The sequence below is a fragment of the Prosthecobacter sp. genome, assembly GCF_044227185.1.
Taxonomy (GTDB): domain Bacteria; phylum Verrucomicrobiota; class Verrucomicrobiia; order Verrucomicrobiales; family Verrucomicrobiaceae; genus Prosthecobacter.
Genome location: NZ_JBGAFO010000007.1, coordinates 114,403 through 229,745, shown reverse-complemented (window position 1 = coordinate 229,745; position 115,343 = coordinate 114,403). Strand labels below are relative to the sequence as shown.

The 115,343-nt window shown below is 62.2% G+C and carries 63 protein-coding genes and 13 tRNA genes (2 of these 76 only partly in view); 50 read left to right on the top strand and 26 right to left on the bottom strand.

The features are described 5' to 3' along the window. On the top strand, positions 1-34,464 hold the 3' portion of the coding sequence (locus tag ACILSQ_RS17805) for an autotransporter-associated beta strand repeat-containing protein (protein WP_395745000.1). The gene continues 7,911 nt to the left of window position 1, outside the view; the window shows 34,464 of its 42,375 coding nt (coding positions 7,912-42,375); the start codon falls outside the window, past its left edge; the stop codon is at positions 34,462-34,464. Positions 34,465-34,566: 102 nt separating this feature from the next. Here ACILSQ_RS17805 and ACILSQ_RS17800 read toward each other — a convergent pair whose 3' ends face one another. Then, positions 34,567-35,004, bottom strand: a complete 438-nt coding sequence (locus tag ACILSQ_RS17800) for a GAF domain-containing protein (RefSeq protein WP_395744999.1) — start codon at positions 35,002-35,004, stop codon at positions 34,567-34,569. An 85-nt stretch (positions 35,005-35,089) separates the two neighbouring features. On the opposite strand from ACILSQ_RS17800, the gene ACILSQ_RS17795 reads away from it, so the two are divergent. Next, positions 35,090-35,689 (top strand): hypothetical protein, encoded by a 600-nt coding sequence (locus ACILSQ_RS17795; protein WP_395744998.1) that lies wholly within the window; start codon positions 35,090-35,092, stop codon positions 35,687-35,689. A 23-nt stretch (positions 35,690-35,712) separates the two neighbouring features. After that, positions 35,713-38,448 carry a helicase-related protein gene (locus ACILSQ_RS17790; RefSeq protein WP_395744997.1) on the top strand — a complete coding sequence of 912 codons (2,736 nt, stop codon included), beginning with the start codon at positions 35,713-35,715 and terminating at the stop codon, positions 38,446-38,448. A 177-nt stretch (positions 38,449-38,625) separates the two neighbouring features. Here ACILSQ_RS17790 and ftsH read toward each other — a convergent pair whose 3' ends face one another. Together ftsH and ACILSQ_RS17780 are read right to left on the bottom strand one after the other, a co-directional pair. Then, positions 38,626-40,770 (bottom strand): ATP-dependent zinc metalloprotease FtsH, encoded by a 2,145-nt coding sequence (ftsH, locus tag ACILSQ_RS17785; protein ID WP_395744996.1) that lies wholly within the window; start codon positions 40,768-40,770, stop codon positions 38,626-38,628. Between the two features lie 113 nt (positions 40,771-40,883). Continuing rightward, the gene (locus tag ACILSQ_RS17780; RefSeq protein WP_395744995.1) at positions 40,884-41,747 is read right to left on the bottom strand and encodes a phosphoenolpyruvate hydrolase family protein; all 864 of its coding nucleotides are present in this window, start codon (positions 41,745-41,747) and stop codon (positions 40,884-40,886) included. A 114-nt stretch (positions 41,748-41,861) separates the two neighbouring features. Between ACILSQ_RS17780 and ACILSQ_RS17775 the strand changes: the two genes are divergently transcribed. Continuing rightward, a complete protein-coding gene (locus ACILSQ_RS17775; RefSeq protein WP_395744994.1) occupies positions 41,862-42,749 on the top strand; it encodes a helix-turn-helix transcriptional regulator in 888 nt (295 codons plus the stop codon). 592 nt (positions 42,750-43,341) lie between these two features. On the opposite strand, the gene ACILSQ_RS17770 is transcribed toward ACILSQ_RS17775, so the two are convergent. From ACILSQ_RS17770 to ACILSQ_RS17760, 3 genes are all read right to left on the bottom strand, one after another. Beyond that, positions 43,342-43,920, bottom strand: a complete 579-nt coding sequence (locus tag ACILSQ_RS17770; protein ID WP_395744993.1) for a SixA phosphatase family protein — start codon at positions 43,918-43,920, stop codon at positions 43,342-43,344. 224 nt (positions 43,921-44,144) lie between these two features. After that, positions 44,145-45,248: a hypothetical protein gene (locus tag ACILSQ_RS17765; RefSeq protein ID WP_395744992.1), complete on the bottom strand. Its 1,104-nt coding sequence runs from the start codon at positions 45,246-45,248 to the stop codon at positions 44,145-44,147. Between the two features lie 41 nt (positions 45,249-45,289). Then, positions 45,290-46,957 carry an ATP-binding protein gene (locus tag ACILSQ_RS17760; protein ID WP_395744991.1) on the bottom strand — a complete coding sequence of 556 codons (1,668 nt, stop codon included), beginning with the start codon at positions 46,955-46,957 and terminating at the stop codon, positions 45,290-45,292. A 186-nt stretch (positions 46,958-47,143) separates the two neighbouring features. On the opposite strand from ACILSQ_RS17760, the gene rpmI reads away from it, so the two are divergent. The 7 genes from rpmI to ACILSQ_RS17725 all read left to right on the top strand — a co-directional run bounded on the left by rpmI (position 47,144) and on the right by ACILSQ_RS17725 (position 53,337). Next, a complete protein-coding gene (gene rpmI, locus ACILSQ_RS17755; RefSeq protein ID WP_294385490.1) occupies positions 47,144-47,359 on the top strand; it encodes a 50S ribosomal protein L35 in 216 nt (71 codons plus the stop codon). A 122-nt stretch (positions 47,360-47,481) separates the two neighbouring features. Further along, entirely contained in the window at positions 47,482-47,871 is a 390-nt protein-coding gene (rplT, locus tag ACILSQ_RS17750) for a 50S ribosomal protein L20 (RefSeq protein ID WP_395744990.1), read from the top strand. A 233-nt stretch (positions 47,872-48,104) separates the two neighbouring features. Next, a complete protein-coding gene (locus ACILSQ_RS17745) occupies positions 48,105-48,962 on the top strand; it encodes a metallophosphoesterase (RefSeq protein WP_395744989.1) in 858 nt (285 codons plus the stop codon). A 62-nt stretch (positions 48,963-49,024) separates the two neighbouring features. Continuing rightward, positions 49,025-50,050, top strand: coding sequence for a phenylalanine--tRNA ligase subunit alpha (locus ACILSQ_RS17740; protein ID WP_395744988.1), 1,026 nt, complete (start codon positions 49,025-49,027; stop codon positions 50,048-50,050). A 147-nt stretch (positions 50,051-50,197) separates the two neighbouring features. Beyond that, a complete protein-coding gene (gene pheT, locus ACILSQ_RS17735; protein WP_395744987.1) occupies positions 50,198-52,597 on the top strand; it encodes a phenylalanine--tRNA ligase subunit beta in 2,400 nt (799 codons plus the stop codon). Positions 52,598-52,663: 66 nt separating this feature from the next. Further along, positions 52,664-52,927, top strand: a complete 264-nt coding sequence (locus tag ACILSQ_RS17730) for a hypothetical protein (RefSeq protein WP_395744986.1) — start codon at positions 52,664-52,666, stop codon at positions 52,925-52,927. An 11-nt stretch (positions 52,928-52,938) separates the two neighbouring features. Continuing rightward, on the top strand, positions 52,939-53,337 hold the full coding sequence (locus tag ACILSQ_RS17725) for an HNH endonuclease (protein ID WP_395744985.1): 399 nt from the start codon (positions 52,939-52,941) through the stop codon (positions 53,335-53,337). Positions 53,338-53,343: 6 nt separating this feature from the next. Here the strand turns inward: ACILSQ_RS17725 and ACILSQ_RS17720 are convergent, their stop codons facing one another. The 3 genes from ACILSQ_RS17720 to ACILSQ_RS17710 form a co-directional block, all read right to left on the bottom strand. Next, complete coding sequence (locus ACILSQ_RS17720; protein WP_395744984.1) at positions 53,344-54,513, bottom strand: aminotransferase class V-fold PLP-dependent enzyme; 1,170 nt, start codon at positions 54,511-54,513, stop codon at positions 53,344-53,346. Positions 54,514-54,686: 173 nt separating this feature from the next. Beyond that, positions 54,687-55,058 (bottom strand): hypothetical protein, encoded by a 372-nt coding sequence (locus tag ACILSQ_RS17715; protein WP_395744983.1) that lies wholly within the window; start codon positions 55,056-55,058, stop codon positions 54,687-54,689. Continuing rightward, entirely contained in the window at positions 55,055-56,077 is a 1,023-nt protein-coding gene (locus tag ACILSQ_RS17710) for a peptidylprolyl isomerase (RefSeq protein WP_395744982.1), read from the bottom strand. Before ACILSQ_RS17710 ends, ACILSQ_RS17715 begins: the two co-directional genes overlap by 4 nt. A 233-nt stretch (positions 56,078-56,310) precedes the next feature. Here ACILSQ_RS17710 and acs point away from each other — a divergent pair, with 233 nt between their 5' ends. Next, complete coding sequence (gene acs / locus ACILSQ_RS17705; RefSeq protein WP_395745168.1) at positions 56,311-58,239, top strand: acetate--CoA ligase; 1,929 nt, start codon at positions 56,311-56,313, stop codon at positions 58,237-58,239. On the opposite strand, the gene ACILSQ_RS17700 is transcribed toward acs, so the two are convergent. Beyond that, the gene (locus ACILSQ_RS17700; protein WP_395744981.1) at positions 58,236-59,630 is read right to left on the bottom strand and encodes an apolipoprotein N-acyltransferase; all 1,395 of its coding nucleotides are present in this window, start codon (positions 59,628-59,630) and stop codon (positions 58,236-58,238) included. The genes acs and ACILSQ_RS17700 overlap by 4 nt on opposite strands. A gap of 136 nt (positions 59,631-59,766) precedes the next feature. Here ACILSQ_RS17700 and ACILSQ_RS17695 point away from each other — a divergent pair, with 136 nt between their 5' ends. From ACILSQ_RS17695 to ACILSQ_RS17670, 6 genes are all read left to right on the top strand, one after another. After that, positions 59,767-61,008 carry a PQQ-binding-like beta-propeller repeat protein gene (locus tag ACILSQ_RS17695; RefSeq protein WP_395744980.1) on the top strand — a complete coding sequence of 414 codons (1,242 nt, stop codon included), beginning with the start codon at positions 59,767-59,769 and terminating at the stop codon, positions 61,006-61,008. A gap of 97 nt (positions 61,009-61,105) precedes the next feature. Then, positions 61,106-62,425: a bifunctional UDP-3-O-[3-hydroxymyristoyl] N-acetylglucosamine deacetylase/3-hydroxyacyl-ACP dehydratase gene (locus ACILSQ_RS17690; RefSeq protein WP_395744979.1), complete on the top strand. Its 1,320-nt coding sequence runs from the start codon at positions 61,106-61,108 to the stop codon at positions 62,423-62,425. Between the two features lie 18 nt (positions 62,426-62,443). Next, complete coding sequence (lpxA, locus tag ACILSQ_RS17685) at positions 62,444-63,250, top strand: acyl-ACP--UDP-N-acetylglucosamine O-acyltransferase (protein WP_395744978.1); 807 nt, start codon at positions 62,444-62,446, stop codon at positions 63,248-63,250. Between the two features lie 13 nt (positions 63,251-63,263). Beyond that, the gene (locus ACILSQ_RS17680) at positions 63,264-64,406 is read left to right on the top strand and encodes a glycosyltransferase (protein ID WP_395744977.1); all 1,143 of its coding nucleotides are present in this window, start codon (positions 63,264-63,266) and stop codon (positions 64,404-64,406) included. Positions 64,407-64,524: 118 nt separating this feature from the next. Beyond that, positions 64,525-65,208, top strand: coding sequence for a GDSL-type esterase/lipase family protein (locus tag ACILSQ_RS17675; protein ID WP_395744976.1), 684 nt, complete (start codon positions 64,525-64,527; stop codon positions 65,206-65,208). Further along, complete coding sequence (locus ACILSQ_RS17670; RefSeq protein ID WP_395744975.1) at positions 65,205-66,281, top strand: acyltransferase family protein; 1,077 nt, start codon at positions 65,205-65,207, stop codon at positions 66,279-66,281. The genes ACILSQ_RS17675 and ACILSQ_RS17670 overlap by 4 nt, the downstream gene beginning before the upstream one ends. A 124-nt stretch (positions 66,282-66,405) precedes the next feature. Here the strand turns inward: ACILSQ_RS17670 and asnB are convergent, their stop codons facing one another. From asnB to glgX, 5 genes are all read right to left on the bottom strand, one after another. Further along, the gene (asnB, locus tag ACILSQ_RS17665) at positions 66,406-68,349 is read right to left on the bottom strand and encodes an asparagine synthase (glutamine-hydrolyzing) (protein WP_395744974.1); all 1,944 of its coding nucleotides are present in this window, start codon (positions 68,347-68,349) and stop codon (positions 66,406-66,408) included. A 3-nt stretch (positions 68,350-68,352) separates the two neighbouring features. Next, positions 68,353-70,491, bottom strand: coding sequence for a glycosyltransferase (locus ACILSQ_RS17660; RefSeq protein WP_395744973.1), 2,139 nt, complete (start codon positions 70,489-70,491; stop codon positions 68,353-68,355). Further along, positions 70,488-71,768, bottom strand: a complete 1,281-nt coding sequence (locus ACILSQ_RS17655; protein WP_395744972.1) for an O-antigen ligase family protein — start codon at positions 71,766-71,768, stop codon at positions 70,488-70,490. The genes ACILSQ_RS17660 and ACILSQ_RS17655 overlap by 4 nt, the downstream gene beginning before the upstream one ends. Next, positions 71,765-73,123: a murein biosynthesis integral membrane protein MurJ gene (gene murJ / locus ACILSQ_RS17650; RefSeq protein ID WP_395744971.1), complete on the bottom strand. Its 1,359-nt coding sequence runs from the start codon at positions 73,121-73,123 to the stop codon at positions 71,765-71,767. The genes ACILSQ_RS17655 and murJ overlap by 4 nt, the downstream gene beginning before the upstream one ends. Positions 73,124-73,344: 221 nt before the next feature. Further along, positions 73,345-75,558: a glycogen debranching protein GlgX gene (glgX, locus tag ACILSQ_RS17645; RefSeq protein ID WP_395744970.1), complete on the bottom strand. Its 2,214-nt coding sequence runs from the start codon at positions 75,556-75,558 to the stop codon at positions 73,345-73,347. Positions 75,559-75,592: 34 nt separating this feature from the next. Here glgX and ACILSQ_RS17640 point away from each other — a divergent pair, with 34 nt between their 5' ends. Then, the gene (locus tag ACILSQ_RS17640; protein WP_395744969.1) at positions 75,593-76,816 is read left to right on the top strand and encodes a GDSL-type esterase/lipase family protein; all 1,224 of its coding nucleotides are present in this window, start codon (positions 75,593-75,595) and stop codon (positions 76,814-76,816) included. A 158-nt stretch (positions 76,817-76,974) separates the two neighbouring features. On the opposite strand, the gene ACILSQ_RS17635 is transcribed toward ACILSQ_RS17640, so the two are convergent. Next, positions 76,975-77,616, bottom strand: a complete 642-nt coding sequence (locus ACILSQ_RS17635) for a response regulator (protein ID WP_395744968.1) — start codon at positions 77,614-77,616, stop codon at positions 76,975-76,977. After that, positions 77,609-79,582: an ATP-binding protein gene (locus ACILSQ_RS17630; RefSeq protein ID WP_395744967.1), complete on the bottom strand. Its 1,974-nt coding sequence runs from the start codon at positions 79,580-79,582 to the stop codon at positions 77,609-77,611. Before ACILSQ_RS17630 ends, ACILSQ_RS17635 begins: the two co-directional genes overlap by 8 nt. A gap of 125 nt (positions 79,583-79,707) precedes the next feature. Here ACILSQ_RS17630 and ACILSQ_RS17625 point away from each other — a divergent pair, with 125 nt between their 5' ends. The 4 genes from ACILSQ_RS17625 to ACILSQ_RS17610 are packed head-to-tail and all read left to right on the top strand — an operon-like array spanning position 79,708 to position 85,981. After that, positions 79,708-82,104, top strand: coding sequence for a DUF1592 domain-containing protein (locus ACILSQ_RS17625; protein ID WP_395744966.1), 2,397 nt, complete (start codon positions 79,708-79,710; stop codon positions 82,102-82,104). A 12-nt stretch (positions 82,105-82,116) separates the two neighbouring features. Then, complete coding sequence (locus tag ACILSQ_RS17620; RefSeq protein WP_395744965.1) at positions 82,117-83,514, top strand: DUF1552 domain-containing protein; 1,398 nt, start codon at positions 82,117-82,119, stop codon at positions 83,512-83,514. Positions 83,515-83,546: 32 nt separating this feature from the next. Then, positions 83,547-84,548, top strand: a complete 1,002-nt coding sequence (locus tag ACILSQ_RS17615) for a leucine-rich repeat domain-containing protein (protein WP_395744964.1) — start codon at positions 83,547-83,549, stop codon at positions 84,546-84,548. Between the two features lie 8 nt (positions 84,549-84,556). Continuing rightward, complete coding sequence (locus ACILSQ_RS17610) at positions 84,557-85,981, top strand: hypothetical protein (protein ID WP_395744963.1); 1,425 nt, start codon at positions 84,557-84,559, stop codon at positions 85,979-85,981. A gap of 3 nt (positions 85,982-85,984) precedes the next feature. Here ACILSQ_RS17610 and ACILSQ_RS17605 read toward each other — a convergent pair whose 3' ends face one another. The 5 genes from ACILSQ_RS17605 to rnhC all read right to left on the bottom strand — a co-directional run bounded on the left by ACILSQ_RS17605 (position 85,985) and on the right by rnhC (position 93,386). Next, complete coding sequence (locus ACILSQ_RS17605) at positions 85,985-86,785, bottom strand: DUF1080 domain-containing protein (protein WP_395744962.1); 801 nt, start codon at positions 86,783-86,785, stop codon at positions 85,985-85,987. Between the two features lie 10 nt (positions 86,786-86,795). Beyond that, entirely contained in the window at positions 86,796-88,709 is a 1,914-nt protein-coding gene (locus ACILSQ_RS17600; RefSeq protein WP_395744961.1) for a DUF4261 domain-containing protein, read from the bottom strand. A gap of 98 nt (positions 88,710-88,807) precedes the next feature. Beyond that, complete coding sequence (locus ACILSQ_RS17595; RefSeq protein WP_395744960.1) at positions 88,808-91,915, bottom strand: c-type cytochrome; 3,108 nt, start codon at positions 91,913-91,915, stop codon at positions 88,808-88,810. A 92-nt stretch (positions 91,916-92,007) separates the two neighbouring features. Continuing rightward, on the bottom strand, positions 92,008-92,361 hold the full coding sequence (locus ACILSQ_RS17590; RefSeq protein WP_395744959.1) for an HU family DNA-binding protein: 354 nt from the start codon (positions 92,359-92,361) through the stop codon (positions 92,008-92,010). Positions 92,362-92,435: 74 nt separating this feature from the next. Continuing rightward, the gene (gene rnhC / locus ACILSQ_RS17585; protein ID WP_395744958.1) at positions 92,436-93,386 is read right to left on the bottom strand and encodes a ribonuclease HIII; all 951 of its coding nucleotides are present in this window, start codon (positions 93,384-93,386) and stop codon (positions 92,436-92,438) included. A gap of 69 nt (positions 93,387-93,455) precedes the next feature. On the opposite strand from rnhC, the gene ACILSQ_RS17580 reads away from it, so the two are divergent. The 6 genes from ACILSQ_RS17580 to ACILSQ_RS17555 all read left to right on the top strand — a co-directional run bounded on the left by ACILSQ_RS17580 (position 93,456) and on the right by ACILSQ_RS17555 (position 97,079). Beyond that, on the top strand, positions 93,456-94,493 hold the full coding sequence (locus ACILSQ_RS17580) for an A/G-specific adenine glycosylase (RefSeq protein ID WP_395744957.1): 1,038 nt from the start codon (positions 93,456-93,458) through the stop codon (positions 94,491-94,493). 55 nt (positions 94,494-94,548) lie between these two features. Beyond that, positions 94,549-95,484 carry a metal ABC transporter substrate-binding protein gene (locus ACILSQ_RS17575; protein ID WP_395744956.1) on the top strand — a complete coding sequence of 312 codons (936 nt, stop codon included), beginning with the start codon at positions 94,549-94,551 and terminating at the stop codon, positions 95,482-95,484. Between the two features lie 911 nt (positions 95,485-96,395). After that, positions 96,396-96,470, top strand: a tRNA-Trp gene (locus tag ACILSQ_RS17570). 282 nt (positions 96,471-96,752) lie between these two features. Next, positions 96,753-96,829, top strand: a tRNA-Asp gene (locus tag ACILSQ_RS17565). 9 nt (positions 96,830-96,838) lie between these two features. Then, a tRNA-Ala gene (locus ACILSQ_RS17560) sits at positions 96,839-96,912 on the top strand. Between the two features lie 88 nt (positions 96,913-97,000). Next, positions 97,001-97,079: transfer RNA gene (locus ACILSQ_RS17555), tRNA-Arg, on the top strand. A 100-nt stretch (positions 97,080-97,179) separates the two neighbouring features. Here the strand turns inward: ACILSQ_RS17555 and ACILSQ_RS17550 are convergent. Further along, positions 97,180-98,364, bottom strand: a complete 1,185-nt coding sequence (locus tag ACILSQ_RS17550) for an MFS transporter (protein ID WP_395744955.1) — start codon at positions 98,362-98,364, stop codon at positions 97,180-97,182. A gap of 341 nt (positions 98,365-98,705) precedes the next feature. On the opposite strand from ACILSQ_RS17550, the gene ACILSQ_RS17545 reads away from it, so the two are divergent. From ACILSQ_RS17545 to ACILSQ_RS17475, 15 genes are all read left to right on the top strand, one after another. Continuing rightward, positions 98,706-98,779 (top strand) — tRNA-Gly (locus ACILSQ_RS17545). 9 nt (positions 98,780-98,788) lie between these two features. Beyond that, positions 98,789-98,864 (top strand) — tRNA-Thr (locus tag ACILSQ_RS17540). A 353-nt stretch (positions 98,865-99,217) separates the two neighbouring features. Beyond that, a tRNA-Ile gene (locus tag ACILSQ_RS17535) sits at positions 99,218-99,293 on the top strand. Positions 99,294-99,373: 80 nt separating this feature from the next. After that, positions 99,374-99,449, top strand: a tRNA-Gln gene (locus ACILSQ_RS17530). A 9-nt stretch (positions 99,450-99,458) separates the two neighbouring features. After that, positions 99,459-99,533 (top strand) — tRNA-Leu (locus ACILSQ_RS17525). A 6-nt stretch (positions 99,534-99,539) separates the two neighbouring features. Next, a tRNA-Leu gene (locus tag ACILSQ_RS17520) sits at positions 99,540-99,612 on the top strand. A 10-nt stretch (positions 99,613-99,622) separates the two neighbouring features. After that, a tRNA-Arg gene (locus tag ACILSQ_RS17515) sits at positions 99,623-99,695 on the top strand. 11 nt (positions 99,696-99,706) lie between these two features. Next, a tRNA-Arg gene (locus ACILSQ_RS17510) sits at positions 99,707-99,782 on the top strand. A gap of 37 nt (positions 99,783-99,819) precedes the next feature. Next, positions 99,820-100,584, top strand: coding sequence for a hypothetical protein (locus ACILSQ_RS17505; RefSeq protein WP_395744954.1), 765 nt, complete (start codon positions 99,820-99,822; stop codon positions 100,582-100,584). Between the two features lie 149 nt (positions 100,585-100,733). Then, a tRNA-Leu gene (locus ACILSQ_RS17500) sits at positions 100,734-100,809 on the top strand. A gap of 546 nt (positions 100,810-101,355) precedes the next feature. After that, positions 101,356-102,168: a hypothetical protein gene (locus ACILSQ_RS17495; protein ID WP_395744953.1), complete on the top strand. Its 813-nt coding sequence runs from the start codon at positions 101,356-101,358 to the stop codon at positions 102,166-102,168. Between the two features lie 514 nt (positions 102,169-102,682). Next, positions 102,683-104,110 (top strand): TROVE domain-containing protein, encoded by a 1,428-nt coding sequence (locus ACILSQ_RS17490; protein WP_395744952.1) that lies wholly within the window; start codon positions 102,683-102,685, stop codon positions 104,108-104,110. A gap of 84 nt (positions 104,111-104,194) precedes the next feature. Then, entirely contained in the window at positions 104,195-104,971 is a 777-nt protein-coding gene (locus tag ACILSQ_RS17485; RefSeq protein ID WP_395744951.1) for a nucleotidyltransferase domain-containing protein, read from the top strand. 258 nt (positions 104,972-105,229) lie between these two features. Beyond that, complete coding sequence (locus ACILSQ_RS17480; protein WP_395744950.1) at positions 105,230-105,814, top strand: HNH endonuclease; 585 nt, start codon at positions 105,230-105,232, stop codon at positions 105,812-105,814. A gap of 120 nt (positions 105,815-105,934) precedes the next feature. Continuing rightward, entirely contained in the window at positions 105,935-106,540 is a 606-nt protein-coding gene (locus ACILSQ_RS17475; RefSeq protein ID WP_395744949.1) for an HNH endonuclease, read from the top strand. A gap of 72 nt (positions 106,541-106,612) precedes the next feature. On the opposite strand, the gene ACILSQ_RS17470 is transcribed toward ACILSQ_RS17475, so the two are convergent. Then, a complete protein-coding gene (locus ACILSQ_RS17470) occupies positions 106,613-107,530 on the bottom strand; it encodes a sugar phosphate isomerase/epimerase family protein (RefSeq protein WP_395744948.1) in 918 nt (305 codons plus the stop codon). A gap of 129 nt (positions 107,531-107,659) precedes the next feature. Between ACILSQ_RS17470 and ACILSQ_RS17465 the strand changes: the two genes are divergently transcribed. The 5 genes from ACILSQ_RS17465 to ACILSQ_RS17445 all read left to right on the top strand — a co-directional run bounded on the left by ACILSQ_RS17465 (position 107,660) and on the right by ACILSQ_RS17445 (position 113,453). Beyond that, the gene (locus ACILSQ_RS17465) at positions 107,660-108,910 is read left to right on the top strand and encodes an ArnT family glycosyltransferase (protein ID WP_395744947.1); all 1,251 of its coding nucleotides are present in this window, start codon (positions 107,660-107,662) and stop codon (positions 108,908-108,910) included. Between the two features lie 122 nt (positions 108,911-109,032). Next, complete coding sequence (gene wecB / locus ACILSQ_RS17460; protein WP_395744946.1) at positions 109,033-110,208, top strand: non-hydrolyzing UDP-N-acetylglucosamine 2-epimerase; 1,176 nt, start codon at positions 109,033-109,035, stop codon at positions 110,206-110,208. Between the two features lie 20 nt (positions 110,209-110,228). After that, positions 110,229-111,182 carry a polysaccharide deacetylase family protein gene (locus ACILSQ_RS17455; RefSeq protein ID WP_395744945.1) on the top strand — a complete coding sequence of 318 codons (954 nt, stop codon included), beginning with the start codon at positions 110,229-110,231 and terminating at the stop codon, positions 111,180-111,182. Positions 111,183-111,195: 13 nt separating this feature from the next. Next, positions 111,196-112,005, top strand: a complete 810-nt coding sequence (locus tag ACILSQ_RS17450) for a glycosyltransferase (protein WP_395744944.1) — start codon at positions 111,196-111,198, stop codon at positions 112,003-112,005. A 32-nt stretch (positions 112,006-112,037) separates the two neighbouring features. Then, the gene (locus ACILSQ_RS17445; protein ID WP_395744943.1) at positions 112,038-113,453 is read left to right on the top strand and encodes an NAD(P)/FAD-dependent oxidoreductase; all 1,416 of its coding nucleotides are present in this window, start codon (positions 112,038-112,040) and stop codon (positions 113,451-113,453) included. A 7-nt stretch (positions 113,454-113,460) separates the two neighbouring features. On the opposite strand, the gene ACILSQ_RS17440 is transcribed toward ACILSQ_RS17445, so the two are convergent. Next, positions 113,461-114,285, bottom strand: a complete 825-nt coding sequence (locus ACILSQ_RS17440) for an amidohydrolase family protein (RefSeq protein ID WP_395744942.1) — start codon at positions 114,283-114,285, stop codon at positions 113,461-113,463. Positions 114,286-114,377: 92 nt separating this feature from the next. Between ACILSQ_RS17440 and ACILSQ_RS17435 the strand changes: the two genes are divergently transcribed. Further along, complete coding sequence (locus ACILSQ_RS17435) at positions 114,378-114,728, top strand: DUF4339 domain-containing protein (RefSeq protein WP_395744941.1); 351 nt, start codon at positions 114,378-114,380, stop codon at positions 114,726-114,728. A gap of 9 nt (positions 114,729-114,737) precedes the next feature. Here the strand turns inward: ACILSQ_RS17435 and ACILSQ_RS17430 are convergent, their stop codons facing one another. After that, on the bottom strand, positions 114,738-115,343 hold the 3' portion of the coding sequence (locus tag ACILSQ_RS17430) for an amidohydrolase family protein (protein WP_395744940.1). 207 nt of this gene lie beyond the right edge of the window; the window shows 606 of its 813 coding nt (coding positions 208-813); its start codon lies off the right edge, out of view; it ends in the stop codon at positions 114,738-114,740.

Genomic DNA, 115,343 nt, shown 5'->3' with positions numbered 1-115,343 from the left:
CAGGCGGCGACGGCGACGGGTTCGGCGATCACATTCACGGCGGGCGTGAGCAACATGATTGTCAATTCGGTGATCGCAGACAATGGAGCAGGCAACTCGGTGATGCTGGTGAAGTCCGGGGCCGGGGTGCTGAACCTGACGGCGAACAACATCTACACAGGCGGGACGGTGATCAACCAGGGCACCCTGAACCTGGTGGGAACCGGCACCGTCCTGCCGAACGGCGGAGTGACGCTGAACGGGGCCACGCTGGTGGTGAACACGGCGGCCAACCAGATCTCGACCAGCAATGTGGTGACCTTGAACGGAAGCTCCACGCTGACTTTCAACACGGGCACGGCGACCAACACGCTGGACAGCCTGGTGTTTAACAACAACGGCGGAACCTCGGCTCCGACGGTGACGATTCTGACGGGCGGAACCCTGGCGCTGACGAACTCGGCGCCGATCACCGTGACGAGCAGCAACGCCTTCACCCTGCCGGTGATCAGCGGCGGCTTCCTGGCGCTCAGCAATGGCACGAACACGATCAGCGTGGGGGCGATCCAGTCCGCGGGGCAGGTTTACACGACCATCAACCCGGCATTGAACATCAGCTCTATCATCACCGGGACGGGCTCGATCAACAAAACTGGCAACGGGGTGCTGCAGCTGAGCGGGCAGAACACCTTTACGGGTGGTGTGAATGTGGCGGCGGGCGGGCTGATGTTCGGCGCGAGCTCGACGACGGGCGCGATGCTTGCTTCCGGGCCGGCAGGCACGGGGGCGCTGAGCATGGCGGACGGCACGTGGATCGTGGCCACGGGCACACAGACCGTGTTTAACAACACCACGTTTGCGGGCAATCCAAATTTCTACAATGCGACCAACGCCGCGGCCACGCTCACGATGAGCGGAATGATCACGCTGCCGAACGGGGCGGTGACGATCGGGGTGAACCACCCGCTGCTGACGGTGAACCTGGGCACCCTGACCAACGCGGCCACGATCACCTCGATCACGAAGAACGGGCTGGGGGCGCTGAACGTCGGGCTGGATGGATTCACGGGTTCGCTCACATTCAATGACAGCGGCACCTTTGGCCTGCTGATGGACGGAGATGGCACGGGCTCGACACAGACACTGGCGACCGGGGCCGTGACTTTTGCCGGATTCCCCGTGATCACGGTGGGACGCGCAGGGACCTCGACACCGTTTATTCTGGCGGCGAACAAGGTGATCGCTCCGACGAGCATCACGGGGTCGCTTGCGGATGGTGTGACGGTGAACAACCTCAACGGGTATGGGCTGAAGGTGAGCGACAACATCACGCTGAACAGCGGAGCGACATTCACGGTGAACAACGCAAGCACCTCGAACGCCGTGCAGGGACTGGAGCTCGCCGGTGTGCTGACGGGCAGCGCAGGGCTGACGAAAGCCGGGTCGGGGGTGATGGTGCTGAGCAACAACAACGCGGCGACACTGACGGGCACGATCACCATCAGTGCAGGGGCGCTCTCCGTGAGCGCGGACAATAATCTGGGCAACGCGGCCAACGCGGTGACGCTGAACGGAACGACGGCCTCGCTGCGCGTGACCGGGACATTCGCCACCGGAGGCCGGGCGATCAACTTTAACAACGGGACGGCGACCAACAACATCGTGGAAGTGACGGCGGGGAACATCTTCACCATCACGGGGACGAACACGATCACCAACGCGACGGGGTTTGTGAAGGCGGACAACGGCACGCTGCTGATCAGCGGCAGCCAGAATTTTGCCGGAACGGTCACGATCAACGCCGGGGCGGTGCGGATTTCCGATGCGAACGCGCTGGGAACCACGGCGGGCGCGACGACGGTGGCGAACGCGGTGGGTGCGGCGCTGCAACTGAGCGGAGCGGGCGTGACCTATGCGGCCGAAACGCTGACGATCAACAACACGGGGATCAACTCGGCCGGTGCGCTGGAAAACGTTTCCGGGAACAACACGTTTGCGGGAGCGATCACGATGGCGACTGCTTCGACGATTGGTTCTGATTCAGGCACGCTGACTTTGAGCGGGGGGATCAGCGGAGCGTTTGGTCTGACGCTGGCAGGTGCGGGCAACGTCTCCCTGACGGGGACGGCGCTGGCTGCAAATGTGACGGCGCTTACAAAAACGGGATCCGGGACGGCGATCATTGGAGTGAGCGACATCGCGTATGTGGGAACCCTCAGCGTCAGCAACGGCACGCTGCTGCTGAACAGCAACGGCGTTCTAGGAGGTACGGGAGCCGTGACAGTGAGCCCTGGCGGCACGCTGACGCTGGACAACAGCGGCACGCTGGTGGCGAACCGCCTGGCGGGACGCGCGGTGACGCTGACGGGAGGCAATCTGAACCTGATCGGCAACTCTGCGGCGACGACGGAAACGGTGGGCGGCCTGACCTTGGGCGCCGGCGCCTCGATTGTAACGGTGACGGCGGGAGCGGGCGGCGCGAACCTGGTGTTTGGCGTGCCGGCGACGAACTTGAGCGGCGCGCAGAACGCGGTGTCCGTGGGGGCGACCGTGCTGTTCCGCGGCACGAGCCTGGGAAGTGCGGCCGGGGCGAACGTGGCCACGATCAAATCCGGGACGACTGGGTTTGCTTTCAACGGGCAGGCGGGCGGGGCGGGCAGCGCGAACAAAGGCATTCTGGCCTGGGCGCTGGTGGACACGACCACGACGGGGCTGGGGACTTCCTTTGCCACGGCTGACTCCGCAACGGGCATTCTGCGGGCGCTGAACACGAGCACCGAAATGACCACGAACACGCTGACGGCGAACAACAACATCCTGCTCAATGCGAGCCCCGCGGCGACGAACACGGTGTCGGTCAACTCGCTGACGTTTGCGGCGAACTCGGGGATCACCATCAACGGACCGGTGAACCAGGTGGTGCAGAACCTGCAGGTTCAGAGCGGGGGCATCCTGGTGCAGAACGGGGTGACGGCCAGCATCAGCGGGGGGCTGCTGCAGGCGCTGCCGAACCTTTCACCGATGATCATCCAGACAGTGGGCAACAGCACTCTGACGATCAGCAGCACGTTGTTTGGGGGCAACAGCCAGCTCAACGGCAACATTGGCTTTGTGAAGAGCGGTGACGGCACGCTCATTTTGAGCAGCCCGAGCTCGGTGCTGGGCGCCGGATTCAGCGCCAACCTTTACACCAGCCAGCTTGTGATCAACCAGGGCACGCTGAAGCTGAACGGGGGCACCAACACCATCTCCTACAACAACTTCCTGCAGATCGGTCCTGGAGGGACGCTGGATCTGAATGGCAACACACAGTCCGTTTACGGCCTGTTCACCACGGGAACCGTCAACGGAGATCCCACGGGAGCGATCACGGCGGGGGGGACGATCACCACCAGCACGGGGTCCGCGAACCTGATCACCAATTCTGATACGAACCGCAACTGGGCGGGCACGATCACCGGCAATGTCAACTTTGCCAGAAGCGGCCAGGGCACGACCACGATCTACACGCCGCAGACGTACACGGGCGTCACACTGATCAATGGCGGTGCGGTCACGCTGCGTGACACAGGCTCACTGAGCGGCACGACGGCGATCGACATCAACTATGCGACGCTTACGGCGGACAGCGCCACGAGCTCCTTTAATTCGAACGACCGCCTGAACGACGCCGCGACGATCACGCTGCGCGGTGGTACCTTGACGATCCAGGGCCGGGCGCAGACTGCGACGACCGAGACGATCGGGAATGTGGTTGTGGCCCAGGGATTTGCGGTGATCAATCCGCTGGTGGGCGGCACGGGGGTCAACTCCGTGGACCTGTTTGCGGGAGATCTCTCGCGCACGGCGGGGTCTGGAGCGACATTGATCGTGCAGGGGACGAACACCGGTACCATCGGCAACAATTCACGGATGTTTGTGACGAGCATCGGTGGAGTTTCGACCAGCACACTGGGTGCGGGCCTGACCAACAACATCGTGGGTGGCTGGGCGGAAAACGGGAACGATTTCCTGACCTACACCCCGGGGATGGGCTTTGCGGCGCTGGGGCAGGCGGGTGCGGCGGCCTATGACCTGATCAACCTGGTGCCCACGGGAGACAACTCCACGAAGAACGTGCGGCTGACCTCCACCACGACCATCGCGGCGGGCGGGGCGAATGTGAACGCCCTGAGCATGACCGGCACAAACATCGCGCTGAACTTCACCAACGCGACGGATGTGCTGAACCTGACGAGCGGTGGTCTGATCGGCCCGAACAACAACCAGTCCATCGGGGCGACTCTGGACAGCGGCCGGCTGACGGCAGGCGGCCTGACGCCGACGGCGAACTCCGACCTGTACATTTTCAACCGCACCAACACCCTCACGCTTAATTCCCGGATCATCGACAATCCGAACGGCGGCACTTCCTCTGTGAGGCTGGTGCTGACGGCGAGCGGCGGCGCCATCACGATGCTGAACGGCAACAACAGCTACACAGGCGGCACGATGCTCAACGGCGGCACGCTGAACTTGAACGCGACGGTGGCAGGCACGGTGGTGCTGCCCGGGGGCGGGCTGACCATCAACGGCGGCACGGTGACGATGAACAACGTGGCGGGCCAGATCGACAGCAGCACCGTGGTGACGCTGAACGGTGCCTCGGCGCTGAACCTGCTGGGCAACAACACGCTGGCGGGGCTGGTGTTTAACAACATCGGGGGCGCGAGCAGTCCCACGGTCAATTCGGGGGCGAATTCGCTGCTGTTCCCGAACAGCAATGTGCTTACGATCGGCGCGGGCGGAATCGTGGCGACCTCGTCCAACATTGGAACGACGAACACGCTGGCGGGCCGGGTGGACTTTGGCTCCAGTGGCAACACGGTGAACGTGGGGCTGATCATGTTTAACGGGCAGAACATCGCGCCGTTGCAGGCGGGTCTGATTCTGCAGGGTGTGGTGGGCAGCAGCGGCGGGTTTACGAAGACGGGAGCGGGAGTGCTGGGACTGCTGGCACCGCAGATCTACACTGGAGCCACGCTGGTGAGCCAGGGCACCCTGATGCTCAGCATCGGGCAGGCGGGATCGCGCTTTTCGGATTACACATTGAATGCAGGCACGAGCCTGAACCTGAACGCGTTCAGCACCACGCTGGGCTCCCTGGCGGGCGCAGGCAAGGTGTTCAATCCTGGGGTTGTTCCTGGCAACAATATTGGCAATGCCGATGTGCAGGCCGCGACACTGACGGTGGGGTTCAACAACAATTCGACGGTGTTCTCCGGTCAGTTCGACCGATATAACGACGCGCTGGCGCCATCGGTGAACCTGACAAAGATCGGCAACGGGACGCTGACGCTCACCGGCACCCCGGATGCGACGTATGCCTCCACCGGGACTCTGACGGTGGCAGGCGGCACGGTGGCCTACAGCGGCAATGGCACGGGAGCGTTCCTGACGAATGTGGTGCAGCGGAACGGTACGCTACTGCTCGACAACTCGGGCACCAATGTCAACAACCGGCTGGGCGGCAACACAACGGGCCCGCTGGTCACCTTCACCGCGAACGGTGGCGGACTGACCATCGTGGGCAATGCGGCTGCGGGCACCACTGAAACGATTGGCACGTTCAATCTCGCCTCGGGGCTCAGCGTGGTGACGTTGTCGCCTTCATCGACGCAAAGCCTGGTGCTCAATGTGGGGTCCATGTCCGCACTGACCAGCGGGGCGTCGCTGATTCTGCGCGGGACGAACATTGGGGGCACGATCGGTGCTGGAACGGCAAATTTTGTGGCGGTGAACACGGTGCCGACGCAGATCGGCGCCGCGGGAGCCGTGGGCAGCACGACGATGTCCATCCGGCCGGACATCCTGATTGATTCCTCGCTGAACGGCAGCGGCACGAGCTTTGCCACCTACATCGGAGCGGGCGGAGCGGCCAACGTGGCGGGGGGCAACGGCTTCCGTGCACTGGCGGCGAACGAGTATGTGAACTTCCTCAGCGCCAGCGGCACGACGAACAATGTGTCGCTCGCGCCATTGGGGGTGGTGGGAACTTCGGTGATCTCAGGCGTGACGAATACGATCAACAGCCTGACACTGGGCGCAGGCACGGGGGTGAATGAGAAGGGACCGCTGGGCATTTCGTCCGTTCTGACGGTCACGAGCGGCGGTGTGCTGGCTCTCGCTGGCAACACCGGCCTGAATGGCGGCCAGATGGCGGCGGGGTCGAACCCGTGGAACATCTGGGCGATGGGAGACCTGTATGCGAACACCGACTTCACCGGCAGCGGCGGCCTGGTGAAAAACGGCGCGGGGAACCTGACGCTGGCGCGGCGGCAGTTGTTCACCGGAACGGTGACGGTGAACCAGGGGACGCTGACGCTGGCAGGCGGGAACAACACGCTGTTCCTGAACGCGATCGGCAACAGCCCGCAGTCTCTGAGTGTGAACAACGGAACGCTGGACCTCAACGGCAACAACCAGGTGGTGAACGCACTCGCCAGCAACAACGCCAACGCGGGGCTGGGCGGCACGGTGCGCAACAATGGTGCGATGAGCACCTTGGTGAGCGTGGGCGGCGGCACCTTTGCGGGCAACATCACGGGCAACATCAACTTCGTCCGCAGCGGCAACAACGCGACGGTGCTGACGAACGTAAGCGATTATTCGGGAACGACAGTGGTGCGCGGTGGCACCCTGACGCTGAAGGACGCCGCGAAGCTGACGAACACCAGCGCGCTGGACGTGAACTTCGGCAGCTTCATCTGGGACGGCACGGGCCTGAACCCGCTGAACGACCTGACGCCGCTGCGCATCGCTGCGACGGTGCCCGTGACGCTGCGCGGCGGCAACTTCCAGGTCAACGGCGCCGGTTCGGTGGACACCAACGTCACCATCAACAGCATGAACGCCGTTCTGGGCGGGAACAGCATCACCGTGCAGCCGATTCCGAACGCCGGTTCCACCGTCACCCTGACGATTGGCAACCTGCAGTATGGCGCAGGCACCTCCATCAACTTCAATGGTTTTGTGGGCACCAATCCGCTGGGGACGGTCGGCAACAACGTCAACACAATGGGCCAGATCAACATGAGCAACTACGGGCAGGTGGTGCTGCAGAACGTGAACGGCTCGGCCTTCAGCAGCGCGAACCTGGTGAACAAGCTCATCGGCGGCTGGGCGGTGGTCAGCGGCGACACCTTTGCGACGTATGTGGACGGGCAGGGCGTGGCCCAGATGGGGACGACGCCGAACGCCGCGGGATTTGACGGCACCGACATCACGGCGGGGACGGCCACGCAGAACATCAACGACGGCACGGCGGCGAGGACGATCGCGGCATCGAGGACGGTGAACTCGCTGCGCATGGCTGGCGGCGCGGCGCAGACCTTCACGCTGGGCGCGCTGGGAACGGCCGCAACGCTGAGCTTCAATGTGGGTGTGATCACCAACGCGAACTTTGCGATGACATTCACCGCGGCTGACCTGAATTCATCAATCGCTGGCACGGGCTCCGACCTGTATTTCTTCATCAACCAGAACACAACCACGCTGAACACGCCGATCACGGGCAATGCGAACCTGATCACGCGCGGCAACATCACGCTGGTGCCTTCCGCGACTTACTCCGCGGCGGGCGCTTCCGGTGTGACTCTCCTGACGGCCGCCAACACGAGCGGCCTCGTGGTGGGACAAGCCGTGACGGGCACGGGCATCCAGGCGGGTACGGTGATCTCCAGCATCGTGGCGAACACGAGCGTCACGCTGTCCAAGGCCACGACTGCGGCGGTGACGGCCGTGCAGATCGGCAAATCGAACAGCTACACGGGCACCACGTATGTGGATGGCGGCACGATGACGCTTGCCGGTGGTCTGAACGTGATCGCGATTCCGGGGGACCTTGTGATCAACAATGCGACAGTGACGATGAGCGGCAACGGCGGGCAGATCGCCGCGAGCTCAAACATCACGCTCAATGGCGGGTCGAACCTCACGTATGTGGGCAGCAACACGGTGAGCGGCAACATCACGTTCAACAACAGCGGTGGCACGGGCAACGCGACCTTCACGGTGGGCAACGGTGTGCTGACGCTGGGCGGGAACATTTCCTCGAACAATGATTCCTACACGACCTTCCCGGTCATCGCGGCGACGGCGCCCGGGCGCATTGATCTGAACGGCGCGGCGCGGACTGTGACCACGACGGGCAGCGCTCCGCTGGCGCTCATCATTTCGGCGCCGCTGCAGGGTACTGGAGCGAGCGGACTGATCAAGCTGGGCAGCAGCGGCCTGCGGCTGGATTCCGCCGGCAACTCCTATTCCGGCGTGACCACGCTGAGCGAGGGCACGATTTTCCTGGGGGCTGCGAATGTAATCCCGGATGCCTCGACCTTCACGATGGCGGCGGGGACCACGCTGGACATGAATGGAGTCTCGGAAGCGCTCAGCCAGCTTGCCGGCGCAGGCACGATCACCAACAACTCCGGAACCGGAGGGACGCTGACGTTTGGCCTGAACAATGCGAACACGAGCTTCGCCGGCCAGTTCATGGCCTACAGCGACACGACGCTGGCGACCCTGAACCTGACGAAGGTGGGCTCCGGATCTTTTGCTTTCACGGGCAGCGGCACCTCCACCGGCACGTTTACCATCAACGGCGGCGTGGTGACCTATTCTGGAAATGCGCAGACGGCGTTTGGCACCTACGCGATCAACAACACGGGAACGCTGGTTCTCGACAACTCCGGCACGGCGGTGAACAACCGCCTGGGCGGTCTGCTCAAGAACCTGTCCCTGACGGGCGGTGAGCTCAAGATCATTGGCGCGGCGAGCGGCACTTATGAGTCTGTGGGCACGCTGAACAACGGCTCTGGCGCGGAGACGCTGACTCTGACGCCGGGCAGCGGCTCGACGGTGCTGAATCTCACGTCCACACCGGCACTGGGGGGCGGCACGAGCTGGCTGATGCGTGGCGACAATCTGGGCTCGGCCCCTGGAGCGGGAGTGGCGAACATCTTCAGCTCGACTCCGACCACGGTGATGAGCGGCAGCGGGGCGGTGATGGGACGGGCGAACGTGAGCCTGCGCATCGACACGATTGGCGACACCTCCTCCACTGGGACTGGACAGGGCTTTGTGACCTATACGCCGGGAGTCGGCTACCGGCTGCTGACCGCGAACGAGACGCTCGGAACGATCACGGGGATGAACGCGACTGGTGTGAACATTGGCAGCAGCGCGGGGCAGACCTTCACCACAAACACGGTCAACACGGTTTCGCTCTTCAGCGGGGGCGGAATGACGGGCTATAACACCGGCAGTATTCTGACGCTGGGGGGCATCGCCCTGCTGGCGAAGACTGGCAATACAGGCTTCAGCGGCGGCCAGATCTCCAGCGGCGGCTCGACATTCTGGCTGCATGCGCTGGGGGATGTGGCGGTGTCGAGCTATCTGATCAACACGGCCAACGGGTTTACCAAAGACGGAACGGGCAATGTGACGTTCTCGACCGGGCTCTTCACCGTGGGCACCGTGACGGTGAACGCGGGTACGCTGACCCTGAACGCCGGGGCGGACAACACCCTGGTGGTGAACCCGACGGCCACGGCTGTCGGAACGCAGCAGATCACCCTGAACAGCGGCACGGTGGACCTCAATGGCCGGAACCAGGCGATCGCGGCGCTGGCCAGCACGAACATCATGCCTGGCACGGGCGGTACGATCACCAGTTCCACGGCGGCGATGCTGACCTCGACAGGCGGGGGCAACTTTGGCGGGGTCATCGGCGGGGCGCTGTCCTTCACCCGGTCTGGCAACAACACCTCGCTGCTGACGACGGCGCAGACCTACACGGGGGCGACGATCATCCGCGGGGGCACGCTGCAACTGCGTGACCAAGGCTCGATCCTGACCAGCTCCGGCATCACCAGCTATTTCGGCGCGCTGAACATCGACAACAGCAACTACACCAACTTTAACTCCACTGACCGCGTGGCGGACGGCAATGCGATCTCCCTGATGGGCGGGACCCTGACACTGACGGGTGCTCCGGGCCTTGCTTCGACTGAATCGGTGGGGACGGTCACCATTCAGCAGGGGGCGAGCACGATCGCCTCCACCGTGGGAAGCACCGGCACGGCGGTGCTCACGCTGGCCAACCTGATCCGCAACGCGGGCTCCACGGTGAACTTCACCGGAACGAATCCAGGAGTGGCGGCTGCCGGCAACAGCCAGATCATCATCACCTCCGCGCCGACGCTGACCAACAGCCTCATCGGCGGCTGGGCGGTGGTGAACGGCGTGGACTTCGCGAGCTACATCACTCCTGGTGGTGGTGCCGGCGGCGTGGGCGCGCTGGGAGCGACGGGCTATGCGGCGTATTCCGCCAATGCGCTGACCGCGGGCACCAGCACGGACAACATCACCGTCGCGGCGAACGTCTCGGGCGTGACGACAAGGACGATCAACTCGCTGCGAGTGAGCGCGGTGGCGACCATCACGGAGACGGCTGCCAACGTGCTGACGATCGGCAGCGGCGGCGTGCTTCTCAACGGTGCGGCAAGCGTCATCACCGGTGGTGACATCACCTCCGGAATTTCGGAACTGTTTGTCTATACCAACAACACCGCGACGATCAGCAGCCGTATCACGGGAAGCGGAGTGGCGCTGGTGAAATCCGGCACCAGCACGCTGACGCTGGCGGGAACAGTGGCCAACACCTACACCGGCGGGACGGTGGTGGACCAGGGCACGCTGACTCTGGGCGGAGCGGCAGGCATTGCTCAGGTGCCGGGAGACCTGACGATCAACAACGCCACGGTGACCATGGCGACGAATGCGGGGCAGATTGCCAGCGCGGGCAACATCACGATCAACGGCGGCGGTGCTCTTAGCTACATTGGCAACAACACACTCACCGGCACCATCACCTTCAACAACAGCGGCGGCACGGCGGCCCCGACCATCAGCGCGACGGGCAACGCTGTCAGTTCGACGACGGTTTTGGGAAGCAACGTCGTCACCGTTGCTGTGACCGGGCTTGCCGTTGGCATGCAGGTCACCGGGCTGGGAATCCCCTCCGGCACCACGATCACAGCCGTGGGCGCCAGCACCGTGACGCTTTCCAACAATGCGGTTGTATCGGGCACCAACACGCTCAATTACGGTGCGCTGACGCTGGGGGCCGGCAACAGCATTACCTCCGTGAATGACAACCTCAGCTTCACACCGACCATCTCTGGCGGCGTTGATCTGGCCGGGGGCTCCCGCACCATCACGACCTCAGGATTGTCGCCGAATGATCTTGTCTTCTCCGGCATCGTCCAGAACGGCTCCCTGGTGAAGGCTGGCAGCGGGTCACTTTCCTTCAGCGGTGGTCTCAACACCTTCTCCGGCGGCATCACGCTGGGCGCGGGCTCTCTGATCGCTGGTGCGAGTGACACTTTGTCCTCAGGCATTGTGATGGGCGGCGCGTTTGGCCTTGGCACCGTGAGCCTCACGGCCGACGGAGTGAAACTGATCGGCACCAACACGACGGTTTACAATCCGATCACGGTTTCCAACGCCAGCAACACGCTGATCTTCGGCGGTGTTTCCTCGAACAGCCTGGCGCTGAACGGGCTGGTGACCTTTGGCGGCGGCACGAAGACGATCACGGTGGAAAGTCCGGCGGTGGTGGGCACGCTGGGCGCGGCCTACACCGGCTCGTTTGCCTTCACCAAGAACGGCGCCGGCATTCTGGCGCTCTCGAACATTGGCAACAACTACTCCGGCATCACGACGGTGAGCAACGGAACGCTGCGTGCCGGTGGAACCAACGGCCTCTCCCGCAACTCCCAGATCAATCTGGCGACGGCGGGAACGCTCGATATCAGCGGTGCGAACGTGAACGTCGGTTCGGTCACGGGAACGGGCCTGGTGACCAACAATTCTGGCACGGGAGCAACGCTCAGCGCCGGTTTTGACGGGTCGAACTTCACATTCTCGGGGATCTTCGGCTCCGCCAATCAGGTGAGCACCTCCTTCAACCTGAACAAGATCGGCGGCGGCACCATGACGATCGACAGCGCGGCCGGAGCGGGCTCGATCAGCATCGGCACGATGACCGTCTCCCAAGGGGGGCTGACACTGAGCGGTGCGGCGGGAAGCACGAAGTTTGGAACCTACACGATCCTGACGGGCGGCACGCTGACGCTGGACAACAGCACGGCCAATCTGAACAACCGCCTGGGCGGCACTGACTTCAATGTGGGTGTGCTGAGCCGGACGCTGAATGTGAGCGGCGGCCGTTTGAACATCATCGGCAGCTCCAGCTCCGCGACGACGGAGAGCATCAACACGGGCACGGTGGGTACGCTGCAGGCGGCCAACGGTTACAGCATCATCACGCTGACACCGGGAGCAGGGCAGTCGCTCAGCCTCACGGCGGGCACCTTTGGCAACATCACCGGGGGCGCGACGATGCTGATCCGGGGCACGGGCCTGGGCAGCACGCCGGGAGCCAATGTGGCGAACCTGTTTGTGAACGCTATTGGCAACAGCTTTGGCGGGGGCACGGGAGACGGCTCCAACACGATCAGCATCCGCGCGGATGTGCTGGTGGACACCAGCGTGAGCGGACTGGGCCAGAGCTTTGCGACGTACTCGGCGGCGGGAGGCTTCCGGGCGCTGACGGCGGCGGAAATGGCGCCGGGCCTGTTCCGTGCGGTGAGCACGACCTCCAACGTTGCGATGAACAGCGTGCAGAAGTTTGGCACGCTGACGGTGAACAGCCTGACCCTGAACTCCGGCGCGGGGCTGACAGGAATCAACAATGCGGCGGTGCTCAACATCGGCAGCGGCGCGGTGCTGGTGTTTGACGCGACGGCGGGCTTCAACGGAGGCATCGTGCAGGCGGGCGGCAACCAGTTGATCGTGCACCAGATGGACACCGGCCATGTGCTGAATTTCAACAGCTACATCATGGGCAGCAACGGCTTCATCAAGAGCGGAGCCGGGACGATGAGCCTCAACAAGCAGCAGTTCTACCTCGGGGGCAGCCAGACGACGATCAATGACGGCACGCTGATCCTGAACAGCGGCGTGGACAACACGCTGACGGTGCTGCCGACGGCAACCACACCGACTCTTCTCTCTGTGCGGGTGAACGGCGGCACGCTGGACCTCAACGGCAAAAACCAGGCGGTGGGCCGCATCGACAGCGTTTCCTCGCTGGCAGGCTCCGCGGGAACGGTGACCAACAGCAGCGGAACCACGGCGACACTCACCGCCACGTATGATGCCAGCACCACCTTTGCAGGGGTGATCTCGGGGAACCTGAACTTCACCCGCGGGGGCAACAACACGACCACGTTTACCAGCACAAGCACCTACACGGGAGCGACCACGGTGCGCAACGGCACGCTGGTGCTGAGGGACATGGGCCGTCTGTCCAGCACGAGCGGAGTGACGGTCAACTTCGGTGGTCTGACGCTGGATGACACCGGGCTTTACACCTCGGCGGATCTTGCCGGGCAGCGAGTGACGGCGGCGATCTCGCTGCAGGGCTCAACGCTGACCTACCTGGGGGCGCAGAGCAGCGCGACGGTGGGAGCGGTCACCCTGCAGTCGGGGGCCAGCACCCTCACGGTGACGCCTGCGAGCAACTCGGTGGCGGTGTCCACCCTGACGCTGGGCAGTCTGGTGCGCAATGCGGGCGCCACGCTGAACTTCACCGGCTCCAACCCCGGCCTGGGCGGAACGAACAACAGCCAGATCATCATCACCTCCGCACCGACGCTGACCAACAGCATTATCGGCGGCTGGGCGGTGGTGAACGGAACGGACTTCGCGAGCTACATCACGCCGAGCTCCGGAGCCGGCGGCGTGGGCGCGCTGGGAACGCTGGGTTATGCGTTGTATTCCGCCAATGCGCTGACGGCGGGAACCAGCACGGACAACATCACCGTGGCGGCGAGCGTGTCCGGGGTCACCTCCCGCACGATCAACTCGCTGCGCATCAGCGCAGTCTCCACCGTCACGCTGACGGGGGCGCTGACAATAAGCAGCGGCGGTCTGCTGCTGAACGGAGCTGCCAGCGTGATCACCGGCAGCACGATCACCGCGGGAGCGGGCAACGAATTGTTTGCCTACACCAACAACACGGCCACGATCACCAGCCAGATCATCGGCGCCAGCACGGCGCTGGTGAAGTCAGGATCCAGCACCCTGACGCTGAACTCCGGTACGGCCAACACCTACGGTGGCGGCACGATTGTGGACCAGGGCACGCTTTCCCTCGGTGGTGCGGCCAGTGTGGCGCAGATTCCCGGAAACCTGACGATCAACAATGCCACGGTGACGATGGTGACCAACGCTGGGCAGATCGCGGCGGCCTCGAATGTGACGATCAATGGCGGCGGCACCCTGACACTGGTGGGGACGAACACGCTGGCGAGCCTCACCTTCAACAACAGCGGCGGCCAGGCGACGCCGACGGTGGCGGCGGGCACCCTCCTGACCCTGTCCGCGGCGAACGCGATCACCTCGGTCAACGATGCGTATGCTTTCACCCCCACGATTTCCGGGACCGCGCTGGCGCTGAGCAATGCGGCGCCGGTGATCAATGTTTCGGGCGCGTCCGTTGACGGGCTGATCATCTCCGCGCCGATCACGAGCGCGGGAGGCGCCATCACCAAGTCCGGCAGCGGCGCGCTGGTGCTGACCGGGGCAAACACCTTCACCAACGGTATCAATCTCACCGCGGGCTCGATTGTCATCGGCAACGCCGCCGCGCTGGGCACAGGCACGCTGACGATCACCGACGGGGCGAAGATTCTTGCCGGCGGGGGAGCGTTTACGATCACCAACGCGATCACGGCGAACACCAAGCTCATCTTTGGCGTGACGGCGCAGAACCTGACGCTCAACGGAGTGGTGACCTTTGCCGCTGGGACTGTGACTCCGACGATCACGGTGGAAAATCCGCTCCAGGGGAACACGGCCGTGGCGGCGACGATCAGTCAGGCGTTTGCCGGAACATCGCTTACGGGATTTGTGAAGGACGGCCCGGGCGTGCTGGTGATCAATGCGAGCACCAATGCAAAGCTGACTGGCAGCATCACCGTGAATGACGGAGCGCTGACGGTGGGGGCGCAGTATGCGCTGGGTGGCTCCCTCTACACCGCCGGACCGACGGTCACGCTCAATGGCGGCGCCTACAACAACGGCACCACCAATGTGTTTGTGCAGAACACCGTGACGATGAATGCGGACGGCGTCCTGGGCGCCACGGCGGCGAACACGGCGATCGGCGCGGTGACGATGAACAGCGGGGCGACCACGCTGGGAGTGCAGGGCGGCAACACGAACACGGTGTTTGGCGGCCTGACGGTGAACGGCTCGTCTGCAACGACAATCTTCACCGCCAACCAGTTGAATGTGCTGGGGGCCTTCAGCGGCACGACGACGTCGATCACCAAGACGGGCACGGCGACCCTGCTGCTGGGCGGCAGCTCCTCCTACACGGGGGCGATCACCGTTGATCAGGGCACCCTGGAGGCGCGCATTGGCACCGGGGCGCTCACGACGGGAGCGGTGGTGGTGAATCCTGGCGCGGTGCTGCGGGTGATCAACCCGGGCAACCTGGCCAGCGCGTCCTCGGTGACGGTGAAGACTGACATCAACGGCCTGGGGATTCTGGGAGTGGGCTACCGCGGAGCGGTGCCGACGGCGACGTTCTCCTCCACCAACGCGAATGCGGACGGGACGGTGGCGATCGATGTGGGCGGCTACAGCACGGCCCTGAGCCAGGCGGGAACGAAGCTCTACCTGGGTTCGAGCTTGAGCGGCACCTACACGGCGGCGACGCTGACGGCGGGCAGCGGCGGCATCTACCGCCTGGGCACGGGCGGCGGCACGCTGAACATCAACAGCGCGGTGCTGACCGGCAGCAATGCGGTGGTGATCGGCGCGGTGACGGGAACGCCGGGAGCGAACCTGATCGGCAACGGCGGCACGGTGGTGCTGAACACGGCGAACAGCTATACTGGTGGCACCACCATCAATGGCAACGCGGTGGTGCAACTGGGTGATGCCGGAGCGCTGGGCACGGGAACGATCACCTTCAATTCCGGCACGCTGCAGCCGAACCAGACGGGCCTGGGAACGACCTCGAACTCCATGCTGCTGACTCCATTCACGGTGACGAACAACATCAATTTTGCGTCTGGCGGAGTGCTGACGGCGCTGGCGGGACCGGGGAACACGGCGGGTGCGTTTGCGGCTGATGCCTTCATCGGCGCCGGACCTCTGGGCCAGACGGACCTGGTTCTGAGCGGAGCGGTGGATCTGAACGGCTCCACCTACAACTACCGCGCGTTGAGCATCGCTGGCACGGACCGCATCGTGACGATGAGCGGCCAGATCACGGGCAGCGCGATGCTGGTGAAGACGGGCGTGGGCATCCTCAAGCTGACCAACTCGGGCAACACCTACAGCGGTGGCACGGCGGTCAGCCAGGGCACGCTGGCGCTGAGCAGCAGCACGGGAGGCGGACTTGCCGCCGGGCTGATCAGCATGAACACCGGAACGCTGGCGAACTGGGACAAGAGCCAGACCCTGAGCAACAACATCCAGTTCATTCAGAGCAGCACGATCGACGTGGGTGCGGGCGTGGTGCTGACGGCGGCAGGCGTGCTGAGCAGCGACTTCACCTACGCGGGTGCGCAGACCGGGTTTACCAAGACGGGCATCGGCACGCTGGTGCTGACCGGCACCAACACCTACCTGGGAACGACCACGCTCACCGCGGGCATTCTGAGCATCAGCAGCGACGCCAATCTCGGCTCTGCCGGCAATGCGACGGTGCTTCCGGGCGGCATCGTGTTCAACGGCGGCTTCCTGCGTGTGACCGACGATGTGACCACGAACCGGGTGATCACGATGACTGCCGCGGGCAGCATCAGTGTGAAGAGCGGCAAGACGTTTACGATCAACGGGCTGACTGCCAACAGCACCGGTCTGCTCACGTTCAACGGTGGCGGCACGGCCATTCTGAACGGCAACATCAATGGCGCGAACGCCAACGACAACATGGCGATCAGCAACGGGGCGACGGTGATGACACAGTCCACCCTCGGCACGCCATTTGGTGACACGGTGGTGACCATCAACGGCGGCACCCTGCGCGTGAACACCAACGGGCCGGGAGCCACGTTTACGATTCCGACGCTGAACTTCAACGGCGCTGCCTACCTGCGTCTGGACGCCCAGATGGGCAACGATATCCAGGTGACGGCGACGACGCTGGCGCGCCAAAATGCAGGCACGCTGGTGCTGATGCCTGGCGACGGCGCCGTGCTGGGGAACACGGCGGGATCTGACATCCGGGTGTTTGGCACCACGATTCTGGGCCAGTCCACGACGACGGTGGCGGGGCTGCAGGCGCTCAACAACATCAACGCGGGATCGAGCGCGGGGATCGTTGCGGCGAGCATTCTGACGGTCACGTCTCCCACGGACCGGACGGCGGACTTTGTGAATTATGATCCGGTGCTGGGCTTCATCAATGCGACCCCGGCATCGCTTCTGACGAACACGTTTGCCGGGGCCACCAGCGCCAGCGTGGTGAACATCACCACCGCGACGAGCATCACGGGAGTGGCGAATGTGTTTGCGGTGAAAACGACCTCCGACATCACAGGGGGAACGCTGAGCATCCGCGCGCTGAACACGACGGACATGGGCGGCCTGCTGATCAACGGTGTGGGCCTGGCGGCGCCGACGATCAGTTCGAACCTGATCTTCAATCCGTTTGGCACGACCGGCGGAGCGAGCGCGGGCGAAGGGCTGATCTACGTCAGCGGCGGCTACGCGGGCGGAGTGAATGCGGCGACGATCACCGGCAACATCACGGCGAAGAACTTGACGGTGTATGGTGCCGGGGACCTGGTGCTCGCCGGCGTGAACAACATCCTGGGGAACATCACGGTGAACGAGGGCTTCCTGAGCATCACCAATGCGAATTCGCTGCCGAGCATGACGGGCGGGCTGGTGCTTAATGACATCGGCAACCTGGATGTGAGCGGGACGCGCGTCACAGCGGCGAGCCTGGCGGGATCCGGCGGCATCGTTGGGAACACCTCGACGACCTCTAACGGCGTGCTGCAGATCATCGGCATCACCAGCACGACGTTCTCCGGGAACATCACGGACGGGCTGGCCGGGGGCACGATGACGACCGCGCTGGTCAAGGGCGGCACAAGCACGCTGACGATCGGCAACATCACCGCGAACAACACCTACGCCGGGCAGAACAGCTTCACGGGCGGGGTGCTGATCAACCGCGGTCAGCTTACGGTGCAGGATCCGTTCGGTCTGGGCGGTGCGGACACGGTCTCCGGCGGGACCAACTACACCACGCCGGGTCTGGTGACGGTGAACGGAGGCATCCTTGCCCTGGCCAGCAACGGCGGCGGCCCCAACGGCACCATCATCTTTGGCAATCCGAACACGCTGGGCCTTGATGTGGCGATCTCGGGCTTTGCGACGATCGACGTGAACCGTGTGAGCGCCAACACCGGCAACCAGATTCAAATCGGCACGCTTTCGGTGGCGAACAGCACGCTGACGCTGACCGGCGGCAACAGCTACTCTCTGAAAGTGGCGGGCACGACGACGCTGGGCGGTGCCTATGCGAACTTCAACACGACCACGGGCACCACGCAGTTCCTGGAACTGGCGGGCCTGATCACGGGTGGTGCCGCGCTGAACAAGTTTGGCGGCGGCGGGACGACGTATGGCACCCTGCGCATCTCCGGCACCGGCAACAACTACAGCGGCGGCACCAACATTGAGGCGGGCACGCTGCAGGTGACGGCCACCACCGGCACGCCGCTGGGCACCGGCCCGGTCAGCGTGCTGCCGGGCGCGTTCCTGCGCATCGCCGGCAACGGCAGCCTTGGGGGAGTCTCGGTGCTGAACCTCAACAGCCAGATCAACAGCCTGTCAGCGCTGGTGCTGGACACCGACTACAACCCGGGGACGGGGCTGAACTCGATCATCAAGCTCAACGGTGGGTATGGAGCGGTGCTGCAGCTTGCGGTGCCCACGTTCACCACGGCGCTGGACATGTCCCAGATCGGTGACGGCCGGTTCTTCCTGGGCGGCTATCTCAACGGTGTGACGGTGGAGTACATGGCGCCAACGCTCGGTGTGGGCCTGGACAACACGTACCGCCTGGGTGCAAACAACGGCAGCACGCTGGCTTTCAGCGGAGCGGACAATGTGCTGACGGGCACGGCGCGGGTGATCATCGGTTCGCAGCTTGCCAACTTCAACACCACGACGAACGGCACCGGCACCGTTTCCATCCGGAACTCCAACAACTACACCGGCGGCACGACGATCAACAAGTCCTCGACTTTGTCGATCGAAGTCGGAGGCCTGGGCGGGACACCGCTGGGCAGCGGTGACGTGGAGGTGTATGGCACCATCCAGGTGGTGGCGCCCACGAACGGCATCAGCAGCTCGTCTTCCTTCTACAACGCGATCGCCGACGCGAACAACAACACCATCATTCTGCGTCCCGGCGGCGCGATCATCATCAATGACCAGGCCGGGCTGGAAGCCGGTGCGCAGGGCCGCTGGAAAGACACGGTGGGCCAGGATCTGAATGGGGGCACATTCCGCTTCAACGGCGCGGCGAGCGTCCAGTCGTATGAGAAGGTGGGAGTGCTGACGGCGAACAAAGGCTCGACCGTGCAGGTGGTGCGCGCCACAGGGGCGGGTTCGGCAACGTTCGAGGCAGCGGATCTCACACGCGGCACCGGTGGCACGCTGAGCCTGGTGCACACGGCGGGCACGCTGGGGGTTCCGACGACAACCCCCACCTCGTATGAGCGTTTCGTTCTGACCAACGGAACCACCTCCATTGGCGCACTGGGAGGCACCACCAGCAACGGGGCAGGCGTGGTCAACGGCGGCATGGTGTTGCCGTGGATCGTGGACGCGACGGAAAACAGCTTCGTGGGCTACGACCCGACGAACATTGGCTCCGGCTTCCAGGCGCTGCTGAGCACCGGCACGGCGGGGGCAGGGCAGATCGAGTACAACAAGCGCATGACGGGCACGGGCACGTTTACGACGGGGCTGAGCGGAAGCGACATCGTGGATGTGAGCGGTGGCGCGCAAACGCTGGGCGACAACCCCACGATGTACGCGCTGCGCACCAACCAGAACATCACCGGCACAGCCTCGAACAACACGATGACGATCAACAGCGGGGGCCTGCTCTTCAACAACACCACTGGCACGGTGGTGGTCAGCGTGCTGCAGACGCAGTCGGCCACGGTGAGCCCGATCAGCCTGACGATGAACCTGGTCTTCCCGGGTGAGGCGGTGATCTTTACGGCATCGGGCGGCACGGCGCAGATCAATGCGCAGATCAGCAGCACGGGTCTGACGAAGTTCGGGGCGGGTGCGCTGACCCTGACGGGCAGCAACAACATCAACGGAACGATCACCCTGAACCAGGGCACGCTGAACCTGATCAATCCGATTTCGAACTCGGGCAGCAGCATCAACTCCGTGACGAACGGCCAGGACCTCATCATCAACGGCGGCACGCTGGTTATTGACAGCCTGATTGCCAATGACGCAGGACGTGACTCCCAGATCGCGAGCGGCTCACGCTTCACGGGAAGCATTGGCAGCGACGTCACAGTCAATGGTGACGCCACGATCACCAACAACAACCAGGGCATCATGCAGCGGATCGGTGCGCTGACGTTTGCGGATCTCGGAGCGGGCTCGCCGGTCTACCTGAACTTCTCGCAGAACGGCATCACCGTGACGGGCACGACGACACTGGGCGCCAACAGCAACGCGATCGGCACGAGCTTCGGGTCGGCGAACCAGGTGATTTTGGAAGGCCAGGTGGTCGGGGGCGGCAGCGGCAAGCTCATCAAGTATGGCAACGGCGGCCTGATGTTTGCGAACGGCAACAACTCCTTTGGCTCGGTGGGGCAGATCGGACTGGAAGTCTGGGCCTCAACGCAGAACACGGCCACCAGCCTCATTGCGAGCACGACCCTGACGGGGACGCCGTTTGGCCTGGGAGACATCAATCTTCTGCCCGGCACGCTCATCCGCCTGGCGGACGCGAGCAACATTTCCGGCCAGAGTGTCACTGCGAACAGCGATGCGATGGGTTTCTCCGGAGTGTCGTTCGGATACAACAGCAACGGCGCGCCTCTGACGCAGGCGGACATCCTGAGCATGCTGACCACCTCCGGCGCAACCAATGGCAAGGTGCAACTGAACACAACGGGGCCGGCGCTCGGCGTGATCTCCCTCGACAACGGTGTGCAGTACGGGGCGCTGGACATCGCCGCAATGGAAGCGGCGCTGGGTGGCGGCGGCAAGCTGTGGCTCGGCACCTCGATGAGCGGCGCGATCAACCAGCTCTACTTTGCCCCGACCCTGGGCGCTTCCAGCGACAACGTCTATCGGTTTGGAGCCGGTGGCAACCAGGGGACGATGCAAGTGGGAGCCGGCGTGTTTGAAAACGTGCTCACCGGCAACAACTCGGTGCAGGTCGGCGCCACCGTGGGCGGCAACGGCTACAACAACCTGGCGGTCATCAATGGCAACTTCAACCTGACGCTCAACACGCGGAACAACTACACGGGAGACACCTATGCCAACCGCGGGTCCACGCTCAACATCGGCAACAACTTCGCGCTGGGCAGCGGCAAACTGATCGTCAACCACACCAGCAGCGCAGGAACCAACATCGGCCAGGCTGCTGAAGGAGCGGTGAGCGGAGGCGGCATCAGCCTTCTCAACGAGGTGGATCTGGTGGGCGACTTCCGCACGACGGGCTCCGCCTTCGTTCTGCGCGGCAATGTGAAGCTGGATCCGACCGGCACCGGCGGCACCCGCACGATTGACAACGTGAACAGCGGCCAGGACATGAGCATCATCGGGGTGATCAGCGGTGTGGGCAGCAATCTGATCAAGACAGGGGCCGCGAACCTGATCCTCGACGGCATGAACACCTACAGCGGCACGACCACGCTCAATGGCGCGGGCGGCCTGTACGTGGGAACCGACGTCCTCTCCAACATGAACGGCGCGCTGGGGAACAGTGACAGCGGCCTGCTCATCTCGACGGCATCCACGCTGGGCCTCAGCGGCCAGGTGGTCTTTGGCCGTGACATCTTTGTCACCGCGGCATCCACGATTCTGGGCAACTCGCCCTACACGGCCCGGGTGACGGGCGGGATCGGCGCGAGCGCCGGGGTGACTCTGCAGTCGCAGACCAACTCACGGATGGAAGTGCTTGGGCCGATCGCGGGAACCAGCACGGTGACGATCGGCAGCACGGCCACCACTCAGAACGGGGTGGTGTACATCGGAGCCGGCCCGAACGGGTATTCGCAGAACACCTACACGGGTGGCACGACGCTGAACAATGCCCGCATCGTGGTGGGCGCTGATTCGTTCTACTCCGGCCCGGCCAGTGCGCTGGCCATCATCAGCGGTCCATTTGGCACCGGCGCCCTGACCTTTGGCGCGGGTGCGTCCAACGGAGGCACGTCGATCGGCTCCAACGGCGCCAACCGTGTCATCGTGAACTCTCTCGCGTCCCTGAGCACGGATGCTAATCTGGCGATCACGTTTGAAGGACGCGGCGGGCTGAGCTTCATCAACATGACCAATGCCGGCACAGGGGGAGCCTGGGATCTGCATTCGGGCGGCACGCTGCGCAGCCGGACCATGCAGGTGAACACCACGCAGGGCGTGATTGAGATTGATGCGAACCTGATCGCCAGCGGTGCGCAGGGGGCCAATCTCATCAAGGCGGGTTCAGGCATCCTGCTGCTCACGGGCAACAACGCGGCCTACAACAAGCTCACGACAGATTCGAACTACGGTGTCTCGCTCTCAATCGACGGTGGTGTGCTGCGTGTGAACACGGACAACAGCCTGGGTGACCTGACCGCGCTGGCCGTGGGCACTGGCAACCACGCGGTGGCCGGACTGGCAACCGACGTGCGCCTGCGCGGCGGCATCCTCTCCGTGGGCGGCAGCTTCACCTCCGCGCACCAGTTCCTCCTGTCGAGCGCGGCCAGCACCATTGAAGTTTCTGGCACCAACACGTTCAGCATTGTGCTTCCGGTGAGCGGGGCGCAGGGCCTGACGAAGATCGGAGCCGGAACGCTGGTGCTCAACTCGACCGCCAACACCAACAGCAGCCTGACCGTGGGCGGCTTCAATGGCAGCAGCGGCCTCGTGCTGACGCAGATGACCAGCGGCACACCGTTTGGAGCGGGCGCGGTCACGCTGAACGGCGGCGGCATCGAGCTGATGGCCATCAACGGCGCGGCGCCAACGGGAATCACGGCCGGGGCCACGCAGGCCGCCGTGGGATACACGCTTACGGTCAGCAGCAGCGCGGGCATTCTTCCTGGCATGACGGTCAGCGGCACCGGCATCGCGGCGGGTTCCGTGGTGACGAATGTGAGCGGCACCGTCATCACGCTGAGCGCGGTGACCAGCTCCGCGGTGACTTCCGGCACGGCCCTGACCTTCGCGGCGCCGAACCAGGCGCTGTCGATTGCATCCATGACTTACAGCGGTGCGGCAGGCGTGCAGTTGCTCAAGGGGGCCGCGACCACCTCCTCGCTGACGCTCACGGGCACGCTTACTCGCAGCACCGCGGGCATGCTGACGATCACCTCGTCGAATCTGACCTCCGACCTGGGGACGACTGAGAAGTTCATCGTGACCACGACGGCACCCGGCAACACGAGCGGCATGCTGACCGCGCCTTCGATCGTGGGTCTCGGCCTCAACGACGGCAACCTGAACTTCCTGCGTTATGTGGACGCGACGACGGGCTTCGCCTTGAACAATGCAAGCACCGTGGGCGTGCTGAGCGCGTCTGCCGCCACCTCGCTGGCAGACATCACCGGCGGCACGCAGGCGGTGGCGAACAGCATTGTCAATGTGCTGGCGTTGCGCACGGACAGCAACATCACCGCGGCGGGGGGCAGCTCGCTGCTGCGTCTCGTCAACGGCGGCCTGATTTTCAACGGCACCAGCACGCCGCCAAACATCAGCGCAAACCTGGAGTTTGACAACGGCACGGCGGGTACGGCGGGTGAGGCGTTCGTGTTCGTGCGTGGCGGCCAGACGGGCAGCTCCACGATCTCGGGCAGCTATGTGGCCACCGATTTCACCAAGGCGGGACTGGGCACGCTTCTGCTGTCCGGCACGGGCAGCGTGATGGCGCCGACGACGACCGCGCTGCGGACGCTGACCATCCAGGAAGGCACACTGATGTTCTCCTCGCAGAGCGCGGTGGCTTCCGGCGGGCTGATCAACCTCGCGGTGAACAATGCGGGTGTGTTTGACCTTAACGGCCAGAACATCACGGTCGCCGGGCTGAGCGGGACGGGAACGGTCACCGGCACCTCGGGCTCTGTGACGGTGAACGCAGGCCAGGGCCAGGCCACCACCTTCACGGGGGTGATCACCGGCAACGTCAGCCTCACCAAGACGGGCAACGGCTCGCTCACTCTGAACCAGCCGCTGGCGAAGGACGGCGCGGCGCTGGCGAGCACCTACACCGGAGGCACCAGCGTGGGCGTGGGCCGCGTGGTGACGGCCTCGGTGGTGAATCCTGCGCTGACGAGCGCCACAGCCAGCTCGTTGATGGTCCGGAACACTCTGGCGCTGGGCACCGGTGGAGTCACCCTGAAGGGCGGCATCCTGGATCTGGCGGCCACGACTGCCAATGGCTATGTGACGGGCGAGCTTATCGACGGCATCGGGGTCATGCAGTTTGGCTCGGGCAGCGGCCTGAACATCACCGTGGACGCCCTCAATAGCTGGGGTCAGGCCAACACGACGTCCGCGCTGTCCACCAGCACGGCTCCGGTGGCCTGGAGCATGGTCAACAACGTGACGCTGAACGCACAGGCCCTGACCTGGACGGGCGGGCAGGACACCAACGTGCTGATCGCCGGCACGCTGGACATGACGGCAAACGCAGCCAGCAATGTGGTGCTGAACACCGTAAACCAGGGGGTGATCTCCGGTCAGATTCTGGCTGGCAACCGCACCATCACCAAACTGGGCGGCAAGACCCTCTACCTCACCAATGGCCGCACCAGCATGCTGCCAGATGGCACGGCGGATCCGCTGGGCCAGGGAGCCAACCAGGTGGGAGCCTGGGTGCTGGCGGCCGGCACGATGGAAGTGCGCACGAGCGGCAATGCGCTGGACATTTTCGGCGGCACGAACGCGGCGAACAACAACGCCTCCATCACGCTCAATGGAGCCACCCTTCTGGTGAAGCACGACGGTGACAACACCTCCAACATGCAGGTGCTCACCACCTTCGCCAACAACAACCTGATCATCGGCTCCACCGCCGCGCTGGGCAGCGGCTACATTGGCAGCACAAACGCCGCGCTCACGCTTGACCACGCCGGCAGCGCCGCGAACAAGACGCTGCAGTTTGGCACGCTGATCTTTGGCGGGCCGCTCGGCGCAGCCTTCCTCACGGTGGCGAACAACCAGGACAATGAGCAGCTTTCCGTCAGCTTCAACGGGCTGACCATGGTTCGTAACGGCTATCTGGCGATCAACAACCGCACCGGCAACAACGGCAACGTGATCATCACTGGAGGGATCAACGGCAACGGCACGCTCTTCAAGCAGGGTAGCGGCAACCTGTTCGTCAACAGCGACAACACCAGCAACTACAAGGGCGGAACGGTGATCACCGGCGGCGTGGTCTTCCTTGGCAACTTTGAAGGCAACGTGACCACCCTGAGCAACACGGCCAACCTGGGCTCGGGCAACATTCTCATCAACCCCGGCGCGGCGATCCAGTTCAACAGCACCGGCAACCTGGTGGCCGGCTGGACTGGCACCACGGACCTGCGCAGCAACGTGATGGGCAGCTATGGCATCATCCGGCTTGCCTCCAACGATGCGCTTTCGGCCTACAACGTCGTGGTCGGCAGCCTTGGCGGCCCGCAGACCACCTCCTACTTTGGTCTTGCCGGCAGCAGCAGCCTGAATGGTACGGGCAAGGCAGGCGGCGGCACCATTGTGGCCCTGGACACCGTGTACACTCAGACGATCAACCTCGCGCAGATCGGCGATGGCACGGCCTTCCTCGGCTCCACCACCAACGGGGTGGGCCAGAACGGCAGCTACAATGCCGCCACGCTGGGCGTGGGTGCTGGAAACACCTTCCGCCTCGGGGCGGGCGGCAGCATCCTGTATGTCTCGAGCGACCTGGCAAACACCAATGTCCTGAGCGACAACGGCGGCCCTGCGACCAGCCTGGTGGTCGGCCTGCCGTTCAGCCCCTATAACGTTGACAGCGTCAACGGCGGCAACGGACGCGGCACCGTGGTGCTCATGACCAACAACAATTATTCCGGAAGCACTCTGGTGAACCGCGCCAGTGTTCTGGAATTCCGCAGCACGCTCAACACGAGCTCCTTTGACACCTGGGGCACCCTCACCGCCGGTGGTCTGGGCGGCACGTTCTTGAACGCTGCCGGCACGGCCAACCTGGCGCCGGTGACGCTGCGCAGCACCTCCGAACTGCGGTTCGACTATTCCACCGGACTGCTGGCCACCGCCAAACTGGAAGGCTACGGCGGTCAGGGGCGCTGGGAAGATGACACGGCCATCGCTCTCAACAACTCCACCATCCGCCTGATCGGAAATCGTGACATTGAAGTGACGGAAACCGTGGGTGATGTCACAGTGAACAAGTTCGGCCAGTTCGCCGTCCAGCGCGATCTCCTGGACCGCACGGTGAATCTTATCATTGGCGGTGGGGCGGGCAACGACCTGACCCGTTTGCTCAACCAGAGCGTCAATGGGATCGTGATTGCGGGCAACAATGCCTCTCTGCAGATCAACCCTGTGGACGGCGGCTACCTTGGCAGCGACGAGCGGATCAAGCTTTTTGGTGGCGTGGGAGCCACGGGAATCGCAGCCCTTGGTGGCATCACCAACGGCATGGTCGCGCCATGGATGATCAATGCCACCGATCTGCAGTTCCTTACTTACACCGCGGACAACGGGTTTGTGAATGCCGGGTTTGACGCCATCCGAACGGGAGCGCTGGGCAACACCGCCGTGGCAACCGAGCGCACCTACATCAACGCAGCGGCCACCATGGTCGGCGGTGGCGGGCTCGCGCTCGACACCTATGCTTTGAGGATTGACGCTGACATCACGTTCGCCTCCGGTACGGCGGCAGCGACGGACCGCATCCAGATTCGCAGCGGTGGCCTGATCACCAACACCAGCGCCCGCACCGTGACTCCGGGCATTTCGTTTGGCACCACAGCCCAGGAAGCGGATATCTACAACGCCAGCACCCTGACGCTGGGTATTCTTGCCAATCCCACGACCACGGGGCAGATCACGAATGCCACCAACGTGGTGAAGCAGGGCGGGGGGACATTGGTGATTGAATCCGCCCAGGCCAGCTTCAACGGCAACTGGATTGTGAACCAGGGCAGCATCGCCTTCCGTTCCGCCACTGTTCAGTCCAACCTCGGCGGCACAGCCACCCTGGCACAGATGAACGCCGGCACCAATGGTGTGGTCGTCCTCAACGGCTTTGGCAGCCAGCTTCAGCTCCGGGCAGACACAGCGAACACGGTGTTCAACCTCGCGCTGTCCATCGGGGAAGGCAATCCCTATGCCGTTCTCAACAACGACCGGGCCGCAGGCAGCGCCAACGTGCTGAGCATTATGACCGGCGGCATCAACTTTGGCGGTTCCCCTGGAGAGCAGGGCCAGACATTGTTCTTAAACAACGCGGGCAACAACGTCTCGCTGCAGGTTAACGGTCCGCTGACGCTCAGCGCCGCCACCTTGGAAGGGGCTCCGGCCTATAACTTTATCCGCACCGATCCGAGCCTGACGATTTACGGGCAGGTCACTGGTGGTGCGACCCTGGTCCATACCGGTGGTGGCACCCTCGAGCTGGGCAACGGCTTCACCGGTTTCTCCAATGGCATCAACACCTTCTCCGGCGGCCTGGTGAATGTGCAGGGCGGGCTCACCATACGTGCTCTCACGACGGGGACGCCGGTGAACTTTGCCACCGTCTTCAGCGGTGTGACCACCGGCGGCATCGGCTCCGGCGATGTCACACTTTATGGTGGCACGCTTAGCCTCAAGCTGGATGGCACGGGCACAACGACCCGCGAGCGTTACGTGATCGGCACCAATGCGGCCGGCAACAACCTCATCATCAACGGCGCCTCGACCATTGACGTGAATCGCAACGTTTCCACCACAGCCACCAGCAAACACATCGTCTTCAACAACTTGACCATCGGCTCCTCGGTGCTGGGCGTCACCGGTGCCAACGCCTATGTGCTGGAAATCAACGGCGGCACCAACCTGGTCGGCACACCGGTGCTGAATGTGAGCTCGGCGGAGCTGCTGCTGAACGGGGCCATCACCGATGGCGGCAGCCAGCAGGCGCTGATCAAGAACGGTGGCAGCAATCTCTGGCTGAACAGCACGGCCAGCAGCTTTGGCGGCCTGTATGCCGGCACGGTGGGTGCCAACGGCCTGGGCATCGTGGTCAATGCCGGTTTGCTGCGCTTTGGAGATGTCAACTCGGGAGACAGCAACGTGGCAACCGTGATGGACCTCTCCGCGATGCTCCGTGGCAGCACGATCCGTGTGAATCCGGGAGCTCAGATCCTGGTGGGCAGCAGCGGCCTTAGCTTCGGCGTGGGCGAGATCGAGCTTCTCAGCTCAGGCTCATCTCTGTCGCTGTTCCGTGTGCGCAGCACCACGCTCAACCAGGGCAAGCTGGCAAGCTGGCTGGCAGCCGACTCGAGCGGTGTCATCGCACTCGACGGAGTGACCGCCACGGCATTGAACCTGGGGGCCATCGGCAATGGCACGTCATTCCTGGGTGCGACGACCAACACCACCTACACCTTCGAATCCCTCGGCATTGGTGCAGGCAACGTTTACCGTGTGGGGGGTGGCGGAACGACGCTGACATTCAATTCGACCGCGGGAGCGCTGGCGGGTGTGCTGGCGGAGACGGCACCGGGAACCCGTGTGCTGATTGGTACGCAGGCCAGCAATGGCGGTGGCGGTGTGGATTCCTTTGACATCAACACTTACACGGGCGGCACCATCATCAGCCGCAGCTCGTCCCTGGTGATCCGTGAAACCTCGACGGCAACCGCCGGCCCGCTGGGCAACGGTGGCACGGTGGACATCTTTGGCACGCTGCAGGTCTATAACAATGCCACGCTGCGCAACGCCGCTGGTACGGCCAATGCCTACAATGTCGTCATTCATCCAGGTGCAGTGCTCTGGCTGGACAACGATGCCGTGGACCTCGCGAACCGCTGGGATGATGCCACGGGCCTCAGCCTGAACGGCGGGCAGCTCTACTTCCGCTCGCGCAATGTGGCGACGGTCACGAGCACGGAAACCATGGGGGTGGTGAGCTACTCGCGCGGCTCTTCGATCCGCGTGGACAAGCGGATTGCCGCCGGTGCGGCGCAATTGACGGTGGCGGACCTGGTGCGTGCCGGCACGGGCAGTACGCTGGTCATCACGGACACGGCGAACAATCTGGGAGTGGCCGGCAATGACGATGCCGAGCGTCTGATCGTGAGCGCCTGGAGCACCACGCTTCCGACCCTTTCTGGAAGCGTCAACTCCGGCGCAGGTGGCCCGACCGGGATCCTGCCTGGGTATTACATTGACGCAGGCACCAATTCGTTTGTGAGCTACAATGCTACGACGGGCTTCCAGCCGCTCCTGAGCACGGCGACGCCCGGTGCGGGCCAGGTGGCCTACAGCAACATCATCTCCGCCGCGACGGTCACCGCCGGGATCAACGCGGGAACGGCGACGGTGGATCTGACGGGAGCCGGAGCCTTCACGCTGCAGGATAATCCGTATCTCTATGCGCTGCGCATCAACGCCTCCGCGATCAACAACTCCTTCGACCAGTATAATACAATCACGTTTGGCGGCAGCGGAGCCAATGTGGGAGGCCTGATCTCGGTGACGACCGCGGTGACGATCAACACCAACCTCAAGTTTGGCGCCACGGGTGGCAACGAGGCGTTGATCTACACCGCCTCCAACATCACGATGAACGGGGACATCAGCGCCGGCAGCATCACGAAATTTGGTGGCAGCGCCCTGATCATCGGCAAGGACCAGACGGCGGCGGCCCGGGGTGACGGCGGCTTCTCCGGGAACTGGGTGGTCAACGGCGGCACCCTGCAGTTCACCACCTTCGGCGGGGCCGGTGACGGCGGCACGATCACGCTCAACAGCAGCAGCACGACCTCCGGGGCGGGGTCCACGCTGACGCTCAACATCAACCCAGGCAGCCCGTTGCTGGCACAGTACACGATGGGCCGCATCATCACGGTGGACAATGCGGTCATCAATGTGGACACACAGACCTCTGACCGCACCATTGGCATCAGCGACCTCGAAGTCTATTCGACGGACACCAGCGGCCTGTCTCCTGCGCGCATGCGCATGCTCATCGGACGTGACCGCACGATGGTGAACGCTGGAACGCTGTACCTCACGGGTACGGGCAGCTCGATCGTGGACATTGCGCAGACGGGAGCGACGAACAACCAGATCACCTCGGGCAACTCCACCGGGCTGACCATCACCGGGCTGAACGGCAGCCGCGACCTCATCAAGTGGGGCAACGGCTACCTGTATGTGGGCGGGGACAACAGCAGCAGCTTCAGCGGGAATGTCTCCATTGAGGACGGAGCCGTGGCGGTGCTCAACGCCAACGCCTTCGGCAACGCCGCCACCAACATCACCGTGCGCCGTTACGGCGTGCTGGACATCATGACCACCGGGTTCACCAAGACCGCCACGTATGAGGCGGGCTCGATCGAGCGCTGGAGCGTGGACAACGCCCGCAGCGGTGCCATCAACCTTCAGGGGGCGACGCTTCAGGTGAATGGAGATCAGTTCAACACGGTCGCCACAGTGACCCTCAACGGCGGCTCCATCGAAGGCTTCCTGCGCAATGACGATCTGCTGAGCGGCAACTCGGGAGCGGTGTTCCGCACCCTGGGCTCCGGAGTCAGCGTCATCCTTGCCGGCAATTCGTTTGTGGGACAAAACGCCCTTACTGACGGGCCAAACGGCACGGACAACGGCCGCGCCGCGGACGCCAACCCTGGATCAACCATCCCAGACGCGAACAACAACAGCGCGCTGACGGACACGGCACGCGGCGTCATCCTGGAGATCAAAGGCAACATTTCCGGAGCAGGCGGCCTGACCAAGCAGAGCGCGGACACGGTGATCCTCTCCGGAACGAACACCTATGCGGGAAGCACGAACGTGACCAACGGCTACCTCCGTCTGGGGTCCGCCACGGCGCTGCCGAACGGCACGGATGTGACCACCGAAGGCCGCGGCGTCCTGGATCTGGGCGGGTACAATGCCTCCATCGGCAACCTGAACACTTCCGTGATCACGGGGGCGGCCTTCAGCAGCGCCGGTGGTTTCATCACGAACAGCGCCACGGTTGTGAAGACGCTCACCGTCACTCCGACTGCGGACAGCTCCTATGGCGGTGTGATCGAGAACAACATCAATCTGGTCAAGAACGGCACGAAGAAGCTCGTCTTCACCAACCAGAACACCTACATCGGTGACACCACGGTGAACGGCGGCGTGCTGGAAGTCAGCCACGTCACGTCTGGCGCCATCGATGGGATTTCTGGAACGTCCTCCCTCACAGTGGCCGGCGGAGCAACCTTCAACCTGCTGACCGGCACCACGGGCGGGGTGCTGACGCTGGCGCCTTACACCGGCACCATCCTCACCCTCGCCAATGGCAGCCGTCTGGGCGTGGAAGTGGGCACCTTCGGCAGCAGCATTCTGCTGAACACCGGAGCCAAGGCTCTCGTCACGGGCACGATCACAGTGGATGGCTACTTCACACCTGGCAGCGCGGAGACGGGGGACCACACCTCCACCATCCTGGCAGCGGCCTCCGGCGGCCTGGTCAGCACGAACGGCAGCTCGGCGACGTATGTGGTCGGCAACCTTTACAATGTCACCAATTTCAGGGTCACCGGCATCACCGCCACGGACACACGCGTGTATTTCAACACGAGCTCGACGACGGCGCTGACCGCGGCCTACTGGAAGGGCGGCTACAGCGGCGGCGCCAATGTGTGGGCGGTCTCGAACGGCTCTACCAGCAGCAACTGGGCGACGGACCTGGGCGGGACGAACACGGGCCTGGTTCCGACCTCGACCACGGACGTCTTCCTCTCTGCGACGAGCAATACGAACCAGAGCAGCATGGTGCTGGGGGCTGACATGAGCATCAAGAGCCTCACGGTGAACGCGCAAAGCGCGGGCAGCGCGGTGGTGCTGAACGATGAAGGCGGCTACACGCTGACGATCGCCAACGGCATCACCACGGACGTGGGCTCCAGCGCCACCACCATCAATCCAGACGTGATCTTCGGCTCCGCCACCACCACCATCGCGGTGAACTCTGCCAATGCGCTGACCATTAATGGTAATGTGAGCGGCCAGGCCATCAGCAAGACCGGCACCGGCACTCTGGTGCTGGGCGGAGCCAACACCTACACAGGAGCCACGACGATCAGCGCTGGCATCCTGAGCGCCGCCAGCAGCCAGGCGCTGGGCACGACGGCCGGAGCGACCACCGTCGCCAGCGGTGCATCTCTGGAACTCCAGGGAGGCATCAACATCGGGGGAGAGGCGCTGACCATCAACGGCGGTGGAGCCTCTGGAAGCGGCGCGCTGCGCAATCTGAGCGGCAGCAACATCTACAGCGGCACCGTCGCACTGGGCAGCAGCTCCACGATTCAGTCTGATGCAGGCACCCTGACCATCGTGGGCGCGATCAGCGGCACCGGTTTTGCCCTCACCGTTCAGGGCGCAGGTGACACGGTGATCAGCAGTGTGGTCGGCACCGGAACCGGTGGAACACTCATCAAGAATGGCGCCGGCACCCTGACTCTGGCCAACGCCAACACCTACACCGGCACCACCACCATCAATGCGGGCACCGTGAGCGTCTCCAACGCCACCGGCCTGGGCACCACGGGAGCGGGAGCGGGAACAACGGTGAACTCCGGCGGCGCTCTGAACATCAATGGAGCGAACGTAGCCGAAAACCTGACGATCGCCGGTTCGGGTGTTTCGGGAACCGGTGCGCTGACGGGCACTGGAGTGGCAGTGGAGAGCGGCACGGTCGCGATGACCGCCAACAGCACGGTGGGAGCCGCCAACGTCTCAGATGTGCTCACGGTGACCGGAGTGATCTCCGGCACCGGGTTTGGCCTGGACAAGGTTGGCGCGGGCACGGTGGTGCTGACTGCTACGGAAACCTACACGGGCACCACCAGCGTTTCGGGTGGCACCCTGCAGCTCGGCAACGGCGGAACGGGCGGTACGCTTTCAAGCAGCAGCAACGTCAGCGTGGGATCGGGCGGTGTGTTTGCGGTGAACCACAGCGACACCGTCACCCAGGGGGCCCAGTTCGGCGCAGGTGCCATCACCGGTGCGGGCGGGTTTGCCCAGACGGGTTCGGGCACGACCACCCTCTCCACGACTGGTAACAGCTACTCCGGCGGCACGACGGTCAGCAATGGCGAGCTGCGTGTCACGGGCAGTCTGACGGGCGCCGGAGCGGTGACCGTGGGCGAGACGGGCGGCACGCTGAGCAATGCGGCAGTGCTTGCCGGTGCTGGCGACGGGACGACCACGGGGGTCATCGCTGGTGCGGTGACTGTGGGAAGTGCGAACAGCGTGGGCATCCTCACGCCAGGCGCCACTTCCCTGGCTGCAGACAAGGGCACCCTGACGATCACCGCAAACAACACGGCCCTGACGGTGGCCACAGGTTCGCAGATTCAACTGGGAATCACGACGCCGACGACGGCTGCGGTGACGAACTATTCTGGCGTCTTCAGCATCGGCGCCACGACCTATACGAACGCCAAGGACTACTTTGACGCCCTGGGGGCAGGCGCGGACGTGTATACGAAGGGTGCTCCGACCACCTCGACCAATGCTGATTTCATCAATCTGAGCGGTACCAACAGCACCCTGGTCATTGGAGACCGTGCGGGCGGGGCGTGGGGCCAGGGCTCCGTGGTGGTGAGCGCGGTTGGCACGGTGTCCGCGGAGCAGGGCCAGGTGTTCAACCTGATCGACTGGAGCGGCCTCGCCATCAGCGGTGGGTTCAATGTGGGTGCCTTCGACAGGTATGATGCGAGCTCCAATGTGATCGCCGGTGACCTTGATCTGGCCGCCCTGGGCGCTGGTCTGGCTTGGGACGTCAGCGCCTTCAACAGCTACGGTGTGCTGGTGGTGGTGCCGGAGCCTTCCCGCATGCTGCTGCTGATGTTTGGCCTGCTGGGCCTGTGCTACCGCCGCCGCCGCCGCAGCTCCATCTGAGGAATTTCAGCCAAAACGCCCGGCGCGCTGACGTGAGCGCGGCCGGGCGTTTTTTTGGGTTTTTTTGATGAGCTGAGGAAGTGAATCCCGAGGAAAGCGGCCTCAGGGGGGCAGCAGAAGGGGCGCGATGCTGCGGGCGGTCTGCATCAGCCGTTCCTTCTCCTCCGGGGTGAAGTCGTAGGGGACCATCTTGCCGATACCCAGAGTGCCGCAGAGACGGCCGCCATCCAGGACCGGGACGGCCAGGGTGCCCTGCACATGGGTCTGTCTGGCACCTATCCTGGCCACGCCGGAGGTGTCTGTCTGCAGGTTGCACATTTCCACGGGCTCCTGGCGTTCGGCGGCGACTCCGGCGATGCCCTTGCCGACAGGGATGGACTGGATGATGGGCATCAGCGCTTCGGGGATGCCCTGGTGGGCGACGAGTTTGAGATGATGATCCGCCGGGTCCAGGCGGTGGAGGGTGCCTGTAGTGCAGCCAAATGCCGCGATGGTCTGCGTAAGAAATTCAGACCAGGTGGGGACGGTGGTGGAAATCATGACGCAGGGGTGAGGTGTGAAGGCAGGATTTGTCGTTGTCTGGACGGAAGGGGGACGCTATTCTGCCGCCATCTTCGTTTCTGTCATGAAATCATGCTCTGCTTTTTTTGTCCTTCTTTGGGTGACCGCTGCCGCCGGGCAGCCGGCTGCGCCCGCCGGCACTTCCATTGTGGCCAAGAGCACCTACCACAAGGACAACTCGCATTCCGAGACGATCCTCGACAAGTCAACGAACGAGCTCATTGAGGCCACGTACAATGCGGCCGGAGTGCTGGTGGCCAAGAAGCACTACCTGCTGAATGAGCGGGGACTTCCCACCCAGGGGCATATTTACGACGGGCGCGGCAATCTTGTGGCGCGCTCCCAGGTGTATTTTGATGCCTACGGGCGCGCCGCGGAGATGCGGTCGTTCAATCTCAACGGCCAGTGCTACCAGCAGGTGATCTATGAATATGATCAAGCCACAGGGGCCGCCAAGAAGCCCAAAGTCATCAATGTCGATCCCCGTGCGGCCCCATCGATCAAGCCTGCCTACATCGATTTCACCCAAAACACGACGGTGCCTGGAATGGTGACGCCACAGCAGCAGCAGGGGGCGGTGGTGCCGCAGCAGCAGGCGGTTCCGGCCCAGCCGCAGGCGCCGCCGAAGAAAAAAGGGTTCTTTGGGCGGCTGTTCGGAAAATGAGGAGGCCTTAGCCCACGGTACGGATGGAAGCCCCCGCACCCGGCCAGCGCTGGATCAGTCAAAGCGAGCCCGAACTGGGCCTTGGCATCGTCAGCAGCCTGGAAGGCAATTTTATCGATCTGCGCTTTCCCGCAGCGGGGGAGAAGCGGCGCTATGCACGCAACGGAGCCCCGCTGCGGCGGGCCAGCTTTCAGGCGGGGGACAAGATATCACTGCGTGAGGGCGGCGAGCACCAGATCGATTCTGTGAGTGTGAGGGACGGGGCCTTGATCTACCACTGCGGTGCGCAGAGCTTTCCGGAGGCGGACCTGGCCGACACGCTGAGCCTGGGCGGGCCGCAGGAGCGGCTGCTGGCGGCGAGCGTGGATGATCTGCAGGCCTTTGCACTGCGGGCGGAGGCGGTGGAATGGCGCTGCCGCATGCAGGCCTCGCCCGTGAGGGGTTTTATTGGCGGGCGGGTGGATCCGATCCCGCATCAGATGTCCATTGCGGCGGATGTCACCGGGCGGCTGCTGCCGAGGGTGCTGCTGGCGGATGAGGTGGGTCTGGGCAAGACGATCGAGGCCGGGCTGATTTTGCATCGGCTGAATCTAACGGGGCGTGCCTCGCGCATTCTGGTGCTGGTGCCCGATGCGCTGCCGCACCAGTGGTTTGTGGAGCTGCTGCGCCGGTTTAACCTGATGTTCAGCCTCTTCGATGAAGAGCGGTGCGCGGCCATTGAAGCGGGAGATCCGGAGGGCAATCCCTTTCACGACAGCCAGCTCGTGCTCTGCCCGCTGTCGCTGCTGAGCGAGTCGCCGAAGCGCGCGCTGCAGGCGGCCGAGGCCGGGTGGGACCTGCTGATCGTGGACGAGGCGCATCATCTGGAGTGGAGCGTCGAGGCGCCGGGAACGGCCTATCAAGTGGTGGAGGCCATCGCGCAGCGGGTGCCGGGGGTGCTGCTGCTGACCGCCACGCCGCAGCAACTCGGGGCCGAGGGGCACTTTGCGCGGCTGCGGCTGCTGGACCCGGACCGCTATGGGGATCTGAATGCGTTTCTGGCGGAATCAACGCGCTATGAACAGGTGGCGCAGGTGGTGGACCGCATTTTGCAGGGCGGCCAAATGAGCGGGGAAGATCGCGCGCTTTTTGCCAGTCATTCTCCGCGGGTGCAGCAGCATGCGGCGCAACTGGCGGAAGGGAATGAGAGCGCACGCCAGCGCCTGGTGGCAGATCTGCTGGACGAGTTTGGGACGGGGCGCGTGATGTTCCGAAACACACGCGCGGTCATTCAGGGATTTCCGCCGCGCCGCTGCCATCTGCAGCCGCTGAGTGTGGAGGAAAACTCGTGCGCGGAAGATACGCTGATCCGCTGGCTGGCGGCGACGCTGCGGGAGCTGGGAGAGGCGAAGGTGCTGCTGATCTGCCGCACACGGAAGCTGGCCGAGGACACTCACGAGCGGCTGCTGCGCGAGATCAATGTGCATGCGGTGCTGTTTCACGAAGGACTGACGCTGATGCAGCGGGACCGGCATGCGGCGGCGTTTGCCGATCCTGAAGGCGCGCGCATTTTGATCTGCTCGGAGATCGGCAGCGAGGGGCGGAACTTCCAGTTTGCGCAGCATCTGGTGCTGTATGACCTGCCGCGTGATCCTGAGCTGCTGGAGCAGCGGATCGGCCGTCTGGACCGCATCGGGCAGAAGGGCACGATCAACATTCATGTACCTTTCGTGGCGGGCAGCGAGGGCGAGGTGCTGGCGCGGTGGTATCACGAGGGGCTGGATGCCTTTGAGCACAGCCTGCAGGGGGCGACGCAGCTTCTGCACAGCTTTGCGGCGGAGATCGCGGTGCTGTGCGCTGAGTTTGATGCCGAGAAGCTGGAGGAGTGCATCAGGCGCTCCAAGGCGCTGCGCCTGGAGGTGCGGCAGAAGCTGGAGCGCGGGCACAACCGTCTGCTGGAGCTGAACTCCTGCAAGCCGCGGCTGGCGGCGCGCATGATCGAGCGCATCCGTGATGTGGATGCCGGGCTGGATTTCGAGCGGTTCTTCATCCACCTGCTGGACCACTTTGGCATGCATGTGGAGGAGATGACGGACCGCACGTGGTACATCCGGCCGGACAATCTGATCACCGATGCTTTGCCCTCGCTGCCGGAGGAGGGGCTGACTTTTTCCTTTGATCGTGAGCGGGCGCTCTCGCGAGACCACGAAGCTTTCATGACATGGGATCATCCGCTGGTGTGCGCGGCGCTGGATGTGCTGCTGGGCTCGCATGCGGGGAACGCGGGGTTTGCGTTTTGGAAGGCCTCCGGTGGTGAAGGGCTGGTGCTGCAAACCTGCTTCATTGCCGAATGCGTGGCGCCGCCGGCGCTGCATGCCGCGCGGTTCATGCCGGCCATGCCGCTGCGGGTGGCGGTGGATCACCAGGGGCGTGATTTGAGCGCTGATCCTGCTTTCACGCGCGCGAAGCTGTCTGCCGGAGACCCGACGCGCACGGTGGAAAACGAGACGGTGCGGCACAAGCTGCTGCCGACGATGCTGGGCAAGGCGCAGCAGCTTGCCGAGGCGCAGCTCAAGACGTTGCAGCAGCGCGCGCTGGCGGCGATGAGGAAGCAGATGGATGAGGAGATCGCCCGGCTGGAGGATTTGCAGGCGCGGAATCCGCACGTGCGGCCGGAGGAAATTGCGGCGCTGAAGGAGCAGCGGGAGGCGCTGGCGGCGGCGATTGGGGCCGCCACGGTGCGGCTGGATGCGGTGCGGCTGGTGCTGCGGCTGAGGTGAGTTTCCTGCTTGGAGGGGGCGGGGGGAGATGCGGGAAAGCAGGGACGCTCGAAAGCGGCGCTCAAGCGCCGCAGTCCGGGGACGCTGACGCGCATGAGCTGACGCCAAATCGATGGGGCATAACAAAAAAGCCGGAGTCTGGCGACTCCGGCTTTGATTGAGACTGCGATGAATGCCTTACGCGGGCACGCCAGTAAGGCCGGGGGCCAGGCCGCCTTCGTCTTCGTCCTCACGTTTGACAGGGCGTGAGTCGGTGGCTTTGGGAAGGGGAGGCGGGGGCGGGGGCTTGCTCTTGTTTTCCGGCGGGTTGATGAGGCGGCCATGCTCCATGATTTCCTTGATGTGGGCGCCATCGAGGGTCTCGTATTCCAGCAGGGCGTGGGCCAGGGCATCGAGCTTGTCCTTGTGCTGAAGGAGGATTTCCTTGGCGCGGGCGTAAGCTTCGTCGATGAGACGCTTCACTTCCTCGTCGATCTTCTGGGCGGTGTCTTCGCTGTAGTTGCTGCTGCCACGGCCCATGAAGGAGGTGCTTTCGTTTTCGCCGTACTCGATCATGCCCAGCTTGGTGCTCATGCCCCAGGAGCAGATCATGCTGCGGGCGATGCGTGAGGCCATGCGGATGTCTCCGCTGGCGCCGCTGGTGACATCGCCAAACTGGATTTCTTCGGCCACACGGCCGCCCATGGTGACGATGAGGTTGTCGATGAGCTCGCTCTTGCGGTGGGTGAACTTGTCCTCCTCCGGAAGCATCATGGTGACGCCGAGAGAGGGGCCGCGGGGAATGATGGTGACCTTGTGGAGAGGATCGGTGTGTTCCAGGACTTCATTGAGGATGGCATGGCCGGCCTCATGGTAGGCGGTGTTTTCCTTCTCCTTCTCGGTGAGGGCCATGCTGCGGCGCTCGCGGCCCCAGCGCACCTTGTCACGGGCTTCTTCGAGCTCGGGATTGGTGATGGACTTCATGTTCTTGCGCGCAGCGAGCAGGGCGGCCTCATTGAGGAGGTTGGCCAGCTCCGCACCGGAGAAGCCGGGGGTGCCACGTGCGATCTTGGAAAGGTCGGCGCTGTCTGCCAGCTTCACTTTCTTGGCGTGAACGCGGAGGATTTCCTCCCGGCCCTTCACATCGGGCAGATTGACGGTGACCTGACGGTCGAAACGGCCGGGGCGAAGCAGAGCAGGGTCGAGAACATCGGCGCGGTTGGTGGCGGCGATGATGATGATGCCTTCCTGGGTGTCGAAGCCGTCCATTTCAACGAGGAGGGCATTGAGGGTCTGCTCGCGCTCGTCGTGACCGCCGCCCATGCCATGGCCACGATGACGGCCGACGGCGTCGATTTCGTCGATGAAGATGAGGCAGGGGGCGTTCTTCTTGCCCTGCTCAAACATGTCGCGCACACGGCTGGCGCCGACGCCGACGAACATTTCGACGAAGTCCGAGCCGCTGATGCTGAAGAAGGGGACGTCAGCTTCGCCTGCGATGGCCTTGGCCAGCAGGGTCTTGCCGGTGCCGGGAGGGCCGGTCATGAGGACGCCTTTGGGGATCTTGCCGCCGAGACGCTGAAATTTCTTGGGGTCCTTGAGGAATTCGACGATTTCCTGCACTTCTTCCTTCGCTTCCTCCACGCCGGCGACGTCCTTGAAGGTGACCTTGTTGCGGTCCTGGGCGAGCATCTTGGCCTTGCTCTTGCCGAAGCTCATGGCGCCGCGCCCGGCACTGCGGAGCTGCTGGCGGACGAGGAAGTAGAAGAAGGCAAGAATGACCAGCAGCGGCAGAAGGAAGCCGACGAGGGAGGACCACATCTCATTTTCATAAACCGGGACGAGCACGAGTTTGTGCGCGTCGAGCAGCTTGTGGAGATCCTCCTTTTGGAACTCGATGTTGACGGGAACGGAGAAAGGCCTGGACTCACCGGTGCTGCTCAGCGCAGGGGCTTTGGGGGGCTCTTCCTTGGGAGATTCGGGGAGAACGGGCTTGCTGAGATCGTTGGAAGGAGCGGCTTCCGGCGTGGCGGGCTTCGCCTGGGGTTTGGCCTGAGTTTTGGAGGCAAAGTACCAGCCGCGGATGGTCTGCTCGGAGGTGGTGTCGAGATTGACGAGCTCGAGTTTTTTGTTGGGGTCAATATTGCCGGCCTCGACCTCGTTTTTGAACTGGGCGTAGTCGAAGACCTTGCGGCCGCCGGCCAGGCCTTTGTTCATCACGAAAGCGGTGATCAGCAGAGTGATCGCGAGCGCGAAGAGCATGAAGCCGCGCCAGTTGAACTGGGGGTCTTGGTTGCGGCGGCTGGGACCGTCGGGGCGGTTGTTGAAGGGATCGTCAGACATGATCGGGGGTGTTACAGCAAAGTAACGCTAGTCCGAGCATACACGCCGGTAATTTTTTTGCAAAATGCGATTCAGCAGGGCTAAAGCCACCCTTATGGAGGGAAAAACGGGGATCAGCGACCAATGGGGACGCGCTTGAACTCCCGTGTGAGGCTGGTGAGAGAGTCCTCCACGCCCATGCGCTCCAGGCTGCTGGCGCCGACGAAGCCGTCCGCGGAGGTTTTGCTGAGGATGAACTCGACATCCTTGGGCGTGTTGATGGGGCCGCCGTGGGTGAGGGTGAAGACGGCCGGATTGACGCTCTTGGCGGCGTCGATGATTTCCTGGGTGACCTTGACGGTGTGGTCCCAGCTTACCACGGCATTGGTCACGCCGATGCTGCCGCCGACGGTGGTGCCGACATGGGCGATGATGGCGTCCGCGCCGTTCTTCGCCATCTTGATGGCTTCCTCGGGGGTGGCGACATAAACGATGCTGAAGAGGTCCATGCGGGTGGCGAGGCCGACCATTTCGAACTCCTTTTCCACGCTCATGCCGGTTTCTTCAAGCACGCCGCGGAAGTGGCCGTCCACGATGGTGTGGGTGGGGAAGTTGTTCACGCCGGAGAAGCCCATCTCTTTGACGCGGCCCAGCCAGTGCCACATGCGGCGGCGGGGGTCGGTGGCATGCACGCCGCAGACGACGGGGATTTCTTTGACGACGGGGAGCACTTCATACTCGCCGATCTCCATGGCGATGGCGTTGGCATCGCCATAGGCCATGAGGCCGCAGGTGCTGCCGTGGCCCATCATGCGGAAGCGGCCGCTGTTGTAGATGATGATGAGGTCTGCGCCGCCTTTTTCGATGAACTTGGCGCTGATGCCCGTTCCTGCACCGGCCGCAATAATTGGCTCGCCTTTGGCGCGGGTGGCTTTGAGGCGGTCCACGACTTCTTGCTTGGTGTAGGGATTTCCGATTCCGGTCCAGGGATTGGGCATAAGGGTGAAGTTTGCGGTTGTTTGCGATGGCTGGCGCTGCGCGCGTTTGCAGTTGTTTTGAGAAACCATTGCAAACCACGGCCAACAACGGCAAACAATCGCAAACTTCCGCTTATGCACGCGCGAAATGCCATCCAAGAGCTATCTGAAACGCACACCCACGGGGCGGAGACGGAGTACCGGACGGTGCGGGGATCGGAGAGGGACACGAGGGCGTGGCTGAGGAGCGCGCCGCTGTGCGGGACGCTGGCGACGCACCGGATTGCGCATGCGGGGGTGATGACGGCCCGGGCGCCCTACCGGATCGTGAGGATGCACCAGGGCGGGCTGTACTTCCTGGCCTGCCTGGAAGGAGAGGGGCGGGTGCTGGTGGACGGGGCGTGGAAAAAGTGCGGCGCGGGCATGGCGGTGGCGCTGCCACCTTTCATGGTGAACGCCTTTCATGCGGTGCCGGGCAAGATCTGGCGCTGCTGCTGGGTGCGCTATGAGCAGCAGCCGGAGCAGACGCCGATCCTGAGCAGCAGCTCGCCGCTGATGGCACCTTTTGCGGGGGAGGCATTGTGGAATGCGATTGAGGGGCTTGTGGAAGAGGCGGGGAATGCCGCCCAGCCCGCGGCGATGTTTCACTGGGTGGAGCTGGTGCAGCATTACATTGAACGGTTTGCGCAGCCCTGGCAGGTGGATGACCGGCTGCACCGCATCTGGGAAAAGGTTTCCGCGAACGTGGGCTATGACTGGACGCTGGATGAGCTGGCGCATCAGGCGCATGTGAGCGCGGAGCACCTGCGCAGGCTGTGCCGCCGCGCGCTGGGGCGCACGCCGATGCACCATGTGACGTGGCTGCGCATGAGGAAAGCGGCGGAGCTGCTCTCGACGACAAATCTGAAAATCGAGACGATCTCGCACGAGGTGGGGTATCAGAACCCTTTTGTTTTCAGCAACACGTTCAAGAAGTGGATCGGCTGGCGGCCAAGCGAGCACCGGAGCCGGATGGGGGGATGAGGGCTGCTTATTGCGGTAGCCAGTCGAGCAGCCAGTCTAGGAAACGGTGAATAAAATAACGCAGCAAGATGGGAGCTAGAAACTTCTTCAACTTTGAGATGAAGCGCTGGGGTTGCGGTTTTCTTCGACAACTCGATTTGATGCGATCCTCGCGTTTTGATTGGATTCCACCAGGCAACGTTGCCGGGTGATTTTTGTGTGTGAGCCTGCCATGGCTTTGTTGAAGTTTGGATGAAGTCGAGGATTTGGTGTGTTTCTTGGCCATGGCCGTGGGGCCATGTCAAAAGCGTGCATTTCTGGTACAGATGTCCGCGGGGTCAGCATTCACCCGACCGACCATAGATTGATTTCGCGGTCACTTTTCGAGCTTCATCTGTTTGCCGTCTTGAGCTTACGACCGACACGTGTCGGTCGAAAAAAGTCTGCTGCCATGCCGTATTCGTAATTGATCAAAGGTGAGCATTGAACCGCAATCGATCACTGATTCCACAGAGGCAGGCCCAATCACATTCACCACCTCTACCTTGTGCGTTGCTTGATGGTTCCTTGAGCTGGCGCAGCTAGGCCTGCAGGTCGGAGTAACTTTCGCACCTCAATCATCCCCGTCGTCGCGGGAGATGCCGGCGTAGAGTTCCGGGAAGCGGCGTTCGAGGGACTTGGGGGTGATGTAGCCGATGAGCTGGGCTTCGTTCCAGTCGGCGAGGCCCCAGAACTCGTGGGGGAAGGCCATGATGACGGCGGTGCAGGTGGGGACCTTGGGGATGTTCGCGCGGGCGAGGATGTGTTCGGCGAAGTCGTGCAGGCCGGGATTGTGGCCGAAGATCATGGCGTGATGCCAGCCTTCCTCGAACCCACGCATGACTTCGAGGATGCGGTCGGAGTCGGCGAGGTAGAGGCGGGATTCCAGAAGGAGGCTTTCCACCGGCATGGCGAAGCTCTCGCGCATGATCTGGGCGGTGCTGAGGGCGCGCAGGGCGGTGCTGGTGACGAGGCGGTCAGGCAGGGGCAGCAGGGGAGGGGAGCCGGCACCGCCGAAATAGGTGCGGTGCAGGAAGGTGGCGACGGCCGGAGCGGCGCGCTGTCCACGCTCATTGAGCGGACGATCATGATCCGCCAGTCCAGGCTGACCCCAGCTGGATTTGGCGTGGCGCACGATGGTCAGATATTTCATGATTTAAGAACTGAGGGCGAGCGGAGAGGGAATGACGAAACCAGAATGAGGAATGACGAATGAATGACGAATGAATGACGAAACTCGAGTGAGGGGACGATGCTGCTACAGGGTGATTGCGGCATTTTGGGAGTTTGTCATTCGGATTTTATTCGTCATTCGTCATTCGGATTTCGGATTTCGTCATTTGTCCGCTCCGCAAACACAGAGATGACACAAGCGGCTCATAGGGCCACTTTTTCGAGTTTGATCGGGTAAGTTTGAAAAGCGTTCCACTGACAGACGATGAGGTCGCCGGTGTCGAGAACGCAGACGTCGTGCCCGTGATCGAAAATGCGCTCGGATTGCATGAGGGGCTTCAGCTTGCCGTCTTCATAGACGGGCTCGGTGCCACCGGGGGCGCTGACGACTTTGCCAGCGGCATCGAGGATGACGGTGAAGCCGCTGGGGTTCTGGGGGAGCTTGTTGATCTCGGGGGTCTTGGACCAGCAGACGCCGGCGTAGAGCTCCTGGCCGGAAATGACGGGGCGGCAGACCATGGCGCCGGGGACGGCGAGGGTTTCGAGGTATTTGCCGTCGAGGGTGAAGCGGCGGAAGCAGTGGTCGGCGCGTGAGGTGACGATGACGGTGGCCTTGTCTGCGCCAGCGCGGGTGTCGATGGCGACGCCGTGCGCGTTATTGAGGCGTTCTTCCGCGGGGACGCCGTCCTTGCCGCCGAAGCGCTGGATGAACTTGCCGCGTGCATCGTAGCGCAGGACGAACTGCGAGCCGTAGCCATCGACGACGTAGATGTCGCCATTGGGAGCGATGGCGGTTTCGGTGGGATTAAACACCATGTCCGGCTCATAAGCGCCGACGCTCATGGGATGGCTGATGGAGAAGATTTCCTTGCCGCTGAGGTCGATCTTGGTGACGCGGCCAGTCTGGCGGTAGCCGCCGCTGCCGGACTTCCACAGGCCGCTGTCGGTGGCGAAGAGGAACTCTTCGCCGTTTTCATTGGAGAGAGTCAGGCCATGACCACCGGGCCAGACGCTGCCCCAGGAGTCGAGGATGGTGCCGTCGGGCTTGAAGACGAGCATCTGATTGTCCCAGTGGTCTCCGATCATGAAGAGACGGCCGTCTTTGACCTGTACCATCTCATGGCAGTTGAGGATGGGGTGGTGGCGGCCCTGGCCGGCGGGGACCCATTCCTTGTTCACCTTGTAGCGATGAGCGCCGTGGCCGATGACGACGTCCTTTTTCGGATCAGGGGCGGCGCGCAGCGTTTCGGTGAAGGTGGCGGCTGCGGCGGTGGCGAGGCCGGAAAGGAAATGGCGGCGTGTTTTCATGCGGAGAGGGAACCTTCACTCAAGCACGCATGGGCTTTCGCTCAATGACGTTTCATCATCGTGGCGATGCGGTGCACCATCTGCGTGAGCTCGCCGGCCTCGTAGGGCTTGGGCAGGACGCCGACGAAGCCGCGCTCGAGGAAGACCATCTGCACCTCCTCTGTCACACTGCCGCTGGTGCAGACGATGCGTGCATCGGGATCAAGGTGGAGGATTTCGGAGGCGGTCTCGGTGCCGTTCATGCCGCCGCGCAAGGTGAGGTCCATGAGGACCACATCTGGCGGGGTGCCGGTGCGGAAGAGGCTCTGGTAAATGCGCACGGCGTCCTGGCCGTTGTCACACTGCACGACTTCGTAGCCGCAGCGGGTGAGGATCATGTGGGCGACTTTGCGGAGGTCATCCTCGTCATCGACGATGAGCACCTTTCCTTTCCCATGCTTCAGCGGAACCGGTGGGGCATTGGCAGGGATCAGGGACCGGGTGTCCGAGCCTTCGGCGGCGGGAAGATAGACGCTGAACTCGGTGCCGATGTTTGGCGTGGAGGTGACACGGATGTCGCCGCCCATTTCATCGATGAAGCGTTTGCAGGTGGTGAGGCCGATGCCGTTGCCGTCCGCCTTGGTGGTGAAGGATTCGCGGAAGAGGCGGTCGAGATTTTCTTTGGCGATGCCGCAGCCGCGGTCCCGCACGAGGATGTGGACGTGGCGTCCGGGCTTGAGCTTGCCGTCGCCCGCGGATCCCACCATAAGATTGGAGGCCTGGACATCCATGTAGCCGCCGCAGGGCATGGCCTGGATGCCGTTCATGACGAGGTTTTGCAGGACCTGGCTGAGTTTGACGGGATCCGCGATGGCCTGGCGCAGATTGTCGTCATTGCGGACGTGGACGTGGACATTGGAGCCGGCGCCGGCGAACTCCACGGTGTCACGAATGAGGGAGATGATGTCGGTGGGCTCCAGCCTGCGGGGGGAGGACTTGGAGGCGGTGACGACCTGGGAGGTGAACTGCTTGGCACGCTTCAGGCCGGCGAAGACGAGCTGCAGCTCATGGGCGAGACCGGGATGCTCCTGCACCTGCTGGATGAGGGCGGAGAGGCGCACGGTGACGGGGCCCAGGAGGTTGTTTACGTCATGCGCGATGCCCTGTGCCAGCGCGGCGAGGTTTTCTTTGCGAAGCTGGGCTGACTGGGCGTCCAAATCGTCCACGGCGGGCCTGGGCTCGGGTTTTGGCGCAGGGGCGGGTGTGGCGGCCTGCGCGGCGGGGCTGATGAGGATGGTGAAATTCAGCAGCTTGCGCATGCTGTTGAAGACCGCCCGGACGCGCCATTTGCTGGGGACGGGAGCGCGAGTACGGAGGCTCTGGAGCTGGCATTCGCACTCGTGGCAGCCGCCCTGCTCCACGGCCAGACGCAGGCTTTGCTGCAGCGTGGCGGAGTCCTTGGCCCCAGCCACGAGATCGTTCAGGCCCAGGCCGCGGAGGCCGGAGTCAGGATCAGCGCCTGCGAGCATGGCTGCGGCGGCATTGCTGAAGAGCACCCTCTGGCCGCTTTTGGTGTCCAGGGACTCGCTGTCCACGATGATCACGCCGTCCGTGACCTGGTCGAGAGCCACACGGAGGTAGTAATTAGCCACCTTCAGGTGCTCCAGGCCCTGTTCCAGCTCGGCGAGGGCTGCTGGAGAAGCGGAGGGAGTGGAGAGGGAGGAAGTCATGAATTATCCGCGAGATTCCAACTCATTTAGCAATCTTAGATAATTAAGACAACTTTAATTTTTGATATTCTGGAGTTTTCTGACTCCCATATTTGAGAGCAGACGTATGAGGCGGGGGCCGAGAGTTCACGAGACTGTGAAAAACACCTTGCTGAAACGGGCTTCTCCACTACCATCGCCGCCCCTATGTCCAAAAACGCCGGTATTGCAAAGACGAGGAAAGCCTACGCCAAGCGGTTCAAAATAACTGCCACGGGTAAGGTGCTGCGCCGTAAACAAGGCAAGCGCCACATCCTGCAGAACAAGAACCGCAAGCGGAAGCGCAACCTCGGTAAAGTCGCCCTCGTGGCGGAAGTGGATGTCAAAGCCATCAAGGCGAACATGCCGTTCTCCCATCGCTAAGACAACCACGGTCTCTCATTAGAGACCACGATGAATCTGCCTGGCTTCCATATAGGAGGCCTTCGACCAGGTGAGGCAGGCCATCGCTACCCTAACAACAGCCTGATCATAGACCCAGATACATGTCCAGAGCCACCAACTCCCCCGCCAGCCGGAAGCGCCGCAAGCGCGTGCTGGCCAAAGCCAAAGGCTACCGCGGCTTCCGTTCCACGCATTTCCGTTATGCGAAGGACGCCGTGCGCAAGGCCGAAACCTACGCAACCCGCGACCGCAAGGCCAAGAAGCGCAGCTTCCGCAACCTGTGGGTGCAGCGCATCAACGCCGCCACCCGCCCGCTGGGCTTGAGCTACTCCCGCTTCATGGAAGGCCTCAAGTTCGCCGGCATCGAGCTGGACCGCAAAGTCCTGGCCGACCTCGCGGTGAAAGACATCGCCGCCATCGAGGCTCTCGTCCAGCAGGCCAAGGCCGCCCTGGGCAAGAAAGCCGAAGAAGCGCCGAAGGCCGCAGCGTAAATCCTGCCGCTCATCTCCATCTCTTCCGACAGCCGGGGCGCGAGCTCCGGCTGTTTTGTTGTCGGGGGCGGTTGTGAAGGCCGCTGGAGGGGCGGAATCGAGGAGGGGTTGAATTTTTGAACTTTTGGGCTAGGTATGGAGTCAGTGATCCATTCACGGCTTTCCCCCAGCTTCAGTGCCTGATGAGCGGCCACGCTGCGAGCGAGGCTGCCTGCTGATTTAATCATCCCTTCATGACCGGACGTTATTCCCGCCGCAACATCCTGCGCCAGCTCACAGTGCTGGCTGCAGCCGCCTCCACCTCACCCGCGCTGGCACGTGAGCGCAAGCCGAAGCTCATGATCGAGCGGGTGGAGATCCAGGTGCCGGGACTGCCGCCGGCGTTGGATGGTTTCCGCCTGGCCCAGCTCAGTGACCTGCACCTGGAGCCGTTTACCACGGAGGAGGACATTTTGCAGAGCGTGCAGATGTGCAATGCGCTGAAGCCGGACATGATCGCGCTGACGGGCGATTTTGTGACACACACGGCACGGCCTGCGCCGAAGGTGGCGGAGCTGCTGGGGCAACTGGAGGCGCCCTATGGCGTGTATGCCAGCCTGGGGAATCATGATTTCCAGAGTGGCGCGCCAGAGGTCATCCATGCGCTGACCGAGCGTGGGATTCCCGTGCTGCGCAATGAGACACGCCGTATCCGCACGGACAAGGGCACGCTGGTTCTCGGGGGTTTTGACTCCCGGTATGTGAGCACGCCGGACGTGCGCAAGACTTTGCAGGAGTGGAAGCAAAGCCAGCCGCTGGTGCTGATGATGCATGAGCCGGATGCGGCTGATGTGATCGCAGAGGCGGGAGTGAAGGCGCTGCAGATCTCCGGGCACACTCACGGGGGGCAGCTCGTGTTTCGCGGGAAGGAGCCCATGGGGCTGCGCCGCGCGAAGTTCGGCAAGAAATACCTGGCCGGCCGTTACCAGGTGGGCGGGCTGCAGATGTATGTGAACCGCGGCATCGGCTGCGTGGGCATTCCGCTGCGCATCGGCTGCCCGCCGGAGGTGACGGAACTGACGCTGCGGAGCCCGGAGCTGGCGCGGGCGTGAGCTGAGGGGGAAGTGTTCCTGCGGTTGCATGAGGGCCGGGTCGCAGCTAAGTGACCGGTTCCATGCTTTCCGAACTCGATTCCCTCAAAACCGCCGCCCTGGCCGCCCTCGAAGCGGCGCAGGATGAACCTGCCCTCGAAGCCGTGCGGGTGAATTTTCTTGGCAAAAAAGGCAGCGTGACCGCACTGAGCCAGGGCATGAAGGATGTGCCGGTGGAGCAGAAGAAGGAAGTGGGCGCGAAGCTCAATGAAGTGCGCACGGCCATCACCGAAGGCATCGACACGAAGAAGCTGGCGCTGCAGGCGGCTCAGGATGCGAAGGCGGTGGAGGGAATCGACATCACGCTGCCGGGACGCCCGGGCGCAGGCGTGGGAGCGCTGCATCCGCTGACACAGATCCGTGATCTGGCCATTCGCACGCTGCGCCGCATGGGCTTTGCGCTGGCGGAGGGGCCGGAGATTGAAACGGAGTGGCACTGCTTTGACGCGCTGAACACGCCGAAGGACCACCCGGCGCGCAATGAGAAGGACACTTTCTATCTGCCCGATGGGCGGCTGCTGCGGACGCACACCTCCAGTGTGCAGATCCGCACGATGGAGGCGGCAAAGGCGCTGCCGATCCGCATCATTGCTCCTGGCGCTGCGTACCGGCGGGATGAGATCGACGCGACGCACCTGAGCGTTTTCAATCAGCTCGAAGGCTTGTATGTGAACCAGGACGTGAGCCTGGGAGACCTGAAGGGCACGCTGGAGTACTTCTTCCGCGAGATCTTTGGCGCTGGTACGGCGGTGCGTTTCCGTCCGCATTTCTTTCCTTTCACGGAGCCGAGCTTTGAGATCGATGTGAAGCTGGAGGCAAAGGGCAAGGATGCGCGGTGGATCGAGATTGCCGGCTGCGGCATGGTGGACCCCGCTGTATTTGCGGAAGTGAACAAGGCGCGTGGCGACACGCTGTTTGATCCTGACACGACGACGGGCTTTGCCTTTGGCCTCGGGCTCGACCGCCTGGCGATGATCATGCACGGCATCACCGACATTCGTCATCTCATTGAAAATGACGTGCGCTTTCTGCAGCAGTTTGCCGCCTAACTTTTTTCAGCATTCTTATGAACGTTCGGTTTAGCCGCAGAGGCGCAAAGAGGCAGAGGACGCAGAGGTTTTAATTCTCCGCCTCCTCTGCTCCTCCGCCCCTTTGCGGCAAATTCGAACATCTCCAACCGCTTTCTTTTTACCGTCATGCAAGTTTCCCTCTCCTGGCTCAGCACCCATCTTGACCTGAGTTCTTACACAGTCCCGCAGCTTTCGGATCTTCTCACCTTTGCGGGTGTGGAAGTGGAAGGCATTGAAGAGCGTGGTCTGTCCACGGACAAAGTCGTGGTGGCGCAGATCCAGTCCTTTGTGCCGCTTCCGAAATCTGACAAACTCAGCATCTGCCAGGTGGATGACGGCAGCGGCACACTGAGACAAATTGTGTGCGGTGCGAAGAATTTCAAAGAAGGTGACAAGGTGCCGCTGGCTCTGCCGGGTGCAGTGCTGCCAGGTGGGTTTGAGATCAAGGAAGGCAAGCTGCGCGGCGTGGACTCCATGGGGATGATGTGCAGCGGCAAGGAATTGGGCCTGGGTGAAGACCACAGCGGCCTGCTGATCCTGGATGCGGAGGCTCCGGTGGGAACGCCATTCAAGAAGCTCTATCCGGTGGAGGCTGATGTGCTCTTCGATTTGGAGATCACGCCGAACCGTCCGGATCTGCTGAGTCATCTGGGGCTGGCGCGGGAGCTGGCGGCGCTGACAGGGCTGCCGCTGAAGGGCGTGCGTGAATACGCCAAGGCGAGCACGAAAACCAAGGCGGCTGGTGAAGAGCAGATCGTGATCAAGGCTGCGGAGGCCTGCCCGCTGTACACTGCGCGCATCATCAAGGGCGTGAAGGTGGGGCCGAGCCCGGAGTGGCTGCGCCGCCGCCTGGAGGGCATCGGGCTGCGTCCGATCAACAGCATCGTGGACATCACGAACTATGTGATGATGGAGATGGGGCAGTCGCTGCACTGCTTTGACCAGGACAAGCTGAAGGGCGGCATCGTGGTGCGGATGGCGGCCGAAGGTGAAAAATTTCTGGCGCTGGACGGGCAGACTTATGAACTGAAAACCGAGGATCTCGTCATCGCAGATGGCGAGCGTCCTGTGGCGATCGCGGGTGTGATGGGTGGGGAGGAGAGCGGCGTGACTGAGAGCACGGTGAACGTGCTGCTGGAGGCGGCCTACTTTGCCCCGAGCGGCATCCGCCGCACTTCGCGCCGTCTTGGACTGAGCAGCGACAGCAGCTACCGCTTTGAGCGTGGCATGGATCCACAGCAGGTGGAGGGCGGGTCGGAGCTGGCGACGAAGCTGATTCTCTCCATCGCAGGCGGCACGGCGGAAGATGTGCTGCTGGTGGCCGGTGAGGCTCCGGCGATGGTGGGAGAAGTCACACTGGACGAAAACCGTGGGCGCAGGCTGCTGGGCACGCCGGACATGAGCAGTGATGAGATGCACGCGATTCTGGAAAAGCTCGGTCTCACCAAGAAGTCCGCGGGCAAGCATGAAAGCCACTGGGGCATTCCCAGCTACCGTCTGGACCTGCAGCGCCCGGTGGATCTGGTGGAGGAAATTGCGCGTGTCATCGGCCTGGACCGTGTGCCGTCGCGCCAGGCGGCAGTGGCTTCCTCTGTGGAAGTGGCGGACCGCACGTATGATTTCGCGATGGGGCTGCGCCAGTCTTTGGCGAGCCGCGGGTTCTTTGAGGCGCAAACGCTGCGCCTGATTGCCGATGCGCAGCTGGCTGATTCTCTCGGCGGCGGGCAGGGCGTGGCGGTGAAAAATCCGCTGAGCGAAGACCACACGACGCTGCGTCCGAGCATTGTGCCGGGGCTGATCGCGACGGCGGGGCTGAACATTCGCCAGGGGCTGCACCGCCTGCGGTTCTTTGAACTGGGGCGTGTCTTTTTATCTCTGCCGAAGGGCGGCAGCCGTGAGGAGGAGCGCCTGGCGGTGCTGCTCAGCGGGCCAGTGGCGCCGACGAGCTGGCATGCGCGTGAGCCGCAGGCCGCGGACATCCACGAGCTTGTGGGACAAATTCAGAACCTGACGCGGACGCCCGTCGAAGTGCGGCCTGCGAAGGAGAATGGCGCGAACTTCCTGCTGACCAGCGAACTGCGCGCGGGGAACCGTGTGCTGGGCTGGATCGCGCAACTGCACCCGGCGCGTGCGCGTGAGATCGATGCACGGCATCCGGTGTATGTGGCCGAGCTGCTGCTCAGCGCGCTGCGCCAGGGCAGCACGGGACCTGCGAAGTTTGAAGAACTGCCGCGCTTCCCGAGCATGACGCGTGATGTGGCCATGGAAGTGCCGGCGGATTTGGCGCATGCCAAGGTGGCGGCGTTCTTTGCCGCGCAGAAGCATCCGCTGTTTGTGGGGGCGGAGGTCTTTGACGTGTTTGCCGATCCCACGGGAACGAAGATCGCGAAGGACCGCAAGTCGATCGCGTGGACGCTGACGTACCGCTCGTCTGACAAGACGCTCGAAACCGCTGAAGTGGATGCCGCGCACGCGGCGATCCTTTCGGCGCTGGAGAAGTCTTTGCCGGCGGTGGTGCGGAGGTAGTGCATTGTGTCTTATCGAGACAAACTGCGCCTTGCGGTTTTGTCATCTTTCCTGCATCTTTAGCGCATGATTGCAGCTGTTGAATCCACGGCTTTGGGGCGCATGTTGCGTCCCATGAGCAAGGTCATGAGCATGGAATTGGCTCGTGAACTTGTTGCTTTGAAGGTCGAGGATGATACGCAGGAACGTTACGATTATCTCGCCGCAGGAAGACGCGAAGGTTCCCTAACTTCCGATGAAGAAGCCGAACTGCAGGACTTGGTGCAGGTGAATTCGATGCTCAGTATGCTCAAGGCCGAGGCAAGGCTGCTGCTGGCGAATGCCGCTTAGGCTTCTTCGCGATGAACCGCGCCATTATTGACCAAGTGCGCCAGCGTGCATCTGAAAGGTGCGAATACTGTGGAATTCCCGAAACGGATTCCGGCCTGCGTTTTCACGTTGAGCACATCATCGCTTGTCAGCATGGGGGCTCTGACGAATTGGGAAACCTGGCGCTGGCGTGTCCCGACTGCAATTGGAACAAAGGAACCAATCTGACCGGGATCGATCCTGATACTGGTGACGTGACTGTTTTGTTCCATCCGCAGCGTGACGCGTGGCGGGAGCATTTTCAAAATGACCCGCCCCGCATCAAAGGTGATACTGGGACAGGGCGCACCACCGTATGGTTGCTCAATATGAATCATCCTCTTCGTCTGCGTCACCGGCTTTGGTTGTGGCAGTTGGGTGAGTGGCCTTGATGATTGTTAAACAGCTTCCCCGATCACCTGTGCCACTCGGTCCATTTCAGCCTCGGTGTTGTAGAAATGCGGGCTGAAGCGGATGAGGGGCTGGCCGGCGCGGTTGTGGCGGAGGGAGGTGAAGATGTTGTTTGAGGCGAGGTTTTTGGAGATGTCTTCCAGCGAACGGCCGGGGTGCTGCACGGTGGTGATGGCGGAGGCGTTGGTGCTGTTGTGCGGATCGGGGCCAAGGAAGGTGAAGCCGAGGGGCTGCAGACCGGCGTGGAGGCGGGCTTTGAGCTTGAGGAGCTGGGCGCTGATGGCGGGGAGGCCGACTTCGAGAATGAGATCGATCCCGGCTTTCATGCCGAGGATGCCGGAGATGTTGAGGGCACCGGGCTCATAACGGCGGCCGCCGCGCTCGAAGGCGATCTCCTCCTGCGCGATGAAGTTGGGGCTGCGCACGTTCCAGGAACCGAGGAGGCTGGGGCGCAGCATTTCCTGCAGCTCTTCGCGAACATAAAAGATGCCGGCGCTCATGGGGCCGAGCATCCACTTGTGAGAGTCGGCGGAGAGGAAGTCGACGTGATCGACGCGGGTGTCGAAGGCGCCGACGGTCTGGATGGCATCGAGGCAGAAGAGGATGCCGCGCTCGCGCAGCATGCGGCCGATGCGGTCGATCTCGATGCGGTAGCCGCTTTGGAAATGGCAGGAGGCGAGGGCGACGAGCTTGGTTTTGGGGGTGAGCGCGGCTTCGACGAGCTCGGGGGTGATTTCGCCTGGCGTGGCGGGTTTCAAGAGTTTGAGGACGACGCCGCGGCGCTCCAGGTCTGTCCAGGGATAGACATTCGCGGGATAGTCGTCGAGATAGCAGACGACCTCGTCACCCGGCTGCCAGGGCAGGCCATTGGCCACGAGGCTGAGGCCGACGGAGGTGGGGCCGATGAGGGCTATCTCGCTGGCCTTGGCACCAATGAGTTTGGCTGCGACGACGCGCGTCTCATTCACGGCGCGCCAGGCCTCCGGATACTCCTGCATGCTCAGGCAGCACTGCTCCAGATAGTCCTGCATGGTGCGCGTGACGCGGCGGGGCAGGATGGTGACGCCGGCGTGGCCGAGAAAGAGGCTGTCCTTGATTACCGGGAACTCCTGCTGGCGCAGGGATTCATCAGACAGAAGGGCGTCGAGGGTGAGCATACGGAAATGACGAAACCAGAATTAAGAATGACGAATGAATAACGAAGTCCGAATGACGAAAGGGGCATTATTTCGTCATTGATTCGACATTCGTCATTCTGGTTTGATTCGCTGCGATCACCCTCCGGGCTCACTTCGTTCGTCTGTCTCGCTTCGCTCGGCTCGTCATTTCGCTACGCGACCTTCAGGGTCTTGGCGCCTTCGTCGATGAGGTGCCAGAAGCTTTTGGACTGGCTGAGGGCCTCGTCTTCGCCGCCGCCGGGGAGATTGCTGCGGAAAAGGAAGTCGGTGAGGGTGTTTTTATGCAGCACGCGGTGGACGCTGATGTTTCCCTCCACCACGGCGAAATAGATGCGGTGGTCGCCGGCGCGGCAGCGGTAGAGTTTTTTGCCGCTGCGCTCGAGCACGCCGTAACGTTTGGCGAGAATGGCGTCGTCAATGTCCGCGGGCTGGATGTTCAGCGCCTCGAGGAGATGAAACTGCACCTGGGTGGGCAGGTGGGAGAGCTCTGCGGCGCTGATGTCATTGAAAACGATCTGGATCATGGAGTGGAAGATGCCGGCGGTTCAGGAGGAGAGGTGAATGGCTGGTAGCGTTTGATGTTGTGTTTTTTGCGCACGGTTTCCATCCACTTGTCGATGTTGCCCTTGGACTTTTCCTGATTGATCATTTTTTCGATCTCGGGGCGGAGCTTTTCAATATCGGGGGCGGCGCCGAGTTTTTTGGCGTCGCAGGAGACAATGATGAAATTGGACTCCAGATCGAGCACCGGGCTGATGCCCCCGGTTTTCAGCTCCATGGCGGCATTGGCGATGGCGGGCATGAGATCGGTTTTGGACATCCAGTCCCAGGAGCCGCCGTTTTCGGCGTGGCTGTCCTGGGACTTGCTTTTTGCAATGGCGGAAAAATCGGCCCCCTGGAGGATTTTCGTCCGCAGCTCCTCGGTGAGCTTCCGCTGCTTTTCCGGCGTGGAGCCCGCCTCGCCGGTGAATTTTGGGATGGTGATGGTGGAGATTTTGATCATGTCCCCCTCGCGCCACTTATCCACGTTTTTGTCGTAGAACTCCTGCACCTCACGGGGGGTGGCCGGCGGGTGCTCGCCGGCATTGCGCGCCCGCATGACGTTCATGATGACCATCTTTTCGCGCAGCTCGCGAAATTTCTTCAGGCTGACGCCGCCCCTGTTCAGTTCATCAATGAAGGCGTCGCGGTCGCCTTTGAAGCTTTCCCGGATGATCTGATTGATGTCTTCATCGACGTACTGAGCCTTGAGAACGCCGCCGATTTTCTTGAACTCGGCGAGCAGGAGCTCACGATCGATGAGGGTTTCAATGGCGCTTTGACGCAGAAGGCCGATCTCCTTGTTGATGCGGGTGGGATCGTTTCGGTACTGAAAGAAGATGACCTGCTCCTGCGCCTTGATGGTTTCCTCCACTTCTGAGGTGGTGATGGGGACGCCATCAACAACGGCCGCGATGCCGATCTTGGAATAAGGCTGGGCCGAGACGCTGAGGCAGGCGGCGATGGCAAGAAATGTGAGCAGGCTGATACGCAGGGGAATCATGACAAATGAAGGGGGCTAGAGTAGGGTCTGGGAGGGCTCTGGGCAAGGCGAAGTTCGTCCGCCAGGGAGGGGGGATGCAGCTTCGCCTTGCGCGGGCGCGGGCTCCGGTTTCTACTCTGCGCCTCGCAATCGCCGACCCCACCCAGCCTATGAGCAAGAAAGCCGCCGCCAAACCCACCCCGAAGAAAGCTGCCAAAACCGCCGCCAAGGCCGGGAGCAGCTCCAAATCTCTGATGACCGAAAGCCGGGTGTTCAAGCCGAGCGCGGAGTTTTCAAAGAAGGCGCGCATCGGCTCGATGGCGCAGTACAAGAAGATGCACGAGGAGTCGATCAAGCACCCGGACAAGTTCTTTGGCCGTGAGGCGAAGGAGCTGCACTGGACGAAGCCCTTCACCAAGGTGCTCGACTGGAAGTGTCCGAACGCGAAGTGGTTCACCGGCGGCAAGATCAATGTAAGTGAGAACTGCCTGGACCGCCACCTGAGCGGCCCGCGCAAGACCAAGGCGGCGCTGATCTGGGAAGGCGAGCCAGGGGAGAAGCGTGTGCTGACCTACCAGCAGCTTCACCGCGAGGTGTGCCGCTTTGCCAATGTGCTGAAGCGCCACAAAGTGAAAAAAGGCGACCGCGTGATCATCTACATGCCCATGGTGCCGGAAGCTGCCGTGGCGATGCTGGCGTGCACCCGAATCGGCGCGATGCACAGCGTGATTTTCGGCGGCTTCAGCGCGGAGTCGATCAAGGACCGCGTGATGGACTGCGGCGCGAAGATTGTGATCACGGCGGACGGCGGCTACCGCCGCGGCGCGGTGGTGCCTTTGAAGAAGAATGTGGACGATGCGCTGAAGGCCAAGGACACGCCGGTGGAGACGGTGATCGTGTACAAGCGCACCGGACAGGACGTGCATATTGAAGAAGGCCGCGACGTGTGGTGGCACCGTGAGCTGGAATACGTGGACGCACGCTGCGCCCCGGTGGCGATGGATTCTGAGTCGCCTCTGTTCATCCTCTACACCAGCGGCAGCACGGGCAAGCCGAAGGGCATTCTGCACACCACCGGCGGCTACCTCCTGCATGCGCAGATGACCTGCAAATACGTCTTCGACCTGCGTGATGATGATGTGTACTGGTGCACGGCCGACATCGGCTGGGTGACGGGCCACACCTACATGGTGTATGGGCCGCTGGCGCTGGGCGCCACTTCGCTGATGTTTGAAGGTGCGCCGAACTGGCCGGAGAACGACCGCTTCTGGAAGATCATTGAGGAGTATTCCGTCACCGTGTTTTACACCGCGCCGACGGCCATCCGCGCCTTCATGAAATGGGGCGACGAATGGCTGAAGAAGCATGACCTGAGCAGCCTGCGCCTGCTGGGCACGGTGGGTGAGCCGATCAATCCTGAAGCCTGGATGTGGTACCACAACAAGGTGGGCGGCGGCAAATGCCCCATCGTGGACACCTGGTGGCAGACGGAGACCGGCGGCCACATGATCACGCCGCTGCCAGGCGCCACGCCGACGACCCCCGGCACGGCCACGCTGCCCTTCTTTGGCGTGGATGCTGCGATCGTAGATGATCTGGGCAAGGAAGTGGGTGTGGATGAGCAGGGCAAGCTGGTGATCCGCAAGCCGTGGCCTTCCATGCTGCGCGGCATCTGGGGCGACAAGAAGCGCTACCAGGACGCCTACTGGAGCGAGTTCAAGGGCTGGTACTTTGCCGGTGACGGAGCGCGCCGCGACAAGCAGGGCAATTTCTGGATCATCGGCCGCATCGACGATGTGCTGAACGTGGCGGGTCACCGCCTGGGCACTGCCGAAGTGGAAAGTGCGCTGGTTTCCCACCCCGCCGTGGCCGAGGCCGCGGTGGTGGGGCGCCCGGATGAGATGAAGGGCCAGGGTGTGGTTTGCTTTGTGACGGTGAAGGAAGGCGTGAAGTCCAGCCGCGAACTGGGCGAAGAGCTCAAGAAGCACGTGCGCAAAGTCATCGGTCCGGTGGCGACGCCGGACGAGGTGCGCTTTGCGGCCGCGCTGCCGAAGACGCGCTCCGGCAAGATCATGCGCCGCCTGCTGAAGCAGATCGCCGCAGGTGAGCTGATCAAAGGCGACACCACGACGCTGGAAGACATCAACGTCATCGCGCAGCTTGCTGCCGGCGGGGAGGATTAATCAGAACTGAGACCGGCTGGCTGCGGCATTTTCGGTTTTGAAAATGCCAGCAGCCAGGCAGTCCAGAGAAGCAGGGTGCCGAGCGCCAGCCATGGCGTCAGCCAGCCCCAGCGGGTGTAGAAGGTGAGGCTCCTGATCGGTGAAACCGTGCCATTGAGCACGCCCTGCTTCATCGCTCCAAGGGAGGCTGTGGCGTGGCCGTATTGATCGATGATCTGTGAGACGCCGGAAGAGGCGGCGACGACCATGCAGCGCCGGTTTTCCGCAGCCCGCACACGCAACAACTGCGCATGCTGGATGTGCTGCCATGCCGACCATGATGCGGCGTCCATGGAGGGAACGGCCAGGAATTCCGCGCCAGCCAGCACCATGCGCCGCACCACGTCGTGGAAATCGCAGTCGAAGCAGATGGGAGTGCCGATCTTTCCACGGAAGGGCGGATCGAGCCGACCCTCCCCGAGGGTGGCTTCGAAGGCGGCAGCCGTGGGGCCGTGCTCCCCGTCATCGAACAAGTGCACGGTGTGGTTTTTGCCGTGTTCGCCGATGATGGCGCCGTCAGCGATTGTGAGCGCGGTGTTCTGCCACTTCGCGCCTTCCAGCCTTGTTTGCGTGCCGAAGACAAGCAATGCTTTGGAACGGGTCGTGAGATCCTGGATGGCGGACAGTTCGCCGACGCCCGAGCGCCGCAGGTCTTTTGACACCGCATATTCCGGCCACACGATCAGCAGGGTTTCGGGGGGAGCCTGGCGGGAGAGTTCAAGGTAGGTATTGAGTGGCGCCGACTCCGCCTGGATGGCGGTCACGGGTATGGACGGGACTTTGAACAATTCCATTTCCAAGAGCCATCCCACTGCGACACCCGCCATCAGCAGCGCGGCAAGCCGGAGATGCCGCATGGCGAGCACTGCAACGATCCACGCTGCCACGAACCCCAGTCCATAAACGCCCACCCATGAGACCAGCGGCCAGGGCTCCAGCGCGAGGCCAAGATGAAGCCATGGAAAGCGCAGCGGCATGAGCTCGCAACGCACAAACTCCGTGCCGGTCCATGCCACGGCGATGAACAGCGCGAGCCGCCGGCCTGTGATGCCGCGCAGCCGGACGATGCAGACCAGCCAGCCAAACAGCGCCGGGAAAAAAGCCAGGATGGCCCAAAGCAGAATGCTAAAGGGGCCGAAGATGTGCCACATCCATGAAAGGCCGGTGCCGAAGGCCAGCATGCCCCAGCCGCAGCCTGCCATGAACCCCTGCACAGGGCGGGATGTGTGAAGAAAGCCCACCAGCACGCCCACGCCGAGAAGGGCCAGCGGCCACCAGCCGAAGGGCGGAAAGGCACAGGCATAGCCGGCTGCGCTGGCGATCAGCAGAAGGATCCGGTTTGCATGCTCCATGACGAGGAGAGGTTACGAGAGGGAGGTTCCCAGGTGCAAGCTTGCAATGGACAGGGCATTAAGAGAGCATGGCAGTCGGAATGACATGAATGCCCGCCGCCTGACGTTTCATCAGCCGTTCATCCAACCATTCACCATGAAACTTGTCTTCCCGCTGATTTTCATTTTTGGCGCAATCGTGCCTCTGCATGCCGACAACTGGCCCATGTGGCGTGGGGCCAATGGGGACGGGACCTGCACGGAGGCAAACCTGCCGGAGAAGTGGAGCCAGACGGAGAATGTGGTGTGGAAGGTGGATCTGCCGGAGCGGGGAAACTCGACGCCGGTGGTGTGGGGCGACAAGGTCTTCGTAACACAGGCGATTGAGAAGGAAGGGAAGCGGCTGCTGCTGTGCTTTGACAAGCAGACGGGCAGGCAACTGTGGGATGCGGGGGTGATTTATCGGGAACCGGAGCTGACGCACAGCACGAACCCGTATTGCTCGGCCTCTCCGGCCACGGATGGGGAGCGGGTGATCGTGTTTTTTGCGTCTGCGGGTGTGTACTGCTATGACATGAACGGAAAGGAGATATGGAAGCGCACGGATCTGGGCAAACAGCACCACATCTGGGGCAACGGCACCTCGCCGGTGCTGGCAGGAGCGCGGGTGTTTCTGAACTTCGGGCCCGGTGAGAACACGGTCTTGTACTGCTTTGACAAAAAGACGGGTAAAACCCTCTGGAAGCACAAGGAGCCTGGCGGCGCCTCCGGAGAGGGGGAAGGGAAGAAATGGCTGGGATCATGGGCAGATCCCCTGCTGCGCGAGGTGGGCGGCCGTGAGGAACTGCTGATGTGCTACCCCACGCGGGCCTGCGCCTTTGACCCGACGACGGGCAAAGAACTGTGGAGCTCCGGCGGGCTGACAAACCTGGTGTACAATTCACCGCTGTATGCGGATGGCGTGATGATCGCGATGAGCGGGTACAACGGTGCGGCGCTGGCGGTGAAGGCCGGCGGGAATGGAGATGTGACGGAGAAGAACCGGGTGTGGCAGATGCCGAAGGTGAGCCAGCGTATCGGCAGCGGTGTGGTGCATGATGGCTACCATTACATTTTGAGTGACGGAGGGATCGCGGAGTGCCGGGATCTGAAAACCGGGGAGATGGTGTTTCAGGAGAGGCTGAAGGGGAACAACTGGTCCTCCCTGGTGCTGAGCGCGGATGGGAAGTGCTATGCGGCGAACCAGATCGGCGACTGTTTTGTTTTCAAGGCGAACCCGAAATTTGAGCTCCTGGCCACGAATTCGCTGGGGGAGAAAATCATTGGCTCGATCGCTGTGAGTGACGGGAGGCTGTTTATCCGCGGACATCAGCACCTGTGGTGCATTGGAAAGCGGTAGGGGAGGGGGGCTGGGCTAGCCTGAACAGGGGAGGGCCGCTCCCTGCATTTCCCTTTGACCCTGGGGGGGCACGACGCTAACAAACGCGCTCCCGCCTATGGCCGCCTCCGACCGTCAGCACACCCTTGCCAAGCCCGTCTCGATGACGGGCACCTCGCTCCATACCGGCGAGCAGGTCACCCTCACCCTGCAGCCTGCGCCGGAGAATTTTGGCTTCAAGTTCCGTCGCATCGACCTGGAGGACAAACCCTTCATCCCGGCGCTGGTGGAGAAGGTGCAGAAGGTGGAGCGCGCCACGACCATTGCCGAGGGCGGCGTAAATGTGCACACGGTGGAGCATGTGATCTCCGCGCTGGCGGGCATGGGGGTGGACAATGCGATCATCGAGATGGACGCCAACGAGCCGCCCATCGCCGATGGCAGCGCGATGCCCTTTGTGGAGCTGGTCAAATCCGCGGGGCTGCAGGAGCAGAAGGACGCGCGCAAGTTTTTCGAGGTGCGCGAACCGATCTACCAGGAGACACGTGACGGCACCATCCTGACGATTGTGCCGGACAAAAAGTTCCGCATCTCCTGCACGAACGTGGGCCCGGGCGGACGCTTCACGCAGTATTACAGCACGGAGATCACCCCGGAGACCTACGAGAAGGAAATCGCAGCGGCGCGGACCTTTGTGTATTACGAGGACATCGCTCCGCTGATGGAGAAGGGGTTGATCAAGGGCGGCACGCTGGAGGCTGCGGTGGTCATCCGCGGTGAGACGCTGCTGTCCAAGCAGCCACTGCGCTTTGCGGATGAGTTTGTGAGGCACAAGATCCTGGACATTGTGGGAGACCTGATGCTCTCGGGGAAGCGCATTCTCGGCCACGTGATCGCCGTGCGCCCCGGCCACGGGCCAAACACGGAGCTGGCGCGCGCTATCGTTGCGCAGTACAACCAGATGCGCAGCATGGTGCCGGTGCCAGTGAACATTCCGAGCGGCGAAGCAGTCCTGGATGTGAACGAGGTGATGAACATCCTGCCGCACCGCTACCCCTTCCTGCTGGTGGACCGCATCATCGGCTTTGAGGGCGAATCCAAGTGCACGGGCATGAAGAATGTGACGATCAACGAGCCGTTCTTCCAGGGGCATTTCCCCGGCCACCCGATCATGCCAGGCGTGCTGCAACTGGAGGCGATGGCGCAGGTGGCGAGCATCGTGCTGCTGCGGATGCCCGGGAACCAGGGCAAGATAGGCTATTTCATGAGCGCGAACAATGTGAAGTGGCGCCGGCCGGTGCTGCCGGGAGACACGCTCGTCATTGAAACCGAAATCCTGAAGACCAAGCGCAGCATCGCCAGCGGCATCGGCCGCTGCAGTGTGAACGGGCAGGTGGTGTCCGAGGCCGAGCTGATGTTCAGCGTGGTGGACCGCTAACAGACAGACTACTCACGCATGCCAGCCTCGATCCACCCGACCGCCATCATTGATCCCTCCGCCAAAATCGGTGCGGACGTCCACATCGGGCCTTACTGCATCATCGGCGCGGGTGTGGAACTGGGGGAAGGCTGCTGGCTGCAGCATCATGTGACCATCATGGGGCCGTCGAGGTTCGGGAAGAACAACCGTTTCTACGCCTACGGGTCCATCGGCCAGCAGACGCAGGACTTGAAATACCGGGCGGAGCCGACCTGGCTGGAAGTGGGGGACAACAACACCTTCCGCGAGTTTTGCTCCGTACACCGCGCCACCTCTCCGGGAGACAGCACGATCATCGGCAGCCATAACAACTTTCTCTCCTACGTGCACATCGCGCATGACTGCGTGGTGGGGAATCACGTGATCTTTTCCAACAACGGCACGCTGGCCGGGCATGTGGTGGTGGAGGATCATGTGATCATCGGCGGCCTCACGGCGGTGCATCAGTTCTGCCGCATCGGCACGCGCTCGATCATCGGTGGCTGCGCCAAGGTGGTGCAGGACATCCCGCCGTACTGCACGGCGGATGGCAACCCGGCGCGTGCGCGCGGACTGAACATTGTGGGGCTGCAGCGGGCGGGATTCACGCGCGAGCAAATGCGCTCCCTGCGGGAGGCCTTCCGCAAAGTGTACCGCAGCGGCCTGAACAATGCGCAGGCGGTGGAGGAGCTGCGTGCGGAAAAACTGACACCGGAGGCCGCGGCCTTTGCGGATTTCGTGGCCAGCACGAAGCGCGGAATCATTTTTGGTGGCAAGGCTGCGGTGGACGACGAAGAGTGCTGAACAGCTTTCTTCGATGCAAATCCTGCTTGTGACCGAACCTGGGGTGGACGGCGTGTTCCGGCACGTCGAGGCTCTGGCGTCGTTTCTGATGGAGCGCGGGCATCGGGTGCATCTGGCGTATTCGGATGTGCGCGGCTCGGACCGGCTGACGCAACTGGTGGCGCGGGTGCAGGCGGCGGGTGGCAGGACGGTGAATCTGGCCGTGAGCAATGCACCGGGCCCGGGGGATGCGGCGGCGCTCATCAAGCTGCGCAGGCTGGTGCGGGAGGCGAAGCCCGATGTGATCCATGCACACAGCTCCAAGGCGGGTGCGCTGGCACGGGCGCTGGTGGGGCTGGGAGTTCGGATTCCGATTTTTTACACGCCGCATGCTTACTACGGGCTGTCTGGCAAGGGCGGGATGAAGGCGCGGGTGTTTAATGCGGTGGAGAGGGTGCTCGGGCGTGTGGGAACGACGATCACTCTTTCAGAGGGAGAGAGGAGTTTTGCGCGCGAGGTGCTGCGGATTCCGCAGAAGCGGCTGAGGTTGATTCCCAATCCGGTGGACTGTGCGCGGTTTCGGCCGGCGGATGTGGCGAAGCGGCGGGATATCCGCGCGGCGGTGGGGGTGCCGCCGGAGGCTGTGCTGCTGGGATCGGTGGGGAGGCTGACGTTTCAAAAGGACCCGCTGACGCTGTATCGTGCGTTTGCCAAAGCGTGTGAGAAGAGGCCGGAGCTGTGGCTGTATCATCTCGGTGATGGTGAGCTTTCGGCGGAGTGTGCGGCACTGGCGGAGGAGCTGGGGATTCGGGCGCGCATTGTGCGGCAGACTTATCTTTCGGAGCCGCTGTCGTTTTATCAGGCGCTGGATGGGATGATTCTCACCTCGCGCTATGAGGGGTTGTCGTTTGCGGTGCTGGAGGCGCTGGCCTGTGATGTGCCGGTGATCCTGAGCCGGGTGCCCGGGAACCAGGATTTTGTGGAGATGGGCCTCTCGCACTGCTGGTCGGCGGCGAAGGAGGATGTGGGCGGGTTTGCTGAGGCGATTGGGAAGTGGGCGGAGGATTGTGGGAAGGCACGGCCTTCGAATCACCGGCAGGTGGCGGAGGAGCGGTTCAGCCAGGAGGCGTGCTTTGGGGCGCTGGTGAAGGAGTATGAGAGTACTCGTGAGCTTTAGCTCACTCTGGATGGCGCGGATCCTCCCGGAGCGGGCTGAAGCTCGCGAGTACTTTGGCGCTGGGTTTTTACTGCGCAGCTTGATCTCGTGAGAGCGGGGGCTTAGCTTTTCCGTGTACATGTCTTTGCGCCGCATTTTTCCAGCCCTTTTCTGCCTTGCCACGGCGGTGTGGACGCATGCCGCCGAGGTGCCGTGGGAGGCGGCGATGAGGGATGATTCGGCGGACTGGGCGAACACGGTGAAGCAGCAGGCGGAGGCGGTGAAACAGGCGCAGGCGAAGGTGCTTTTTATTGGCGATTCACTGACGGAGAGCTGGGATGAGGCGGTGTGGAAGGAACATGTCGCTCCGGTGAAGGCGTTGAATTTTGGCGTGGGGGGAGAGGGGCCGCAGCATGTGCTGTGGCGGCTGGAGCATGGCATTCTGGGTGGGCCGGCACCGGAGACGGTGGTGCTCATGATCGGCATCAACAACTTCTGGCGGGATTTCAGCGCCAGCGACACGGCGCGGGGGATTGAGACGATCGTGGAGCGCGTTCACGCAAAGCACCCGGGCACGCGGATTGTGCTGCTGGGGCTGCTGCCGGTGTATGAGGCGGCATCGCCGATCCGGCCTTGGATTGGTGAGATCAACGGGCGGCTGAAGCAGCTCAAGGGTGTGGAATACCATGATCTGTCACCGGCTTTTCTGGAGGCGGACGGGAACCAGCGGCTGGAGCTTTACAAGGAGGATCACCTGCATCTCAGCAAAGCGGGGTATGGGGTGCTGACGCGTGAGCTGACTCCGATCCTGAAACTGCCATGAACTCGATCAATCCCAGGCTGAGAATCGGAGAGCTGGATGCCCTGCGCGGCATCGCGGCTGTGGCGGTGCTGCTGTTTCATTTCACCAGCGGGATTGCGAAAAACTGGACGTTTCATCTCTACGATCCGCCGTTTCAGTTTCCGTATGGCGGCGCAGGGGTGGATCTGTTTTTCATGATCAGCGGTTTCGTGATTTTCATGACGCTGGATCGCGCGAAGTCGGCGGCCAGCTTTGCGGTGGGGCGTTTTTCACGGTTGTACCCCACGCTCTGGGCCTGTGCGGTGATCACACTGCTGGTGACGGCCAACTTTGGCCTGCCGGGCATGGAGGTGAACTCGGGGGAAGCTCTGTGGAACCTGACCATGCTGCCGCGCTTTGTCCGTGCCCGGATGATTGACGGGGTGTACTGGTCCCTGGAATACGAGCTGCTGTTTTACGTGGCCATGCTCATCCTGCATCTCTTGGGGGCATTTAAAAAGCATACGGTGCCGGTGCTGCTGCTGTGGCTGGCTGCGGCGGCGGCAGCGCATGGGATTCTCACGCATTTGAATGCGGAGTCGCTGGTGTATCGGCTCACGGGGAAGATCAAGGCGGTGACGAGCCTGGACTACATCCACCTGTTTGGCGTGGGCATGATCTTGTATGATTCGCACCGCCGGCGGGCATGGAGCGCGGGGCACTCGCTGGTGCTGCTGGTGTGCGGGGCGATAGCGTGGTGGAAGGCGGAGAGCCAGCTTCATTTTGCGCTGGTGCTGGCGTTTGGGCTGCTGCTGCACCTGGCCACGACGGGGCGGCTGCCGTTTCTCAATGCCAAGGTGCTGGTGTTCCTGGGGGCGATTTCGTATCCGCTGTATCTGATTCATCAGAACATCGGGCTGATTTTGCTGAATGCGCTGGGGGCGGTGACGACGTCGGCCTGGATGCGGCTGGGCGTGACGGTGGTGGCGATGGTGCTGCTGGCGTGGGTGATCTCGGTGTGTATTGAGCGGCCTTCGATGAAGTGGGTGCGGGAGAAGATGAAGAGGTTGACGGAGCGCGGACCTCCGAGTCCGCAGCACTCCGCAGACGCTTGAAGCCCCGCATGGGCTTTTCTTTTGCTGCACGGATGTCGTCGTGTTTGCGACCTTTAGCGTGGAATGCCTCACGCCAAGTGCCTGCGACCTGCTGCGGGCTCGGAGACCCGCGCTCCTTGGCGACTTATGCCTTTTGCGCCTGCAGCCAGGCTTGGAACATGAGGATGTCCCAGAGGTAGAAGTGCCAGTTGCGGGTGCCGCTGAGGTGTTCGCTCCACTTTTGGCGGATGGGGGCGGGGTGGAAGAAGCCTTCGCGTTTGAGGCGTGATTCGCTGAGGAGGTCCTCGGCCCAATCGCGCAGGGGGCCGCGCAGCCAGATTTCCAGGGGGATGCCGAAGCCTTGCTTGGGACGGTCGATCATGGCCTTGGGCACGTGGCGGTAGAGGGTCTCGCGCATGAGCCATTTGCCTTTGCCGTTGCGCACTTTCATGGAATACGGAATGCGCCAGGCGAACTCGATGAGGTGGGTGTCGAGCAGAGGGATGCGGCCTTCGAGGCTGACACCCATGGCGGCGCGGTCCACCTTGGTGAGGATGTCGCCGGGGAGGTAGGTCTCCATGTCGAGGTACATCATGCGGTGGGTGAAATCGCTCACACGCGGCCATGCCTTGGGATTGGTGATGGCGGTGACGGGATCTTTGCCGTTGATCACAATGTCCGTGGGTTTTTTCCAGTAGGACATGATGTTGAGATACAGCGCCTCCATGCCGGGAGTGGCGACGACTTCCGCGAGCTTGTGCAACTTGTCGCCGACGGGGATGTGGCGCTTGCTCTTGGGCAGGACTTTGGCGCCGACGCTGTTGAGGACGCCGGGTGGCATGACGGTGAGCACGCTCGCAGTCAATTTCTTCATTGCGGGTGGCATCCAGGCAAACTTGTTCCAGAGGCTGCGGCCCATGGCGTAGCGTTCGTAGCCGCCGAAAAGTTCATCGCCGGCATCGCCGCTCAGGGCCACGGTCACATGCTGGCGCGCCATTTTGCACACGAGGTGGGTGGGGATCTGCGAGTAGTCGGCGAAGGGCTCGTCGTAGAGTGATGGGAGCTGCGGGATGACATTGAGCGCGTCTTCGCCGGTGACGTACATTTCGGTGTGCTCGGTGCCAAGGTGCTGGGCCACGCTCTTGGCGATCTCGGCCTCGTTGTACTGCTTCTCGTGGAAGCCGATGGTGAAGGTGCGCACGGGGCGGGCGCTTTGCTTCTGCATCATCGCGACGATGAGCGAGGAGTCGATGCCGCCGCTCAAGAAGGCACCGAGTGGCACGTCAGACACCATGCGCATGCCGACGGCTTTTTGGAGCATGGCTTCGAAGGTGTCGATGGCCTCGGCTTCGCTGCCGGTGAAAGGGTTGTCGAGGCCGCGCTCGACGACGTGGGGCAGGCTCCAGTACCAGCCGGGTTGTGGGCGCTCGCCGGGGGTCTTCATGCTCAACATGGCAGCGGGAGGCAGCTTGTGGAAGCCTTGGTAGATGCAGAGCGGGTCGGGGATGTAATTGAAGCGCAGCAGCGAGGTGAGAGCTTCGCGATCTACAGAAGCATTGAAGCCGGGGAAACGTTGCAGCGCTTTGAGCTCGGATGCGAAGACAAAGGTCTCGCCGATCCAGCCGTAATAGAGCGGCTTTTCGCCCATGCGGTCGCGGGCGAGATGGAGCACATGCTCCTGCTTGTCCCACACGGCGTAGGCAAACATGCCGTTGAAGCGCTTGGTGGCTTCGATGACGCCCCACTGGCAGAAGGCGGCGAGCATGATCTCGGTGTCCGAATGGCCACGCCAGGTGTGGCCGTGGGTTTCGATTTCGGTGCGCAGGTCCTGGAAGTTGTAGATCTCCCCATTGAAGACGATGACGAAGCGGCCATCGGCGCTGGTCATGGGCTGATGGCCGAGAGGTGAGAGATCGAGAATGGAGAGGCGGCGATGTCCGAGTGCGATGCCGCTGGAAGACTCGACCCATGCGCCTGCGTCATCGGGACCGCGAAGGATGATGGCATCCGTCATGGCGGTGACGATGGCGTTCATTTCATGCGAAGGGCATGAAGAAGGTGGAGCGAAGAAGCCAGCGATGCCGCACATGGATCAAGGATGGGGAAGGGGTGTGGCGAGGGGGTGCGGCGCGTGGGCCCGCGGTGAGGCGGCGGCTCTTCGTGGGGAGTTGAGCAAAGCGGCGAATTTTTGCAGCACGCTCTTAATGGAGAACTGCTGCTCGATGCGCTCGCGTGCGGCGTGATCGGGCGTGAGACCGGCATCCAGAATCTCAATGCAAGCTGCGGCGAGGGCTGCGGGGTCACGCGGCGGGACGAGGCGGCCGGTTTCGCCCATCACCCAGCGGGTGTCGCCGATGTCTGTGGCGACTACAGGCACTGCACAGGCCATGGCTTCGCCGACCACATTGGGGAAGCCTTCGCCAAAGCCGGAGGAGGACACGGCGATGTGGAGCGAGGCGGTGAGTTCGGGCAGGTCGTGGCGTTCGCCGAGGAGTTGGATGTTTGGCGGCACTTCGAGCTCCTCTGTGCCTGCGCCGACGATGATGAACTGTGTGGCAGGACGCTGCTGCGTGATGAGTTTCGCGGCGGCGATGAAGGTGGCGTAATCCTTCATGGGGGCATTGCGGCCAAAGCGCCCTATGAGGCCGGGCCTCCGCGTGGCAGGCCGCCAGCGGGCGAGGTCAAAGCCGTTGGGGATGAGCTCGGTTTTGACAGCGCGATAGCCGAGGGCTTCGTGCTGCTGGGCGCCTGTCTGCGTGTTGTAGGTGATGCGCTGGGGAAGCCAGGAGAGCCAGGCGAGAGCGCGGATGACGAGGGCGCTGCCGCGCTTCTCGTGCTTCAGATCGTAGAGACTCTGGCGCACGTTCCAAATCATCGGCACGCGTTTGAAACGCATGCAGCGGGCGAGCACGGCGGCAAAGCAGCCGTGATACATCCAGCCCATCATCACATCCGCCTTGGTTTCGCGCACGACTTTGAACAAGCCCCACAGCGAGCTCAGCGTGGGCCTGCCAGCAGGCATGTCGAGGCTGTGAACCGGGATGCCCGCCGCGCGCAAAGCGGTGGCGTGCTTGCCACCGGCGGTGAGGGACACGACGACGTGTTGAAACTGCGGCAGGCCACGGATAAGCTGCACGAGCATCATCTCCGCGCCGCCGCTGCCGAGGCCGGTGGTAAGCCAGAGAACTTTTTTGGAGAGCAGGCGGGTGGTGCGCTCGACAAGCTTGGCGACGCTGAATTCATCGACGATGCGCTGGCGGGGATTGTGCGGCTGGAAGGAAAGCATGCACTGCGCGAGCGCGGTGTGATCGCCCACAGGGAAGATTTGCGCTTTGTCGCCGATGAGCCAGGCGCTGTCGCCCACGTTGCTGGCGATGCAGGGAACGCCGCAGGCCATGGCCTCGCCGATGACATTGGAAAAGCCCTCGCCAAAGGCGCTGGAGTTCACCAGGCAGTCGAACTTTGCATAGACCGAGGGCATGTCGTCCTGCGCGGGCATCCAGGTGAGGCGCTCATCGAGGCCGAGGCGTGTGGCGAGCTCGCGCATCTGCTTTTCGTAACCGGGATCTCCAGAACCGACGATGATGAATTTGGCGTGCGGATCCAGCGCCGCAGCCGCGAGGAAGGTGGCGATGTCCTTCATCGGGTTCATGCGTCCGACAAGGCCGAAGGTGAGCGTCTGCGAAGGGGCGCGAGGCTGCGGTTTGAAACGCCCGGTATCAATGCCGTTGGGAATGACGTGCATCTTGTGCAGCGGGTAGCCACGGGCGGCGTAGTAGGCGCGCCCGGCCTGGGAGTTGCAGATGATGACATCGGCAAAGCGGGCGAGGAGGCAGTTGAGGCGGAAGCTGAGCCTGCCGAGGATGCCCCAGAGGTGGGCGTCTGTCTGAGAGTCGCGCACACCCCAGACGATGCGGGGAAATCCGCAGAAGAGCTTCAAGAACAAAGCCATGAGATTCGATTCCGCGAGGTAGCCGTGGATGACCTCGGCCTGGAGACTGCGTGCGACTTTGACAAGGCGCAGGAAGAAGCCCGCGAGATCCCAGCGGCTCTTTTTGCCGATGCACAGCGTACGCACACCGCTGGCCTCCAGCTCGGCGCGGAAGGGGCCGTCGTAGAAATGCAGCACGCTGACTTCGTGGCCTTCCTTCACCATGCCGGCGGCCAGCAGCACGAGCTGGCGCTGAGCGCCGCCATGGCCGAGGTCGCGGATGATGAAGGCGATCTTCATGACTGAGGCAGCGGCGTGTGAGAAGGCTCCTCCGCCTTGGCGGGTGAGCCAAGCACCAGACGGAAACGGCCGGTGTAAACCAGATTGCAGCAGACGGCGGCAGTGAACCAGTAGTGAGGAGACTCGGTGAGGATCTGGCTGCACGGGATGAACAACCATAGTGGGACGAGGCAGTAGAAGCCCCGCAGCCTGAGGGTAAAAACGCGGAAGGTGAGAAGCAGGAGATTTCCCACATACAAAAGCACGCCGAAGATGCCGATGTCGATCCAGAGCGAGACGACCTGGTTGTGAGGTTTCCACAAGCTGGTGCCCGCACCCGTGCCGTGACCCCACAGCGGCTCCTTGCCGGCGGCCTCCCAGCCATCCTGCAGGTCCTTGCCACGCTCGGGGGATTTGATGCGCTCGAAGTCCAGCTCGTAGATGGCCTTGAGGCGGTCCATTGTGTCCTTGTTGCTGACGATGCCGATTTTCGTGGAAGTCTGGGACAGAATGGCCACGCCACCAATGGCCAGCGGCACGGCAATGGAAAAGATGAGCAGCATGCCCATGAAGTGGTGGCGCAGATTGCCGACGATATAGGCGAGCAGCAGACAGGAATACACAGCCATGCCGCTGCGGCTCAGCGTGAGGGCGATGGCCGGCGTGACCACGGCAATGAGCGCCACATTCCACCAGAAGCGCGGGTTCAGCGTGAAGATGGCGGCGAGCATCAGGCTGATGATGATGGGCGGGTCATTCGGGTCCGTGGGGAAGCCGGCCATTCGGCCGTCGATGCGGGTGAAGGAGCGGAAGCCCAGCCACTCGTAATACACGCAGCCTGCGCAGACCAGCGAGGTGCACACGGCCACCCACATGGCCACGCGACGCCACGGCTCCGCGGAAAGCAGCAGCACGGTGGTGAAGGTCACGAGGAAATTGGAGATCAGCGTCATGACCACGATGCTGTGGTCTCCCAGGGCGGTGACGGTGAAGCGCTGCAGGAAGGCGGCGTCCAGCACGCGGAGGAGCGGGACGATGAGCATGAAAAAGGCGGCCGGGCAGATGCTGGGCTTGTTCAGCATCACCATGACACCCGCAAAGGCGAGCGTGAGCAGGGTGTAGTCACGCGGTTTGATGGGCAGCACCCCGGCATCGTCCGCCCAGGGGAGGTACTTGGTCATGGTGGGGACCAGCAGCGCGAGCGCGGCCAGGATGAGGAGCTGCACCAGACGCTCGCGGCGTTTGGCGGCAGCGCGCATGACTGCCGGCAGCATGGGAGCGGCGGCTGCGGTGCTCATGCGGCCTCCTTTCGGCGGATCACCATAAGGCAGGTGATGCACGTGACGATGGCGCAGATAAAATGCACGATGGTGGTGGAAAGCGCGATGCCCGCTGCGCCGAGGTGGCGCATGAGGAGCCAGTTGAGCGAGGCATTCAGCACCAGGGCGCCAAAGGCGGTGACGAGCATGAAGCGCGAAGCCTGGAGCGAGACAGCCACGCGCGCGGCCACGGTGCCGAGGATGTAGAATGGGATCTGGAAGGCCGCGTAGCGCAGCACCTCCGCCACGCGCTGCGTATCCTGCGGTCCGAAGGCGCCGCGCTCAAACAGGATGCTGACGATCCACGGGGCCAGCAGGCAGAGCAGCAGCGTCATGGGCAGCGCGGCAGACACGATGATCCCCGCGCTGGTGAAGAGGCGGCGGCGCAGCCCATGCCAGTCCCGCCGGGCCACGAGCTCGGCGAAATGAGGAAAAAGCACGTCAGCGGCGGGGCCTGCGGTGACGGACAGGACGATGGCGCAGACTTTGTCTGAATAGCCCAGCACGGCCACGGAGCCAGCGGTGAGCCAGGCGGCCATGGTTTGATCCACCACCACCGCGCTGCTGAAAGCGACCCCGCCGATCAGGAAAGGCATGGCATTGCGCAGCACCAGGCGCAGCAATGGCTCCGCATGGCGCAGCGTGCAGCGCCACCAGCTCAGGCGCCGCGGCAGCCTGCGGGAGACGGCCGCCAGCATCGCTGCGAGGTACGCCGCAGATCCCCAGACGGTGCCTGACACCAGCGTCCAGGCACTGACCTGATCCCCCGCCAGCAGCATGGCCGTGACGATGGCCAGGGGCACGAGCATGGGCGCGGCAGCCGCCAGCAGAAAGGTCTTGCCCGCGCGCAGCCAGGCACCGAGCTGCTGCGCCAGGCCAAAACAGAGCAGGAAGGGGACGAGGCCGCGCAGAAGGCCCACCGCCAGCGTCTGCTTGGCGGGAGTGAAGCCCCGGGTCGTCCACTGGACGACCCACGGCGCCGTCAGGGCCAGCAGGCCACCGCAGGCGAGCAGTACGGTGCAGTGAAAGGCAGCGCACTGCACTCCCAGGCGGGAGGCGCGGCGCAGGCCCCGGCGTTCGCGCAGTTCGGCGTAGGCGGGCACAAAGGACTCCGGCAGCCCTCCGGCCAGCACGCTGCAGGCAAAGGTGAAAAAGCCGAAGACGAGCATGAAGGCGTCCAGCTCATCGGCCGTGCCCAGTTTGTCAGCGACGAGGGCGTCCTTGGCAAAGGCCACGATCTTGCCCACCATGGTGAGCACCGCCACCAGCACAAAGCCGGAGACCATGGCCGATCCCGCCCCTCTGGCGAGCAGAGAGCGAAGCGGTGCGGGCATGGCGAGGCGAATATGAGACATTCGCATAAACTATAAACACCATAATAAAATTAGGCAAACTTGAGGTGCGGGTATTTAGGGGGCGGGGGAGATGAGGTGGGAGACCTCCGGGAGGGGAGAGATGCCGAATGCCGAATGATGAATGAGCGTTCTGAGGGGGCGGTGCTCGCCGCCCGAGGGGCATGCTGCCGCTGCAGCCGTCCACGATAATAGGGGCTTTCCTAGACCTTCGGCTCCAGTGTCTCCGGATCTCCGGCCGCCAATGACAGGCAGACGACGCCCGGGGCTATCAGCGGGTATGATTCCGCGCCGCCGAGGGTGGAGGGCTGGAGCGGGAAGGAGGGACAGAGGGCGGTATCAAAGACGAGGGTCCAGAGCGTGCTTTTGTTTCCCAGCAGGGTGAAGGGCTGGGGCTCGGCGCTGTTGCTGAAGAGCAGCAGCAGGGGGCTGGCGGCTGCGCCTGTGGCGCCTAGCAGGGCGCCGAAGCAGCGGCGGGTGTCCTGGTGCCACTCCTCGTGGTTCAGCAGCGTGCCGTCGTTTTCCAGCCAGATGACGTCGCGCAGGCCGATGGCGGGGTTGAGCTTGCCATCGAAATAGCTGCTGCGGCGGAAGGCTGCGTGGCTGCGGCGGAAAGCCGTCATCTGCCGGGTGAAGGCCAGCATGTCCTCGTCGCAGATGCTCCAGTCCAGCCAGCTGATGGGGCTGTCCTGACAGTAGGCGTTGTTGTTTCCGCCCTGGGTGCGGCCGCGCTCGTCCCCGGCGGTGATGAAGGGGACGCCGAGAGAGCACATCATGGTGGCCATGAGGCCGCGGCGCAGGCGTGCGCGTGCCAGCAGGATCTTCGCATCGGTGGTGGGGCCTTCCACGCCGCAGTTGGTGCTGTGGTTGTTGCTGTCGCCATCGCGGTTGTCCTCGTTGTTGGCTTCGTTGTGCTTGTTTTCGTAGCTCACGAGATCCAGCAGCGTGAAACCATCGTGCGAGGTGAGAAAATTGATGCTGGCCAGGGGCGGGCGCTGATTCCAGCCGAAGACGTCCTGACTGCCGCAGAGGCGCTTGGCGAATTCGGCGGTGCACCCTGCGTCTCCACGCCACCAGCTCCGCACAGTGTCGCGGTATTTACCGTTCAGCTCGCGCCAGGGTTCGGGGAAATTGCCCACCTGGTAGCTGTCCATGCGGGAGATGTCCCAGGCTTCGGCGATGAGCTTGACCCGGGAGAGCACGGGGTCCTGCGCGATGGCGCTGAGGAAGGGGGACTGGCGGTTGAAGCCGTCTTTCTCGTCTCGCGCCACGGTCACGGCCAGGTCAAAGCGGAAGCCGTCCACATGCATCTCTGTGACCCAGTAGCGCAGGCTGTCCAGAATGAGGCGCAGGGCGGGAGCGCTGGCGGAGTCGATGGAATTGCCGCAGCCGGTGACGTTGACGTAGTCCGCGCCGTGCTCGCCGAACTCATGGCGGTAGTAGCTGTGGTCATCCAGCCCACGAAACATGAGCGAAGGGCCGTGCTCATTGCCTTCGGCGGTGTGATTGTAAACGACATCGAGAATCACCTCGATGCCCGCGGCGTGCAGGGCCTTCACCATGGATTTAAACTCGCGCACCTGCTCCTGCGGATCTGTGGCGGCGGCGTAGGTGTTGTGCGGGGCGAAGAAGCCGATGGTGTTGTAGCCCCAGTAGTTGGTGAGATCGCGGCCGAGCAGAAAGCCATCGTCCAGGTGCTGATGCACGGGAAGAAGCTGCACGCTGGTGATGCCGAGCTGCCGCAGATAAGTAGTGACGGACGGATGCGCGAGGCCCGCATAGGTACCGCGCAGCCCGGCGGGCACGGCGGGGTGGGCTTGCGTGAAGCCCTTCACATGCAGCTCGCAGATCACGGTATCCTGCCAGGGCACGCGGGGCCGGGTGTCGCCAGACCAGTCAAAGGATTCATCGATGACCACGCTTTTGAGCGCTTCGGCGCCGTTGTCTATGCGGCCCTGGGCGTGCCGGGGGTCTGGCAGGGTGCGCATGTGCTCGGCCTCGCTGGGTGTGCCATGGATGGCGCGTGCGTAGGGATCGAGCATGAGCTTCTTGGCATTGAAGCGCATGGCGTTTTTTGGCAGCCAGGGCCCCTGGGCGCGGTAGCCGTAGGGCGTGCCCGCTCTGACGCCGAGCACCGTGACGTGCCAAAGGTCGCATTCGGCGCGCTGCATGCGGATGCGGGCGGTCTCGCGCGCAGGGCACGTTGGGTCGTAGAGGCAGAGGTCCAGCGCCACCGCATGGCGGGAGTGTACCACAAACTGAGCTCCTTCGCGAAGGAGGGTGACGCCGGGGCAGAGCGGCTCGCCGCGGGTCTCGAAGGAAACGGGGGTGACAGGAGATGCAGCCACGCGGGGAGGGGCGGGCGAGACGGCCTGCCGGGCAAATTTGCGTTTCAAGCTGGTGAGCAAAGGTTGCATGAGTCCCACAACGCACAACGTTTGCCATGCCGCCATGAATTATCATCGTTTTGTTCTGCTTTTTCTTGTTCTGACCGCGCCCTTCGCTGTCGCGCTCGAGCCGGCGAATCCGGCGCGTTTTGAAAAGGCCATTCAGGCCTTTGAGGCGGAGGATGCCGCCAAGGCGCCCCCGAAGGATGTGACCGTGTTTGTAGGCGCGTCCAACATCCGCCGCTGGCAGTCGCTGCCGGAGCGCTTCAAAAAGACGCCGGTGCTCAACCGCGGATTTGGCGGCTGCCACCTCAGCGATGTGGCGTTCTTTGCCGAGCGCTGTGTCATCAAATACCAGCCGAAGCAGATTTACGTGAATTCTGGGGGCAATGACATCCATGCGGGGCATACGCCAGAGGAGGTGCTGGCGTCTTTTGACGCTTTCGTAACCAAGGTGAGAGCGGCCCTGCCAAAAACTCCTGTTTCCTTCCTTTCGATTCCGCCTTCGCCCTCCCGCTGGAGCGAAGTGGAGCAGGTCAAAAAGGCGAACGCGCTGATCGCCGCCTTCTGTGCGAAGCAGGGCCTGGAATTCATCGACACCTTCACGCTGCTGCTCAGCGCGGACGGTCAGCCAAGGCCTGAGCTGTATGTGAAGGACCAGCTGCACTTCAGCGAGGCGGGTTACGATATCATCACCTCCGCGATCCGCTGGCAGAAGGAGATCATGGCCTTTGGCAAGCAGGATGCCGAGAAGACGCCTCCGGAAAATCCGATCATTTTCACGGGAAGCTCCAGCATCCGCCGCTGGACGAGCCTGGCTGGCGATTTTCCCGGCCTGCCCGTGATGAACCGCGGGTTTGGCGGCTCCGAGGTCTTTGACTCCTTCAACTATGCGCATCTGACGGTGATCAAGTACAAGCCGCGTATGGTGGTCTTTTACGCCGGGGGCAATGACATCGCCGGAGGCAAGACACCGCAGCGGGTGGTTGAAGATTTCAAAGCTTTTGTGACGAAGGTGCACGCGGCGCTGCCGGAGTGCCGCATCTGCTACATCTCCAACGCGCCAAATCCGAAGCGCTGGAGCATGATCGACAAGATGATCGAGACGAACCGGCTGATGGAGGAGTTTGCCAAGACGGACAAGCGGCTGCAGTTCATCAATGTCTATCCGCACATGCTGGGGCCGGATGGGATGCCCAAGCCGGACATCTTTGTGGAAGACCAACTGCACATGAATGCGAAGGGGTACGCGATCTGGAGGGAAGTGCTGGGGCCGTATGTGAAGTAGGGCGGTGGAGCCGGCCGCGCAGACTTGGCAGGGTGTGGCACTTCAAAAATCTGAAATCGATTGTTTATCAATCGTCAACCATGTTTGGCTTCGGCGCTTCTGAACCGAAGGATTGACGATTGTCGAGCAATCGATTTTTGATTTTCGAGGTTCCGAACCTACACGAGCCCCTCCTTCACCGCCTTCGCAATCGCGCTGCCGCGGCTGCGCACCTGGAGCTTTACGTACACGCTGCGGATGTACTCATCCGCGGTGTAGTAGCCGATGCCGAGCTGGGCGGCGGCGTCTTTGATAGTGCTGCCGTTCACCAGGAGCTTGAGAATTTCCAGCTCGCGCGGCGTGAGGCCGTAGTCCTTCTGCGGGGTGTTGGCTTTGGAAAACATCTCCAGCACGCGTCGTGCGATGTGCGGATTGATGGGCGAGCCGCCGGCAGCAGCGCTGCGGATGGCAGCGGCGATGTCTTCCGTGCTTGAGGTTTTCAACAAGTATCCGGCGGCACCGGCGCAGATGGCGCGGAAGATTTTGTCGTCTTCTTCAAACACGGTGAGGATGACGATGGCGGCATCTGGCGCAAGCTGTCGCAGCCGTGCGATGCCTTCGATGCCGTTCATGCCGGGCAGCCCCACGTCCAGGAGCAGCACCTGCGGCGCTGGTTCGGTGGTGAGCGCGGCAAAGGCGTCCTCGCAGGCGGTGAAGCGCTGTGTGCAGGAAATTCCCTCTAGACGGTTTAAGGCGCGGGCGAGACGCTCCCCGTAGGTTTTGTGGTCTTCGATGATCCAGAGGTGGATGGGGTCAGGCATGCAGCGGCAGGGTGAGGGTTAAAACGGTGCCTTCAGGAGAAGAGGTGATTTCCGTGCGCCCCTGGTGCTTGGCGGCGCGGCGGTGGAGATTGGTGAGTCCCATGCCACTGGTGGTGGTGGCGGCGGTGTCGAAGCCGTGGCCGTTGTCGCGGATGGTGAGGACGAGGTTGTTGTGAGCCTGCTTGAGGGTGATGCGCACCTCCGTGGCGGCGGCGTGGCGGGTGATGTTGTGCAGGGCTTCTTTGAACATCAGCATGAGGTCGCGCTGGCGGTCCACGGAGAGGCGGCGGGTTTGGGCGTGCTCGTCCAGATCAAGCGTTTGGGAAATGCCACGCAGCATGCGAGCGGCGGTTTCTCGCAGGAGCGTGGGGAGGTCATCGGTGCCGTAGCGCTCGCTCTGCATGAGGCGGGTGATGTCGCGCATGGCGCCAACGGTTTCGTCGGCGATCTCTTTGATCTCCTGCAAATCTTCGCGCGCTTGGCCGCTTTGCGCCCCCTCGGCCAGGATGTCCTGCGCGATGAGGGCGATGCTGCCGAGGCTGCTGCCGATTTCATCATGCAAATCCTGCGCGATGCGCTCGCGCAGGCGCTCCAGTTCCTGCTGGCGGAGCTGCCGCTGCCGCCGCAGCCACAATAGCAGAACGATGACGACTGCCGCGACGATGCCGACGAGGAAGCCCGCAGCGATGCGCTGCCAGCGCTGGGTGACGTGCTCGCGATTGGTCTCGATCAAGCCAAGCTGGTGCTGCAGCTCCCGTCTTTGAGAAAGAGCGGCAAGCCATTCAGGCCAGTCCACGATGTTCGCACTGCTGGCAAAGCCGTCCACCAATGCGGCGCGGGACCAGCCGTCCCGCTCGGTGGAGTCGGGGGAATTCACGTCGCCGCCGAGAGCGATGTTTTTGCCCTCGGACCAGACCTGCATTTCCGCCATGGCCAGCACGACGGCCCCATTGCTCACGTGCGGGGCCAGCAGCTGCATGCGCACAAAACGCGCGCGATGTGCGCCGACGATGGTGACCACGTTGTCTCCAGGCAGGGCATTGTAGCTGCCTGCCTGAGGTTCAGGGAGAATGCGCGGCTCGTCATTGTCTTCTTCACGAAGTTCAATTTGATAACGCACTGGAAAGCCATAGCCGTGGCTGTGGGCAAAGAGCGGCGGATGAGCGGGGAAAAAGCGGATTTCGTCAATGGGACGCACTGTGCCGAGGTCGATCTCCAGCCAGGGATTGGCGTAGGGGCGGCTTTCGCTGGTGGGCACGCTGCGAAAACCGAGCGTGGGGCTGGGGCTCGTGCCGAGCGGTGGGCCAAGCACGGTGTGGCCATCCACGAGATTGATGCGGCCCCAGTCTGGCCGGGTACCCTGGCTGCTGCTGGCGCGGACGGCATTGGGACCGATGGCCTCCAGGCGCGCGCCGAGGTTTTGCTTTCCCTGAAGCAGCATCACTTCTCCGAGGGCGCAGAAGCAGCTCTCCCCGGTCGCGCAAAGGCGTGTGGCGGTGATGCGCACCTTTTGTGCCATGCGTCCGCCGGCGGGGATGACCACGGGCAGCGAGCCCGGATTCGGGAAATCTTCCGCGGTGTGGTCGGCGATGATGGTGCGCTCATTATCCTCCCCTTCATCCAGCAGTTCGACGTAAAAGCGCAGCGGGAAGCCGTAGCCGGGCGTGACGGAGGCACCGTTTGGCGGAGGTGCGATGAGCACCACGGAGTCGATCTGCTGCGCCTGCCCGAGATTCAGCTCCACCCACTCCGCTTTGTCGCGTGAAGAGGAGTATTCGCTGTGCCAGCCCAGGCGCTGGGTGAACTGCACCTCCGGCGCTGCGGGCATGCTGCTGAGGTTTTGCTGAAGGGCTGTGCGCTCTGCTGCCAGCGCTCGCATTTCAGGAATCCACTCCGCGATCTCGCCACAGGCTGGCTGGTTCCACAGCAGCAGGAGAAACAAGCATGGATGGAGGGTGCGCCGCACGGTGGGTGGAGCTTAGCGAGGAGGTGGCGATAGTGCCACAGCCTTCTGGTGGGACTGCGGCCCCCGAACATTCGGGGGCGCTGCACAAAGCCCTCCCGGGCCCCGTTTTGTCCCCCGACCGACCGATGACTCGCCTTCCCACCTTTGCGCTGACCGCCTCCGCATTTCTGATCTCCCACGCATTGATGGGTGCTGAATCGCGTGAACTGACCAGCCTCGTGCGCCCGTTCTTTGAGCAGCATTGCAACAAGTGCCACGATGCCAAAAAGCAGAAGGGCGATCTGCGCGTGGATAATCTCGTGGTGGACTTGCAGTCGCCCAAGATCATGGGGCACTGGGAGGAAATCATGAGCCGTATCAACTCTGGGGACATGCCGCCGGAGGATGAGACGAGGCCAAAGCCCGAGCAGATCTCCGCCGTGGCAGACTGGATCGTGCAGCAGCTGCGTGAATCTGAAACCGTGCGCCAGTCCTCCGCGGGTGAGCGTGTGGCCTTTCGCAAGCTGACGCGTGACGAGTATGGCAACACGATCCGTGATCTGCTGGGCGTGAACTTTGATGTGAAGGCGCCCACCGGTTTGCCGGAAGATCCGGACTGGAAGGGCTTTGAGCGCATCGGCTCCGTGCTGACGCTCTCGCCTGCGCATGTGGAGAAGTATTTGAGCGCGGCGGATGCCATCCTTGATGAAGCGCTTTCTTTGCGTCCCGAGCCGAAACGCGAGGTGATCCGCTGGGAGGCTTTTGACATGCGCTGGAAGGGCTTCAAGGAGGAGTATCAGGCGCGTGGGATCGCGGACAAGGTGCGCATTGAAATCGTGCCGCGGAACTACACCACGGATTCCTGGAACATCGACATCAAGACCACGGGCGATTACCTTCTGCGTCTCAAGCTCAGCGGGCTGCGTCCCGAAGGCGGACGCCCGCCGCGGCTGAAGGTATACATGTCCAGCATCAACACGACGCTCATCGAGCAGGACGTGGACGCGCCGGAGGACAAGCCCATCACGGTCGAGGCGAAGGTGCATCTCGTCGCGGGCAAGTATCCCGTGCGCATCATCAACTCTGTGCCGGGGCCGAACCCTGAAGGCCGGCGCTCCCGCCACAGCGGCACGCCGAATGCCTTCACCACCACGCGCAGCCGTGTGCCGTGGCAGATGAAGCTGACGGACGATGACTTCAAGCCCATCCAGCCGACGCTGATCATCGACACCGTGGAGTGGGACGGCCCCATCGTGGACTCCTGGCCGACGAAGGCGCATCAGCAGATCTATAGCAGCAAAGATGCGCGCGAAATCCTCACCAACTTCGCCACCCGCGCCTGGCGCAGGCCGGTGCAGGCGAAGGAGATCGAGCGGCTGATGCAGCCGGTGCAGAAGTCGCTGGAACTGGGAGATTCCTTTGAGGTGGCGGTGAAAAACGGGCTCATGGGCGTGCTGTGCGCGAAAAGTTTTCTTTATCTGGAGGAAGGGGATGCTGCGAAGGCCGCGCCCACGCTGAGTGACTACGAGCTCGCCTCCCGCCTCTCGTATTTCCTGTGGAGCTCCATGCCGGATGCACGGCTGCTGGATCTCGCCAAACAGGGCAAACTGCACGAGGCGAAAACGCTGGGAGCGGAGGTGAAGCGCATGCTTGCCGATACCAAAGCGCAGGAGTTTGCCGACAGCTTCCCACGCCAGTGGCTGCAACTGCGCAAGGTGGGCATGTTCCCGCCGGACAAGGAGCTGTATCCTGATTACGACGAAAATCTGGAGCAGAGCATGATGGCGGAAACGCTGGGATTCTTCAATGAGGTGCTCAAGCGCAACGGCAGCCTGCGCGAATTTCTCGACTCCGACTGGACGATGATCAACGAGCGCCTGGCGATGCACTACGGTATCGAAGGAATTCGCGGCGATCAGATGCAGCGCATCGCGCTGAAGCCGGACGATCATCGCGGCGGCTTGCTCACGCAGGCTTCCGTGCTCAGCCTCACCTCCGATGGCACGCGGCATCGTCCGGTGCATCGCGGTGTGTGGATGCTGGAGTCCATTATCGGCAAGCCTCCGCCTCCGCCCCCCGCTAACGTGCCCGCGCTGAGCACGCCGGATGCGAAAGCCAAGAAAACGACGGTGCGTGAAAAGCTGGAGCAGCACCGTGCCGACCCGAACTGCACCGCCTGCCACAACAAGATCGATCCCCTCGGCATCGCCTTTGACAACTACGACGCCATCGGCCGCTGGCGTACCGTGGAGACGATCAAGGACGGCACCGGAGCAGACCCGACACTAGACCCCAGCGGCGTGCTGCCTGATGGACGCAAGTTTGCCGACTCGGTAGCTTTGAAAAAGATCCTGCTGGAGGACGAAGACAAATTCGCCGCTGCGGTGACCGACAAGCTGGCCACGTATGCGCTACGCCGTGGCATGACCTTTTCGGACCGCGAGGAGCTGAAGCGGATCACCGAGGAGTCCAAGGCGAATGATTACAAACTGGCCTCGCTGATTGAGGCGCTTGTCACCAGTCCGCTGTTTTTGAAACGTTAGTCTGAATTCACCATGAGCAACATCCAATCCCAACGCTGGCTTCTCAACCGCCGCCACTTTCTGCGCGGGCTCGGCACCACCATGGCGCTGCCTTTGCTCGATGCGATGACGCCTCTGCGTGCCAGTGCCGCCGCCACGGTCAAGCCAAGACGCAGTGTGTTTGTGTACATTCCCAACGGCGTGAATGGCATGACGTGGCAATGCAAGCAGGCGGGGCGGGGCTATGAGCTGTCTCCTTCGCTGAAGCCGCTGGCGAAGCATCAGGAGGATTTTACCGTCTTCAGCGGGCTGCATCATCCGAACGGCCTCGGGCAGGCGCATGTGTGCGCGGATACGTGGCTCACGGGCGCGAAGATCGATGCGCAGGGCGGGCGCAAATACGAGAACACGATCTCCTGCGACCAGATGATGGCCGAGGTGGTAGGGCAGCAGACACGCTTCAATTCGCTGGAGCTTTCCATATCCTCGGGCACCGGGCATCCCTTTGGTACGAACACGCTGGCCTTCTCCCGGGATGGCGTGCCGCTGCCGGCGGAGGACAATCCGAAGCTGATCTTCAACCGCTTGTTTGGCGAAGAGCCGGGAGGCATTGGTGCACAGCGTGCGCGCCTGACCAAACGCCGCAGTGTGCTGGATGCCGTGCTGGATGATGCGAAGTCCCTGCGTCTCGCGCTCGGCTCCGATGACCGCACCAAGCTGGACGAATACATGCACGCTGTGCGCGATGTGGAGCAGCGCACCGAACGCCTGGAAGCGTGGCTGGATATCCCTAAGCCGGTGGTGGAAAAGAATCTCGCGGCACCCTTTCAGCGTGATGTGCCGAAGGCGCAGGCGGGTGAGTACTGGCGCACGATGTTTGACATCATCGTGCTGGCGCTGCGCACGGACATGACGCGCGTGGTTACTTACATGAACGGCAGCGAGGGCAATGGGCTGGCGATTCCTGAGATCCAGATCACGCAGGCGCGGCATAACCTGTCGCATCACAACGGCGATCCGCTGATTCTTGACCGTCTGGCGAAGAGCGATGCTTTCATCATGCAGCAGTTTGCGCATTTCCTCGATGAACTGCGTGCGGTGAAGGACGGCGATGAGCCGCTGCTGGATCGCACGATGGTGCTCTTTGGCAGCGGCATGAGCTACGGTCACAGCCATTGCAACAGCAACCTGCCAATCCTCCTCGCTGGTGGCAAAGGCCTCGGCCTGAAACACGGCCAGCACCTTGACTACAACAAGCCGCATCTCAAAGAAGACTACACGCTGAGCTACGACGAGTGGCGCATCCTCTGTGGCAAGCCCAAGGATGGCAAGGCCCGCCTGAGCAACGTGCTGGTAACCATGCTGCAAAAGATGGAGGTCAATGCCGAGACCTTCGTGGACAGCCTCGGGCCGGTCAGTGAGATCGTGTGATTGCAGCCCCCGCTTTTACCCAACCTACTCCCATGAAACAGACCCTCTCTCTCATCACCCTGCTGTCGTTTGCCGCAAGCGTTTCCGCTCTTGCTCTGGATCCTCATGTCGAAGCCGTCACCAAGATTGTCGAAGGGGCCAAAGGCAAGGTCGAGAAGACCGAAGATGGTCAGAGCCTGAAGCTGGTGGATCTCGCGGTGCCAAACACCGGGCCGCATGATCACCGCAAAGAGGATCCGTATGATGCCGCCTTCTTTGAGCATCTCGGCCACATCACCACGCTGGAGTCGCTGAATATCATTTCCACCAAGTTCAATGACGAGTGGATGCCAAACATCGCCAAGCTCACCAACCTCAAGACGCTGCGCTTTACCAACAACGGCTCGCTCACCGATGCAGGCATGGCGCAGCTCGCGGGACTGAAGAATCTGGAGACCTTTTCCTTTGTGGGCACCAAGATCACTGGGCGTGCGTATGCGAAGTTTGAAGGCTTCACCAAGCTGATCAAGGTGAGCCATCGCGGCAGCAGCATTGATGACGAGGGTTTGAAGGAACTGTGCGATCATCTGCCGAATCTCGAGAGCATCAGCCTGGCTCATGCGAAGTTCACGGACGCCGGTGCTCCGAATCTGGCCAAGCTTACGAAGCTCAAGGGGCTGGAACTGGGTGCCCACGCCACGCCTGCCGCACTGAAGAACATCACCGCTCTGCCGCTGGAGTATCTGCAACTCGGCGAGGGCTTTGATAAGTCTGAGTCGCTGCCGATCATCAAAGACATCAAGACGCTGAAGCGCCTGACGCTGACGAACTGCAAGACCACCACCGACGATGACCTCAAGGTGCTGGCCACGATGACGCAGCTTGAATCTCTGGAACTGGGCAGCCCGGCCATGCCGGAGGAGCGTCTGGAAGTACTGAAGGGCTTCAGCTTTCTCAAGGAACTCAAAATCATCGACCGTCAGAAAGGCTATCCGGCGGAGACGCAGGCCAAGATCAAGGCTCTGCTGCCGAAGGTGGACGTGAAATTTCAGTGATCCAGCTCATGCGACTCCTTTGCTCCCTGCTTCTTGCTTCCTCTTTGTTCGCTCATGCGATGGAGTTTCCCTCGCTGAATGATGCCAAGCGCATTCGTGGCGAGCTGGTCAGCGTGGACTTCATTTTGCGCAAAGGCGAGTTTCGTGCGGACGACGGCTCGCTGGTGCCGTTCTCCATGCCGCCGTATGCGATCATGAAGTACAAAGGCGTGGAGGCGGATCTGCGGGAGGTGCCGCTGGGGACGAAAATGACCTTCCTCATGCTGCCCGGCTCACAACTCATCACCACCGATGATGGCCAGCCGGCTGATGCAGCGCAGTTGAAGAAGTTCCGTGAGTTTACGGAGAATCGCGGGGTGGCCGGCTGGATCGACAAGACGGAAGGAAACACCGTCACCGTGACCTTTTTCAGCGCGGATCCAACGGCGTTTCAGGCGGCTTATGGCGAGGTGCTTGCCCTGGGCAAAGAAGGCAAGCTCTGCGTGGCCAACGACGAGCTGCGCACGTGGAATCCTGGCGTGGACGGCGAGCGCTGCACCATCACGGAAGTGAACAAGGTGCCCAGCGAATACTTCGGCAGCAGCGGCGTGCAGGTGACGGTGAAGGTGAGCAACATGCTCGAAGGATTTCGCCGTGGTCGTGTCGTGCGCGTTTTTCTTGGCGGCTGGAAGGTGCAGGATCAGTTCTATGGCGAGAGCCTCATGGGCTACGGATTTGGCCGCATGCTCAATCAGGAGCTGGTAGAAAACGTGGCCCGTGATTACCCGGAGCAGTTTCCTTTTCGCACGGATTTCAGCAATGAGAAGCTGCCCTGGTATCAGCTCAAGGATGACTTGAAGCCGCCGCCCTTTGCCGAGCACACGGTATTTGGCCAGCTTCTACAGGTGGATGGCAAGAATGGCACGGGCCAGTTTCTCTTCGAGCTGACGGGCGAGACTGCGAATTTTAGGTTGATCAAGCACCACACGCTCAAGTTTCTCGGAGCGGATCCACAGTTTGCGCAACTGCCCACCGGTCAGCGTTATCGCTTCCATGTTTTCCAGGATGAAAAGGGCGCTTTTACCCGCGTCAGTTTCATCAGCGATGACTTCAGTCACGCCAGCGCCAATGCCATCACGGCGCGTATCACTGCTGTTCACGGAGATCAGATCCGCGTAGCCTGGCAGCTTCCCCTGGTGAAGGACTACAATGGCGACATGCAGCGCCCGCAGGACATCGGTGCCTGCATTCTCTGCGTGAGCGATGCCACCCGCGTATGGAAGGCCGATCAGCAGGTAAAGCTGGCCGACCTGAAGGAAGGTGATGCGCTGCTTTTCAACCGCACTGCCGAACTGCCTGGGAAGCCCTCCGTTTGCACGGATCTGTGGATCGGTGAGGAGACGCACAAGCTCGTGACGGAGAAGCAGCGCAAACCTGCTGTGGCCAGGAAGTAGCTGCTACTTCACGGCCTCGTCCTTCTTCGCGTTTTCATCGCGGCGGTGCAGGGGGCGCACCCAAATGTTGCGGTAGCGGGTGGGGTTGTGATGATCCTGCAGCGCGAAGCCAAACTCCTGGATGGTTGTTTCAAGAGGGACGGCATGCTGCACGATGACGCCGTTGTGCAGCACCGTCATGCGTGCGGGCTGGAGCACTTTGCCTTTGTCGTCGAGTTGGGCGCACTCGCAGATGATGTCGTAGCTCTGCCATTCGCCGGGTTTGCGGCTGGCGTTTACCAGCGGGGGATATTTGCTGTAGATCGCCCCGGCCTGGCCATCTGGGTAGGTGTCGTTTTCATAGGAGTCGAGCACCTGCACCTCGCCCCAGCCGTGGATGAGTACGCCGCTATTTCCGCGGCCCTGGCTGGTGCCCACGACTTCAGAGGGCGTAGCCCATTCGAGGTGGATCTGGCAGGAGCCGAATTTGTCTTTGGTATCGATGTCGCCGCCTTTCGGTTTGATTTCGGCATAGCCGTTTTCGATTTTCCAATTGGGCGCATCGCTCTGGTCCTTGTCGTCTTTGCGCGGTCTGCGGATGAATTTGGAAAGGTCCTTGCCATCAAAAAGCACGATGGCGTCGCTCGGTGCGGTGGCAGCTGTGGGCGGTGTGATCACCGTGGGCCGCGGGCGCTGCATGTCTCCCTGCCGGTAGATGCCACCTGGCGTGAAAGGCTTTTCCTTTTTGGGTTCAGCCGGTTTCGCGGGATCGGCGGCGATGGCGAGGGCAGGGAAAAGCGAGGCGATGATAAGTGTGCGATTCATGGTGGGCTGGCTATCTGGGGTTTGTTGGCTCAATCGGGAAAGCTTTCTTTTGAATCGTCGGGGATTTTTTGATGCCGGAGGATTTGTCCAATACAGCGAGGAGGATTCCGCCAATGAGGCCGGCGATAAAAATCCCCCAAATGATGAGCCTGATCAGGTTCCCGCAGCCAGACCGGCTGGCATTGTGTTCCTCGACCATTCGATCCACCTGGCGGTCCAGTCTGGCCACTTCCGCAAAACGGCCTGGATTCATTGAGCCAGGAGGCGCGGGTGTGCCGGTGGCGATGTGCCAGGGGATCTGGACGATCGCGCCCTGCGGCCCGGGCATGGCGAGAAAGGGGATGAACGGCACGTCCTCGGGAGGCATCCATGACTTGCGCATGAGCACACTCAGCAGGGTGAAGTGATGGCCGTGGGTTTCTTTCAAAGGGAAGGCCTCGCGGTAAAACAGGCGATATTCGTCGTTGGACATGATCCGCGCTGTTCCGGGAAACTTGGTTTTGTCCCCCTCACCGGCATAAAGCTCATAGGCCACCATGGCATACACACCAGCTGCGATGATTTCCGTGCTGGTCTGTTCCGTGGCGACGATGACTCCGCAGGGAAGAAGCGAATGAGCTTCTTTATTAAACGCCGGGTTCGTCATCATCGGCACGGCAAACCAGACCTGTCCATGCGAGGCAAGGTGCTGGTACTGATTCCAGAGCTCCGGAGTCTGCTGTCCCCAGATTTGAACCTTCTTCCAGGTTTCGGCGGCCTCCTTTTTGGACATTTCCTGCGCCAGCGCAAGCTTCAGAGCCATGGGGATGTGCGCCTCATCATAATACACGGTCCGAAAGGAAGGGGAGCGCATCCACTTGACGGCACGCATGCGGATGGCGTCACGGTGCGGCAGCCAGGCCTCCAGCTTCGCAATCACTTCGTCCGCTTCGGTGGCCGGGCTGGTTTCCTCAGACGGCCCGGGCGCCACTGCCATGGGGGCGGCGGAGAGCCGGGGCGGCTCTGGCGGAGAGCCGTCCATGGTCCAGTGCAGAACTTTGCGCGGCGGCATCATGCAGGCTTGTTCGCGTTCCTCCGTACGCCAGCGTCTTTCGTGCGGACCGTCTGTGGTGTGGCCGCTGGCAAACCGTACGGCGTTGTCGGTCTGGTAGTGCAGCAGATTGATCAGGAAGCTGATTTGCTCCGAACGGGTGACTGCGGCATCCACCCAGGCAAATTCGTGGTCCTGCATGCCGAGCTGCTCCATGCCGATGGAATCGACAAACGACCAGCCGTCATCGACCGCGCAGCCGCGCAGGCGGCACACAGCCTCGATGGGATAGGTACTTTGTTCCTGTGCGCCGCTCAAGATTTGCCCCAGAGTCTCCAAGGAGAGGATCAGTTCGCTGCTCGGATTGAAGTATGCGAGTGCGCCCTGCAGGCCAGCGAGAGAGGCGGCCAGGTGCAGCAGCAAACCGAGCTCCTGCGCCGGATGCGCCTTTTCAGGCTGCATGGGTCGTGCTTCCTCCGTACCCTCAGGTGCTGGGAAAAAATGACTGACACGGAGGCGCACGAAGGCGCGGTGGTCGCACGCGGCGGTTCCGTCCGTTTGGCAGGCGGGAGCCTGAAGTGCACGCGCCAAAGCTCCGGGGTGAACAAAGGGGCCAAATGCGCCGAGAGCGTGAGCCGAGGTGAGCAGCGTGGGGTCTCCACTGGCGCCCATTTCGTCAGGCCAGGGAAACTCGCAGATGTCCACCGAGCAGGTCGCGCCGCTTTCAAAATCGGTTTTCAGGGTGAAGCCAGCCCCCTGCATCTCAGGCCAGTCGGCGGCGTCTTCGTCGGCAGCGATGGTGTGCCCGTGGCGTTCAAGGTGATGCCGCAATGAGCCTGAATCAGGGGCTTCAGAAAAGAGAACAGCGATTCCCTGGGAGAAAAAGATCGACATGGGTCCGGCCGTCCGTAGCAGCATTGCTTTTGATTGACCAGAAAAAAGAGGCCGGCGATCCGCCGGCCTTCCGTGGCTGAAGCTGCGGCACACCCGTGCTATTTCTGGAACGCCTTGTCCTTCGCATTACCGCCGCTCATGAGGTAGGCGATGAGATTGAGGAGTTCGTCCTGATTGAGGGTGTTGATGAGGCCGGGGGGCATCATGCTGACCTTGCGGGTGCCTTTTTTGGCGATGTCGCTCTCGTTGATGGCCATCTGGTCATTGGGGGCGAAGGGGTTGGTCATAACGAAGACCTTGCCGTTTTCCTCCACAACGATGCGGCCGATGATGACGCTGCCGTCTTTTTTGGTTATTTCGTGGCTGTCGTACTGGTCGGAGATGACCTTGCTGGGATCAACGATGTTTTCCAGGAGATCACGCATGGTGTAGCGGTTGCCGGAGCCGGTGAGGTCCGGGCCGATGCTGCCGCCCTCGCCATTGAAGCGATGGCAGGTGGCGCACATGATGCTGCGGTACATGGCCTCGCCATTGGCAAAGTCGCGGCCTTTGAGCCCGCCCGCAGTCAGAGCGACGACTTCATCGACGGTCCAGTTTTTGCCGGGGCCTTTGGGGGCGACGTAGTTGGGAATGGAGGTGCTGGCTTCGACCTTGTTGCTGAGCGATTCGAGGGCGGCGACCTCTTCCTTCGGCACAAAGGTGGCCAGGGCGTCCTTGCGGATGTTCTCGATGAAGCCTTTGAAGCTGTTGCCGCCCTTCCAAGTGCGGGCGCGGGGGAACCAGGAGAAGAAGGTCTTGCGGTGCTCTGGCGTCCAGCCGGCAGTGGCATTGCGCAGGGCAAACATGTAGCTGATCTGCTGCGCGTTCGGGCGGCTGCCGGCGGCGGCGCGCGCGGCATTGGCGTAGCCGTCATTGCGGCTCAGCACGGCGTCCGTGGTCACTTCCTGGAAGTCATCTTTGGCGGTGGCCATGAGCGCCAGTGTCTTGGACACGACCGTGGGTGAATCAATGGCGACGAGGATCTGGCAAAGCTCGCGATTCAAATAAGGGTTCTCCACGGGATAGAAAGCGTCGAGCGCCGTGGCGATCTGGGAGCAGATGTCTGCGTCCGGCTTGCCCAGGCGGATCAAGATGAGCTCCAGCGCGCGCAGGGCGGCGAGCTGCTGGTCGATGGTGAGCTGGGCACCCACGAGTTTGCCCAGGGAAAGCAGCATGCGGCCTTCCAGCTCGACGTTTTCGGGAGACACAGGGCTGATGGGTTCCGAGGAGGTGCCGGTAGGCTTCGCCGCGGGCCTGCCCCCTTCGTGGCCGGCTTTGGCTCCTGTGACGCGGGCGAGTGCGATGAGTCCTTCGATCAGCGCGACCGGGTTTGTTTCGGCCAGGACTTTTTCACGCCAGAGATCGACGGGGAGTTTTTCGAGGATCACACGGGCGGCATAGCGCAGGTGGCGGTCGCTGTTGCTGAGGTAGGGCCATGCTTCTGCCAGGGCTTTGCTGGTATCCACTTTGCCGGTGTGGAAGGCCTCCAGCGTGGCGCGGAGCTTGAAGTCCTCGCCGAGAGGCAGCGCTTTGGCGGGGGCGGTGGATTCATCGCCGACGTAAGTCACGCGATAGACGCCGGACTGGGTCTTGCGGCCGCCGACGGCGAAGTACATGGCACCGTCCTGCGGATGGATGACGACGTCGGTGAGCGGCAGGGGCTTGCCGAAGACGAACTCTTCCTTGGTGGCGGCGTAGCTGGCGCCTTTTGCTTCAAGGTTGATGGCCCACATGGTGCCGTAGGTCCAGTCGTTGATGAAGACGGCGTGCTGGTATTTGGCGGGAAACTTTGCGCCAGTGCCAGCGACGACGCCGGTGGGGCTGCCGGGGCCGATGTCGAGCGTGGTGGGCAGGGAGTCGGGGTAATAGTTGGGCCATTTGCCGCTGCCGCTGCGCCAGCCGTAGTCCGCGCCACTCACGCAGTGGTTCACGCGGGTGGGGCGGTACCAGGGGCTGCCGATGTCCCACTCCATGTCGGCGTCATAGGTGAAGAGCTGGCCCTGGTCGTTGAAGCAGATGTCGAACTCATTGCGGAAGCCGTAGCAGAAGAGCTCCAGGCCGCTGCCATCCGGATTCATGCTGCAGATGTAGCCGCCGGGGGCCAGGATGCCGCGCGCGTGGCCGTTCGCGTCCCACATGCGCGGGAGGATGTGGTCTTCACCCCAGATTTTGGCCGGGCGGCTGTCTTCCAGGCCTTCGGGCAGCTTGGTGTGGTTGCCGCAGTTGAAGAAGATGCGCTTGCCATCCGGGCTCACGGTCATGCTGTGCAGGCCGTGTTCGCCACCGCCGGCCATGGTGTGGAGTTTGGTGATCTTGTCATACTGATCGTCACCATCGGAGTCCTGCACGCGGTAGAGACCGTTGTTTTTGCCGTCTTCATTGACCATGACGTAGAGGCTGTCGAAGGCGGCCAGCAGGCCGTGGGCCTTGCCGAGCTGGACGGCGAGTTTTTCCGGGTTGAGGTCTTCGGTTTTGCCCACAGCGGGCACGCTCATGCGGTAAATGCTGCCGTACTGGTCGCAGGCGATGAGGCGGCCCGTTGGGTCCACCGTGAGGGCCACCCAGGAGCCTTCCTGGTCTTTGGGCACGTTGTAAAGCTTCTCCACCTTGAAGCCTTTCGGCACGGTGATCTCGCTGGCGGCGATGCTTTCTGCCGGGCCGCCGCCGCCTCCACCCGCTTTGACATCCAGAGCGAGTCCCCAGGGGCCTTTGCCATAGTCGCTGATCACGAGGGCGGGCTGCCAGGCGGCGGAGCCTGCCTTGGAAGCCTCCCATTTGTCCGTGGTCTCCACAATAATCGGCTTGTCATTGGGCAGGTTGATCGTCAGGCGCGCGATGAGAGCCGCCACTCCGCCCTTGTTGCGGGCATTCACGATGATTTCGTTCTGGGTGCCGGGCTTGAGGTCCTTGCTGACATCGGCCTTCGTGGGCTCCTGCCAGTCCGGGTTGGAGAGCACCTTTTTGCCGTTGAGGAGGGCCTCAGCCCCGTTGTCACAGGTCAGCTCCAGCAGGGCGGACTGCACCTTGGCCGGCACATCAAAGCGGTAGCGGAAGGTGACCTGGGGGTCCTTGTCGCCGTTTTTGGAAAACCAGATCCACTGGGGGGCAGCGGAGACGGTGGTCAGCAGGGAGGCGAAAACGAGCGTGGAGAGGAGGCGAGGCGGCATGGTGGGCGGAAAGTACGCTCCAAACTAGCCGACGTTGCAGTCGAATCGCCAAAGCTTTCTGACCGGCTGCGCGCGGCGCGGAGGGGGAGCGATCAGAGCTGGCGTGCGTTGAGCCCGGCGCCGTTCACGGGCTGGCCGTCATGCAGCTTCTGCACCGAAAGCGCCGCCACACGGGACTTGAGCTCCTTGCTGGGCTTGAACCGGACGACACAGCGGTCCGGAATCATCACCTCCGAGTTTGGCTGCTTGGGGTTGCGGCCGATTTTGCCACGTGCCACACGGAGGTCAAAGGTGCCAAACGTGCGCAGCGTGACCTCGTTTCCTTCGGCCAGATTCTTCGAGACCAGCTCCATAAAGGCTTCCACCATGGCCAGTGTGTCGGCATGCTTGATTCCTGTTGCGTTACTGAGTTCCGCAACCAAATCTTTCTTGGTGATCGTTGTCATAATGCGTGTGACTAGCGAGACGTTTAGCGAGGTGCAACTAATTTCTGCGCCGAATTATCATCTCTACCTACGATTTATCCAGCGGGTTTATTGGAATGATCCGAAACTGACCGGGACAGAACCTCAGAAGAAGTCCGGAAGTGCATCTTGCAGAGGGCGGGCAGGAGGTCGTTTCCATGCTGCTGCGCCAAACTGGCGGCCGCCTGCTTCACCACCGGGGAGACCCCTTTGGGCAGTTCCAGGCTGAACTTCTGGCTCTGGGACTTCAGCCAGCCCACGAAGGCCTCGCGTGCCAGGATGGAGGCGGCGGCCACTGCAGGGTCGCTTTCGGCCTTCGTACGCTGGACGAGTTCGATTTCTCTTCCCCGGGTCTGGAGGGCGCGCTGCAGCACTGCGGGATTGGCGAACTGGTCTGAAATGGCCCGGGGGCAGCCGGGGACGCGTTCCAGAAGATTCTCGATGATCCTGGCATGGCCCCAGGCCAGGAGCCGGTTGAGGTTTCCGAATTTCTCATAGAGCTCGTTGTAGCGGGCGGGATGGATGGAGATGACCTCCCAGGCTAGGCCGGGAACTGCGCGAATGTCCCCCGCAATCTTGAAGATGCGCTCGTCGCTGCTGATGCGTTTGCTGTCCACAGCACCGATGTCGCGCAGGCGGCGTGCCACATTCCCATCCACATAGACACCGGCGATGACCAGCGGGCCGAAGAAGTCGCCCTTGCCACTTTCATCCACGCCGATGTGGGGCTGGAACATTTCCGGATTATGCACCTCTTCATAGCCGAGCTTTGCTTCTCCCAGCACCTCGGGTTCAAGCAGGTGGGTGATGAAATCCTCGGTCTCCTTTCCCTGCACGACGATTTTGGGGCCCTTTTCATACACGCAGACGTTCACCTTTGACCTGGCGGCAGCGTAGAGGCAGTAGGGCTTGGTTTGAAACTCAAATCCGCGCTCCTCCAGCAGCGTGCGCAGCTTCGCCGCCTGAAGGGCGGTCAGCGCATGGGTGTAACTGGTGAGTGCCGGCATGCGAGACTTTAAACGCAAGCCTGGCGAAAGACTCATGAAAAATGCAGCGGATGAGCCATAAATGAGGAGATGCCCCCCACGCCTGCCAGTCTGAATCCCTCAGCCATTGCCACGGAACTCGTGAACTGGTTTGGCAGCCACGCGCGTGACTACCCCTGGCGGCGCACGCGGGATCCCTACGCCATCCTTGTGTCCGAGGTGATGCTGCAGCAGACGCAGATTTCGACGGTGCTGGACCGGGGTTTCTACGCCCGCTGGCTGGAAAAGTTTCCCGATTTTCAGACCCTGGCGGCGGCGCGCGAAGAGGAGGTGCTGAAAACCTGGGAGGGCCTGGGCTACTACCGGCGGGCGCGCAATCTTCAGCGCCTGGCCCAGGAGGTGATGGCGAAACATGGCGGGGTGTTTCCCCGTGATCATGCGACGATACTCGCGCTCCCCGGTGTGGGGCCCTACACGGCGGGGGCCGTGGCCAGTTTTGCCTTTGGCCTGGCGGTGCCCATCGTCGATGGCAACATCGCCCGTGTGCTGGCGCGCCTTTGCAATGATGCGACGCCGGTGGACTCCACCGCAGGAGTGAAGCGTCTGTGGGAGCGCTCCAACGCCATCGTGGAGGCCACGGACGATCCGCGCGCGCTGAACTCGGCGCTCATGGAGCTTGGCCAGACGTACTGCACGCCCACGAAACCTGCCTGTGATCTCTGCCCGGTGCGGGGCCAGTGCCGGGCGCTGGAGCCCGAGACGCTGCCCGTGAAACAGGCGCGCCAGCAGATCACCGCAGTGACGGAGCGGGTCATTTTCCTTCGAAATGAGAAGGGTGTGCTGCTGGAGCTGGAGACCGGAAAGCGCCGCACCGGCCTCTGGAAGCTCCCTGCGCTGGCCGCCGCAAATGCCGATGCACCACCGCCCGTCCTCCTGCGCATGCAATACGGGATCACGCGGTATAAAGTCACGCTCTGGGTGCATGAGCCGGACGGTCAGACAAGTGCGTGGCCTGACACTCATCGGGTGATCCCTTTCGGCGAACTTGAGTCCACGCCGATGCCTGCGCCGTATCGTAAAGCGTTGAATGATCTCCTCCAGCGTGGAGAGTTCCGTCTCGGTGCCTGAATTGTCAGTTTGCCATTGACCGCCGATGCCCTACCAGATGCAATCACCCCTTTTTATGAAAATGCGTTTCTTTCTCTTCTCCTGCCTTGCCATCGCCCTTGCGGGCTGCAAACCCGCGGCGGAAAAAACCGGCGAGCCTGCGGCGGCGGCTCCGACGCCTGCGAAGTCGGGCAAGCCGCAGGTGCTGGTGGCGAACTATCCGCTGCAGTACTTTGCGCAGCGCATCGCCGGTGACGCCGTGGAGGTGCGCTTCCTGGCTCCGAAGGGGGAGGATCCGGCCTTCTGGCAGCCAGACGAGGCCGCCATCACGGCCTTTCAAAACGCCGACCTCATCCTCATGAACGGCGCCAGCTATTCCAAGTGGGCGGACAAGGTCACGCTGCCGGAGTCCAAAGTGGTCGATACCTCGGCTGCCTTTGGCAATAACTTGATCGAAGTGCGCGATGCCACCACACACAGCCACGGCCCTGGTGGTGCGCACAGCCACAATGGCACCGCCTTTACCACCTGGATCGACTTCAACCAGGCCGCTCTGCAGGCGCAGGCGGTGAGCGATGCACTGTCCAAACTCGTGCCCGGGGCCAAAGACAGCATCAGCAAGAACACGGAGGCGCTGAAAGAGGAGCTGGAGTCTCTGGACGAACGCATGAGCGCGCTCAGCCGGCACCTGGTGCAGCATCCGCTGGTGGCTTCGCATCCGGTGTATCACTATCTCGCACGCCGGTACGGGCTGGATTTGAAATCCGTTCTCTGGGAGCCTGACACCGTGCTCGATGACGTTGCGCTCAACGATCTCAAAGGCATCCTGGCCGGACATCGCGCCCGCTGGATGATCTGGGAGGGGCAGCCCAGCAAGGACAGTGTCGAAAAACTCGCGGCGCTGGGGCTTCAAAGCGTGGTGTTTGATCCCTGCGCGAACGTGCCGGACAGCGGTGACTTCATGAGTGTGATGAAAGCGAATGTGGAGGCAATGGAAAAGGCCTTTCGCTGAGATGTTTGGGTTTTAGGGAAGAAATGCGACCCGAAAACTGACGGTATAAGAAAAAAGTGGAATATCGTGTTGACGGCCTAACAAGGCCGTGTCATGATCCGTTACCTTCAACACAAGCCATGAACACCAACCGGACACATCTTAACTCAACCGCGCTGATTCTGCGTCGCGGAGAGTCCGTGTGTGCGAGATTGGGTTATGGCTTTATGCCGGCCGCCAAAGCACAAGAGTGGAGTCTCCCGATAAAGAGACATGACGAGCAGGGCGCTCTGACGCCCCATTAGGCCCCGAAGGCCAGTTTCCGAAGGAAGCCCTGCTCGCCCACTCCAAGGCAGCAGGGCTTTTTCTTTGCCTGCGTGACGAACCCACAACCCATTTTCCTCAATCATTGATTCAACCCGCGGTCGCCTGACCGCCACCCCATAGCATAAAAAACCCCGGCATCCGCGCTAACGGAAACCGGGGCCAGGCCAGCCAAGCTGACTCCGGGAGGAGTCGTTTAGAAGACGCCGAGCAAGACCTGCCAACAGGTTTGCACCCCTCCTACCGAATGTCAACAAAAGCAGCCATTGAATACGCAATATTCCTACGCCGAGGCGAGGAATACGGGGATTTTCTGTCCCTTTTTGACATCACGAAACGGCTTCCCTGGGAGGTGTGCCATAAACACCGAAACATCCGCCGTGAAATACCTGCGGGTGCGACGCCAGCGATGGAGTGACCTTCACTCCATCCCGTGCGTGGCAGCGGTGTTCGTTCTTTATTTGGCAGATCACCTCACAAGCTGAGGCTGATCTGCCATTCAAGGGCACGGAGCACGGCAAAAGTGGTGTGATACTCTGTGGGAGAGAGTGGTGAATGGCCGACTCCGTGTCCTTGAATGGCAGAACATGATGATTCTCCAATAAGATACGGCGGTGGCAGACAAGCAATGCACGGGCCTCCAAAACCCGAAGATGTGGGCGCGATACCCACCCGCCGTGCCATTTATTCCAAATCGAGAACGCGGCGGTAGATCGTTAAAGAGGCGACCCGGGCTGTAAACCCGATGCTCATAGAGACCACACGGCGCAATACCGTGACGCCGCACCATTTTCCAAATGCAGGGAGAGCCAGAGCTCCGTCCGGTCTCATAAGCCGGGCTTGACGGGTGCAACTCCCGGACCTGCATCCAATTTCAAACATGGGCTTGTAGTGTACAAGGCGCACAGCTGGGCGGCACCCAGCAGGAGACGGAGCGTTACCGTCCTCGTCCACCATCTTCATAAGGTTCGTTAGCTCAGTCCAGTAGAGCGCCCGCTTGTCGAGCGGAGGGTCGCGGGAGCAAAGCCCGCACGGACCGCCAAATTTTCATGGGACCGTAGTGTAGAAGAAGCACGGCTGGTTTGCACCCAGCAAGAGACGGAGCGTTACCGTCCGGCTCCACCATTTTAGAATCCCCTGTGAGGTAAAGTAGCCTGTCGGCCTGTTAAGCCGATCGTTATGGTGCAAGTCCATGCCGGGGAGCCAGTTTCATGCCCGCAAGGTGTAACAGACATTGCATACGCCGCTTCTAACGGCCGTGGTTCCAGGTGCGAGTCCTGGTGTGGGCACCATTTATTAAAGGAGCACGTCCGGCACAGACGAGGAAACGGTCTCGAAAACCGCTGCGCCCTCTAAAGGCGTCCAGAGTGCGATTCTCTGGTGCTCCGCCAATTACGATTGTCTGCGATCCGAGCGCAGCAGCGCTTCGTGTATCAGCAGCAGACCGCAGGCCATGGCTACGGTGGCAAGGCTCACGGTTTCCAGACCTCGCGTCTGTGCCAGCCATCCACAGGCGCTCGGAAACAGCGCGGCTCCAACCATGGCCGCGCTGACCTGAAAACCGATGGCGTGGGCTGCACGCGCTTTGCCCAGACGCTGTGGCGTTCGGGTCATGAGGCAGGGATAAATGGAAGCCAGACCCAGACCCACCAAGGCAAGCCCCCCTTCAGAGAAAGGCAGCCTGGCCGCAAACAGGCCCGTGCCGATCATCGCGGCCAGCATGCTCAGACGCAGCAGGCGGTCGATGCCCAGCCGCTCGACGATAAAACCAAAGACCACTCGACCGGTGGCGAGGCTGGCCCAGTAAATCGTGACCCACATTCCGGCGGCTTCCTTGCTCATGCCGCGTGCTTCCGTCATCACGGTGAAGCTCCACTGCCCGACCGTCACTTCGAGGCCGGTGTAGATGAAAAAGAGCGCCACGTGCGTCCACACGCCTGCATGCTGCAGTGCTCCGAGCATGCCCACCGAAGCTTCCTCTTCGTGCGTCGTGCTTGTGGTTTGACCCGGAATGTCCCAAAGCTTTCGGGTGTGGATGAAGAGCCCTGTTAGCAAAAGGAGCAGAGTGCCCACTGCCGCATAACCTGCGCGCCATGAGCCCATGGAAAGCATGAAGGTCATGATCAGCGGCCCGAGGGTGGCGCCGATGCCATAGCAGGCATGGAGCCAGTTCATGTGCCGTGGCGAGAAATGATTCGCCACGTAGTGGTTTAGCCCGGCATCGATGGCCCCGGAACCAAGCCCGTGCAGCAGTGCGCAGGCGGCAAACAAGATCCACACCGGCGCGACGGCATAACCCAGTGCACTCGCCGCCACCAGCAGGCTGCTGCCTGCCAGCAGAGCTCCGATGCCAAACGACTTGAGCAGTTTTCCCGTGAGCAAGCCGGAAACAAAGTAGCTCGCTCCCGCACCGAAGAAGATCCAGGCGATCTCGCTTTGCTGTCGTCCGAAGAAATCCCGCACCGAAGGCCAGGCCACGCCAATCAGAGTGTCCGGCAACCCGAGGCTGATGAAGCCTAGGTAAGCCGTCACCAAAAGAAGGCGGCGGGAAATCGTTGGAGAGTTGGAGTCCTGCATTTGTGACCCAGAAGTCTGATGCAGAACCTACGCATGTCGCCGCCACCTTGCGTGCAGTCTCTGGCTACAGCCATATTCTTTTCATCCCTCTGTAGCTCAACAGCAGAGCAGCCGGTCGATAACCGGCAGACCGTGGAGCGTCACCACGCCGAGGGACCATTCTTTATTTTGTTAACGCTGGATGGCTTAGACAGATGAGCGGCGGACTGAAGCTCCGCACAGGTTGGCGCGCTACCAACTCCAGCGACCATTTTTCAATGCGGCATTGATGTAACAGTAACATGCGAGTCTTCCAAACTCATCACGTCGGGGCAGCACCGACATGCCGCACCAGTTTCAATGTGGTCATCGTCCAGCAGCAGGACGCAGCTATGCCAAGGCTGAAACGCCGGTGCAAGTCCGGCTGACCGCACCATTTCCAAACTCCTCCGTGGCCGACTTAGAAAGGCACCGATCTTGTAAATCGGACTATGTGAGCGCGAATCTCACCGGAGGATCCATTTCAAGACATCCTTCATAGTGTAACTGCAGCATTCTTCGTTGTGAACGAAGCGGTGCCGGGGCGGATCCGGCTGAGGGAACCAATTTCAATATCGGATACGAGAGAGCCAGCAGCACTCGCTTGCCTTGGAAGCAAGAGCAGCCCGGGGCAGCACCGGGGTATCCGACCATTTTCATTCGTGCGCACGGCGAAGTCGTCGAGCCGGTGGTTTGCAAGTCCACATGACCCGGTGCGAGTCCGGGGCGCACGTCCACTTTTTTATCGGATACGAGAGAGCCAGCGAACTCGCTTGGTTTGGGACCAAGACAAGCCCGGGGCGGCACCGGGGTATCCGACCACTTTTGTTTCAATTGGTCTGTAGCTTAACAGTCAGAGCGTCGGGCTCATAACCCGGAAGGTGCTGGTGCAATTCCAGCCGGACCGACCATTTCCATTTTTAAAGCATGGTGAAGTGAGCCCGGCACACGAATTGATTTCGTGACGCCCGCTCCACGCCCATGCCAACACAGCCTTGTAGCTCAATCAGCAGAGCATCCGCCTTTGAAGCGGAGAGTTGGTGGTGCGAATCCACCCGAGGCTTCCAGTTTGAAATGCCCATGTAGTCCAATGCAGAGACAACCGTCTCAGAAGCGGTCCAGTGCAGGTGCGAGTCCTGCCATGGGTGCCATTTTATGCCTGCGTAGTCCAACAGCAGAGACAGCCGTTTCAAAATCGGTCTGGTGCGAGTGCAACTCTCGCCGCAGGCACTTTCATCATGTCTCCGTAGCTCAGCAGATAGAGTGGCTGATTACGAATCAGCAGGCCGCAGGTGCAATCCCTGCCGGAGACACTTTTTTCAATGCTCCCGTAGCTCAATGTATAGAGCGCCGCGCTTCGAACGCGGAGGCTGGAGGCGAAACTCCTTCCGGGAGTGCCATTTCAACAATCATCGATAAATACCCAAACACCACCCATTGAAAACCCAACAAGACATTCAAGAAAAGCATCTGCTGGCACTTGATCGTGAGCGCAGGAAGCTTTGGAGGCGCCTTCCTGAAAAAGTGTCCTTGAAGCGCCCTGTGCAGCGCGGCTGGATGCGCTGCTATTTCCTCACCAACGCAGCCAAGCAACGGTCTGACGCCGCCGTGCTCGAAGCCATTCTCAAGGAGATCAATGTGATCAGATATCACTGGAAGCGTAGTTTTGCGCCTACCAAGCGGCGTCGTCGTCACCAGATGCAGCAGTTGGATCAGCCGCTGCAGCGCATCAAGCCATGGCGCAGGCGGCGAAGCAATTTTCCAGCCGAATGGAAACGTTACTTCATGGTGGAGCGTGTCTTTCGGAAACGTGCCTGGGAGCACACGTGGCGCTTTCGCTGGCCGCAGCTTTTCGAACTCAAGGTGGTTCCTCGCATGATCCGTGAACTGCCAGTGCTCGATTCAGAGGGCGACTCGAGGCTCAGTGAAATCGAAGGCATTCTGCTCCATCCAAAGCGTGCAGGACGCTTGCACAAGCTGCTCGGGGTTCGCCGCTGGAAGGACTCCGCCACGCGGCGCCGGCTGCTCGAGCGTCTGGCGCAAAAACGCATGCGTGCTGCCATCGCCGGTGATGTGGAGGCAGAGAAGACGGCATATGACAGTGCCGTCTTCTCTGCCTCCGCACCCACGTGGGAAGCCTTTATGCAGCTCTCTTTCAACAAGGAACGTCAACCGGACCAGCGGGCCGGGACTCGGTGCTAACGAGATCGTGCCGCCATCGCGCGGCATGAGGAGCATGTCCTCGGCGTTCCGCCAATTTTTCAAAGCCCACGAATGCAAAGTCGTCGCGCGACAGGTCCTTCAAATCTGTCTTAGCGGGTGCGAGTCCCGCCGTGGGTGCCATTTTCAAAGCTCATGTAGCCCAACAGCAGAGGCGCGACGTCGAGAGCGTCGTCAGTGCGGGTGCGAATCCTGCCATGAGCACCATTTTCTGCATGGACGAGAGAATCACGAAGCAGAGAGCCTCAAAGAAAATGAATCCGGGCTCCATTCTCCTCCTCTCCATGATTTTTCGGTCCAAAGCTTAGACAGCGAAGCAGCCGGCTTTTAACCGGCATAGCAGGGTGCATGTCCCTGTGGACCGACCATTTTTATTCCACGCCTGTTGGTGAAACAGCATCACATCTGGCTTACATCCAGAAATCGAGGGGGCAGCACCTTCACGGGCGATCATGGTCTTTGCGGCAGTGAGAGCGGAGTTCCTTCGTAGCTCATCGGTAGAGCACTTGTTTTACGCAAGTGGCAGCAGGTTCGAGTCCTGCCAAGACCGCCGGGAAACCGGCTGTTCAACGGCTCTGCTCAATTTTCTCCGCATTTCCCCATTTTAAAACCCATCCAATCCTATGAAAACGCATACCAACTAGCCTGCGCATCTTCCCGCCGGTGTCACCTTTGTTTGGAAGATCGCTGCCACATCCGTTCAGCGTGCCCGTTTGCGGGCAGATCGTACGGATGATGATTCGATCCTTCTTTATGAAACTCGAACATCTCGAACGTGCGTTTGAATCCATCGGTGCACGGCTTCGTGTGGAGGCTCCGGTCCGTGGCCGGAATGCCACCTCGGGATATTCGCTCGACATCGGACATGACCGTCACGGACAGTTCTTCGCCCTGCGTGGTGATGAGGCGAGCCTTGCGGAGGTGGAGTTCTCCCTGCTGAACAAGCAGGAGGACAACCGCCACCTGCTGCTCCTTGTGAAAAACGAGGCAAGCAAACGCAAGGACCGCTTTCTGTGCGGTCACGATGAGCGCGAATGGTTTGTCGCCGCCGTTCCAGGCACTGCATCCACCGTGGTGCAGGCCAAGGAGGCGCTCAAGCCAGCGCCCGTGCGCGAGGCGCAGGCTCGCAAGAGCTTGAACTCGCGCCAAGCCAACACCCGTCACAACGCAGCCTTTCGCCGTCAGGGCGAATGGTTCTTTGTGCCGGTGGAAAAACAGATGGTCGTGGACCCCAAGCTTATCCTGCGGCATGAGCCCATCTCACGCGGAGGCGGCAGCAAGCCGCACCTCGTGGAGCAGCTCTACCGCACCGGCGGCGAATTCGTCTATGTGCATCAGCAGTATCCACGCGGACTCACGCAGAAGCAGTATGAAAACCTGCTGCTGCGACACCCGGCGGCCAAAAGCTGGCCGTGGCGGCAGATGCGCCGAAACCCTGGCGTGTATGCCCGTGGTGCCGTGCGTCATCCTGACCACGCCACCATCGTGCTTCACGACTGGTGCCGGGTGCTGATGAACGAGGAGCATCTTGCTCCTTCGCGCAGGAACCTGGTCTTCCTCGACTGATTCAATCCAACACGTTCAAACACTCGCGTGTGCGGCATGCCCATCGGTGTGCCGCGCACGTCCTTTTCTTTTCTCCAATTTCGCGGCAGTGAAGACAGGATTTCTTCGCACGAAAAACGAACTAAAACGCGATTGCCCATGAGTTGGGGGTCGGTGAAAACTGATCACGGGTTCGATTCCCGGCTTTCTTAGTTAGAGCCTGTCTGCTTTTCTCCGTGAACATTTTTTGGGGCAGTGAGACTGAAGTTACTTCGCCGGTTCAACTCCGACTTGTTCCACCAATAGGGGCAAACGCTCTGTGGAAGAGCATTCCAGCCACGTGCAGGCCATGTCCTTGGCTGGATTTCCCTTCGGTCACTTTTCTCCCCAAATCTCCTTTCCGAAATCCAGCACCTTATGCGGCAGCGATGCCGGGGTTACTTCGGGAGCCGGTCTGCTCGCAAGGGCGCCGGCGGCTTATCACGGGCCGTCTCCCTGGCAAACTTCCTCCGCATTCCGCCACCCAGATATCATCATGAAATTCAACTTCCTCAAACAGCGCCCACGTGCCGACACGCTCAACCTCGCGGGTGGCGAGGCGTTCACCGAAACGCCCAAGCTCGAGCTGGCTTCGCTTATGCTCACGTCCATGCTCAAGGATGAGTTCTACCGCAGCGCTGATGCCACGGCAAACCGGCTGCGCGAACTCATCGCTGCGCAGAGCGACAAAGTGTTCGTGGCCAAGGCGGCGCTCTATGCCCGCAAGCAGGCAGGCATGCGCAGTGTGAGCCACCTCACGGCGGCCGAGCTGGCGAAAAGCGTGAAAGGCCATTCGTGGACGGCGCGGTTTTATGACCGCGTGGTGCACCGTCCAGATGACGCCATCGAGATCCTCGCTTGCTATCAGGGTGCGCATGGCAAAACGATTCCGAACTCGCTCAAGAAAGGGCTGGGCCGCGCGCTCTCGCGCTTCGACGAGTATCAGCTCGCGAAATACCGCAAGGACCGCGCCGAGCTCTCTCTGGTCGATGTCGTGAACCTCGTTCACCCACCTGCCACGGAGGCTTTGGGAAAGCTCGTCAAAGGCACGCTGGCCGCCGCTGAAACTTGGGAAACCAAGCTCACGCAGGCCGGTGCTGCGGCGCGGAATGACGACGATCTCGCTTTGCTCAAACGTGAGGCCTGGTCGGAACTCATCCGCACGCGGAAGCTGGGCTACTTTGCCCTGCTGCGAAACCTGCGCAATGTGCTCGAAGCTGCTCCGGAAGCCGTGAATGAGGCCCTGGCGATGCTGCGCGATGAAAAACTCATCCGCAAATCGCTCGTGCTGCCATTCCGTTTCCAGACAGCGCTCGAAGCTGTGCAGGCCAGCAACCTGCCACGTGCCGCCGATGCCCTGGCTGCCCTCAGCGATGCTGTGGACATCTCGCTCGCGAACGTGCCTGCCTTTCCAGGTCGCACGCTCGTCGTGCTGGATGGTTCCGCATCCATGATCGGTCGTCCTCTGCAAATCGGCTCGCTCTTTGCCGCCACGCTGCTTAAGGCCAACGATGCCGACATTGTGCTCTTCAGCGACAGCGCCAAATACGTCACGCTGAACAAGCGCGACAGCACGCTCTCGCTGGCCAAATGGCTGGAAGGCCAGGCACAGTCCGCGGGCACCGACTTTCACTCCATCTTTCAGTGCGCAGACCGGGCGTATGACCGTGTCATCATCCTCTCTGACATGCAGGGCTGGGTGGGACACCACACGCCCGTGGACACGTTCCGCCGCTGGAAGGAGCGCCACCGCTGCGATCCCAAAGTGTTCAGCTTTGACCTGAACGGTTACGGGTCTCTGCAGTTCCCAGAGCGCCAGGTTTGCTGCCTGGCGGGCTTCAGTGACAAAACACTGGAGACTCTGAAGCTGCTGGACTCCGACCCAGGCGCGCTGATCCGCACGATCGAAGCCGTGGAGCTTTAAGAAAGTGTGCGCCCCACACTCGTGCGCCGTCCTTCACGGGGCGGCGCACTTTTCATTTTCACTCATCACTTTTCATAAACACTCATGACTAACAACCCCGTCTCCGAGCGCGTCCGTGGTGCGCTCACCCGTCTCGAAGCCGAGCAAAACGTCCGCGTGCTGTATGCCTGCGAAAGCGGCAGCCGTGCGTGGGGCTTTGCCTCGCACGACAGCGACTACGATGTGCGCTTCCTCTACGTACACCGCCGCGAATGGTACCTCTCCATCGAGAGCCGGCGCGATGTGATCGAAGAGCCTCTTTCCGAAGAGCTCGACGTGAGCGGCTGGGAACTGCGCAAGGCGCTGCGTCTGCTGCGGAAGAGCAATCCGCCGCTCCTCGAATGGATGAAATCCCCGGTCGTGTACCATCACGACCCGGACTTCACCCGCGAGTTCGAGGAGCTGGCTGCGATGTTCTATTCGCCGCTGCGCTGCTTCGCGCACTACCTGCACATGGCCTCCGGCAACTGGAAGGGCTATCTGGAAGGCCGAGATCAGGTGAGCCTGAAGAAATATCTCTACGTCTTCCGGCCTCTGCTCGCCTGCCGCTGGATCGAGCGTTCGCTCGGCCAGGTGCCCATGCTCTTTCAGGAGCTGGTGGATGCCGTGCTCGAAGAGCCCGAAGTCCGCGCCGCCCTGGAGGCGCTGCTCGCCCGCAAACGTGCCGGCGATGAGCTCAGCAAGTCCGCGCCCGATGCCGTGCTCTCGCGCTTCATCGTGACGGAACTGGCGAGGCTCAAAGCGCTGAGCGATCCCGGGGACAGCCTGGGCGACCTGGATGAACTCGACATCTTCTTCCGGCGATACGCGCTGAAGAATTAGCAGACGATCCATGCCTACCGGCAGCCTGGAAAAAGCATCCCTCCTTCCAGGCTGCCATTTTTTCCACAAGAACGAACACCGCTGCCGGGAGGACCGTGCTCATTTGCCGGCTCGAATGACGAAACCAGAATGAGGAATGACGAATCAATGACCAAGTCTGAATGGCGCACACGCTTCGGGCTTCGGCATTGGGGCTTCATTCGTCATTCGAAATTCTGGTTTCGTCATTTCCCGCTTCGCCCAGCTCCTTTCCACCCTATGCAAGACATCCTCAGCAAATCCACCATCCTCGTGCTCAACCGCAGCTGGCAGGCCATCGGCGTGAAAACGCCGCTGGAGGCCTTTGGCATGATCGCCACGGGGGCGGCCACAGCGCTGGACATCGAGACGGGCGGAAACATCCGCCCGGTCACATGGAAGGAATGGCTCACGCTGCCGGTGCGGGACGGGGACAACGCCATCGGCACCGTGAACGGGCTGGTGCGCGTGCCCTCCGTGCTGGTGCTGGCCCGCTATGACAAGGTGCCGAAGAAACGGCCCAAGTTTGGCGTGCGCGGCATCTGGGAGCGCGATGGCGGCCTGTGCCAGTACACCGGCCGCAAGCTGCGCCCACACGAAGGGAACATCGACCACATCGTGCCGCTCTCCCGTGGCGGACCCACCTCCTGGGAAAACTGCGTCCTCGCCGACAAGCGGGTGAACAGCCGCAAAGGCAACAAGCTGCCCGAAGAGGCCGGCCTGAAGCTGCTGCGACGACCAGCCGTGCCGCGGGAACTGCCTGTGACCCAGCTGATCCGCAACACGCACCAGGTGCGCGATTGGGAGATGTTTCTGGCCGAATGAACCGATGCCGCCGGGTTTCCCACCCCGGCGGCATTTGGCCTATTCGGGCGGGGAAACGATCTTGGCACTTGGCAAACGGCCAAGACTCGCCGTGCCGAAATTCCAAATCAGGAGCTGTGCATGAATGAAACGTTGACCAAAACGACCGTACTGGTGCTGAATCGGCACTGGCAGGCCATCGACTCTAAAACGCCCATGGAGTCCTTCAGCATGATGGCAGCGGGCAATGCGACCGCGCTGGACATCCACGCCGCAGGAGACATGAGACCCGTCACATGGGAGGACTGGCTGAAACTCGAAGTCAGGGAAGGGGACAACAGCATCGGCACCGTTCATGGGCCCGTGCGGGTGCCCTCCGTGCTCGTGCTGGCCCGCTTTGACAAAGTTCCCAAGCGCCGCCCGAAATTCTGCGCCAAGGCCATCTGGGAGCGCGACGGTGGCATGTGCCAGTACACCGGCCGCAAGCTGCGCCCGCATGAGGGAAACATCGACCACATCATCCCCGTCTCCCGCGGCGGCCTGAGCAACTGGGAAAACTGCGTGCTGGCCGACCGCAAGATCAACAGCCGCAAGGGCAACAAGCTGCCTGAAGAAGCGGGGCTGAAGCTTCTGCGCCGTCCGTCAGTGCCGCGTGAGATTCCGGTGACCCATCTGATCAAGAACCACCACCGCGTGCGTGACTGGGAGATGTTTCTCTCGGGCGCGACGGGGGTGTTTGAGGTGTAAACAAGGAGAGGGGGACTCTGTCCCCCTCTCGTTAGAATTTTGAATGGGGGTCGGAGACCCCCAATCCTTGGTTCAGTCCAGCTTGGCGCCCACCTTCTTCAGGATGGCTTCCAGCATGCGGCCATACTTGATGTAGCTGTCGTACTGCTCCTTGGCCTTCTGCTCGGGGGAGAGATTGTCCGCGGCACCGGGACCGTGGAAGACGACGGCCACGTGGGGCTCGATGCTGATGTGGCCGTTGTAGCCGGTTTCCACCAGATCCTTCATGATGCGCTCGGTCTGGCCTTCGCCTTCGCCGGGGAAGGTATAGACAGCGTCGTTCTTGGCCTTGTCCCAGATGCCGTCTTTGACGTGCACGTGGGCCATGAAGGGCTTGATGGCCTGGTACATTTCCCAAGCGTCCTGCTTGTGGCCGGGCTTGTCGCGGTCGTCGATGAAGACGGGGTTGCCGGTGTCAAAGACCCACTTCATGCCGGGCACGGCTTCGGCCATGCGCTTCACGTAGCTGGGGCTCATGCCGCCCCAGTTCATGCAGTTTTCATGCAGCACGGTGATGTCGGCGTCGGCAAAGCGCTTGTTGATTTCCGTCATGCGCTTGATGCGCTCCGGGGCAAACTGCTCCTCCAGGTCCTTGCCGCCTTCGTCCTTGCACACGGCGTAGCTCATCACGCGGATCATCTTCGCACCGAGGCGCTGCATGCGCGGGATGGCGCGGCCGATTTCAGCCTCGGTGATGCTGAAGTCGTCGGTGATTTTTTTGGCCCAGTTGCCGATGAGGGAGCCAAAGCCGCTGACCTTCATGTTCTTCTCCGCCAGACGCGCGACCACTTTGTCGAAGGTGGCCTCGGGGATCTCATGGAGATTGCCCTTCACGCCGTCAAATTCGACGATGCGGGACTCGATGCTGTCCCAGCCGAGTTCCTGGTGGGCCTGGATTTGCACATCCAAGGATGCGCCTGCTTCGTCTGCGATGCCGGTGAGTTTGATCATGGTCGGATGGGGGAGGGGATACGGGTGGGCGGAATTGATGGATGCAGAGCGCCGGAGCGCAAGGAGCAGTTCAACGGAGGAAGGACGGTTCTTTTTGACAAAAGGCCCCTGTGGAGCGGACGGTACCGGATGTCTCCAACCGAATCGTCCACCCGGCGCCTCGAACGGCTGCTGTTCTGCGGCACGCTCGTCCTTTACGTCGTGGTCACCTTCCTGGCGCACCGGCCTGATTTGATCTGGGACGAGGGGCGCTACCTGTGGTTTGCGGAGAATCTCACGCAGGGCTTTTACGTACCGCCTGACCAGCCGGACCTGCTCAACGGCCCCGGCTACCCGCTCGTGCTGGCACCCCTGGTAGCTATGAAGGTGCCGCTGCTGGGAATGCGCCTGCTGAATGCGCTCTTCATGGCGCTGGCGGCGTGGTTCAGCTTTCGTGCGGTGCTGCCCTATGCTGGCAGGCGCTGGGCCCTGGGCGTGGCCCTGGTGACGGCGCTGCACCCGAATCTGGTGCGCACAGCCCCCTATCTGATGACAGAAGCGCTGGCCGTGTGCTGCGTGGCGGGTTTTGCCTGGGCATTCACGGCGGCCCTCCGGGCAGAGAAGTGGCGCTGGGGACCGGTGCTGGGCGCGGCGCTGGCCTTTGGCTGGCTCATTCTGGCGCGGGTGTTCTTTGGGAATGTGCTCATGGCCGCCACGGCCTTCCTGCTGGTGGGAGTGGCGCTCTGGAAAAGCCTGCGCGGAAAACTACTGCGGGCGCTGGGAGTGATGGCGCTGACCTTTGTCGTGTGCATCCCCTGGCTGGCCTACACCAAGTCAAAAACCGGGGACACACTGTGCTGGTCCACCAATGGCGGGGAGCTGCTGTACTGGGCCACCAGCACGCGCGAGGGCGAAAACGGGCACTGGTTTTCCGAAGAGGATGTGGAGGTCATGCCTCAGCTCATTGCCAGTGGGCACCGCGATTTTTACAGGGCGAATTTCCACCTGCCGGTGAAGGAGCGTGAGGCTGCGCTGAAGAAGAAGGCCATGGAAAATCTCAGGGCGAATCCCAAAGGGGTGGTGAAAAACTGGATCAGCAACTGGTGCCGCCTCCTGTTCGGTTTTCCACGCTCCTACCTGCCGGAAGAGCTGGTCACCATCGTGCTGGTGTTGGTGAACGGGCCGATTTTGCTGCTGGTTTTAGCCGCCATCGCCCTCAGTGTGAAGTACTGGCGGGTCATTCCCTTGGAAATCGGCCTGCTCGCAGGGCTGACGTTCATCTATCTGGGAGGAACCAGCTTACTGCCCGGCCTGCCCCGTTATACCGTGGTGGTGTGGCCATGGATTGGCCTTGGATTGGCGGCGGTGATCCCTCGGCATCTACGTCTAAGGGTTGAATAAGAGTTGAGAGTTTTCTCTGCCAGTTTCTTAAAATTGAGCAGTTTAACAGAATGAAAACGCAAAAAGGATAATTTCCATAAAATAAGCTTGCCTATCATAAAGCGTGGTTTATCATGGTAATTATGAAATTGGCAAACAGTTCCGGTCTCACGCCCTCTAAAGTTCTCATCTGCCTCGGCACACGTCCTGAACTGATCAAATTTGCGCCGATGATCAAAGCACTGGAAAACCGGGGTGCCAGCTTGGTGACGGTCAACACCGGGCAGCATACGGATCTGTTGCAGCCCCTTTTTGAGCTGTTCGGCATTCGGGCTCATCACAATCTGGAGGCCATGCGGCCTGGACAGAGCTTGAACGCTCTCGGCGGTCGTTTGCTGGACCGCCTGGACCCGGTGCTGGAGGCTGAAAAGCCTGACCTGGTGCTGGTGCAGGGAGACACCGCATCCGCCGTGATGGGGTCCCTGTCTGCTTTCAACCGTGGCATCCCTGTCGGGCATCTGGAGGCCGGGCTGCGTTCCGGCAATCCACTGAGCCCGTTCCCGGAGGAAATGTACCGCCGCCTGGTGGGGCAGATCGCGGGCTATCACTTTGCCGCGACCGAGCGCAACCGCCGCACGCTGCTGGCGGAAGGTGTGGCCGCCGATTCGATCCATCTGGTGGGAAACACCGTGGTGGACGCCCTGCGCCAGACCCTCGCGCAGCGCCGGCCGAGCAAGACGGTGGAGCTGATGCAGCAGTGGGCCGCCGGAAAGCGCCTGGTGCTGGTGACGACGCACCGGCGCGAAAACTTTGGCGAAACCATGAGCCAGCACCTGCGGGCGCTGCGTGAGTTCATCGAGAGCCAGCCTGATCTTTGCATGATCTTCCCGGTGCACCCCAATCCGAACGTGCGCGCCGCCGTCGCCGAGCAACTGGACCACCATCCGCGCATCCGCCTGACGGACCCGATGGGGTACTGCGACTTCGTTCACCTGCTCTCGGGAGCCTGGCTGATTGTGTCTGACTCCGGCGGCATTCAGGAAGAAGCCACCGCGCTGGGAAAGCCGATGATCGTGCTGCGCGAGAACACCGAACGCCCCGAAGCTGTGGAATGCGGCGTGGCGCGTCTGGTGGGGGAATCTCCCGAACGTCTGCGCGACATGCTGCGCACCGCCTTGATGGACGAAGTCTGGCATGCGAACGCGAGCCGCTCCCGCGATGTCTTCGGCGACGGCCGCACCGCCGAGCGCATTTGTGATCTGCTGCTCGGAGTTCCGGATCAACGCGCCGCCTCCCAGCCGCTGCGCATGGCCGCCTGAATTTCATCCATTCTCGCACCATGAAGCCTGCCGCCAGCATCTCGCTCGATCTCGACAATCTCTGGAGCTACCTGAAGACTCAGGGTGCGCCAGGGTGGGAGAGCTTTCCGAGCTATCTGGACCGGGTGGTGCCGCGCATTCTGGAATCACTGGACCGCTGTGGTCAGCGCATCACGTTCTTCATTGTCGGCCAGGATGCGACGATGGAGTCCAACCGCGCCGCCCTGAAAAGCATCGCTGATGCGGGGCATGAAGTCGCCAATCACTCCTTCATGCACGAGCCCTGGCTGCACCTTTACAGCCGGGAGCAGCTTCATCAGGAAATCCGCGATGCCGAAAACGCCATCGCCGCCGTCACCGGGAAAACGACGCAGGGCTTTCGCGGGCCTGGCTTCAGCACTTCGCCGCTGGTGCGTGATGTGCTCGCCGAGCGTGGCTATGCCTACGATGCCTCCATTTTCCCGAGCGCCCTCGGCCCGGTGGCGCGGCTGTTTTTCTTCTTGAACTCAAAGCTCTCCGCTGAGGAGAAAGCGCAGCGCAAAGGCCTCTACGGCAAGTTCAGCGACGCCTTTGGCACGCTGCGTCCCTTTGCATGGGAAAACGGCCTTATGGAAGTGCCGGTGACCACGATGCCGCTGCTGCGCCTGCCCATGCACACGACCTATCTGATGTTCCTGGCGCAGAAGTCGGAATGGCTCGCAAAATTTTACTGGAACAGCGCCGTCACGCTCTGCCGTGTTCGCGGTGTGGCGCCTTCACTGCTGTTGCATCCCACGGATTTTTTGGATGAGCGGGATGTGCCTCAGATGGGTTTCTTTCCGGGAATGAAACTGGCGGCGGAGAAAAAAATCGCGCTCGTCGAGCACACGATCCGCAGCCTGCAGCAGCACTGGCAGGCCGGCACCATGGATGAGCACGCCGCCTCCGCCGCCGGCCGCGCTCCCCTTCCACGTCTTTTCACACAAACAGCCTGATTCCACCCACATCATGAAAACACCGACCCAAGTCAACGACATCGCCATCGTCCTTCCCGCCTATAACGAGGAGAAAGATCTGCCTGTGCTGCTGGAGAACATCCGCACCAAGCTGGCGGACATGCCTTTCAAATACACCGTGGTGGTGGTGGACGACGGCTCCAAGGACCGCACGGCGGAGATCGCCCGTGAGGCGGCGAAGATCATGCCGCTGCAGCTCATCCAGCACGAGGTGAACAAAGGCCTGGGCGAAGGCATTCAGACCGGACTGCGCGCGGGGTGGCACATCGGTGATGTGGTGGTCGTCATGGATTCCGACAACACGCACGATCCCATCTACATCCAGGACATGGTGAAGGTGATCCAGGAAGGGGACGCCGATGTGGTCATCGCCTCCCGCTTCCAGGCGGCCAGCGTGGTGCAGGGGGTGCCCTTTTTCCGCCAGGTGCTGAGCTGGGGCTGCTTCCTCATGATGAAGACGCTGCTGCCCTACCGCAATGTGCGCGACTACTCCACCGGCTTCCGCGCCTACCGCAGTCTGACGCTGGGCCGTCTCATCAAGAACTCCGGCAGCCGCTTCATCGAGGAGTCCAGCTTCGCCTGCATGCTGGAACTCCTTCTCAGCCTGCGCTGGGTGGGCGCCCGTGCGGTCGAGATTCCCTACACGCTGCGCTATGACCTCAAGGTGGGCATCAGCAAGATGCGCATCCTGCGCACCATCCGCCGCTACTTCAATGTCATCGGCAAACACTGGGCCAAGGACGTGCTGCCGCAGGCTGAAGAACCTTCGCTCAGCGAACTGCGCGCTCAGCTCCGTGCCTGATCCAATCAACGGCTGCTTTTGTGTTCACCTCCATGAATTCGCACCCCAAATCAATCGCCGTTCTCGGCGGCGGCATCTCCGGTCTCACCTGCGCGTTGCGTCTCGCACGGGAGGGGCATCGGGTCACCTTGATTGAGGGTTCGGAGCAGCTTGGCGGTCTGGGCACGTTTTTCGAGCATGAGGGCCGCACGTTTGAAAAATTCTACCATTGCATGCTGCCTAGCGACGGTCCGCTGCTCCGGGTGCTCGAGGACCTCGGCATCCGGGAAGAGGTGTACTGGAAGCCCACCACTTTCGCCTATGCGCATCAGGGGCGGTTCTTCCCGCTCAATACCGCGCTGGACCTGCTGAAGTTTGTCCCGCTGCGTTTCATCGACCGCATTCGTGTGGGCATCACCGGCCTGTATGGGCGCCTCGTTTCAGACAGGGGCCTAGACAGCGTCACCACAGTGAAATGGCTCACCCGCCTCTCGGGCGCGCGCGCCTTTGCCAAGTTCTGGCAGCCCATGCTGGAGGCGAAATTTGGAGATCGCTATCACGATGTGCCCGCACTCTGGTTCTGGACCCGTTTCAATCGTGAAAAGGGGGAGTCCAAGGGGGAGTGCAAAGGCTACATCAAAGGCGGCTACAAGCGCATCACTGATGCCTTCGCGCGTGTGCTGAATTCGTTGGGCGGTGAAATCCGGCTCAACACGGCTGTGCAGGCCGTGGATCTGGATGCGGAGGGACGAACCTCCGTGACCACCGCTGCCGGCACCGAATCCTTTGATCAGCTTGTCATCACTCTGCCCACGCCTCAGGTGGAAAAACTCATCGGCCCGGCCATGCGCCAGGAGATGCCGCAGCTCGACACGACAACCGACTATCAGGGCGTGATCAACTGCCTGCTGTTCCTCAAGAGGCCGCTCACGCCGCATTACTGGGTGGCCACCCCTGAGAGCGAGCACCCGTTTGATGGCGTGGTGGAGACGTCCACGCTGACCGACCCCGCAGACCGAGGGCCGCGCCATGTGGTGTACCTCACCAAATACATGCACCGCAGCGATGAGCGCTTCACAGCGAGCGACGAATGCATCCGCGCCTACTGGATTCCCGCGCTGCAAAAACTCTTTCCGCAGCTTCAAGACACCGACATCGAAGCCGCGCAGGTCTTTCGCGCGCCTTTTGTCGAGCCGATCTACAAGCTCGGCCAGATGCAGCTTCGGCCGCCGGAAGAGCTGGTGCATGGCAAGGTCTATCTGGCCAACACCGCCCAGGTCTATCCGGTCGTCACCTCCTGGAATGGCAGCGTCACCCAGGCGGAGCGCACCCTGGCCGCCATGGGCGTGGGCCCTTCCGTGCGCACCCATGGGGAGGCAACCACGATCAGCGCCCGCACCACGGAACTGAAGCTCGCCAGGCCTCTGGCCAGTGCACAGCCACTGCGCCCGGCCGTGGCCAAAACCTGACCACGGCTCAGGCGAGCACGCTGGTGGCGTTCTGCGACAGAATCGCCGAGGACTGCGCGGCACTGAGCGCTGACTCCTGCATTTTCAGGCGGGCGGACTCCCAGTAGAACACCGGAGCGAACGAGCCAAAGACGACGCGCTCCAGCGGCCAGGTTTTGAGCAGGATTTCGACACCGCCCACACCTTCGATCATGGCAAAATCCAGCCATACGTTCGGGCAGTCCTGCAGGTGGCGCAGCAGCATGGCCGCATTGGCATTGAGCAGCATGAACCGCGCTTCGGGCATCTCTTTGAGAATGCCGGAGAGCGGCTTGAGATCGACGGGCGCCACGCGCACCTGCGGGTTCTGGGTACGTTCGTCCTCCATCTGCACTACGAGCTGGACGAGCAGGCGATGCTTCACAGCCAGAGCGATGAGATCGCGGAAAGCGGGTGTTTTGAGATCGTAGCCATGATAATTCGGGTGCAGGCGGATCGCGCGCATGCCATGGTCTTCAGCGCAGCGTTTCACATCATCCTGCCAGTCAGGCAGGGAGAGATTGACCGTGCCGCAGGGGCGAAGGATGGACCCTGCGCATGCCTGGGCCAGCCCTCGGTTCACATTCGCTACGTCGCGGCGCAGGAGGCCTTCAAACGCGCCGGTCCATGCTTCCGTCACGCCGCGCTTGGTCAGACCCTCGATGAACGACTGGGGATTTTCAGCGCCGAGCTGGCGGAAGGGATGCGACCCCAGATACACATGGCAGTCGGTCAGTCTGGCCTCTTCGGCGGCCCGCAGGGAAGACGCCGCGAGCGCGGCGCTGGTGCTCAGCATGAAATTCCGGCGATTCATGCCGCCAGTGTGAACGATTCGGTGGCGGTGAAAAGCATTTCCTCCTGCCTTGCGCTGTTTTGATGCATGGGTAGCCTTGCGGCAGAACCCCGATGAACTGGTATTATAACAACGCTGGCGCGGCCGAAGGTCCCATGGATGACCAGGCGATGGGCGAGCTCGTGCGTGCCAACAAACTGGTTTCGGACTCCCTCGTGTGGCACGCCGGTCTGGAGACCTGGCAGACGGTGGCTGCACTGGCGCCTTCCTGGTGGGCGGCATCTCTGCCAACCCCCGCAGGCAGACCTGCGCCGGTGGCGGCCAAAAAGCCGGCTCAGGAAAAGGCGGATTCAGGTGCCCGGCGCCTGGCGGGCCCGAACGCGCCCACTTCGGAAGCCGCCGAGACGAAGGAAAAAGGCGGTTTCCTGAAGCGGCTCTTCGGCTTCGGCAAAAAGAAGGGCTGAAGGCTGCGGTCAGGCCTGAATGCCCTTGGCCTTCAGGATGGGCAGCATGAGGCCGCGCAGATTGTCACAGAAGATTTTTTGCTTGTCCGCTTCGCTGATCTGCGCGCCGTGGACCTTTGCTAGCTGGCTGGCAAAGCTGCGGCCGCCGCAGTCGCTGCCGTAAATGACGCGATCCACGCCGAGCTCGCGCACCGCCATCTCGGTGTAGCCGGCGGTGGGATCCGAGCCGGCGAGATCGGCGTACAAATTCGTCTGGGCGCGGATGGCGCGAATGCCCAGCTCCCAGGTTCCGCCGGTATGGCCGCAGATGATGGGGACGTCAGGAAAACGTTTCGCCAGGGCCACGAGGTCATCGGGGGTCGATTCACCGACATAGTTGCCGTTGGTTTTGAACCAGGTGTGCTGGAAGATCACCGCCTTCAATTCAGCGGCGCGGCGTATGATGGCATCAATGGCGGGCACGCTGCATTTTTCCGCCACCCACAGCTTCACGCCCACCATCGGGCCATTGGCCACGCAGCGCTCCAGTTCGGCCAGGCTCTCCTCCGGGTGCTTGGCGCTGAGATAAACAAACCCGAAGGCACGATCTGGATACTTCGCGATGGCGCGCAGGGC

Bases quoted from the DNA above. Each gene is read 5' to 3' on its own strand.
- ACILSQ_RS17485 (WP_395744951.1), top strand. From the start codon at position 104,195: ATGACTAACAACCCCGTCTCCGAGCGCGTCCGTGGTGCGCTCACCCGT.
- murJ (WP_395744971.1), bottom strand. From the start codon at position 73,123: ATGCCCGCACCGCTTCGCTCTCTGCTCGCCAGAGGGGCGGGATCGGCC.
- glgX (WP_395744970.1), bottom strand. From the start codon at position 75,558: ATGCAACCTTTGCTCACCAGCTTGAAACGCAAATTTGCCCGGCAGGCC.
- ACILSQ_RS17730 (WP_395744986.1), top strand. From the start codon at position 52,664: ATGATTGCAGCTGTTGAATCCACGGCTTTGGGGCGCATGTTGCGTCCC.
- ftsH (WP_395744996.1), bottom strand. From the start codon at position 40,770: ATGTCTGACGATCCCTTCAACAACCGCCCCGACGGTCCCAGCCGCCGC.
- wecB (WP_395744946.1), top strand. From the start codon at position 109,033: ATGAAATTGGCAAACAGTTCCGGTCTCACGCCCTCTAAAGTTCTCATC.
- ACILSQ_RS17725 (WP_395744985.1), top strand. From the start codon at position 52,939: ATGAACCGCGCCATTATTGACCAAGTGCGCCAGCGTGCATCTGAAAGG.
- ACILSQ_RS17475 (WP_395744949.1), top strand. From the start codon at position 105,935: ATGAATGAAACGTTGACCAAAACGACCGTACTGGTGCTGAATCGGCAC.
- lpxA (WP_395744978.1), top strand. From the start codon at position 62,444: ATGCCAGCCTCGATCCACCCGACCGCCATCATTGATCCCTCCGCCAAA.
- ACILSQ_RS17595 (WP_395744960.1), bottom strand. From the start codon at position 91,915: ATGCCGCCTCGCCTCCTCTCCACGCTCGTTTTCGCCTCCCTGCTGACC.
- acs (WP_395745168.1), top strand. From the start codon at position 56,311: ATGACCGAAAGCCGGGTGTTCAAGCCGAGCGCGGAGTTTTCAAAGAAG.
- ACILSQ_RS17795 (WP_395744998.1), top strand. From the start codon at position 35,090: ATGAAATCATGCTCTGCTTTTTTTGTCCTTCTTTGGGTGACCGCTGCC.
- pheT (WP_395744987.1), top strand. From the start codon at position 50,198: ATGCAAGTTTCCCTCTCCTGGCTCAGCACCCATCTTGACCTGAGTTCT.
- ACILSQ_RS17780 (WP_395744995.1), bottom strand. From the start codon at position 41,747: ATGCCCAATCCCTGGACCGGAATCGGAAATCCCTACACCAAGCAAGAA.
- ACILSQ_RS17445 (WP_395744943.1), top strand. From the start codon at position 112,038: ATGAATTCGCACCCCAAATCAATCGCCGTTCTCGGCGGCGGCATCTCC.
- ACILSQ_RS17680 (WP_395744977.1), top strand. From the start codon at position 63,264: ATGCAAATCCTGCTTGTGACCGAACCTGGGGTGGACGGCGTGTTCCGG.
- ACILSQ_RS17605 (WP_395744962.1), bottom strand. From the start codon at position 86,785: ATGAATCGCACACTTATCATCGCCTCGCTTTTCCCTGCCCTCGCCATC.
- ACILSQ_RS17775 (WP_395744994.1), top strand. From the start codon at position 41,862: ATGCACGCGCGAAATGCCATCCAAGAGCTATCTGAAACGCACACCCAC.
- ACILSQ_RS17620 (WP_395744965.1), top strand. From the start codon at position 82,117: ATGAGCAACATCCAATCCCAACGCTGGCTTCTCAACCGCCGCCACTTT.
- ACILSQ_RS17690 (WP_395744979.1), top strand. From the start codon at position 61,106: ATGGCCGCCTCCGACCGTCAGCACACCCTTGCCAAGCCCGTCTCGATG.
- ACILSQ_RS17495 (WP_395744953.1), top strand. From the start codon at position 101,356: ATGAAACTCGAACATCTCGAACGTGCGTTTGAATCCATCGGTGCACGG.
- ACILSQ_RS17625 (WP_395744966.1), top strand. From the start codon at position 79,708: ATGACTCGCCTTCCCACCTTTGCGCTGACCGCCTCCGCATTTCTGATC.
- ACILSQ_RS17700 (WP_395744981.1), bottom strand. From the start codon at position 59,630: ATGGAGCATGCAAACCGGATCCTTCTGCTGATCGCCAGCGCAGCCGGC.
- rplT (WP_395744990.1), top strand. From the start codon at position 47,482: ATGTCCAGAGCCACCAACTCCCCCGCCAGCCGGAAGCGCCGCAAGCGC.
- ACILSQ_RS17470 (WP_395744948.1), bottom strand. From the start codon at position 107,530: ATGATCAAACTCACCGGCATCGCAGACGAAGCAGGCGCATCCTTGGAT.
- ACILSQ_RS17600 (WP_395744961.1), bottom strand. From the start codon at position 88,709: ATGTCGATCTTTTTCTCCCAGGGAATCGCTGTTCTCTTTTCTGAAGCC.
- ACILSQ_RS17790 (WP_395744997.1), top strand. From the start codon at position 35,713: ATGGAAGCCCCCGCACCCGGCCAGCGCTGGATCAGTCAAAGCGAGCCC.
- ACILSQ_RS17660 (WP_395744973.1), bottom strand. From the start codon at position 70,491: ATGAAGATCGCCTTCATCATCCGCGACCTCGGCCATGGCGGCGCTCAG.
- ACILSQ_RS17575 (WP_395744956.1), top strand. From the start codon at position 94,549: ATGAAAATGCGTTTCTTTCTCTTCTCCTGCCTTGCCATCGCCCTTGCG.
- ACILSQ_RS17720 (WP_395744984.1), bottom strand. From the start codon at position 54,513: ATGCTCACCCTCGACGCCCTTCTGTCTGATGAATCCCTGCGCCAGCAG.
- ACILSQ_RS17695 (WP_395744980.1), top strand. From the start codon at position 59,767: ATGAAACTTGTCTTCCCGCTGATTTTCATTTTTGGCGCAATCGTGCCT.
- ACILSQ_RS17580 (WP_395744957.1), top strand. From the start codon at position 93,456: ATGCCCCCCACGCCTGCCAGTCTGAATCCCTCAGCCATTGCCACGGAA.
- ACILSQ_RS17670 (WP_395744975.1), top strand. From the start codon at position 65,205: ATGAACTCGATCAATCCCAGGCTGAGAATCGGAGAGCTGGATGCCCTG.
- ACILSQ_RS17490 (WP_395744952.1), top strand. From the start codon at position 102,683: ATGAAATTCAACTTCCTCAAACAGCGCCCACGTGCCGACACGCTCAAC.
- rnhC (WP_395744958.1), bottom strand. From the start codon at position 93,386: ATGCCGGCACTCACCAGTTACACCCATGCGCTGACCGCCCTTCAGGCG.
- ACILSQ_RS17745 (WP_395744989.1), top strand. From the start codon at position 48,105: ATGACCGGACGTTATTCCCGCCGCAACATCCTGCGCCAGCTCACAGTG.
- ACILSQ_RS17550 (WP_395744955.1), bottom strand. From the start codon at position 98,364: ATGCAGGACTCCAACTCTCCAACGATTTCCCGCCGCCTTCTTTTGGTG.
- ACILSQ_RS17715 (WP_395744983.1), bottom strand. From the start codon at position 55,058: ATGATCCAGATCGTTTTCAATGACATCAGCGCCGCAGAGCTCTCCCAC.
- ACILSQ_RS17635 (WP_395744968.1), bottom strand. From the start codon at position 77,616: ATGCCTGACCCCATCCACCTCTGGATCATCGAAGACCACAAAACCTAC.
- ACILSQ_RS17800 (WP_395744999.1), bottom strand. From the start codon at position 35,004: ATGATTTCCACCACCGTCCCCACCTGGTCTGAATTTCTTACGCAGACC.
- ACILSQ_RS17465 (WP_395744947.1), top strand. From the start codon at position 107,660: ATGTCTCCAACCGAATCGTCCACCCGGCGCCTCGAACGGCTGCTGTTC.
- ACILSQ_RS17480 (WP_395744950.1), top strand. From the start codon at position 105,230: ATGCAAGACATCCTCAGCAAATCCACCATCCTCGTGCTCAACCGCAGC.
- ACILSQ_RS17710 (WP_395744982.1), bottom strand. From the start codon at position 56,077: ATGATTCCCCTGCGTATCAGCCTGCTCACATTTCTTGCCATCGCCGCC.
- rpmI (WP_294385490.1), top strand. From the start codon at position 47,144: ATGTCCAAAAACGCCGGTATTGCAAAGACGAGGAAAGCCTACGCCAAG.
- ACILSQ_RS17760 (WP_395744991.1), bottom strand. From the start codon at position 46,957: ATGACTTCCTCCCTCTCCACTCCCTCCGCTTCTCCAGCAGCCCTCGCC.
- ACILSQ_RS17450 (WP_395744944.1), top strand. From the start codon at position 111,196: ATGAAAACACCGACCCAAGTCAACGACATCGCCATCGTCCTTCCCGCC.
- ACILSQ_RS17675 (WP_395744976.1), top strand. From the start codon at position 64,525: ATGTCTTTGCGCCGCATTTTTCCAGCCCTTTTCTGCCTTGCCACGGCG.
- ACILSQ_RS17765 (WP_395744992.1), bottom strand. From the start codon at position 45,248: ATGAAAACACGCCGCCATTTCCTTTCCGGCCTCGCCACCGCCGCAGCC.
- ACILSQ_RS17590 (WP_395744959.1), bottom strand. From the start codon at position 92,361: ATGACAACGATCACCAAGAAAGATTTGGTTGCGGAACTCAGTAACGCA.
- ACILSQ_RS17615 (WP_395744964.1), top strand. From the start codon at position 83,547: ATGAAACAGACCCTCTCTCTCATCACCCTGCTGTCGTTTGCCGCAAGC.
- ACILSQ_RS17640 (WP_395744969.1), top strand. From the start codon at position 75,593: ATGAATTATCATCGTTTTGTTCTGCTTTTTCTTGTTCTGACCGCGCCC.
- ACILSQ_RS17655 (WP_395744972.1), bottom strand. From the start codon at position 71,768: ATGAGCACCGCAGCCGCCGCTCCCATGCTGCCGGCAGTCATGCGCGCT.
- ACILSQ_RS17435 (WP_395744941.1), top strand. From the start codon at position 114,378: ATGAACTGGTATTATAACAACGCTGGCGCGGCCGAAGGTCCCATGGAT.
- ACILSQ_RS17770 (WP_395744993.1), bottom strand. From the start codon at position 43,920: ATGAAATATCTGACCATCGTGCGCCACGCCAAATCCAGCTGGGGTCAG.
- asnB (WP_395744974.1), bottom strand. From the start codon at position 68,349: ATGTGCGGCATCGCTGGCTTCTTCGCTCCACCTTCTTCATGCCCTTCG.
- ACILSQ_RS17610 (WP_395744963.1), top strand. From the start codon at position 84,557: ATGCGACTCCTTTGCTCCCTGCTTCTTGCTTCCTCTTTGTTCGCTCAT.
- ACILSQ_RS17455 (WP_395744945.1), top strand. From the start codon at position 110,229: ATGAAGCCTGCCGCCAGCATCTCGCTCGATCTCGACAATCTCTGGAGC.
- ACILSQ_RS17740 (WP_395744988.1), top strand. From the start codon at position 49,025: ATGCTTTCCGAACTCGATTCCCTCAAAACCGCCGCCCTGGCCGCCCTC.
- ACILSQ_RS17440 (WP_395744942.1), bottom strand. From the start codon at position 114,285: ATGAATCGCCGGAATTTCATGCTGAGCACCAGCGCCGCGCTCGCGGCG.